Raw genomic sequence first — 114648 nt, 5'->3', positions numbered from 1 at the left:
CGATGCGCATCGCGCCGCTCGGCGCCTGGTACGCGGACGACCCCGAGCAGGCCACGCACCAGGCCGAGATCTCCTCGTACACCACGCACCAGCACCGGGAAGCCGTCGTGGGTGCGATGGCCGTGGCGGCGGCCGCCGCGCTCGCGGCCTCGCCGGCCGGGCCTCCCGCCCCGGCGGACCTGCTGGACGGTGTCGTCGCGCTCGTCCCGCGCAGCGCGGTCGGCGCCGGGCTGCGGCGCGCCCGCGACATGCTGGACTACGAGGACGCGGGCACCGTGGCGGCGGTCCTCGGCAACGGGCGCCGTACCAGCGCGCACGACACCGTCCCGTTCGCCCTGTGGTCGGCTGCACGCAGCCTCGGTGACTTCGAGCAGGCCTTCTGGGTGACCGCGCAGGCCGGCGGCGACGTCGACACCACCTGCGCGATCGTCGGTGGAGTGGTCGCGGCGAGCCCCGCGGGGGCTCCGCCGGAGGACTGGACGGCGCAGACGGAAGAGCTGCCGCACTGGTCGACGCGGTAGCCGCACGCCCGCCCCGACTGTCACGGTCCTGCCACAGCAGGGCCTCGCACAACTGACAGTCGTGACACGGGGCTACTCTTTCGGCCACGCCGCCCTCGGTGATCATGACGACGGGTGCGCACCGAATGAGACGCCGGGGGGCCGCGCGCCGCCCAGGGCTCGCGTGAGCGGACCCCGGTGGGGAGGGGTTTCGTGTCCGAAAAACCATCAGATCCAGCTCGGCCCTAGCCTGCACCGGCCGCATCCGCAGCGCCCCGGCCCACGCCGGACGCGTCCGGGCCGGCGTCGCCGGAAGGCGGGGAGCCCGCAAAGGCCTCCGAGACATCCGCGACAGAGGCCGAGCAGACGGACGGGCGGATACCCGCGCCCGCCGCGGCACCGGCAGCGGCGGGCCCCGCGGCACACGACACGGGGCAGGGCGCCGTCCCGGAGCCGCCGAAGATCCCGGCCTACGCGCAGCGACGGCCCGGACAGCCCCGCCCGACCAACCCGTGGGGCAAGCCGCAGCCCTCGGCGGTCTCGCGCCTGCGCACGGCGGAGCCGGGCCCCGTCCACACCGGCACCCTCTGGGCGGTCCTCGCCACCGCACTGCTCAGCACGGTTCTGCTGGGTGACGGCATCGGTCTGAACGTGCTCATCGTCGCGCTGCCCGCGGCGACCGGGGCGTACATCGCCGCGCGGGCGGCCGGCCGCCGGCTGCGCCCCTGGAGCGCCGTGTGGGGGATCAGCGGACTGGCGCTGCTGGTCGTCCCAGCGCTCCGGGACGCGGGATGGCCGACGTTCCTCGCTCTCGTGTCCGCTCTGGCGCTCGGCTCGCTGGCGCTGCACGGCAGCCGCAGCTGGCTCGGCGTGTTCCTCGGCTCGTTGGGCCTGTTCACCTCCGTCTTCGCATCGGTGGGCTGGGGCGTCCGGGGTGTGCGCGAGCGCATGTCGGGGTCCCGGGGCCGTTTCGGCGTCGTCTTCCGGTCCGCGGCCGTGGCCGTCGTACTGCTCATCGTCTTCGGCGCGCTCTTCGCGAGCGCCGACGCGGCCTTCGCCGACCTCCTCGGCAACCTGACCCCCGATGTGTCGGTCGGCGACAGCCCGTGGCGGATCTTCCTGGGCGCGCTCGGCCTCGTCGGCGCCCTCGCCGCCGCGTACACCGCCGCCGCCCCGGTCCGCTGGGACAGGGCGACCGTACGTCCGGGCAAGGCCCGCGGACGGCTGGAATGGGCCCTGCCGCTGGTCGTCCTGAACCTGCTCTTCGCCGCCTTCCTCGCCATTCAGCTCACGGTGCTGCTCGGCGGATACGACAAGGTGATGGCCGAGACGGACCTCAGCTACTCCGAGTACGCCCGTCAGGGCTTCTGGCAGCTGCTCTGGGCCACGGTGCTCACGCTCGGGGTCATCGCACTCGCCCTGCGCTGGGCCCCTCGCGGCGGTGCCCGCGACCGCAAGCTCGTACGCGGAGTGCTCGGCACCCTGTGCCTGCTCACGCTGGTCGTGGTGGCCTCCGCCCTGCGGCGCATGGATCTCTACGTCGACGCGTACGGCCTGACCCGGCTGCGCATCTCGGTGGCCGCGGTGGAACTGTGGCTCGGCGTGGTCCTCGTACTGATCATGGCGGCCGGGGTGTTCGGCCCCAGGCTGCTGCCGCGCGCCGTCGCGGCGAGCGCGGCCGTCGGCGTACTGGCCTTCGGGCTGGCCTCGCCCGACGGTCTGATCGCCGAACAGAACGTCCAGCGCTACCGCAACGATCACTCGATCGACATCGATTACCTCAAGGGTCTGTCGGCCGATGCCGTACCCGCCCTCGCCACCCTGCCGGAACCCCTGCGCTCCTGTGCGCTGGCGGACATCCAGCGGGCACTGCGGGTCTCGGACGAGCCCTGGTATGCGACGAGCTGGGGGGAGAAGCGGGCCCGGGACATCCTCGGCGACTGGGACCCCGGCTACCGCGCACTCGAATGCCGGGGCCTGGGATCGGGCGACAACGGCGACGAACGCGGCAGCGGATCGGGCAACAACGGCGACGAACACGGCAGCGGGGCGGACGACCCCTACGACCCGTACTGATCCGTCCCGTACGCGCCTCGCGTCACCGGCCTTCCCCGCGTCACCGGCTTTTCGCGCGGCAACACCGCACATGCGGGGAACGCCGGCCGTGCGGGGAACGCCGCATGTGCGGGCCTTCCTCACGGGGACGGCCCGCAGTCGGCATCGCGTCCGCGTGACGGCCGCACGCTGGGCCCTGTCGTCACATTCCCGTCTGCCGGGCGGCGCCATGCACGCACTCTTGCCGCACCGGGCCCAGACCCAAGTACATCCAGTACGAGGGTCTGGGCCCGGCACGCCGAGGAGTGGGGTCTCCCCTGTTCCGAGCGAAGCCGAGAACTTGGGGAAGCACCTGACGCCGCGCGGCCCGCCCTCCGGGCGAACGACGGGAATTTGATGACAGGTTCTAGGCTGCCGGCCCGCCGGCGGCGGCCTTGCCGCTCAGCGCGTCCAGGTCGCGCCTGCGTACCCGGATGACCAGCAGCGCGGTCAGCAGGGCGAGGGCTGCCATGGCCACCGCCGCGAGGAACGCGGTCGATATGCCCTCGGCGAGCACCGCATGGCCCCAGCTCCCGGGCAGTTCCCGCACCTTGGCGAACTGCGCCTTCTGCTCGGGCGAGGCCTGCGCCAGGAACTTCGGCACCTGCTTCTCGGCCTCCGAGCGGCTGGCCGAGCCGAAGACCGTGACCAGAATGGACAGGCCCAGCGAACCGCCCACCTGCTGGCTGGCGTTGAGCAGGCTGGAGGCGGCACCGGCCTCGTGCTGCGCGACTCCGGAGACCGCCGTCAGGGTGAGCGTCACGAAGTTCAGCCCCATGCCGAAGCCGAACACGAGCATCGGGCCGAGGACCCCGGCCGGGTAGGAGCTGTCGGAGGAGATGAACGTGAGCCAGAACACTCCGATGCCGGCGAGCGCCGAACCCGTGACCATGAACGGCTTCGGCCCCAGTATCGGAAGGAACCGCTGGGAGAGCCCCGCTCCCATGATGATCGCGACGGTCACCGGCAGGAAGGCCAGGCCGGACTCGATGGGGCTGTAGGCCAGGACGTTCTGCACGAACAGCACGATGAAGAAGAACATGCCGAACATGGCGGCGGCCAGGCTGAGCATGATGACGTACGTACCCGAGCGGTTGCGGTCGGCGAACATCCGCAGGGGCGTGATCGGCTCCTTGGCCTTCATCTCGACGAGTACGAAGGCGGCGAGCAGAATCACCGCGGCACCGAACGACGCCAGGGTGAGCGAGTCCCGCCAGCCCTCCTCGGACGCCCGGATGAACCCGTACACCAGCGAGGCCATGCCGAGCGTCGAGGTCAGAGCACCGGATATGTCGAAGCGGCCCGGATGCCTCTCGGACTCGTTGATGTACATCGGAGCCAGGACGGCGACCAGAACACCGATCGGCACGTTGACGAAGAAGACCCAGCGCCAGTCGAGCCATTCGGTGAGCATCCCGCCCGCCAGCAGGCCGATCGCGCCGCCGCCCGCGGAGACCGCGGCGAAGACACCGAAGGCGCGGTTGCGTTCGGGGCCTTCGGGGAAGGTGGTGGTGATCAGCGCGAGCGAGGTCGGTGAGGCGATGGCGCCGCCGATGCCCTGGAGCGCGCGGGCGGTGAGCAACTGCCAGGGCTCCTGGGCGAATCCACCCAGGAGCGAGGCGAGGGTGAAGATCAGGATGCCGGCCATGAACACGCGGCGGCGGCCGAGGATGTCCCCGGCTCGGCCGCCGAGCAGTAGCAGGCCGCCGAAGGTGAGCGTGTAGGCGCTGAGGACCCAGGACAGATCCGTGGTCGAGAAACGCAGGGCTTCCTGGACGTGCGGGAGTGCGATGTTGACGATTGTGGAGTCGAGCACAACCATCAACTGGGAGGCGGCGATGACGGCCAGGGCGATCCCCGGTCGGCCCTGCCGGCGTGCCGCGCCCGGCGAGCTTCGTACGTCTAACTGAGAGGTGGTCACTGAAGATCCCCCACAAGCGAGTTAGTGAACGGTTCCGTTCACTGTGCCGTCAACGTTAATAAGTCCCCCCAGTGAACGCAAGCGTTCACTCGGTCATTCCTTGCCGGTTCCGCCCGGAGCCGTCGTCCCGGCCGGGAACCGCTCGGTTCCGTGCCGCCCGCCGCCCCTCAGTACCTGTGGACTTCCGACCCCGGCAGGTTCGCAGGGGCGAACCCCACCTCTTCGATGGAGAGAAGCACATGGCTACTTCGCGATCGGCTGCCGCCGCCCGGCAACCGGTGGTGTCCCTTCGCCGCCGGGGGTCCGTGTTGGAACGCGCGATCCTCGAAGCGGCGCTGGAAGCGCTCAGTACGGTCGGCTGGAACGGGCTGACGATGGAAGGGGTCGCCGCCGGTGCGCAGACGGGCAAGGCCGCGATCTACCGCCGTTGGTCCTCCAAGGAGGAGCTGGTCGCCGAGGCGCTGCGCAGCGCGTTGCCGGCGCTGGGCCGGGCGCCCGACTCGGGAAACCTTCGCGACGATCTCTACCAACTGTGCCGCGCCATGCGCGACGCGATGCTCTCCACGTCGGGCTCCGCCCTGCGCTCGGTCATTCACGAATGCGACGTAGGTGCGGCGGAACGCTTCCAGTCGGTGATCCTCAACGGCGTGATCCGGCCCTCGACCGATCTCATCAGGGAAGTGGTGAGCCGGGGGGTCGAACGCGGCGAGGTGCGCGCCGGCGCCCTTCGGGAACTGGCCTTCGACGTCATCCCCGCGATGATGATGTACCGCACCAAGGTGTGCGGCAGCGAGTGGGACGACGAGGAGATCGAGGCGCTGATCGACCAGGTCGCGGTCCCCTTCTTCCGCTCCGACGCCCCCTGAGGGCGCCCTCTGCCGTCTGAAGCGGCCCGCACCGGCGTCACGGGCGCCCACGACGCCGGCGCGGGCGGCCGAGGGGCGCCCCGGGGTGTTCCTGGCGTTCCCTTCGGCGTACGCTGACAGACGCCATGCCGTACGAACCACCCACGCACACCGTCGAGCGCTCACTGCGCGCCACCACCGGTGCCAAGACCGTCGCCGGTGTCGACGAGGTCGGACGCGGAGCGTGGGCGGGGCCCGTCACCGTGTGCGCAGCGGTCACCGGGCTTCGCAGGCCTCCCGCCGGACTCACCGACTCCAAGCTGATCAGCCCGAAGCGCCGCGCGGAACTCGCGCCGCTGCTGGAGAGCTGGGTCACCGCGTACGGGCTCGGCGACGCCTCGCCGCAGGAGATCGACGAACTCGGGATGACCGCCGCGCTCCGGCTCGCCGCCGTGCGCGCCCTGGAGGCGCTGCCGGTCCGCCCCGACGCGGTGATCCTGGACGGCAAGCACGACTACCTGGGCAGCCCCTGGCAGGTCCGCACGGTCATCAAGGGCGACCAGTCCTGCGTGGCGGTGGCGGCGGCCTCGGTGATCGCAAAGGTCCGCCGGGACGCCATGATGGCCGAACTCGGGGCGGAGACCGGTGAGTACGCGGAATTCGCGTTCGACGCCAATGCCGGTTACCCGTCCCCCGTGCACAGGGCCGCACTCGAGGAACGTGGGCCCACCGCCCACCACCGTCTCTCGTGGTCCTATCTCGACGCGCTGCCCAGGTGGCAGCACCTGAAGAAGATCCGTTTCTCCGCCGAGGCGGCCGCACTGGAAAGCGGGGGCCAGCTCGGCTTCGACTTCTGATCGCGCATATGTGCCCACCCGCCGATGCCCGACGCGTCGGCGTTTGATAGACAACCACCCATGCCTCTCATCCCCGAGGAGCCTCAGATTCACGAGAGCGCCCAGGGTCCCCGCGCCACTCCGGCCACCGGCCGCGCCGCGTCGACCCCTCGTCCCGTACCCGGGCCGCGTACAGCGGCCATGCCGCGCCCCGGTCGTCCGGGTCCCGGCCCGCGGCCTGCGCCCCCGGCGCAGCGCCAGCACTCCACCTCCGGCCGTCCCCAGGCGGCGCGGCCGGAGAATCGTTCCGCACCGCAGCTCCAGGTGATCCCGGCATCGGCCGACGGCGCACTCGACGCCGCCGACGAGGCAGTGGACCTGCTGCTCGACTCGGGCCGCGCGCCCGGCGACATCCTGGTGCTGACCACGGGTGGCCAGCACCCGTGGGCGACGCACGAACTGTCCTTCGGCGAGGCCGCCTACTGGGCCCAGCTCGAGGCGGGCGACGACGTCTTCTTCGCCGCTGCCGCCGCCGCGGACCGGGTCAAGCCCCGGCCCGTGGTGATCGTCGCGGTCAACGGCCCGGTCGACGACGTGGCCACGCGTGCGCTGACCGCGGCCCGCGAGCATGCCGGCGCGCTGCTGATCGTCTGCGGCGACCCGCAGCGGATCAACACCGCGCTCGGCGCGGGTGTCTGAGCCGCAGCGCAAACCGGTCCCTGGTGACCGGCTGCCCGGCCTGCGGTGACCCGGCTGCCCGCGAGGGCGGCCGGGTCCGGGGCATGCTCAGCGAGCGGCGGAGCGGTGCAGTGCCTGCGCCGCACCGCCGCCGGTACGCGACGGAACCTGATCGAGGTCCAGCGCGGTGTCGGCGAGTGCGGAGGGCTGCGAGGTGGAATTCGGGCGACGGCCGCCCCGGCCCTCGCCCAGCACCTGCCAGCCGCCACGGGTCAGCGTGATGTACGCGCCGCACCGCAGGCCGTGCAGCGTGCAGGCGTCGCGCAGCCCCCACATCCACGCCCCGTCCTCCTCCGTCCAACGCTCGTCCCCCTCACGGCAGTAGAGCAGCACCGCGGTGCGGACGGGAGTGCGGCGGCGCAGATCGTGCGGGATGACCCGGCGCAGGTGCGCCAGCAGCGAGTTCCGGAATTCCCAGCCGTCCGCCGTCACCGAGCGACGGGCGAACGAGGCGCTGGCCGTCAGGCGCTCCTCGTGGTCCAGCACGGCGACCACGGCGGTGGCCGGTGTCGGCCGGTGCCTGGCGTGCAGCCCGCTGACCACCTCACGCGGGCTGCGCAGCAGTGGTATGCCCGCCGCCGCCCACTCGGCCGGTTCGAGCGTTCTGGCCAGGCGGTTGGCGGAGTCGGCGGCTGTCGACATCGAAGTGGCTGCGGACGGAGCGAATCCGAAGGTCACGGTCCTCCCTTCGCATACGCGCCCACGATGCGGGCAGGGTCGGGTGAGGGCGCGCCGCGGCACAGCCCTTTCGGGCCCGCGAAAGGACCGTGCGGGGAGCGAGTCCAATTCTTCCTGGCGTATCGGCAGGCGGCAACGAGCAATTGACGAGGCTGACGGTAATCAGCCGGAATGACACGGATATACCTGCCCAGTCCGGCCCCGGCTGACGCCCCCTGTCACGCCTGAACGGCGAGGACCAGCGGAAACACCGCCTGCGCCCCGGCCCGCCGCAACAGCCTGGCCGCCACGGCGAGCGTCCAGCCCGTGTCCGACAGATCGTCCACCAGCAGCACGGGCCCGCCTGCCGACGCGAGGGCCTCGGCGAGCTCGGGTTCCACGACCAGCCTCTCGTGCAGGGCCCGGACCCGCTGGGCGCTGTTGGTCTGCGAGATCCGGACGTCCTCGGCGCCCGGAGCATGGCCGACGCGTCCCAGCAGCGGCATCCGTCCCACCTCGGCGATGTGCCTGCCGAGGGATTCGATGAGCTGCGGTCTGCGCTGCGAGGCCACGGTGACGACGCCGACCGGCCGCGGCACCGCATCGACGGCACCCGGCGCCCAGCCACCCGGCCCCCGGGCCCAGTCGGCCAGCACGGTCACCACCGCGGCGGCCACATCGTCCGGCACCGGACCGTCGGACGCCTGCGCCGCCAGCATCGGACGCAGCCTGTTGCCCCACCCGATGTCGGAGAGCCGGCCCAGCGCCCGGCCCGTCCCGGAAGCCTCTCCCGCCGGAATCCGGCCCTTGAGATCGACACCGACCGCCGCGAGACCGGTCGGCCACATCTTGCGCGGCTCCACCTCCACACCCGGCCTGCCGAGCTCACCCTTCGCGGTGTCCAGCGCGGCGTCGGAGACCCCCTCGTCGAACCGCGCGCCGGCACAGTTGTCGCAGCGCCCGCACGCGGTCGCGTCCTCGTCGTCCAGCTGACGGCGCAGGAACTCCATCCGGCAGCCGTCCGTCGTCGCGTAGTCACGCATCGCCTGCTGCTCGGCCGCCCGCTGCCGGGCCACCCAGGCATAGCGCTCGGCGTCGTAGACCCAGGGCTCACCCGTCGCGGTCCAGCCCCCCTTCACCCGCCGGACCGCCCCGTCGACGTCGAGCACCTTGAGCATGGTCTCCAGCCGTGTGCGCCGCAGGTCGACCAGGGGCTCCAGAGCGGGCAACGACAGCGGCCGGCCGGCCTGAGCGAGCGCGTCGATGGTGCGCCGGACCTGCTCCTCCGGCGGGAAGGCGACCGACGCGAAGTACTGCCAGATGGCTTCGTCCTCCTTGCCCGGCAGGAGCAGCACCTCGGCATGCTCGACACCACGGCCCGCGCGGCCCACCTGCTGGTAGTAGGCGATGGGGGAGGAGGGCGACCCCAGGTGTACGACGAAGCCGAGATCGGGCTTGTCGAAGCCCATGCCGAGCGCGGAGGTCGCCACCAGCGCCTTGACCCGGTTGGCCAGCAGATCGTCCTCCGCCTGCTGCCGCTCGGCGTTCTCCGTACGGCCGGTGTACGACGCCACGGTGTGTCCGCACTGGCGGAGGTAGGTGGTGACCTCTTCGGCGGCGGCCACCGTCAGGGTGTAGATGATCCCCGAGCCCGGGAGCTCCTTGAGATGGTCACCGAGCCATGCCAGCCGGTGCGCGGCGTTGGGCAATCGCAGCACGCCGAGGCTCAGGCTCTCGCGATCCAGCGGACCCCGCAGGACGAGCGCGTCCGTACCGGCGCCGGTGCCCAGCTGCTCCGCCACGTCGGCGGTCACGCGGGCGTTCGCCGTGGCGGTGGTCGCGAGCACCGGGACGCCGGCGGGCAGATCGGCGAGCATCGTGCGCAGACGCCGGTAATCGGGGCGGAAGTCGTGGCCCCAGTCGGAGATGCAGTGCGCCTCGTCGACGACGAGCAGCCCGGTCGCCGCGGCGAGCCGGGGCAGCACCTGGTCACGGAAATCCGGATTGTTCAGCCGCTCGGGGCTGACCAGCAGCACATCGACCTCACCGGCGGCCACTTCGGCCTGGATGGTGTCCCACTCCTCCGTGTTGGACGAATTGATCGTGCGCGCGCTGATGCCGGCCCTGGCCGCCGCCGTGACCTGGTTGCGCATCAGTGCCAGCAGCGGCGAGACGATGACGGTCGGCCCGCTGCCCCGGGCGCGGAGCAGTGAGGTCGCGACGAAGTACACGGCGGACTTGCCCCACCCGGTCCGCTGGACGACCAGCGCTCTGCGCCTGTCCGCGACGAGCGCCTCGATGGCCCGCCACTGGTCCTCGCGCAGCCGGGCGGTGCCGGAGATGTCACCGACGAGTCGGGCCAGTACGGAATCGGCCGAAGCCCTGAGCTCTGCGCGGTCTGCGTTGGTCATGCCCCCATGCAACCCGATGGGTCCGACAACCGCGAATGACCAGTCACTCTCTGTGGATAAGTTATCCACAGGGGGTGGCGGGAATCGGTTGACCGCGAGACGGTCATGCCATGAACAAGCACCACGAATCCACCGGCCCGTCCGACGAACAGCAGATCACCCTGCGAGGCCCGGCCGAGCTGGCCGACGCCCTCCCGTATCTCATGGGTTTCCATCCGAACGACAGCGTGGTCATGGTCGCCCTGCACGGCGGCCGGGGCCGGTTCGGAGGGCGACTCAGGCTCGGCATCCCGCAGGCCGCGCAGGAGTGGCCATCGGTGGCCGAGCAACTCGCCGAATGCCTCATCAAGGGAAGCGAACGGCGCGGCGGACGGCCCGACGCCATCGTCATCTTCCTCTGCCAGGACCCGGCCGACGGAGAGACGGGCAACCAGACGATGGAACGGCTGAGGCCGTTCGCCCAGCGGCTGCGTACGGCCTGCGGCGCACTGGATGTGCCCGTGCTCGAAGCGCTCTGCATCTCCGACAACCGCTACTGGTCCTACGTCTGCCCCGACGCCCGCTGCTGCCCGGCCGAGGGCAACCCGCTGGCCATGCCCGGGACTTCCGTGATGGCGGCGGCGGCCACCTATGCCGGCATCCAGGTGCGCGGGTCGCTGCGCGAGATGGAGGCGAGGCTCACACCGCTCACCCGAACGGTCGGCGAGGGCCAGCAGAGTGCCCTGGACGCGGCGGGGAGCGCGATGGTGCCCAAGCTGCTCGACCAGGAGGGCCGCAAGGAGGTCGGCAGTGCCACGCTGAAGCTCGCCCGTCGGCTCATGGACCGCCTCGGGCAGGCGCCGGCGGCAGCGCCCTCGCTGGCGGACATCAACGACGACCGCCTGATCGGCGACGAGGAGGCCGCGTCGGTGATCCTCGGCCTCCAGGACCGGGAGACCCGCGACAGGGCCGCGGAATGGATGGAAGGGCCCGAGGCGGACCTCGCGTTGAGGCTGTGGCGGGCGCTGGCCCGTCGCTGCGTTGCCCCGTACGAGGAACACGCCGCGGCCCCGCTCACCCTGGCGGGGTGGGTCTCCTGGTCAACCGGTGACGAACCTGCCGCGCGCGTCGCACTGGGGCTCGCCCTGCGGCTCGATCCGGGCTACACCTTCGCCCAGCTTCTGCACGAGGCCTGCAACCAGGGCCTCGACCCCGAGACGCTCCGGCGCTGCCTGCGCGGTGAGCGCAGCACCCGGATGGCCCGGCACGGCCGGCGTACGGAACGGGTCGCGGGGGCCCGTCCGGTACGTGTGCGGCCGGCCGGGCGTGCCCGCGCACGTACCGGCTCCACGCGGCCGGGCACAGGTGGGACGCCGGGCCGACGCCGGGCGGGCCGCCCCGGCGTCCAGGGCCGCCGAGGGACCAGGACCGGCCGTTGATCCGCGTGCGGCGCCGGCCTCCGGCGCCGCACGCCGAGGCGGGACGCGTTCGCGCCCTTGGAGCCCGCGGGCAGGTTGCGCAAGCTGGTGAAGAGACCCGAGGAAGGGAGTGTTTATCGTCAGGAAGACGACTATGATCACGGCATGCCGCCCTACGACCCGTCGACCTTTCCGCCATTCGCCGTCACCGTCGACCTGGTCGTGCTCACCGTGCGACGGCACGCGCTCTGTGCACTGGTGGTACGCCGAGGCGAGACCCCGTTCCAGGGCAGGTGGGCCCTGCCCGGCGGCTTCGTCAAGGCCGACGAGGATCTTGGAGCCGCGGCGGCACGGGAACTCGTCGAGGAGACCGGCCTGTGCGCACAGGACCCGGCCGCCCCGGCCGTCGGCAACGGCGCCCATCTCGAACAGCTCGCCACCTACGGGGACCCGGCGCGCGATCCGCGGATGAGGGTCGTCAGCGTCGCCCATCTCGCGCTGGCCCCCGATCTGCCCGCTCCCAGGGCGGGCGGCGACGCGAACAGCGCGCGGTGGGCGCCGGTCGAGGACCTGCTCGGCCCGGAGGGCGGCTACGGCCCGGACGGCGAGCACCAGGCCTCGCTGGCCTTCGATCACGCCAAGATCCTCGCCGACGGAGTGGAGCGGGCCCGCTCCAAGATCGAGTACTCCTCGCTGGCCACCGCCTTCTGTCCACCCGCCTTCACGGTCGGCGAACTGCGCCGCGTGTACGAAGCGGTGTGGGGGGTGGTGCTCGACCCGAGGAACTTCCACCGCAAGGTGACGGGCACGCCGGGCTTCCTGGTGCCCGCCGGCGGTACGACCACCAGGCAGGGGGGCCGGCCCGCCCAGCTGTTCAGGTCCGGCGCGGCGACGGTGCTCAACCCGCCGATGCTGAGGCCCGAGGTCTGACGGGCGGCAGTAGCAGGGGGGCAGCCGGGGGCGGACCCACCTGTGCGACTGCGTACGCGACATCCGAGCGCCATGCGCCCTGCGCTACGCAAAAAGTCCTATATATCGGGTTATCGTGCTGCGGTACTCACTCGCCGCCGGGCGGCCTCGCCTTTGCCGTCCCATCCCCTGCGAGAGAAGCGATGCTCCAGGCCATCGGACTCACCAGCACCCGCTCCCGTGGACACGCGCCCGCCGTGGACGACCTCACGTTCGACGCGGAGCCCGGCTGCGTCACCGCGCTTCTGGGAGCGCCGGGTTCCGGTAAGACTGCGGCCCTGCGGCTGATGCTCGAACTCGATCCGGGCCGGGGGATCACCTACTTCCGGGGGCGCCCGCTGCACCGCGTCCCGCGCCCGGCGGGAGAGGTGGGCGTGGTGCTGGGAGACGTGCCGGGGCATCCCGCCCGGACCGCTCGCGGGCAGCTGCGCATGCTCTGCGCCGCGGCCGGAGTGTCGGCCTCCAGGGCGGACGAACTGCTCGACGTGGCGGGGCTGGCCGGTCTTGGCGACCAGCGCATCGGTGCGCTCTCCCTCGGCATGGACCGCCGGCTGGCGCTCGCCTGCGCGCTGCTCGGTGACCCGCACACGCTCCTCCTGGACGATCCCGCGGATGGGTTGGCACCGCGGGAGGCCGACTGGCTGCACGGCATGCTGCGTTCCCACGCCGAGCGGGGCGGAACCGTCCTGTTCACCACCAGCGACCCGAAGGAGGCCGCGCGCTCGTCCGGTCATGTGGTGACCATCGATGGCGGGCGCCTGGTCGCCGACCAGGACGGTGCGGCCTTCTCGCGTACCCGCCTGCGGCCCCGCGTCGCCGTCCGCTCCCCGCACGCCGCCCGCCTCGGCGCGATCGTGAGCCGGGAGGCACGGGCCGCCCGGCGGTCCGTCGAAGTCGTCACCGAGGCCGGCAGTCGGCTCTCCGTGTACGGCAGCAGCTGTGCGGAGGTCGGTGACGCGGCGTTCCGCCACGGGCTCCCCGTCCACCAGCTCGCCGACGAGGTCGGTGACACGGGCCCCGTCGGCGGGTCCGCCGGCTCTCCGGCCCAGGGGGGCGACCTCCCGGCCGATGCCGACGCCGAGAGATCCGGGGGCGCCGCGCCCGGCGCCGCGTCGCACCCCGTCGCACCCGGTGCGCGCGGCGAACTGCCGCCTCCGATCAGGCGGCGCCCGGCCCGTGGACCGCTGCGGCCGCTGCGCTACGAACTGCACCGCTTGTTCGGTGTGCGGACCACGGCGGTGGTCATGGCGGTCGTCCTGGCCGCCTCCGTCGGGCTCTCCGTGCTGTTGGCCCGCGACGGCCGTGCCACGCTGCCCGACGTACTCGCCGCCTGGCCCTCGCTGCTGCCGCTCCCGCCCGCCGCGCTCGGGGCAGGACTGCTCGGTGCGCTGTCCTTCGGCGACGAGTTCCGTTATCCGGCGCTCGCCGCAGGCCGGGGCACGGTGCCCCGCCGACTCGGACTGCTCCTTGCCAAGCTGGCCGTGTCCGGGGGCGTCGCGCTCCTGCTGGCACTGATCGTCGTGCTCGCCTCGGCGTCGGCCCTTCGTGTCGTGTACGGCGGGGACTTGTTCCACGTCCCGGCGAATGCGAATGCGGTCTCCCTGGCCGCGGGTTGGTCCGGCCTGACCGTCGGGTGCGCCTGGGCCGGGCTGCTGGCCGCGGGCATCTTCCGCGTGACGGCCGCCGGGATCGCCGCCGTACTCGCCGTACCCGTACTGATGGTGCCGCTGGTCGAGCGGATGCCCAAGGCGTCGACCGTGCGTTCGATGACCGGGCTTCCGGGTCGACTGCGGGAACTGGCCTGGCTGCAGTGGCCGCAGGAGGCGGACCGATGGTTGCTGGCCGCGGTGCGGGTCGTGGCGCATCCCGTGGGGGCGGCCCTGGCCCTGTCGTTGTCGGTTCTCATCTGCGCGTATTTGTTCACCAGCCTCCGAGGGAGGGTCCGTTGGTGATCACCGAGCGTGCCGGGACGCCAGGGTCCTCGTAACTCCTTTTTGAAATGCCCGGTTTATACCAGTAAGGCGTCAATTGAGGGGCAGGTGCCGATCACCCTTTCGTGTGCTTTTCAGCAAAGACCTCAAGGGGCGGCTGAGACCCGCCGACAAAGGATGCGTGAGTACCCTTGCGCACACCATGATGACCACCGCCCGCTCCGCCGATTCCGGCCTCGCCGGCCCGGGCGAACTCGACCGTTACCCCTACGCGGAGGCGCCGGCCGGCGAGCGCGCCGCCGTGCGTTCCTGGGACGGTCCCGACGCCGAGCTCGGCCGGGTGGGCCGACGGGGATCGGCCAGCCGTGGCCGTGGGCTGCACGGCCAACTTGTTCAGCAGCTGGGACAGATGATCGTTTCCGGTGACCTCGGTGCGGACCGCCCTCTGGTTCCGGAGGAGATCGGCCAGCGCTTCGAGGTTTCCAGGACCGTCGTGCGGGAATCCCTCCGCGTGCTCGAGGCCAAGGGGCTGGTCAGTGCCCGCCCCAACGTGGGCACGCGGGTACGGCCGGTCAGTGACTGGAATCTGCTCGATCCCGACATCATTGAATGGCGTGCCTTCGGTCCGCAGCGCGACGACCAGCGTCGTGAGCTGGGCGATCTCCGCTGGACGATCGAACCTCTCGCCGCGCGCCTGGCCGCCGGTCACGGGCGCGAGGACCTCCAGCAGCGCCTTGTTGACATGGTCGAGATCATGGGGCACGCGCTCGGGCAGGGCGACATGATCACATGTGCCCGCGCCGACGCGGAGTTCCACTCCCTGCTCATCCAGGCCGCGGGCAACCGCATGCTGGAGCACCTTTCCGGAATCGTCTCCGCCGCATTGCAGGTCTCCGGGGGACCGGCCACCGCTTGTGACCGACCCAGCGACGCATCCGTCGCCCTGCACGCGCGCATTGCCGACGCCCTGGCGTCCGGTGACTCCGCGGGCGCCGAGGCGGCCATGCGCCAGTTGCTGGTGGGCCACCACGAGGTGGAACGAGTGGTGCCGGCGCCGCGCGAGCACTGACCGCGGCACGGGCAGGGTGTACGCGCCACATGCCGCCGGACCCCGGTGGTCCGGCGGCACAGGGACGGAGAGATGTCGCCTTGGTCGTGTTCATCGCAAATGGGGTGTGACTCGGGCCACGCGGAACGGACGTAACACTCTTCGAGACAGCGCGATGACTTAAGAGGTGACCGTCGCAGAAGGAATACAGCAGCCGTTCAGGGCGCTGTGCAGTTCTGAGGCCTAGCCCGCGCCGTCGGTGCATTCCCCGCCCGGCGGTCGTCGGTTCCAGCCCTCTTTGGGCCGGGCCGGAAGCCGTTTCCATCGTTCCGAGAGGTTGTTCGTGTCGGCCAGCACATCCCGTACGCTCCCGCCGGAGATCGCCGAGTCCGAATCTGTGATGGCGCTCATCGAGCGGGGAAAGGCTGATGGGCAGATCGCCGGCGATGACGTGCGTCGGGCCTTCGAGGCTGACCAGATTCCGCCAACCCAGTGGAAGAACGTTCTGCGCAGCCTCAACCAGATCCTCGAGGAAGAGGGTGTGACGCTGATGGTCAGTGCCGCGGAGCCGTCGAAGCGCGCCCGCAAGAGCGTTGCAGCGAAGAGCCCGGCCAAGCGCACCGCCACCAAGACCGTCGCGGCCAAGACGACGGTGACGCGGACTGTCGCGGCGCCCGCCGCCCCGTCCGCCGAGGCCGCGGACCCGGCCGAGGAAGCCTCTGCGGCCGCGCCCGCGAAGAAGGTGGCAGCCAAGAAGACGGCAGCCAAGAAGACCGCCGTGAAGAAGACGGCTGCCAAGAAGACGGCCTCGAAGAAGGCCGGCAAGCAGGACGAGGAGATCCTCGACGGCGACGACGTCGTCGAGGAGGTCAAGGCCGGCAAGGGCGAGGAAGAGGAGGGCGAGGGCGAGAACAAGGGCTTCGTCCTCTCCGATGACGACGAGGACGACGCGCCCGCGCAGCAGGTCGCCGTCGCCGGCGCCACGGCCGACCCGGTCAAGGACTACCTGAAGCAGATCGGCAAGGTCCCGCTCCTCAACGCCGAGCAGGAGGTCGAGCTCGCCAAGCGCATCGAGGCGGGCCTGTTCGCCGAGGACAAGCTGGCGAACTCCGACAAGCTCGCCCCCAAGCTCAAGCGCGAGCTGGAGATCATCGCCGAGGACGGGCGCCGCGCCAAGAACCACCTGCTGGAGGCCAACCTCCGCCTCGTGGTCTCGCTGGCCAAGCGCTACACCGGCCGCGGCATGCTCTTCCTGGACCTGATCCAGGAGGGCAACCTCGGTCTGATCCGCGCGGTCGAGAAGTTCGACTACACCAAGGGCTACAAGTTCTCCACGTACGCCACCTGGTGGATTCGTCAGGCGATCACCCGCGCCATGGCCGACCAGGCCCGTACCATCCGTATCCCGGTGCACATGGTCGAGGTCATCAACAAGCTCGCGCGCGTCCAGCGCCAGATGCTCCAGGACCTGGGCCGCGAGCCCACCCCGGAGGAGCTGGCCAAGGAGCTCGACATGACCCCTGAGAAGGTCATCGAGGTCCAGAAGTACGGCCGTGAGCCGATCTCCCTCCACACCCCGCTGGGTGAGGACGGGGACAGCGAGTTCGGCGACCTGATCGAGGACTCCGAGGCGGTCGTCCCGGCCGACGCGGTGAGCTTCACGCTCCTCCAGGAGCAGCTGCACTCGGTTCTCGACACCCTGTCCGAGCGTGAGGCCGGCGTGGTCTCCATGCGCTTCGGCCTCACCGACGGGCAGCCGAAGACGCTGGACGAGATCGGCAAGGTCTACGGCGTGACGCGCGAGCGCATCCGTCAGATCGAGTCCAAGACCATGTCGAAGCTGCGCCACCCGTCGCGGTCGCAGGTCCTGCGGGACTACCTCGACTAGGTCGACGGCAGCAGTACGCAGCACGATGCCCCGGCTCCCTCAGGGAGCCGGGGCATCGTGCTGCGCGTTTCTGTTCTTCACTTCCCGTGGGGCGCGCGGAGGTGCGCGTCGGCGTCGGCGGAATGACTCTGGGTAGGCATCGTCCATCACGGAGTCAGGAGTACGCATGTCCCGCACCGTCGTCCGCACCATGACCGGGGCGCTCGCCCTCGCCGCCGCCACGGCCGTGATACCGCTTGCGTCCCCCGCCACAGCGGTCGCGGACAGCATCGTCATCGGAGGCCGGCCCGCGCACATTGCGGACAGCCCGTGGGTGGTGGCCCTCTCCAGCCGTGACCGGTTCGGAGGTACCAGGGCCGGCCAGTTCTGCGGTGGCGTCGTGGTGGAGCCGAAGAAGGTGCTCACGGCCGCGCACTGCCTGAGCCGGGAGGCGCTGGGCACCGATGTGGGCCAGGTGAGCGACCTGCGGATCATTTCCGGCCGGGACGAGCTGGACGGCGCGGGCGGCAAGGAGATCCCGGTGAGCGGTACGTGGGTCAACCCGGGGTTCGACGCCGCGACCAACAGCGGGGACGTCGCGGTGCTCACCCTCTCCGAGGCGCTGCCCGAACAGGACACGCTCCCCATGGCCGAGGCCGGTGACTCCGCGTACCGGGCCGGCACCCCTGCGGTCGTCTACGGCTGGGGTGACACCACCGGCTACGGCGACTACGCGTCGTCACTCAGGTCCGCGGAGGTGAGCATTCTGCCCGACAGCTCTTGCGAGCAGGCATACCCCGGCGGTAGGAGCGGTACGTACGACGCCTCGTCGATGCTCTGCGCGGGCGAACCCGAGGGCGGATACGACGCCTGCCAAGGCGACAGCGGAGGGCCCCTGGTGGCCCAGGGGCGGCTTGTGGGGCTGGTGTCCTGGGGGAACGGCTGCGGCCGCGCCGGGAGCCCCGGCGTCTACACGCGGGTCTCCGCCGCCATCGGGTGGATGGCAGCCGCCGACTGACCGGCACAGGCTCCACAGATACGAGAACGGGCGGCTTTCCCCACAAGGAAGGCCGCCCGTCGGCCGGTCCGGGACCGGCCCCTGGCTCGTCGTGGATGCGAGGTGTCAGTGTTGTTCCTCTTCGGCGGCTTGGGCCTGCACGGCCGTCAGTCGGTCCGTCTCATCCTGTATTTCCGCGGCGATCTTCTTGAGTTCCGGCTCGAACTTGCGACCGTGGTGGGCGCAGAAGAGCAGTTCACCGCCGCTGATGAGCACGACGCGCAGGTATGCCTGGGCGCCGCAACGGTCACAGCGATCTGCTGCGGTCAGCGGGCTCGCGGGGGTCAGAACAGTAGTCACGTCGCCTCTTCTCTAGCTCGACGAGCTGTCGTACCAGGGTCAACATCCAACCAGGCCGAAAACGTTCCCGCTCGTGGCTTTTCTTCGAAACTTCTTCTCGGGATGGCTGTCTGTTGCCGGTTCGCGGCGAATGTGCCGTATTGCGTGGCGCTACGGTTTCGCGTTGCTGGGCTTGGTCAGTCCGGGCCGGCTGGCTTGCCGGTTGTTCATGAGGACGTGCCCGGAGCCTAAATGGTTCATGCCTGGAAGGGAACGTGATGTGCACGTCACCCCAAGGAGGGATCGAACGTGCATGCGAGTCTGGTTTAGTCTGAGGCTTCTTCAAGGGTGGCGTTTCACCCGCTCTACCAGGCCTCGGTACCCTCACAGCGGCAACCGAAGCCGAGCCCGTGACCCACTGGGCCCCAAATGAAATTCAGCGAGGAGCGAACCGCGTGACCGCCGATACGTCCGTGCCGTCCACTGCGCTGCTGACCGGAGCAGACCGAGACGGTTCCAACTACACCGCGCGGCACCTGCTCGTACTCGAGGGGCTCGAAGCGGTTCGCAAACGCCCTGGCATGTACATCGGGTCCACCGACAGCCGCGGCCTGATGCACTGCCTCTGGGAAATCATCGACAACTCCGTCGACGAGGCCCTCGGCGGCTACTGCGACCACATCGAGGTCATCCTTCACGACGACAACTCCGTCGAGGTCCGCGACAACGGCCGGGGCATCCCGATCGACGTCGAACCCAAGACGGGCCTGTCCGGCGTCGAGGTCGTGATGACCAAGCTGCACGCCGGCGGCAAGTTCGGCGGCGGTTCCTACGCCGCGTCCGGCGGTCTGCACGGCGTCGGCGCCTCCGTGGTCAACGCCCTGTCCGCCCGGCTGGACGTCGAGGTCGACCGCAACAGCGCGACCCACTCGATCAGCTTCCGCCGCGGGGTTCCCGGCATTTTCACCGAGCAGGGGCCGGACAGCCCGTTCGACCCGTCCAACGGGCTGCTCAAGGGCAAGCGCGTTCCGAAGGCACGTACCGGCACGAGGGTGCGGTACTGGGCCGACCGGCAGATCTTCCTCAAGGACGCCAAGCTCAATCTCGACACGCTCCACCAGCGGGCCCGCCAGACGGCCTTCCTCGTCCCCGGCCTCACCATCGTCGTGCGCGACGAGCGGGGCCTGGACGGAGCGGGCAAGACGGAGGAGACCTTCCGCTTCGACGGAGGCATCAGCGAATTCTGCGAGTACCTCGCCCAGGACAAGGCCGTCTGTGACGTCCTGCGCCTGACCGGGCAGGGCACGTTCAAGGAGACGGTCCCCGTCCTGGACGAGCGCGGGCACATGACGGCGACCGAGGTCACCCGGGAGCTGTCCGTCGACATCGCGATGCGCTGGGGCACCGGGTACGAGACCAACCTGAAGTCCTTCGTCAACATCATCGCCACCCCCAAGGGCGGCACGCACGTGAGCGGATTCGAGCGCTCCGTGACCAAGACGGTCAACGAGGTGCTGCGCTCCGCGAAGCTGCTGCGCGTGGCCGAGGACGACATCGTCAAGGACGACGCCCTGGAGGGCCTCACCGCGGTCGTGACCGTGCGCCTGGCGGAACCGCAGTTCGAGGGTCAGACAAAGGAGGTGCTCGGCACCTCGGCGGCCAACCGGATCGTCGCCAATGTCGTCGCCAAGGAGCTCAAGGCCTTCCTCACCTCCACCAAGCGGGACGCGAAGGCCCAGGCCAGAGCCGTCCTGGACAAGGCGGTGGCGGCTGCCCGCACCCGGATCGCGGCCCGCCAGCACAAGGACGCGCAGCGTCGCAAGACGGCACTGGAGTCGTCCTCGCTGCCGGCGAAGCTCGCCGACTGCCGCAGCGACGACGTGGAGCGCAGCGAGCTGTTCATCGTGGAGGGCGACTCCGCGCTCGGCACGGCGAAGCTCGCCCGGAACAGTGAGTTCCAGGCGCTGCTGCCGATCCGCGGCAAGATCCTCAACGTTCAGAAGGCATCGGTTTCCGACATGCTGAAGAACGCCGAGTGCGGAGCGATCATCCAGGTCATAGGAGCCGGCTCCGGGCGGACCTTCGACATCGACGCCGCCCGGTACGGCAAGATCGTCCTGCTGGTCGACGCCGACGTCGACGGCGCCCACATCCGCATCCTGCTGCTGACACTCTTCCAGCGGTACATGCGGCCGATGGTCGAGGCGGGCCGGGTCTTCGCCGCCGTGCCCCCACTCCACCGGATCGAGCTGGTCCAGCCTAAGAAGGGCCAGGACAAGTACATCTACACGTACTCGGACAACGAGCTGCGCCAGCGCCTGCTGGAGCTCCAGCGCAAGAACATCCGCTACAAGGACTCCATCCAGCGCTACAAGGGTCTGGGCGAGATGGACGCCGACCAGCTGGCGGAGACGACGATGGACCCGCGCCACCGCACGCTGCGCCGCATCAACATCGGCGACCTGGAGTCCTCCGAGAAGGTCTTCGACCTGCTGATGGGCAACGAGGTGGCACCTCGCAAGGAGTTCATCACCAGCTCGGCGGCCACGCTGGACCGCTCGCGCATCGACGTCTGAGCGTGGAGCCGTCGTCTCCACCCGTGGGTGGAGACGACGGCTCCACCCACGATCCACCCTGGAGCCGATCTGCTGACCCGGACTTTTCCGTAGCGTCGGAGGTGCAGAACTTCTCGCATCTCGGAGGCGCCCATGTCCGGGCTCGTCAATGTCCTGGTGATCGTCGCGGTCATCGCCCTCGTCCTGGTCCGTCAGTGCTCGGCGCAGCGGATCTCCGGCGACCGGCGCTGGTGGGTCCTGCCCGCCGTGCTGCTCGTCATGGCCCTGCGGGAGCCCGGCCTCATCGACCCGGACCACCGCATAGCGTCGGTGGCCGTCCTGGGCGCGGAGCTGGCCGTGGGCCTGATCACGGGCGCCGGATGGGCATGGACGTCCCGGGTCTGGCGGGCCGAGGACGGCTCGCTGTGGAGCAAGGGCACCAAGGCCACCGTCCTCGTTTGGACCGGGGGACTGGCGCTGCGGGCGGCTCTCTACGGGATCGGCGCGATGCTGGGCGTCCATCAGGGCAGCCCCGCCCTGATGACGGCTCTCGCGGCGACCCTGCTGGTGCGTGGCGGGCTTCTCGCGTGGCGGGCCGGGGTGATACCGGCGTCGTACGGCGGCCTTGCCAACGGCGTTCCGATCCGGCCGGCAGGAAGGGACCGCGTATGACCCCCGCCGCCTGGACGAGCTGGCCGTCGAGGGAGGCACTCGCCAGGGAGACCCGCACCCGCGCACGGAGGGTGATCGCCTGGTCCGTCCGGGTGGGCCTGCTCACCCTGATGCTGTGGGGGACCTTTACCGGCGGGCTGTTCGGCCCGTGGGAGATCGTGGTCGGACTGGCCGGGGTGCTGGTCTGCGCCCTGCTCGCCGTCGCCTTCTTCCGGACCAGCCTGGAGAACCGCCTGTGGCCGTCGCTCGGCCTGCTCGGGTTGCTGATGCTGGCCGCGTTCGGGGCCGGGCAGATGGGGGCCTCCGTCCCCGCGACGGTGCTCTGGTGCGGCTGCGCGGTCACCGCCCTGGAGCGGCTGCCGCTCTCGGCGGGCGTCCCGGCCACCGCGGTGGCCCTCGGCGCCTACGCGGTGGTGAACACCGACGACTGGGTGACGTCGGCGGTGACCACGGCGGGGCTCTGCCTCGCGGGGTACGTGCTCCGCCTGGACGCCGAGGCGCGCGGCAGTGCGCAGCGGCTCCTGGCCCAGGAGCGGGCGGCCCGGGTGGCGGAGGCCGAGAGAGCCGCGCTGGACGAGCGTTCCCGGATCGCACGGGAGATCCACGATGTGCTCGCGCACAGCCTCTCCGCCCAGCTGGTGCACCTGGAGGCGGCGAGGCTGCTGATCGAGAGGGAGCCTGCGGGGGAGTTCCGGGACCAGGTACTGCGTCGGGTGGTCGCGGCCCGCTCGATGGCTCGCGAGGGCCTCGCGGAGACCCGTCAGGCGCTCTCCGCGCTGCGGGGCGAGGTTTCACCGGTGGAGGACTTCCTGAGGCAGTTGGTGGCGGCCGAGCCCGCCGAGGTCAGGGTGGAGGGGGAGCGACGGGCGCTGACCGCCCAGGCATCGCAGGCGGTCCGGCGGGTGGCGCAGGAGGCACTGACCAACGTCCGGAAGCACGCGCCGGGGGCCAGGGTGCAGATACGTCTGGAGTACCAGCCGGACGGAGTCGTTCTGGAAGTCAAGGACTCGGGTGGGCGGGGTCCGGGAGGTGACCTCGCCGGCAGCGGTTCCGGATACGGTCTGCTCGGCATGAGGGAGCGCGCCGAACTGCTGGGCGGCGCGCTGGAGGCCGGTCCGGGCGAGGAGGGGTTCGTGGTGAGTCTGCGGGTGCCCGCGTGACGGCGCGGGTGGTGGTTGCCGACGATCAGGCGGTGGTCCGGGAGGGAATCGTGATGCTGCTCGGCCTGCTGCCGGGCATCGAGGTGGTCGGTTCGGCGAAGGACGGGGAGGAAGCGGTCGCCCAGGTGGCGGAGCATGCGCCGGACGTGGTCCTCATGGATCTGCGGATGCCGCGTTGCGACGGGGTGGAGGCGACGCGGCGCATTCGCGAGCAGTTCCCCGGCACCCAGGTCGTGGTGCTCACGACGTTCGCGGACGACGACTCCCTCTTCCCGGCGCTCAGGGCGGGGGCGCGGGGGTACCTCACGAAGGATGCCGGGGGCGACGAGATCGTGCGGGCCGTCCAGGCCGTGCTCTCCGGGGAGGCCGGGCTCTCGCCCACGGTGCAGGCCCGCCTGCTGGAACGGCTCACCGCGGGGCCTCTTCCGGCCGGTGGCGGCGGTGAGCCGGAGCTGCCGGACGGGATGACGCCTCGTGAGGCCGAGGTGCTGGTGCTGATCGCCGAAGGGATGTCCAACGCGGACATCGCCCGCAGCCTTCATATCTCGCAGGCGACGGTGAAGAGCCACATCAACAACCTCTTCGCCAAGGCGGGGCTCCGCGACCGGGCCCAGGCAGTGCGCTATGCGTACATTCGAGGGCTCGCGCGCCCGCCCGGGAGAACCTTCACCTGAAGAGGTGAAGTCTGGCGAATCAACCGCCCGGGATCTTCCCGATCTGCCCATTCTTGGATACGCGGCCGAAGTGGTCTGTGGACAAGGGGAGTTGTTCGGTGGACAAGGAAGCAGGGCGTGAGTCCGCAGCGATGCGGCTCGACGACCCGTGGGACGACGCGCTGACCTCCGGATGGGAGGAGCTGGACGGTGCGGGCGGCCTCGCGCCCGCCGGGGTGCCCGGTCCCGCCGCACCCAGGGATGGCCACAGCGCGGCGGACATCTATCTGGAGGTGCAGCGCAGCGAGGCCTTCCAGGAGGTGCGCCGCCGCTACCGGCGCTTCGTCGTCCCCGCCACCGCCGCCTTCTTCGTCTGGTACCTCGCCTATGTCGTCACTGCGGTCACCGCTCCCGGGCTGATGGCTCGGCCGGTGGCCGGGGCGGTCAATGTGGCCATGGTCGCCGGGCTCGGCCAGTTCCTGACGACGTTCCTGTTCACCGGGGCGTACGCGCGGCACGCGCGGTTGCGCAGGGACCGGGCCGCGCTCGATCTGCGCTGGGAGACCCAGGAGATGACACGGGGGGTCCGGCGTTGAGCGGCAACCATCAGACGCTGGCGCTGCTGTTGTTCAGCGTCTTCGTCGCGGTCACCCTTGCCATCACGACGTGGGTGAGCCGCAACAGGCAGGGTTCGGCCGAGGAGTTCTACGCCGGCGGCCGCCTGTTCTCCCCGATGGAGAACGGTTTCGCCATCGCGGGCGACTACATGTCCGCCGCTTCCTTCCTGGGCATCTCCGGGTTGATCGCCCTCTTCGGCTACGACGGCATGCTCTACTCGGTCGGCTTCCTGGTCGCCTGGCTGGTCGTCCTGCTGCTCGTGGCGGAACTCGTGCGCAACTGCGGGCGGTTCACCCTCGCCGACGTGGTGGCGGCCCGGATGGCCGAGCGCCCGGTCCGCATCGCCGCGGGGACGTCCTCCGTCACCGTCTCCGTGCTCTATCTGGTGGCGCAGATGGTCGGCGCCGGCAGCTTGGTGGCCCTGCTCCTCGGCGGGACGAGCGGAGCTGCCCGGTCCTGGACCGTCATCGGCGTCGGGGCACTCATGGTCGTGTACGTCTCGCTCGGCGGGATGCGCGCCACCACCTGGATTCAGATCGTCAAGGCCGTCCTGCTGATGGCGGGCACCGTGGTGCTGACCGTGCTCGTCCTGGTCCGCTTCCACGGAAACATCAACGAGTTGCTCAGTTCCGCCGCCGACCGCAGCGGGTACGGCAAGGACTTCCTCTCGCCCGGCCTCCGGTACGGCGGGAGCTGGACGGCGCGCATCGACTTCATCAGCCTCGGTCTTGCCCTGGTGCTCGGCACGGCGGGGCTGCCGCACATCCTGTCCCGCTTCTACACCGTGCCCACCGCCCGCGCGGCCCGCCGGTCGGTCGTCTGGTCCATCGGCCTCATCGGGAGCTTCTACCTGATGACGATCGTGCTGGGGTTCGGGGCGGCGGCGCTGGTCGGCACGGCGGACGTACGGGAGTCGAATCCCGCCGGGAACACCGCTGTCCCGCTGCTGGCCATGGTGCTCGGCGGGGGTGAGGGCTCCACCGGCGGGACGATTCTGTTCGCCGTGGTCGCCGCGGTGGCCTTCGCGACCATCCTGGCGGTCGTCGCCGGGATCACCCTCGCTTCGTCCGCGTCCGTCGCCCACGATCTGTACGCCTCGCTCAAGCGGCCCGGCGCAAAGCAGCGCAGCGAGGTGGCCGTGGCCCGCGTGGCTGCGGCCGGTATCGGAGTGGCCGCCATCGGGCTGGGTCTGCTGGCGCAGGACCTCAACGTGGCGTTCTTGGTGGGCCTCGCCTTCGCGGTCGCCGCCTCGGCCAACCTCCCCGTGCTGCTCTACTCGCTGTTCTGGCGCGACTTCACCACGCGCGGCGCGGTCTGGTCGGTCTACGGCGGCCTGATTCCCGCCGTCCTGCTCGTCCTGCTGTCCCCGGTCGTCTCCGGCAGCCCCACCTCGCTCTTCCCCGGGGCCGACTTCCAGATCTTCCCCCTGGAAAACCCGGGCCTGGTCTCCATCCCGCTGGGCTTCCTCGCCGGCTGGATCGGGACGATCACCGCGAGCGAACCGCCGGACGCGGCCAAGCACGCGGAGATCGAGGTGCGCGCGATGACCGGGGCCGGTGCGGTGTGAGGCGTGCGGGGCATGGGCCGCAGGGCCTCGACCGAGCTCCTTCAGGCCGAAGCCGGCCACGCCACGTCCCATCACGTTCTGGTCCTGGAGCGTCGGCAGGGCCGTAAAGCGGAAGTCCCGCGGCTCGTGGGCCGGTGCGAGACGGCGAACGTCAGCACGTCCACGAACACCGCCGTACCGCCGTTGGTCATTTCCAGGTACCGGCCGCCGCCTCCCTCGAAGTTGTTCACGTTTCGAGGTAAGAAGAGGGGGCGTGCTCAGGTGCGAGGCGGCGCACCCGAGGCCGTCCGGCCGAATGAACCGCCCCGCTTTTGAGTCGTGAGTGGAGGGGTGCCTGGGTGGGGCGGCGGCGAGTACGGTGGCGCGCGTAGGGGTGGTGGGGGCCGGGCGGGTTTGAGGCGAGGCTCCGGTGCTCATGCGGTGGAGGTGCCGGGGGAAACGGCTCGGGCGTCGCCGTGCTTCCGAAAATCGTCTTGTTTCCTACCCCACGCAATCTGCTTGCGTTACTTGCGCTAATCTTGCGCGTATGACGCGACGACTTGCTCAGGTGGCACAGAAGGTTGGAGTCAGCGAGGCCACGGTCAGCCGGGTGCTCAACGGCAAGCCGGGCGTTTCCGACGCCACGCGGCAGGCCGTTCTGTCCGCGCTCGATGTCCTCGGCTACGAGCGCCCGACCCAGCTGCGCGGCGAACGGGCCCGGCTGGTGGGCCTGGTCCTGCCCGAACTGCAGAACCCGATCTTCCCCGCCTTCGCCGAGGTGGTCGGCGGTGCGCTCGCCCAGCAGGGCCTCACCCCCGTCCTGTGCACCCAGACCAAGGGCGGGGTCTCCGAGGCGGACTACGTCGAACTGCTCCTGCAGCAGCAGGTGTCGGGCGTGGTCTTCGCCGGTGGTCTCTATGCCCAGGCCGACGCCCCGCACGACCACTACAAGGTGCTGGCCGACCGCAAGATCCCCGTCGTCCTGATCAACGCGGGCATCGCCCACCTCGGCTTCCCCTGCGTCTCCTGCGACGACTCCGTGGCCGTGGAGCAGGCGTGGCGCCACCTGGTCTCGCTGGGCCACGAGCGCATCGGCCTGGTACTCGGCCCCTCGGACCACATGCCTTCGCAGCGCAAGCTGGCCGCCGCCCGCGTGCTCGCCGAGGAGTCCGGTACGACCATCCCGGACGCGTGGGTGACCCGGGCGATGTTCTCGCTGGAGGGCGGGCAGGCCGCCGCAGCGCGGCTGCTGGACGAGGGGGTCACCGGGTTCATCTGCGCCAGCGACCCGCTCGCCCTGGGAGCCGTGCGCGCGGCGCGGCGGCGGGGCCTCTCGGTCCCCGACGACGTGTCCGTCGTGGGATACGACGACTCGGCCTTCATGAACTGCACCGAACCCCCGCTCACCACCGTCCGTCAGCCGATCGAGGCCATGGGCCGGGCCGCCGTCGAGCTGCTCTCCGTACAGATCGGCGGGCGCGCGGTGCCGTCGGACGAGCTGCTCTTCGAACCGGAACTGGTCGTCCGCGGCTCCACGGCCCAGCCTCCGCGCGGCGCTTCCCGCTGAGCGTCGCGATTTTGCGCCAGTGGTACGGGCTATTGCGTGGGTGCCCCATCCGGTGCAGGGAGGGGCTGGGGCGGCCGGGGCCCCGTGTAGTGCCCGCTGGGGCGCATCCGCAGCGGGCGTTCCCCGTACTCCTCCAGTGCATGCGCGATCCAGCCCGCCGTACGGGAGATCGCGAACACCGTCTCTCCGGCCTCCGGCGGCATTCCCGAGGCGACCGAGAGCGCGGCCAGGGCCAGATCGACGTTGGCGTGCAGGGGCGTGTCCCGTGCCGTGGTGGCGACCACGTCACGGGCTGCGGTCAGAGCCGGCGCCGCCCGGGGGATGCGCGCGAGCAGATCGAACAGGGTGCGGGCGCGGGGGTCCTCGCCGGTGTACAGCCGGTGGCCGAGCCCGGGCACCCGGCGGCCGGCCCGCAGATGGTCCGCGACCACCGGGGCAGCGCCGCCCCGCTCCAGGACCTCGGCCAGCATGCGGTGGGCCGGCCCGCTGGCCGCGCCGTGCAGGGGGCCCTCCAGCACGCCGAGACCCGCCGAGACCACCGCGTACGGATGGGCCCGGGCCGAGGCGGCGACCCTGGCCGCCAGCGTCGAGGCGGCCAGGTCGTGGTCGATCAGGAGACCGAGTGCTGCGTCCAGGACGGCGAGTGACGCCTCGTCGGGTCGGCGGGCGGTGAGTTTTGGCCACAGTTGACGGGCCAGGCCGGCCGACGCGACCTCACCCCCGCCCGCCCCGTCCCCGCCCACCGTCGGCAACGCCGCGACCAGCGTAGGGACCAGGCTTCTCGCGCCCCCGAGCACCGCCTCGCGCGACAGGTCGAAGCGCAGCGGGTCGGCGGCAGCGGCGGCGACGACCGCCACCCGTAGCCGGTCCGTGGAACCGCAGTGCGCCGGCAGCGCGCCGACCGCCCGGCGGGCCGCGGCCACCGTCTGCGCCGGAGCCGTGAAGCGGATGCCCGGTCGCAACTCACCGGTCCACAGCCACTCGGCGACCTCCTCGTACGTATGGCGCACGGCCAGTTCCGCCGCGTCCACGCCCCGGAAGTAGTACCGGTCACCGGCGATGAGGGTGATGCCGGTACGGACGGGCGGCTCACCCGTGGGGGAGGGTGACTCCCTGCGTCCCGTCCGCCGTGCCAGCGCGTCGACCTCCGCCGCGTCGAAGGTACTGCCGCGCCCGCCCGGTACACGGCTGCTGCTCAGCTGGCCGCGGCTGACGTAGGCGTACACCGTCTCGGGCTTCACGCCCAGGCGCTCGGCCGTTTCCCGCGTGGTGAGCCGCCCGCCGGTCGCGCCCGGCCGCGCTTCCTCGTACGCCCCTGATCGATCCGTCATGCCGTCACCGTATCCATATGGCGTCACTGTATTCATAGGTTCATGTTGATTCAATCAATATTGACAGATTTGCAGTCATGCATGGACAGTCGAATCAATATCAAGGAGTCAACGGACTGTCCATGGAGGAAGCAATGCCGACCACGACCGGCGCAGCACCGCTCGACGTCCCCCGAGGTCTCGCGGGTGTCGTCGTGACCGATACGGCCCTCGGAGACGTCCGGGGCCGCGAGGGCTTCTACCACTACCGCCAGTTCTCGGCGGTCGAACTGGCGCAGACCCGCAGCTTCGAGGACGTCTGGTACCTGATGACCGAGGGCGAACTACCCGGTCCGGTCGCCCGCGCCGACTTCGCCGCCCGTACGGCCGCCCTGCGCGTCCTGCCCGACGCGGTTCGCGACGCCCTGCCGGCCATAGCCCGCGCCGGCGCGGTGTCGGGCCCGCTGTCCGGGCTGCGTACGGCGCTCTCCCTGCTCGGGGCCTCGGCCGGCTTCCGGCCGGTGTACGACATCGACGCGGACCGGCGCCGTACCGATGCCCTGACCGCCTGCGCCGCCGTCCCCACCGTGCTGGCCGCCCTGTACCGGCTCGGCCGGGGACTCGACCCCGTCGAACCCCGTGCCGACCTGCCGCACGCGGCCAACTACCTGCACATGCTGACCGGTTCCGTGCCGGACGACGCCCGGGTCAGGGCCGTCGAGCAGTATCTGATCTCCACCGTCGACCACGGCTTCAACGCCTCGACCTTCACCGGCCGGGTCGTCGCCTCGACCGGAGCGGACGTCGCCGCCTGCCTGGTGGCCGCCGTCGGAGCGCTCTCCGGCCCGCTGCACGGCGGTGCGCCCAGCCGCGCCCTCGACACCCTGGACGCGATCGGCACCCCCGACCGCATCGACGGCTGGATTCGCGAGCGGGTGCTCGCCGGCGACCGGATCATGGGCTTCGGCCACCCGGTCTACCGCACCGAGGACCCCCGCTCGCGCATGCTGCGGTCCATCGCCCAGGGCTTCGGCGGCCCGCTCGTGGACTTCGCCGTCGAGGTGGAACGCCAGGTCGAGGCCATCCTCGCCGAGCTCAAGCCCGGGCGCGAGCTGCACACCAACGTGGAGTTCTACGCCGGAGTGGTCATGGAACTGTGCGGGCTGCCGCGCGAGATGTTCACCCCGACCTTCTGCGCGGCGCGGGTCGTGGGCTGGAGCGCCAATATCCTGGAGCAGGCGGAGGACTCGAAGATCATCCGCCCGGCGGCCCGCTACGTCGGCCCGCCCCCGCCCCAGCCGGTCCCGGCAGTCTGACCCCGCAGGAAGGCCCCCGTTGAGCTCGTCCCACAGCCCCCAGATCCCGGTCGTCGTCCTCGCGGGATTCCTGGGCTCCGGCAAGACGACGCTGCTCAACCACCTCCTGCGGCACCGTGCGGGGAACCGGATCGGTGTCGTCGTCAACGACTTCGGGGCCATCGAGATCGACGCGATGACCGTCTCCGGGCAGGTCGGCTCGACCGTGTCGCTGGGCGGCGGCTGCCTGTGCTGTGCGGTCGACGCGAGCGAACTGGACACCTATCTGGAGACGCTGACCCGGCCTGCCGCTCGTCTCGACGTCATCGTCATCGAGGCGAGCGGGCTCGCGGAGCCGCAGGAACTCGTGCGCATGGTCCTCGCCAGCGACAACCCGCACATCGTGTACGGGGGACTGGTCGAGGTGGTCGACGCAGCCGAGTTCGAGGCCACCCGGCAACGCCATCCGGAGATCGACCGCCATCTCGCGGTGGCCGACCTCGTCGTGCTCAACAAGACGGACCGGGCCGGGGACGAGGAATGCGCCCGCGTCCGGCAGGCCGTCACCGACAGCGGCAGCACGGCGGCGGTCGTCCCCGCCACCTACGGGCGGATCGATCCGCAGCTGCTCTTCGACCCGGCGCTGCGGCCCGACGGCGCCGAGAAGGCGCGTCAGCTGACCTTCGAGGACCTGTACCTGGAGGAGCGTGCGGAGGAGGACGGCGACGGGCACGGCGCTCATCTGCACACGGCGTACGAGAGCGTCGACTTCACCTCCGACGCACCGATGGACCCCCGCCGGCTGATGGACTTCCTCGACTCACGGCCCGAAGGGCTGTACCGGATCAAGGGGTACGTCGATTTCGGCGCGGGCGACCCGGGCAACGCCTACGGGGTGCACGCCGTAGGCAGGTTCCTGCGGTTCACTCCCAGGCCCTGGACGCGCGGCGAGCCGAAGCGGACCCAGCTCGTCCTGATCGGCTCCGGCATCGACGCACCGGCTTTGCGCAAGGAGCTGGAGAGCTGCCGGGCGCCGCGGGAGACGGACCGCGAGGGGGCGGGCCGGGAGGCGCCGCAGGACGCCGCACACGAGCGAGCCATGTGGGGCGTCCTGCGGTACGTGCAACAGCCCGCCGACGACGCGTAGCGCCGGCACGCCGACCCGAAGCGCGGGCCCTGCCTCCTACACCGGGCCGGCGATCACCGCGACCGGGCTCGGCAGCGGCGTCCCGGAACCGTCGCGCCGCGGATCGGGCTCGGGCAGCGAGGCCGGGGCGCCGTTCTTCTGAGCCGCCCTGGCCGGTGTGGTCCCCGCCCAGGCGAACACCAGCACGTCCTCGCCCTTCAGGAACCGCTGACAGCGCACCCCACCGGTCGCCCGGCCCTTGCGCGGATACTGGTCGAACGGGGTCAGCTTGCACGTCAGCACCGAGTCGTCCAGCGTCCCGTGCGAACCCGCGACCGTGAACACCGCGCCGTCCGCCGCCGGGTCCACCGCGGCGAACGAGAGCACCCGCGCACCCGCCGCCAGCTTGACGCCCGCCATACCGCCGGCCGGCCGCCCCTGGGGGCGTACCTGCGCCGCCGGGTAGCGCAGCAGCTGCGCGTCCGAGGTGATGAAGACGAGGTCCTCCTCACCGGTCCGCAGCTCCGCAGCTCCGACGATCCGGTCACCCTCCTTGAGGGTGATGACCTCCAGCTCGTCCTTGTTGGCCGGATAGTCCGGCACCACGCGCTTCACGATGCCCTGCAGCGTGCCGAGCGCCAGGCCCGGTGACGCCTCGTCGAGCGTGGTGAGGCAGACGACCTCCTCGTCCGCCTCCAGCGTCAGGAACTCCCCGATCATCGCCCCGCCCGACAGGTTGGGCGCCGCGTGCGTGTCCGGCAGCTGGGGCAGATCGATCACCGGCAGCCGCAGCAGCCGCCCGGCGGACGTCACCAGCCCGACGTCACCGCGAGCCGTCGCCGGCACCGCGGAGACGATCACGTCGTGCTTGGACCGCTTGGCGCCCTCGGCGAAGTCGATCGGGTCGTCGTTGGCCGTACGCGCCAGCAGGCCCGTCGAGGACAGCAGCACCCGGCACGGGTCGTCCGCCACCTCCAGCGGCACCGAAGCGACCTGCGAACCGGCCGACTCCAGCAGCACCGTGCGCCGGGCCGTGCCGAACTTCTTGGCGACCGCGGCCAGTTCCGAGGAGACGAGCTTGCGCAGCTCGGCGTCCGATTCGAGGATCGCCGTCAGCTCGGCGATCTCGGTGTTCAGCCGGTCCCGCTCGCTCTCCAGCTCGATCCGGTCGAACCGGGTCAGCCGCCGCAGCGGCGTGTCCAGGATGTACTGCGTCTGGATCTCGCTCAGCGAGAAGCGCTCCATGAGCCGCTCCTTCGCCTGCGCCGAATTGTCGCTGGACCGGATGAGCCGGATGACCTCGTCGATGTCGACCAGGGCGACCAGCAGGCCCTCGACCAGGTGCAGCCGGTTGCGGCGCTTGGTCCGGCGGAACTCGCTGCGCCGGCGCACCACGTCGAAACGGTGGTCGAGGTAGACCTCCAGCAACTCCTTGAGGCCCAGCGTGAGCGGCTGGCCGTCGACCAGCGCCACGTTGTTGATGCCGAAGGACTCCTCCATCGGCGTCAGCTTGTAGAGCTGCTCCAGCACCGCTTCCGGCACGAAGCCGTTCTTGATCTCGATGACCAGACGCAGGCCGTGCGAGCGGTCGGTGAGGTCCTTGACGTCGGCGATGCCCTGGAGCTTCTTCGCCGAGACCAGGTCCTTGATCTTGGAGATGACCTTCTCCGGGCCGACGGTGAAGGGCAGTTCGGTGACGACCAGGCCCTTGCGGCGCGGCGTGACGTTCTCCACGGCGGTCGTGGCGCGGATCTTGAACGAGCCGCGGCCGCGCGCGTACGCGTCCTTGATGCCGCCGAGGCCCACGATGCGCCCGCCGGTCGGCAGGTCGGGGCCCGGGACGAACCGCATCAGGGTCTCCAGGTCCGCGCCCGGATGCTTGATCAGGTGCCGGGCCGCGGCGATGACCTCGCCCAGGTTGTGCGGCGGCATGTTGGTCGCCATGCCGACCGCGATGCCGGTCGTGCCGTTGACCAGGAGGTTGGGGTAGGCGGCCGGAAGGACGACCGGCTCCTGCTCCTGGCCGTCGTAGTTCGACTGGAAGGCGACCGTCTCCTCGTCGATCGACTCCGTCATCAGCGAGGTCGCGTCGGCCATCCGGCACTCGGTGTACCGCATGGCGGCCGGCGGGTCGTCGTTGCCCAGCGAGCCGAAGTTGCCGTGTCCGTCGACGAGGGGCAGCCGCATCGAGAACGGCTGGGCCATCCGCACCAGCGCGTCGTAGATCGACGCGTCGCCGTGCGGGTGCAGCTTGCCCATGACCTCGCCGACCACCCGGGCGCACTTGACGAAGCCGCGGTCCGGGCGCAGGCCCATCTCGTTCATCTGGTAGACGATGCGGCGGTGCACCGGCTTCATGCCGTCGCGGGCGTCCGGCAGGGCGCGTGAGTAGATCACCGAGTACGCGTACTCAAGGAAGGAGCCCTGCATTTCGTCGACGACGTCGATGTCGAGGATCTTCTCCTCGAAGTCGACCGGCGGCGGGGTCTTCGTGCTGCGGCGGGCCATCGCTGCTGCGACTCCTTCACGGATTCTGTGCGGGCAACCTCAGGTTCCCTCAGGTTCTGACGCGCACCATTGTGGACCGCGCCACTGACAACCCCGACCTCGACCCGTCCCAAAGGGCGTTCTCCGCGCGTTCCGAGGGGCCCCGGGCCTCCCCGTTCGCGCTTTCTCGCGAACTTTCGCCAAAGGGGAACTTCGCCAGGTGTCTGTTCGCTTGCATACAGTGGCTGTGTCTCGAATCAGCCTCGCGAAACAAGCTCGCGAAGCGACTTCATCCACATCGACAACCAGTAGCGCGATCGAAGGGACGTACATGCCCATGGGTCACACGGCCACAGCCCAGGCCGGCTCCGGCGGCTTGACAGCGACCGAGCACCGTCTGGCCAACGGCCTGCGCGTGGTGCTCTCCGAGGACCACCTGACCCCGGTCGCGGCGGTGTGCCTCTGGTACGACGTCGGCTCGCGCCACGAGGTCAAGGGGCGCACCGGTCTCGCGCACCTCTTCGAGCACCTGATGTTCCAGGGCTCCGGCCAGGTCAAGGGGAACGGACACTTCGAGCTGGTGCAGGGCGCCGGCGGCTCGCTCAACGGGACCACCAGCTTCGAGCGGACCAACTACTTCGAGACGATGCCCACGCACCAGCTGGAGCTGGCCCTGTGGCTCGAGGCCGACCGGATGGGCTCGCTGCTCGCCGCGCTCGACGAGGAGTCCATGGAGAACCAGCGCGACGTCGTCAAGAACGAGCGCCGCCAGCGCTACGACAACGTCCCGTACGGCACCGCGTTCGAGCGGCTGACCGCCCTCGCCTACCCGGAGGGCCACCCGTACCACCACACCCCGATCGGGTCGATGGCCGACCTGGACGCGGCGACCCTGGAGGACGCGCGCGCCTTCTTCCGTACGTACTACGCGCCGAACAACGCGGTGCTCTCGGTCGTCGGCGACATCGACCCCGAGCAGACCCTCGCCTGGATCGAGAAGTACTTCGGCTCCATCCCGTCCCACGACGGCAAGCAGCCGCCGCGCGACGGCGCGCTGCCCCCGATCATGGGCGGTCAGCTGCGCGAGGAGGTCCGCGAGGAGGTGCCGGCCCGCGCCCTGATGGCCGCCTACCGGCTGCCCCACGACGGCACCCGCGAGTGCGATGCCGCGGACCTCGCCCTGACCGTGCTGGGCGGCGGCGAGTCGTCGCGGCTGCACAACCGCCTGGTCCGGCGCGACCGTACCGCCGTCGCCGCCGGGTTCGGGCTGCTCCGGCTCGCCGGCGCGCCCTCCCTGGGCTGGCTGGACGTCAAGACGTCCGGCGGCGTGGAGGTGGCCGAGATCGAGACCGCGGTCGACGAGGAGCTGGCCCGGTTCGCCGAGGAGGGCCCCACGCCCGAGGAAATGGAACGCGCCCAGGCCCAGTTGGAGCGCGAGTGGCTGGACCGGCTCGGCACGGTCGCGGGCCGCGCCGACGAACTGTGCCGGTACGCCGTGCTGTTCGGCGACCCGCAGCTCGCCCTGACCGCCGTGAACCGGGTGCTCGACGTCACCGCGGACGAGGTCAAGGCGGCCGCCCGCGCCCAGCTGCGGCCCGACAACCGGGCGGTGCTGGTCTACGAACCGGTCGAGCCCGAGACCGCCGACGAGGCGGAGGCCGCCGCCACCGACACCGACGCGCACGAAGGGGCGGACCAGTGACCGACGCTGCCGCGACTGAAGTTTCGATGCAGTACCACCCCCAGCCCGCCCCCGGCGTGGCCCGGCCCTGGGCCTTCCCCGCGCCCGAGCGCGGCTCCCTGCCCAACGGCCTCACGGTGCTGCGCTGCCACCGCCCCGGCCAGCAGGTCGTCGCCGTCGAGATCTCCCTCCACGCCCCGCTGGACGCCGAGCCCGAGGGGCTGGACGGCGTGGCGACGATCATGTCGCGCGCCCTGTCCGAGGGCACCGACAAGCAGAGCGCCGAGGAGTTCGCCGCCGAGCTGGAGCGGTGCGGCGCCACCCTCGACGCCCACGCCGACCACCCCGGCGTCCGGGTCTCCCTGGAGGTCCCGGCCTCCCGGCTGGCCAAGGCGCTCGGCCTGGTCGCCGAGGCGCTGCGGGCGCCGGCCTTCACCGACAGCGAGGTCGAGCGGCTGGTGCGCAACCGGCTGGACGAGATCCCGCACGAGCAGGCCAACCCGGCCCGCCGCGCGGCCAAGCAGCTCTCCAAGGAGCTGTTCCCGGCCTCGGCCCGCATGTCGCGCCCGCGCCTGGGCACCGAGGAGACCGTGGCGCGGATCGACGCCGCGGCCGTGCGCGCCTTCTACGACGCGCACATCCGCCCGTCCACCGCGACGGCCGTCGTGGTCGGCGACCTGACCGGGATCGACCTGGACGCGCTGCTCGCCGAGACCCTGGGCGACTGGTCCGGGAACACCGCCCAGGCCCGCCCCTTCCCGCCGATCACCGCCGACGACACCGGCCGGGTGGTGATCGTGGACCGCCCCGGCGCGGTGCAGACGCAGCTGCTCATCGGCCGCATCGGCGCCGACCGCCACGACAGCGTGTGGCCGGCCCAGGTGCTCGGCACGTACTGCCTGGGCGGCACGCTCACCTCCCGGCTCGACCGGGTGCTGCGCGAGGAGAAGGGCTACACCTACGGGGTACGGGCCTTCGCCCAGGTACTGCGCTCCGGCGCCGTGGACTCCGCCTCGGGGGCGACGGGCGCCGCGATGCTCGCCATCAGTGGTTCCGTGGACACCGAGTCCACCGGGCCGGCGCTGGAGGACCTGTGGAAGGTCCTGCGGACGCTGGCCGCCGAGGGCCTGACGGACGCGGAGCGCGAGACGGCCGTGCAGAACCTCGTGGGCGTCGCCCCGCTGAAGTTCGAGACGGCGGCCTCCGTCGCGAGCACCCTCGCCGACCAGGTGGAGCAGCACCTTCCGGACGACTACCAGGCGACGCTGTACGCCCGCCTCGCAGAGACCGGCACCGTCGAGGCGACCGCGGCCGTGGTCAGCGCCTTCCCGGGGGACCGGCTGGTCACGGTCCTGGTGGGTGACGCCTCGCGCATCGAGGAGCCGGTCAGGGCGCTCGGCATCGGAGAGGTGACGGTCGTCAGCGGCTGACCGCTCACCTCCGCCCGCCGCGCGGGCAACGGGGAGGCACCGGCGTGTTGTTGCCGCCGGAGCCTCCCCGTATGTCCACTTGACGGCTATTTGTCGGGTAAGGGGTGGCTCCGCCCTGTGGGATGCGCGACAAAACCTCCTGTCCGTTTGGTGGCGGGAAGTGCGGCCGCTTAGCGTCGGCTCGGCTGTCCGCCACTCGTATGCCGCATCCGTGACGTACCGGGCAGTCATCGCCGAGTCCCCGTCAGGCGCGAGCCCGGGGAGCCGGGGACCCACGCAGTCCCTGGGGTGAATCGGGCGCCCACGCCTCCCGCGAGGCCGGGGTGTCCGTAGGAGACCTTCCTGCTCCGAACCCGTCAGCTAACCCGGTAGGCGAGAAGGAAGGAAAGGACCAGCCACCCCATGGCGTTCACCCGTGCCACCGGGAAGCACCGTGCCCCGAGCCGTCTGACGCGTACCGGCGCCAAGGCCGTCGGCATCGCGACTCTCGCCACCACCGGTGTCATCGGCTCCCTGGCCTCCCCGGCCCTCGCCGCCGACGCCGAGACGGCCCCCGCCGGCGAGACCGGCCTCTCCCAGATCATCGCCATCGAGAACACGCTCGCCGACCGGATCGAAGCACAGGCCGACGCGCAGCAGCACCGGGCCGATGTCGCCGAGAAGAAGGCGGCGGCCGAGGCGAAGGCGAAGAAGAAGGCCGAGGCGAAGAAGAAGGCCGCGGAGAAGGCCGCCAAGGCGAAGGTGAAGGCCAAGGCCGCCGCCCGTGCCGAGGAGGCCCGCGAGAGCACGTCCCGGGCCTCCCGTTCCACCGCCCGCGCCGCCCCGGGCGCGTCCTACCGGCTCCCCGTCGCCGGCTCCTATGTGACCACCGGTTACAAGTCGAGCGGCTCGCTGTGGTCCTCCGGCAGCCACTCCGGCATCGACTTCCACGCCGCCTCCGGCAGCTCCGTCGTCGCCGTCGGCGCCGGTACGGTCGTCGAGGCCGGCTGGGGCGGGGCGTACGGCAACAACATCGTGCTCCGGATGACGGACGGCACGTACACCCAGTACGGCCACCTCTCCTCGATCGGCGTCTCCGTCGGCCGGAGCGTCGGTGCCGGACAGCGGATCGGGCTCTCCGGTTCCACCGGGAACTCCACGGGCCCGCACCTCCACTTCGAGGCCCGCACCACGCCCTCGTACGGCTCCGACATGGACCCGGTCGCCTACCTGCGCGCCCACGGCGTCACCGTCTGACCCCTCACGGACTCCACGGCGAAGGCCCCGGCACCGAGCCGGGGCCTTCGCCGTGTCCGGCCCGCCCGTGACCAAAAGATATTCATGAATTCCCGCTCGGCATCGGAAATGCGAGCGCATTGCAATAGAGTCACGGCAGAGGTGTCGATCGGCCGTTGTTCGCGGTGATTGGGGCGGAGGTTCGGACATGCGTGTTCCGGCGCATTCGGTATGCGCGGCAATCCGTGACGACATCGTCTCCGGTGTCTTCGAACGCGGCAGCCGTCTCACCGAGGACGTGCTCGCACGGCGTTACGGGGTTTCCCGCGTCCCCGTACGGGAAGCGCTGCGCACCCTGGAGTCCGAGGGCTTCGTGGTCACCCGCAGACACGCCGGAGCCTGCGTCGCCGAGCCGTCGGAGCAGGAGGCCGCCGACCTCCTGGAGGTCCGCATGCTCCTGGAACCGCTCAGCGCGGCCCGCGCCGCCCAGCGCCGCACCGAGGCGCACCTCAAGGTGCTGCGCGGCCTGGTCAGGCTCGGCCAGGAGCGGGTCCGCCGGGGCGAGGGCGAGGACCTGCGCTCCCTCGGTGGTTGGTTCCACGAAACGCTCGCGCAGGCCTCCGGCAGCCCCGGCCTCATCGCCCTGCTCACCCAGCTCCGGCACAAGACCGCCTGGATGTACGCGGTCGAGCAGCCGGCCCGACCGGCCGACTCCTGGGCCGAGCGCGGCGCCCTCGTGGACGCCGTGGCGCGCGGGGACGCGGAGCGGGCGAGGACCCTGGCCGCGCGGCTCGCCGAGCGGGCGGGCGCCGCGCACCGGCTGCGCCGCCCCGCGCGGCCGGCCGCCGTCCCCCGCGCCGCCCGCGTGAGGCCTTCGCAACGTGCCGTGAACACCGCGAGCGGCCGGAATTAACAAAGAGCACGTACAAAGAAAGAAAGGCGCACGTAAAAACACGTAAAAAGAGGCCGCCCGATTATTCGGTGCGTGCCTCCGAAGTCATTGTGTGCAGGCGCACGAAAAAGCCGCAGCGCCCCGTGACGGGGGCCGCGGCTTTCCCGTGAGAATTCCGGCGGTCGTGGCCGGCTCAGACGGTCTCCGGAAGCTCCTCGAGCCCCTCGGCGACCAGCTTGGCCAGACGGTCCAGAGCGGCTTCGGCGTTGTCCGCCTCGGACGCGAGCACGATCTCCTCGCCGCCCTGCGCCCCCAGACCGAGCACCGCGAGCATGGAGGCCGCGTTCACCGGGTTGCCGTCCGCCTTGGCGATGGTGACGGGAACGCCGGAAGCCGTAGCGGCACGGACGAAGATGGAAGCGGGGCGGGCGTGCAGGCCCTCGGCCCAACCGACGTTGACGCGGCGCTCAGCCATGGTTCTGCCCTTCACGAATCAATGGTTGTCTAGACCAGTCTCTCATGTGGTGCGCGATGCTCCGGGCCGACCCGCGAGCCCTTCCGCGCCCCGCGCCGTACCGTCGTCCGGACACCCAGACTGCCCCCGCCCCGGCACCCCCGCGACCGGTGGGACGGCCGTAGGCTTTGCCCATGCAGCCCTCTCCGGAGCAGAGTCCGCATCACGCCTACCCCGATCACTGGGAGGCGGACGTGGTGCTCCGCGACGGCGGCACCGCGCGGATCAGGCCCATCACCACGGACGACGCCGAACGCCTGGTCAGCTTCTACGAGCAGGTTTCCGACGAGTCGAAGTACTACCGCTTCTTCGCGCCCTACCCCCGGCTCTCCGCGAAGGACGTCCACCGCTTCACCCATCACGACTACGTCGACAGGGTGGGCCTCGCCGTCACGGTGGGCGGCGAGTTCATCGCCACCGTCCGCTATGACCGGATCGACGCGACCGGCCGGCCCGCCTCCGCCCCCGCCGACGAGGCCGAGGTCGCCTTCCTCGTCCAGGACGCCCACCAGGGCCGCGGCGTGGCCTCGACCCTGCTCGAACACATCGCGGCCGTCGCCCGCGAGCGCGGCATCCGCCGCTTCGCCGCCGAGGTGCTGCCCGCCAACACCAAGATGATCAAGGTGTTCCGGGACGCCGGATACACCCAGCAGCGCAGCTTCGAGGACGGCTCCGTCCACCTCACCCTCGACCTCGAACCCACCGCCGAGTCCCTGGCCGTCCAGCGCGCCCGGGAACAGCGCGCCGAGGCCCGGTCCGTGCAGCGGCTGCTCGCCCCCGGCTCCGTCGCCGTCATCGGGGCCGGCCGCACCCCCGGCGGCGTCGGCCGCACGGTCCTGCGCAACCTGCTCGGCGCGGGCTTCACCGGCCGCGTCTACGCGGTGAACAGCGCCTTCGCCGCCGACCAGGGCACGATCGACGGCGTTCCCGCCCGCCGCTCCCTGGGCGAGATCGGCGAACCCGTCGACCTCGCGGTCGTCGCCGTACCCGCCGACCGGGTTCCGGAAGCCGTCGCGGACTGCGGGGAACACGGCGTCCAGGGCTTGGTGGTGCTCTCCGCCGGGTACGCCGAGTGGGGCGCCGAAGGCCGTGAACGCCAGCGGGAACTGGTGCGCCAGGCCCGTTCGTACGGCATGCGGATCATCGGGCCCAACGCCTTCGGCATCATCAACAACGCCGAGGCGGTCCGGCTCAACGCCTCCCTCGCCCCGGAACGGCCCGCCTCCGGGCGCATCGGCCTGTTCACCCAGTCCGGCGCGATCGGCATCGCCCTGCTCTCCGGCCTCTACCGGCGCGGCGCCGGCCTCTCCACCTTCATCTCGGCCGGCAACCGCGCCGACATCTCCGGCAACGACTTCCTCCAGTACTGGTACGAGGACCCGGACACCGATGTCGCCCTGCTCTACCTGGAATCGCTCGGCAACCCCCGCAAGTTCACCCGCCTCGCCCGCCGCACCGCCGCCGTGAAGCCGGTGGTCGTGGTGAAGGGCGCCCGGCACAGCGGTTCCACCCCGCCCGGCCACGCGGTCCCCGTCAGCCGCATCCCCGACGCGACGGTCTCCGCGCTGATGCGGCAGGCGGGCGTGATCCGCGTCGACACGGTCACGGAGATGGTCGACGCGGGCCTGCTCCTCGCCGACCAGCCGCTCCCGGCGGGCGGCCGTGTCGCGATCCTCGGCAACTCCGAGTCCCTCGGGCTGCTCACCTACGACGCCTGCCTGGCCGAGGGGCTCCGCCCGCGCCCGCCCGTCGACCTCACCACCTCCGCCACCCCGCAGGACTTCCGGGACGCGCTGGCCGGGGCGCTGGCCGACGGGGGCTGCGACGCCGTGATCGTGACGGCCATCCCCTGGGTCGGCGAGAACGGCGAGGCGGAGACGGGCGACGGCGAGGTCCTGGCCACCGCCCTGCACGCGGCAGCGGCCACCGGACCCGCCAAGCCGGTCGCCGTGGTCCACGTGGAGATCGGCGGCCTGGCGGAGGCCCTGTCCGCCGCCACCAGCACCGTGGCCCAGCAGCGCCCGGCCGCACAGCCCTTCGTCGCGTCGCAGGGAGCCCCCGCGGACGCCCCCGTGACGCCCCCGCCCGCCCCGGACACCACCCCCGCCCAGGCACCCGGCGAAGCCGAACCCGGTGCCGACGCCGCCGAAGCCCCTCGCCCCGTCGGCCGCATCCCCGCCTACCCCGCCGCCGAACGGGCCGTCCGGGCCCTCGCCGAAGCCGTGCGGTACGCCCAGTGGCGGCGCCAGGCCGCGGTGCCCGGCAAGGTGCCCGACTTCCTCGACGACACCATCGACGCGCCGGGCGCCGCCGCCCGCATCGACGCCCTGCTCGGCCAGGACCCCGACCCGCGCGGCCGGCCGCTGGGCCACGACGAGGCCCGCGAACTGCTCGCCTGCTACGGCATCGCCGTACGCCCCGCCCTGCCCGCCCCCGGACCGGAAGAGGCGGTGGCCGCCGCCGCCCTGCTCGGCTACCCGGTGGCCCTGAAGACCACCGCGCCCCATCTGCGCCACCGGGCCGACCTCGGCGGCGTACGCCTGGACCTCGGCAGCGAGGCCGCGCTGCGCCGCGCGTACGGCGATCTGACCGAACTGCTCGGCAAGCCCGCGGAGCTGCGGCCCGTCGTCCAGGCCATGGCCCCGCGCGGCGTCGACACCGTCGTACGGGCCACCATCGACCCGGCCGCGGGCGCCGTCCTCTCCTTCGGCCTGGCGGGCGCGCCCTCCGAACTCCTCGGCGACACCGCCCACCGCCTGGTCCCGGCCACCGACCGCGACGCCGCCGAACTGATCCGCTCCATCCGCGCGGCCCCGGTCCTCTTCGGCTGGCGCGGCTCGGCGCCGGTGGACACCGCCGCGCTGGAGGAGCTGCTGCTGCGGGTCTCCCGGCTGGTCGACGACCACCCCGAAGTGGTCTCCATCGCCCTGGAACCGGTCGTGGTCGCCCCCCAGGGGCTCTCCGTCCTCGGGGCGAGCGTCCGCCTCGCGCCGCCCCCGGCCCGGACCGACCTCGGCCCGCGCCGCCTGTCCAACTACTGACCCGGCCGCCGGCGCACCCCGCTCGCATCCTCCTGGACCCTGCCGTGCGGGGGCGCCGAGGCGTCCCCGGCAGCCATCCGCCCCCCGTAGGATGGTCCCCATGGCTAAGACCGGTACGACGACCCAGGGGCTGCGCGCGGCGATCGAGCGCAGCGGCTACTACCCGGCCCTCGTGGCCGAGGCGGTGGAGGCCGCCGTGGGCGGTGAGCCGGTCGCTTCCTACCTGGTGCACCAGGAGACCACCTTCGACTCCAACGAGGTGCGCCGGCACGTCACGGTCCTGGTGCTCACGGACACCCGCTTCATCGTCAGCCACACCGACGAGCAGAACGCCGACACCAGCTCCCCGTCGCCGTACGCCACCACCTCCACCGAGTCGGTCAAGCTCGACCGGATCTCCTCGGTCGTGGTCAGCCGGGTCGTGGCCAACCCGGAGAAGTACGTCCCGGGCACGCTGCCCCGCGAGGTCGTCCTGACCATCGGCTGGGGCGCGGTCTCCCGGATCGACCTGGAGCCCGCCGCCTGCGGCGACCCCAACTGCGAGGCCGACCACGGCTACACCGGCAGCTCCACCGCCGACGACCTGAGCCTGCGGGTCAGCGAGGCCGGCGACGGCCCGGACACCGTGCGCCAGACCCTCGCCTTCGCCCAGGCGCTCTCCGAGGCCACGGCCGCGACCGCGGCGGCCGGCCGCTGATGGCCCAGCCGGCCTGGCAGGACCCCGTCCTGCTGCCCGTCGACACGGCCCCCGTACCGGAGTACGGCAGCGGCTCGCTCGCCGATCTGCTGCCGACGCTGCTCGCGGGTCAGGAAGTGCCCGGTTTCACCGCGGCGATCGGTGAGCTCACCCCCGCCGACCGCAACTGCGTCTTCCTGATCGACGGCCTCGGCTGGGAGCAGATCAAGGCCCATCCCGACGAGGCCCCGTTCCTGCACTCCCTGCTGCCCGGCTCGCGCGGCGGCACGGGCCGCCCGATCACCGCGGGCTTCCCGGCCACCACCGCGACCTCGCTGGCCTCGGTCGGCACCGGGCTGCCCCCCGGCGAGCACGGTCTTCCCGGCTACACCGTCCGCAATCCGGAGACCGGCGAGCTGATGAACCAGCTCCGCTGGAACCCGTGGACCCCGCCGAAGGCGTGGCAGCCCTATCCCACCGTCTTCCAGCTCGCCGACGCGGCCGGAGTCCGCACTGCCCAGGTCTCCGCTCCGGCCTTCGAGCAGACCCCGCTGACCAAGGTCGCGCTCAGCGGCGGCTCGTTCCTCGGCCGGCTCACCGGCGAGGAGCGGATGGACACCGCCGCCGAGCGGCTGGCCGCGGGCGACCGTTCGCTCGTCTACACGTACTACAGCGAGGTCGACGGCAAGGGGCACCGCTTCGGCACCGACTCGGACGCCTGGCGCGGCCAGTTGATGTACGTGGACGGGCTGGCCCAACGCCTGGCCGAGCAGCTTCCGCCGCGCTCGGCGCTCTACGTCACCGCCGACCACGGGATGATCGACATCCCGTTCGACGAGCAGTCCCGGATCGACTTCGACGAGGACTGGGAGCTGGGCGCGGGCGTCGCGCTGCTCGGCGGCGAGGGTCGGGCCCGGCACGTGTACGCGGTCCCGGGCGCCGAGTCGGACGTGCTCGCCGTCTGGCGCGAGGTGCTGGGCGAGCAGTTCTGGGTGGCGAGCCGGGACGAGGCCGTCGCGGCCGGCTGGTTCGGCCCCCGGATCGACGAGCGGGTGTACGGCAGGATCGGTGACGTGGTCGCGGCGGCCCACGACGACGTGGTCATCATCGCGTCCCGCAACGAGCCGAACGAGTCGGCCATGGTCGGCATGCACGGTTCGATGACCCCCGTCGAGCAGTTCGTCCCGCTCCTGGAAGTACGCTCGTAGCCCCTGCCGTCCCGCTCCGCCGCTCTCCCCGCCTGTCCCGAAAGGTGCTCAACCCCTCATGCCCGAGCTTGTGTTCTTCTCCGGAACGATGGACTGCGGAAAGAGCACGCTGGCCCTCCAGATCGGCCACAACCGCTCGGCCCGGGGGCTGCAGGGCGTGATCTTCACCCGGGACGACCGGGCGGGGGAGGGGAAGCTGTCCTCCCGGCTCGGCCTGGTGACCGAGGCGGTCGAGGTGGACGAGGGGATGGACCTGTACGCGTATCTGGTCGCCCAGCTGTCCAAGGGCGCCAGGGTCGACTACGTGATCGTGGACGAGGCGCAGTTCCTGGCGCCCGCCCAGATCGACCAGCTGGCCCGGGTCGTGGACGACCTGGAGATGGACGTCTTCGCGTTCGGCATCACGACGGACTTCCGCACCAGGCTGTTCCCCGGCTCGCAGCGGCTGGTCGAGCTGGCCGACCGGATAGAGGCCCTTCAGGTCGAAGCCCTCTGCTGGTGCGGGGCCCGGGCCACGCACAACGCCCGGACGATAGACGGCGAGATGGTCGTCGAGGGCGCGCAGGTCGTCGTCGGCGACGTGAACCGCCCGGCGGGCGAGGTCGGTTACGAGGTGCTCTGCCGCCGACACCACCGCCGCCGCATGACCGCGGCGTCCGCGCAGGCGGGCGCGCTCTCCCCGGACGTCCTGCCGATGTCCTCCGCCTGATCCAGGCCCGGCCCGGCGGCAGTCGCCCGGCTCAGCCGGCCGCCCGCAGCGGGCATCCGGAGCCGACGCGCGCGGCGAGGTCGGCCCGCAGGCCGGCGAGCCGCGCCATCCGCGCGTCGATCAACGCGATCTTCTCCTCGAACAGCGCGGACAGGGCCTCGGCGCTGTCGGGCGCGTCGCGCAGTTCCTCACCGGTGCGCGCGATCTCGGCCAGTGAGAAGCCGAGCGCCTGCGCGGTGCGGACGTAACCCAGCCAGGGCACCGTCTCCGGCGGGAAGTCGCGGTAGCCGTTGACCAGCCGCTGCCCGGTGATCAGCCCGGTCTTCTCGTAGAAGCGGATGGTGTCCCTGGTCAGCCCCGTCTGTGCGGCCAGCTCCCCGATACGCATGACTCTTCTTCCCCCCGGGCCCGCGGACTTGACCTTGGACAGTACTCCACTGTTTACGGTCGGGACGTCCGTCCAGGAAGCCGGTAGGAGCCCCGCCTTGATCCGTACCATCGCCCCCTCCCACCCCGCCTATCCGCGCGCCGTACGCGCGAGTGCCTGGTACGACCTCGTCGTCACCGCCGGGTTCGCCACCCCGTGGACGTACGCGCTGGTTCACACCGCGCTGTCCCGGCTCGGTGATGCGTTCGGGGCGGGCACCCTGCCCGCCCTCGACCCGATAGAAACCCTCTACGCGAACCTGATGGGTTCGGTGGTGGTCGTCTGGGCGCTCCTGCGGATCGTCCGGCCGCTGCCGGTGCACGGCCTGTACGACGGCCTCGCGCGCACGCTGTTCGCCCTGTGGCAGGCGTACGCGCTGGCCCACGGCGCCCCGTACTGGCTCTGGCTGTTCCTGGTGGCCGAAGTGGCCTTCGGCGCCGTCCAGCTCGTGCCCTGGCGCTGGGTGCGGAGCGCCGTCAGCCCGCCGCCGACCGCTGAATCGTGAACACCGCGCCCTCCGGGTCCGCGACCGTCGCCACTCTGCCGCCGGGGGCCTCCTTGGGGGGGCTCAGGACCTGCCCGCCGAGCTCCGCCACCCGCCGGGCGGCCTCGTCGGTGTCGGCCACCTCGAAATACGTCATCCAGTGCGGGCCCCGGTCGCGCAGCAGGGCATGGCCGACGCCGTGCAGCGAGGCCACCGGGCGGCCTTCGAGGTGCAGGGTCTGGTAGTCGAAGTCGGCCGAGACGACGGCCTTGGTCTCGTAGCCGAAGACGGCCTGGTAGAACTTGGCGACCGTCGACGTCTCCCGGGTCACCAGCTCGTTCCAGACGGGCGTGCCGGGCGCCCCGGCCAGCGAGGTGCCCAGATGGGCGGCCGCCTGCCAGATCCCGAAGACGGCGCCGCCCGGGTCGGAGGCGATGGCCAGCCGGCCCGCCTCGCCCGCTTCGAGCGGCCCGACGCCGACCGTGCCGCCGCAGGCCCGGATCGACTCCGCCGTCTGATCGGCGTCGTCGGTGGCCAGATAGGTCGTCCAGGCGATCGGGAGGTGCCGGTCGGGCGGCAGCTCGCCGATGCCCGCGACCTCCTTCCCGTCGATCAGCGCCCGCACGTACGGGCCGAGCTGTTCGGGGCCGGGGCCGAACTCCCAGCCGAACAGCTCGGCGTAGAAGTTCTGGGTCGTGCGCAGGCCGTGCACGATCAGGCTCACCCAGCAAGGTGTTCCGGGTGTACGCCGAGCGGCAGCCTCGGTCATCGTCACTCTCCTCGGACCATCGTGGTGGCCGTACGGGGGAACGGGGCGTGCGCGCCGTGGTGCGGTGCGACCGGTGTGCGCCCCGAGCAGATGTTTGCACCACCGGGCGCGGGATGCGCTCCGGCCGCGCCGTCCTTTCCGGGATCTCGATGCAGGTAGCCCGGTTTGTTGCGGTATGGCGGCTCCGTCGTTGTCACGGACGGCCGGGCGTCTGCGCGAGGATGGCACGTATGAAGCCCATCATCTCCGCATCCGAATGTGCGAGCGAACTGGCGGGGCCACGTCCGCCGGTGCTCCTGGACGTACGTTGGCAGCTGGGCGGCCCGCACGGCCGGCCCGACTACGAGGCGGGGCACATCCCCGGCGCGGTCTTCGTCGACCTCGACACGGAGCTCGCCGGTCCGGCGGGCGACGGCGGCCGCCACCCGTTGCCCGACCCCACCGAGTTCGGCGCCGTGATGCGCCGCGCCGGAGTCCGCGAGGACGGTCCGGTGGTCGTCTACGACGGCGGCCAGGGCTGGGCCGCGGCGCGCGCCTGGTGGCTGCTGCGCTGGGCGGGGCACCGCGACGTCCGGGTGCTGGACGGCGGTCTCGCCGCCTGGACGGGGGAGCTGTCGAAGGAGACCCCGCACCCCGTGGAGGGCGATTTCGTGCCGGCGCCGGGGGCGCTGCCACTGCTCGACGCGGACGGCGCCGCCGCCCTGGCCCGCTCGGGCCTGCTGCTCGACGCGCGGGCGGCCGAGCGCTACCGGGGCGATGTGGAGCCCATCGACCGGGTCGGCGGGCACATCCCCGGCGCGGTCTCGGCCCCGACCGGGGAGAACGTGGACGCGGACGGGCGGTTCCTGAGCCCCGAGCGCCTGGCCTCCCGGTTCGCCGGGCTGGGTGTCGGTGACACCACCACCGAGGTCGGCGTCTACTGCGGCTCGGGCGTCTCCGCGGCCCAGCAGGTGTTGGCGCTGGAGCTGGCCGGTCACCCGGCCGCCCTCTACGCGGGCTCCTGGTCGCAGTGGTCCGGCGACGAGTCGCGCCCGGTCGCCACCGGGCCCGACCCCCAGTAAGGGGACCTCGCCGCAGTACCGGCGCGGCCGGTCGCGCCGGTACTGCGCACGGGGGCCCTTACGCCGCTGCGCAAGGGCCCCCGTCATACCGTCCGGCCTTCTCAGTCCTGCTTCTTGCGGCGCGTGCCGAAGACGATCTCGTCCCAGCTCGGCACCGCCGCCCGGCGCCCCGGCCGGACCCCGTCCGCCTCCGCCTGCCGGTCCGTCGTCCCGGTCAGCCGGTCGCGGTGGCCGGCGACCGCGCGCGGCATAAGGACGTCCGCGTACGCGGAGCCCGCGCCCGCCGAGGCGGCCGGCGGCTCCTCGGCCTCCGGCTCCTGCACCGCCGGCTCGATGGCCGGGGGCTCGGGCGGCGACGGGCGTTCCGGTACGACCATGTCGCCGCGGAAGCTCGGCACCGCCTCCAGCAGGCTGGTGAGCGAATCGCGCTCGCTCGCCGTCACCCCGCCGATGCGCTCCTCCGGTTCCGGGGGCGGCGGCGGGGCCGGGCGCTCGATCTGCCGGTCCAGCGCGCGGTCCAGCGGTCGGTCGCGCGGCAGCCGGGCGATCCGGGGGACGAACGGGAAGCTGGGCTCGGGCGCCGCGACCTCGTCCGTCTCGCCGATCAGCGAACGCGCCTCGTCGTCGACGGCCTGGACCAGCCGGCGCGGCGGGTCGTACGTCCAGCTCGCGGAGTGCGGCTCACCGGCGACCCGGTACACCAGGAGGACCTCCCAGGTGCCGTCGTCGCGGCGCCAGGAGTCCCACTGGACGGTTTCCTTGTCGGCGCCGCGCAGCAGCAGTCGCTCCTGCACCGCCTCGCCGAGCTGGGGGCCGGTGTTCTCGCCGGGACGGCGCACAGGAGTCTTCCGGGCCCGCTCGGCCATGAAGGCTCGCTCCGCGAGCACGGGGCCCTCGAAGCGGCGGACACGGTCGACGGGAATCCCGGCGAACTGGGCGACCTCCTCGGCGGAGGCGCCGGCTCGTATCCGGGCCTGGATGTCGCGGGGGCGGAGGTGGCTCTCCACCTCGATCTCGATCTGGCCGAGCCGGGCGCGGTCGTTGCGCACGGCGGCTCGCAGCCGCTCGTCGATCGGAAGCGTGTACTCCGTGCTGTCCGCAGCCTTGAGCACCAGTCGTGTGCCGTCGTTGGAGACGGCCACGACACGCAGTTCGGGCATGGGGACCTCCCGGGTGGTGCCTGCCGACGTCACGTGCGTCGCTGCTTCCGCTAGTCGAGTGTGGCCTGCCCGGGTGCAGCCTGCCACAACATTGCCGTGTTGCCCGGCGTGTCGGGCGTGAGCCCTTGCTCGCCGGTATGACACGGTGGCCCTTGCGCAACGCAAAGTGACCGATGGTCACTCCGTGTAGCTGGCCGCCGCGTGATGCCGTGCGCCGCCGGATCGAGTGCCTCCTTCGGCCCCCTCCCGAAGGTTCCGGACACCCACGTGGGAGTCCGGCCCCAGGGCTCGCCACAGTACTCCATTCGGGCCATGTGGGTGGACCGCCACGCCGTCGAAGTTCTCCTCGGGTGCGGGAGTTGACCTACCCGTCCGGACGTCGATTGCCCATGATCCGTGTCGTGCTTCACACAATCCTTGCAACCGGAACTTTCGGCTTCGTTCGCATGTCCCTAGTTGGTGCATGGTGGGAGCGATGTCAATCAAGGGCTGGAAATGGTGCAGAAGCCGGAAAGTGACACAGAACCCAAGGAAAGGCGGATCGATCTGAGCCTGCCCCAGGTCGCGGGCAGTGCGGTCGCGGCGGTGGCGGCGGCCGTGGCGGCTTCCCAGCTGGGCGTGTACGGAACCATCGCCGGGGCCGGCGTCATGAGCATCGTGGCCACCTGCGGCGGCTCGGTCTTCCAGCACTTCTTCCGCCGTACGGGTGAGCAGATACGCGAGGTCACCGTTCAGGTGAAGCACCCGGGCCGCGAGGTGACGGTCCACACCCGCCGGACTCGGACGGCCGACGGTGCGCCGGCGGCGGACGAGACCGTGCTCATGACAGCTCTGGACGACGCCACCAGGGTCCTGCACCGTGTGGAGACGGACGAGACGACCGTCCTGCGCCGTGTGGACGCCGACGGGACGGCCGTCCTGCGCCGCGTCGACGCGGACGGCACGGTCGTTCTCCCGGCACAGGACGCCACCACCGTGCTGCGCCAGGTGCCGGCCGCCCCCGGGACCGACGAGGAGTTCTCGGAGGCGACCACGCACGGCACCCGGCTGCGCGGCTGGAAGCGCTCGGCGATCGGCGCCGCGGTGGTGTTCGTGGTCTCGATGGCCGGCATCACCACGTTCGAGCTGATCTCCGGCAACGACCTGAGCGGCGGCCGGGGCACGACCGTCGGCTCCGTCGTGCGCGGCGAGCACGGTACGGGCCCGGCCACTCCCGCCCCCTCGGGCAGCACGGACCCGGACGAGGACGCCACGGCTCCGGGCGGGCAGGACGACGACACGGCGACCCCCGGCACCGGCGGCCAGGGCGAGTCCGGCAGCACCGGCCCGCAGCCGGGGCGGAGCGCCAGCTCCCCGCAGGGACCGACGCCCACACCCACCGCGTCGGACCCGGCGGGCGACGACGTCGAGCCGGCGCCCACGCCCACCCCGGGCACCACGGACGACGGGCAGGGCACGACCCCCGACCCGACGGCCACGGACGGCGCGCCCGCACCGGCCGGCACCGACACGGGGGAGTGAGCCCCGCCCGGGTCAGTCGCCCAGGACCCGGCGCAGGTAGTCGTTGGCGAACAGGCGGTCCGGGTCCAGCCGGTCCCGTACGGCGGTGAACTCGCCGAAGCGCGGGTACACCCCGGAGAGGTACGCGGCGTCGCGGGTGTTGATCTTGCCCCAGTGCGGGCGGCCGCCGTGCGCGGTCATGATCCGCTCGACCGCCGTGAAGTACGCCTGGTAGGGCGTGCCCCGGTACAGATGGACGGCGATGTACGCGCTCTCCCGGCCCGAGGCCGTGGAGAGCGCGATGTCGTCGGCCGGGGCGGTCCGCACCTCCACGGGGAAGCCGACCCGCAGCGGCGAGCGGTCGACCATCGCCCGGACCTCACGCAGCGCCTCGACGGCGGCCTCGCGCGGCAGCGCGTACTCCATCTCCACGAACCGCACCCGGCGGGGGCTGGTGAACACCTTGTACGGGATGTCGGTGTACGTACGCGCGGACAGCGCCCGGCTGGAGAGCTTGGCGATCGAGGGGATCGTGGCGGGCACCGCCCGGCCGAGCGAGCACGCCACCTGGAAGACGCCGTTGGACAGCAGCTCGTCCTCGATCCAGCCGCTGACCTTTCCGGGCGGGGCCGCGGGGCCCGCGCTCCGGTTGTTGCGCTTGGTGTTGCAGTTCCCGGTGTGCGGGAACCAGTAGAACTCGAAGTGCTCGTTCTCGGCCACCAGCTGATCGAAGTCCGCCGTGACCTTGTCGAAGGGCATCGGCTCCTCGCGGGCGGTCAGCAGGAAGACCGGCTCCACGGCGAAGGTGATCGCGGTGATGACGCCCAGCGCGCCGAGCCCGATCCGGGCGACCGCGAACACATCGGGGTTCTCGGTCTTGGAACAGGTCAGGACCCTGCCGTCCGCGGTGACCAGCTCCAGGGCGCGTATCTGCGCCGATATGGACGCCGAGTCGCGGCCGGTGCCGTGCGTGCCGGTGGAGGTGGCCCCGGCGACCGTCTGCTCCATGATGTCGCCCATGTTGGTGAGCGAGAGGCCCTCGAGGGCCAGCGCGGTGTTGAGCCGCTTCAGCGGGGTACCGGCCTCGACCGTCACCGTCATCGCCGTGCGGTCGATTTCGCGGATGCCCGTCAGCAGATCGGGCCGGATCAGCAGCCCGTCGGTGGCCGCGGTCGCGGTGAAGGAGTGCCCGGTACCGGCCGGCTTCACCCGCAGCCCGTCCTCGGACGCCCTGCGCAGCGCCTCGGCCAGTTCGTCCACGGACGCGGGGGACACGGTCCGGGCCGGGCGGGCGGTGACGTTCCCCGCCCAGTTGCGCCACGGGCTCGTCGCCGTCCGTGCGTAGGTCTCGGTCATCTTCCCCGCGCCCTTCCCTAGGAACCGGCCCCAGGGCCGGTGGTGCCCCCGGACGGAACGACGGGTTACCGGCCGGTTGGAGGGGGATCATACTCACGGCCCCCGTACACACCACCGGCAGCCGCCACAGGCCGTGCGCGGCCCGGCCGGGTGCCCTCGGTCCGGATGTCGGTGGGACCGGCGGCCGGCGCGGGTGGCAGGATCGATGTCATGTCCGATCTGCGCGATCCCGCCCCCTACGACGCCCTGCTGCTGCTCTCCTTCGGTGGCCCCGAAGGCCCGGACGACGTGGTTCCGTTCCTCGCGAACGTGACCCGCGGCCGGGGAATCCCCGAGGAGCGGCTCAAGGAGGTCGGCAAGCACTACTTCCTGTTCGGGGGCGTCAGCCCGATCAACGGCCAGAACAGGGCCCTGCTCGACGCGCTGCGCAAGGACTTCTCCGAGCACGGGCTGGACCTGCCGGTGTACTGGGGCAACCGCAACTGGGCCCCCTACCTCACCGACACGCTGCGCGAGATGGTCACCGACGGCCACCGCCGCATCGCCGTCCTCGCGACCAGCGCCTACGCCTCGTACTCCGGCTGCCGGCAGTACCGCGAGAACCTCGCGGAGTCACTGGCCGCCCTGGAGGCCGAGGGTCTTCCCGTGCCGCGCGTGGACAAACTGCGCCACTACTTCAACCACCCCGGCTTCGTCGAGCCCATGGTGGAGGGCGTCCTCTCCTCGCTGGCGGACCTGCCCGACGACGTGCGTACGGGGGCGCACCTGGCCTTCACCACGCACTCCATCCCCCTCTCGGCGGCCGACACCTCCGGACCCGCGGAGGCGCACGGCGACGGCGGCGCCTATGTCGCCGAGCACCTGGACGTCGCCCGCCTGATCGTCGACGCGGTGCGCGAGCGCACCGGTGTGGCGTACCCCTGGCAGCTCGTCTACCAGTCGCGCAGCGGGGCCCCGCACATCCCCTGGCTGGAACCCGACATCTGCGACCACCTCGAATCGCTCCACGGCGAGGGCGTCCCCGCCGTGGTGATGGCGCCCATCGGCTTCGTCTCGGACCACATGGAGGTCCTGTACGACCTCGATACCGAGGCCACCGCGAAGGCCGCCGAGCTGGGCCTGCCGGTGCGCCGGTCCGCGACGGTCGGCGCCGACTTGAGGTTCGCCGCGGCCGTGCGCGACCTCGTCCTCGAACGGGCCGCCACCGAACAGGGCCGCCCGCCGCAGCGGTGCGCGCTCGGGACGCTCGGCGCGAGCCACGACCTGTGCCCGGTGGGCTGCTGCCCGGCCCGGGCGCCCAAGCCCGCAGCCGCGGGCGCCGACAGCCCCTACGCGTAGCACGTGACCGACCCCCGCCCTTCTCACCCCTTTGGGAGCGCCGTGACCGACCCCCTCGACGTGTCGTACTCACTGCTCGATCTCGCCATGGAAGCCGCGGAGCTCGCCGGCCGGCTGCTGCGCGACGGGCGCCCCGCCCACCTGGGCGTGGCTGCGACCAAATCCAGCCCGGTGGACGTCGTCACCGAGATGGACATCGCCGCCGAGAAGCTGATCACCGGATACCTGGCCGAGCGCCGCCCCTACGACGGCTTCCTCGGCGAGGAGGGCGCGACCGCCGAGGGCAAGAGCGGCGTGCGCTGGGTGATCGACCCGCTCGACGGCACGGTGAACTACCTCTACGGGCTGCCGACCTGGGCCGTCTCCATCGGTGTGGAACTGCACGGCGAGAGGGTTGCCGGGGTGGTGGAGGTCCCGATGCGCGGGGAGACGTACTACGCGGTCCGCGGCGGCGGCGCGTACGTCACCGGTGGGATGTCCGGGGACGACGGCGTCAAGCTGCACTGCCGCCCCGCCGCACCGCTCGACGAGGCACTCGTGTCCACGGGCTTCAACTACGTCGCCGACGTCCGGAAGCACCAGGCGGAGGTGGCGCGCGAGCTGATCCCCAGGCTGCGGGACATCCGGCGCGGCGGCTCGGCCGCGATCGACCTCTGCGACGTGGCGGCGGGCCGGCTCGACGGCTACTACGAGCGCGGCCTGCACCCGTGGGACCTGGCCGCCGGCGACCTCATCGCCCGGGAGGCGGGCGCCCTGACCGGCGGACGCCCGGGCCGGCCCGCCGACGGGGACCTGACGGTGGCCGCGTCCCCGGCCGTCTTCGAACCCCTCCAGGCCCTCCTGGAGGAGCTGGGCGCCTGGCACGACTGAACCCCGACCCGCCAGGAGCCCCTGGACGCCTCCTGGCGGGTCCGGGCACGAAGAGGGCCCCGTGGCCGCCGTAAGGCAGCCGCGGGGCCCTCTCGCACCGGTTCAGGCGTTCGTCGCCGTGCTGATCCGCACACCGTGCTCGGCGGCGAGGCGATGAAGGTCGTCGAGCTCGCTCTGCTCGACGTCCGCGAGGAAATCGTCGCCCGTCTCGCGTGCTTTCGTGAGATCGGACTCGGTGGTCCTGATGCGTTGCAGCAGACCTGCGGTGAAAGCGTCCATGAAGCGCCCCCTCATCGTGGGTCGGTGGCACGGGGGTGTGCCCGGATTTCCCTCCGCCGAGGCGGTAGGGCGGGTGATCACGCACTCTCCGGGGACGGAGGGGCCTGTGGCACGCCACATAGAAGACGTGATCGCGGGGTGTGAATGCGTCCTCCCCCACTCGAACCTCAGAGAAACCTCAACTGGCCCAAATTTCCCGTCGTTTCCTCGAAGCCGCAGGTCGGACCGCACCGTCTTACCGCCGGTTTATACGCGTTGCGGGCAGGATGGAGCCGCACGGGGCGTGCCGGGGCACGCCCGCGGCACGGGCGGCCGGTCGGTTCCGGACGCCGTGAGGCCCCGTCGTGAAGATCGCTTGCGAAGTTCTAAGGAAGGAAGCGCCGTGCGCGTACTCGTCGTGGAGGACGAGCAGCTGCTCGCCGATGCGGTGGCCACCGGATTGCGCCGCGAGGCCATGGCCGTCGATGTCGTGTACGACGGTGCCGCGGCGGTGGAGCGCATCGAGGTCAACGACTACGACGTCGTGGTGCTGGACCGCGACCTCCCCCTGGTGCACGGCGACGACGTGTGCCGCCGGATCGTCGAGCTGGGCATGCCCACCCGGGTGCTCATGCTCACCGCCTCCGGGGACGTCAGCGACCGCGTGGAAGGGCTTGAGCTGGGCGCCGACGACTATCTGCCCAAGCCCTTCGCCTTCAGCGAGCTGACCGCCCGGGTGCGGGCGCTCGGCCGCCGTACGACCGTCGCCCTGCCGCCGGTCCTGGAGCGGGCCGGGATCAAGCTCGACCCCAATCGCCGAGAGGTGTTCCGGGGCGACCAGGAGGTCCAGCTCGCGCCCAAGGAGTTCGCCGTCCTGGAGGTCCTGATGCGCAGCGAGGGCGCCGTCGTCTCGGCGGAGCAGCTTCTGGAGAAGGCCTGGGACGAGAACACCGACCCGTTCACCAACGTCGTCCGGGTGACCGTCATGACCCTGCGCCGCAAACTCGGCGAGCCCCCGGTGATCGTCACCGTGCCCGGCTCCGGCTACCGGATCTGAGGCCGGTGCCCACCGTCCCGCCGCCCATGGCGGCGCCCCCCAAACCCACCTGGGAGCCCAAACAGCAGGAGCCCCCGTACCCCTGGCTGCGACCGACCATCCGGATACGGCTCACCCTGCTGTACGGCGGCATGTTCCTGATCGCCGGCATTCTCCTGCTGTCGATCATCTACATGCTGGCCGCGCAGGCCATGCACGTGGGCAGCGAGCTGCCGTTCAAGATCGCCAACGGGCAGGTCACCAGCGACATCTGCAACCTGCCGGAGAAGGCGTCGGCCGAGACCTTCAACGCCGCCATGAACACCTGCGTCAACCACCAGCGGCAGCAGGCACTCGACACGCTGCTCAACCGGTCGCTGCTGGCCCTGGTCGGTCTGAGCGTCATCGCCTTCGCCTTCGGTTACGCGATGGCGGGACGTGTGCTCTCGCCACTGGGCCGGATCACCCGCATCGCCCGCCGGGTGGCCGGTACGGACCTGTCCAGGCGCATCGAGCTGGACGGCCCGGACGACGAGCTCAAGGAGCTGTCCGACACCTTCGACGACATGCTGGACCGCCTGGAGCGGGCCTTCACCGCGCAGCAGCGGTTCGTGGGGAACGCCTCGCACGAGCTGCGCACCCCGCTCGCGATCAACCGCACCCTGCTGGAGGTCCACCTCTCCGATCCGCAGGCGCCGCCCGAGCTCCAGCAGCTCGGCAAGACCCTGCTGGCCACCAACGAGCGCAGTGAGCAGCTGGTCGAGGGCCTGCTGCTGCTGGCCCGCAGCGACAACCAGATCGTCGAGCGCAAACCGGTTGACCTCGCCGAGGTCGCCTCGCGCGCAGTTGACCAGGCGCGCGGGGAGGCGGAGGCGAAGGGCGTGGAGATGCGCGTGGAGCTGTCTCCGGCCGTCGTCCAGGGCAACGGCGTCCTGCTGGAGCGCATCGCGCTCAACCTCGTACAGAACGCCGTGCGCTACAACGTGGCGGAGGACGGCTGGGTGCAGGTCAGCACGGAGCTCCTGCCGGGGCAGGCGGTGCTGATCGTCTCGAACACGGGCCCCGTGGTCCCCGCCTACGAGATCGACAACCTCTTCGAGCCCTTCAGGCGGCTGCGTACCGAGCGCACGGGCAGCGACAAGGGGGTCGGGCTCGGTCTGTCGATCGCGCGGTCCGTCGCGCGCGCCCACGGAGGCCGTATCATCGCCGAGCCCCGCGAAGGCGGTGGTCTTGTGATGCGTGTCTCACTGCCCGTCTGACCGGCGGGACGAGCCGTTCGAACACCGATTATTTTTTGTTCGCTTTGAGCGGAATTTTCGGGACCTGATCCCGGAGAGACCATGTGTGATCGATCACAGAAGCGAATAACGCCCTGCCCACACTCCGTGACCAGGGAACCCACCGGAAAACCGGCGAAACGCCGGGTTTTCGGGGGGTGACATCACGGGAAGTACACGGGGTGGCGCCTGCAAAGGCCGCCACCGGGACCGTGTACGGTCCCCATCGCCACCCAAGCCGATCACTCTCGAGCGGTCCTTTTGGGTGTCGATTGAGTAACAGACCTTGATGTGAGGCAAAATCTCCGCCTCAGGTCGGGCACAAGTCCGGCCTCTCACGCGTTACGTGCGCTGAGACACCCGCAGACACCCAGAGGGGGAGAGCGACATGGCAACGGATTACGACACCCCACGCAAGACCGACGACGACGTCGATCAGGACAGCCTTGAAGAGCTGAAGGCGCGCCGGAGCGACAAGACGGCATCCGCCGTCGACGTCGACGAGTTCGACGCGGCAGAAGGACTGGAGCTGCCCGGCGCAGACCTGTCCAACGAGGAGCTGGCCGTACGGGTCCTGCCCAAGCAGGCCGATGAGTTCACCTGCATGAGCTGCTTCCTCGTCCACCACCGCAGTCAGCTGGCCCGCGAGAAGAACGGCCAGCCGATCTGCCGCGACTGCGACTGAGGTCGGTCGGCCGTGGCAGGGGACACACCCTTCCGTAAGCGGCGCCCCTGGGGCAAGAAGTCGTCGGAGGCGCAACAGGGCGGTACAGGCCCGGCAGGAGGCGCGACAGCGCCTGCCGAGCGGTCCGCCCTGCCACCCTCACCGGACGGACAGGACGACGAGCGGGGCCTGGCGGCCTCGCTCGAAGCAGCGGAAGTGGCAGCCGAGGAAGTCCGGGCGGCTGCCGGAGTCGACACGGCCGATGGGGCCGAACAGGTCGACAGGACGGAGCCCGTGACCGGGGCAGGCCGTCTGAACGCAGTGAAACGGGGCGTACGCAAGGGCGGGGAGAGCGCCAGGGCCACGATCGGTCATATCGCGGACCTGATCATCGCCATCGCTCCCCGCGTCCCTGTGCGCGACCTCGCCACGCTGCGCAACCACTTTCCCGGCCTCGGGCCGGAGGAGATCGCCGACCGGCTCGTCGCCGGCGCGAGCCGTGCGACCGCCACCGTCGGCGCCGGTATCGGCGCGGCGGCCATGATGCCCGTACCGCCCGCCATGTTCGCCGAGCTGGCCGCGGAGGTCACCGGCGTCGCCGCGATCGAGATGAAGCTCGTCGCCGAGCTGCACGAGGTGTACGGCCTGCGGCCACCGGGCGGCGTCGGCCGGCGATCCACGGCTTACCTCACCTCCTGGACGGAGGAACGCGGCATCGACGTCCTGCAGCCGACCACGGTCGACTCGGCGCTGGGCGGTCACATGAAGCGCGAGCTGCGCCGGCAGATCATGAAGCGCACCGTGCGCAACCTGCCGAACCTCATCCCGTTCATGATCGGCGCCACGGTCGGCGCGATGAGGAACCGGCGCGACACCAGGAAGCTCGCCGAGCACATCAGGAAGGACCTGCGCAAGAAGCAGGTCCCCTGGGACCGCCTCCCCGAACTGCCCCCGCTGGAACAGCCGCCCCACGAGCGGCCGGCCGCGGACCAGGACCTGTCCGACGGGTCGGGGCCGGACAGCCCTTAGCCGGGTTACGCCCGGACCGCCGCGTTCAGCGCGGCCACCAGTGCCTGCGGGTCGCGGGTCGACAGATAGACGTACGGGGTCGGGTCCTCGGGATCTGTGACCTCCACGCGCACCGCCGTCGGGATGTAGCTGCGCAGCAGCATGAAGGCCCGCATGTCCGCCTTGTGCGAGCGCCAGGCGCGCGCCTCCTCGGCGTCCAGCGCCTCGGCCCGGCCGAGCGCCGAGACCGGGATACGCGCGTCACCGGCGACGAGCGCGCCCGCCACCACCCGGATGCGGGCGGAGCCGTAGGAGCTGACCGCGACCGCCGAGAGGACCGTGCCGCCCGCCAGACCGGCGAGCAGCGGCAGGGTGCCCAGGGGCAGCAGCATCAGCGCGCACGCGATGCCGATCAGGACGGCGATCAGCCACCACGAACGGGGAGCGGTGAGACGTTCGTCGAAGGGCGGGGTGGAAGGCTGCATGGCCCCAAGCTTGGCACGGCGCGACCAGCGGGTACCCGCGCGGGTAAGGTCTGCGCCTGTGAGTGGAACATCTGCGGCTCTGACGCCCCCGGCCGACGCGGTGAAACCGGTCCGGCACCCCGACGCCCCGGCCCCCGGCGAACTCCTCGGCGCGCACTACGAGCACTGTTTCGGCTGCGGCGGCGGACAGCCGCACGGACTGCACCTCCAGGCACGGGCCGGCGAGGGTGTCTGCGTGACCGCAGAGTTCACCGTGAAGGCCGCCCACCAGGGCGCCCCGGGCCTGGCGCACGGTGGCGTGCTGGCCACCGCGCTGGACGAGACCCTCGGCTCGCTGAACTGGATGCTGCGGGTGATCGCGGTGACCGGACGGCTGGAGACCGACTTCGTGCGCCCCGTCCCCGTCGACACCGTGCTGTTCCTCGACGCCGAGATCACCGCCGTGCACGGCCGCAAGATCTACTCCCGGGCGACCGGCCGGATCGGCGGCCCGGACGGGCCCGTGGCGGTACGCGCCGAGGCCCTGTTCATCGAGGTCAAGGTCGACCACTTCATCGAGAACGGCCGGCCGGCCGAGATCCAGGCCGCGATGGCCGACCCCGACCAGGTCAAGCGGGCCCGTGCCTTCGAGGTGAACCCCTGATGCGCCACCCCGTCGACGTCCTGATCCGCCGGGTCGACCCGGACGTTCCCCTTCCGGCGTACGGGCACCCCGGAGACGCCGGGGCCGACCTCGTGACGACCGAGGCGGCCGAGCTGGCGCCGGGCGAGCGGGCCGTTCTGCCCACCGGGGTTTCGATCGCCCTGCCGGACGGGTACGCCGCGTTCGTGCACCCACGATCCGGCCTCGCCGCACGCTGCGGAGTAGCCCTCGTGAATGCCCCGGGGACGGTCGATGCCGGGTACCGTGGAGAGATCAAGGTGATCGTCATCAATCTCGACCCGCGCGAGTCCGTGCGGTTCGAGCGGTTCGACCGGATTGCCCAACTGGTCGTGCAGCAGGTCGAGAAGGTGCGCTTCCACGAAGTGTCGGAGCTTCCCGGATCGGCGCGGGCCGAAGGGGGCTTCGGGTCCACCGGCGGCCATGCCGCCGTTGATGTTGATGGCGTCCGGGGCGGGATTCCCCAGGGCGGGAACAGCTACGCTTCGGTCGAATCCGACCGGGAAGGACAGTGACGTGTTCGGACGTCGCAAGAACAGTGGTTCCGCCGATGACACGGCGGACGAAGCGCGCGAGGCCGAGCAGGTCGTCGACGAGCAGGGTGACGCCGAGGGCGGATCGCGCCGGACGAACCTTCCGCCGGCGCCGCGCCCGGACGGCCCGTGGGACATCAGCGAGGCGCCCCAGCCCGGCGAGGGCCGGGTCGACCTGGGCGGCATCTTCGTGCCCGGCGTCGAGGGCATGGAGCTGCGCGTAGAGGTCGCGGGTGACGCGATCGTCGCGGCCACCGTCGTGCTGCGCGACAGCGCGATCCAGCTCCAGGCCTTCGCCGCCCCCAAGAAGGAGGGCATCTGGGGCGAGGTCCGCGAGGAGATCGCCTCCGGCATCACCCAGCAGGGCGGCATCATCGACGAGGTCGAGGGCCCGCTTGGCTGGGAGCTGCGCGCGCAGGTCCCCGTACAGCTCCCCGACGGGACGAACGGCGTGCAGATGGTGCGCTTCGTCGGTGTCGACGGCCCGCGCTGGTTCCTGCGCGGAGTGATCTCCGGCCAGGGCGCCGTCCAGCCGGAGGCCGCCGGGCTCCTGGAGACGGTCTTCCGGGACACCGTGGTCGTCCGCGGCGAGGGCCCGATGGCCCCGCGCGACCCGATCGTCCTCAAGCTCCCCAACGACGCCCAGATGGTCCCCGAGGGCGTCCAGCAGGAGGAGCAGGAGGGCTCGAAGTTCTCCGGTGGCATGGGCCAGCTCCAGCGCGGCCCCGAGATCACCGAGGTGCGCTGACCCGCACCCGCGGACACCGGCCGGTGGGCCGTACCCCTTCCCGGGGTGCGGCCCACCGGCTTTTGCGTGGGCCCGGCGCGTACGGGGCGGGTATCGGGGGCGTACAGGCGCCGTCAAGGCGGTGCCCGTCCCCGTAAGGAAGGCATCAACGCAGGTCACAGCGGTGCCGACGGGCGGTTTGCTCAAGGGGTCCGATCCATCGACACCTCATCCAGGAGCATCCGATGGCCGATCTGGCCTTCGTCGTCACCACGATCGCGGTCTTCGCGCTGGTGGCACTCGTCGCCAAGGGGGTGGCGAGGCTGTGACCGCGGAAGACGTGGCCGGCCTCGTCGTGGCCGCCGCCCTGCTGGGCTACCTCGTTCTCGCCCTCCTTCCTCTTCCTGTATCTGCTGCAACGGCTCCAGGGCGCCCTGCCCGGCTCGCTCGGCTTCTCCTCGATCAGCCCGGACCAGGCGTTCAACACGGCCGCCTCGTTCGTCGCGAACACCAACTGGCAGTCGTACGCCGGTGAGCAGGCCATGGGCCACGTCGTGCAGACGGGCGGCCTCGCGGTGCAGAACTTCGTCTCCGCCGCCGTCGGCATGGCCGTCGCCGTGGCCCTCGTACGAGGTTTCGCCGCCACCCGCACCGGGGAGCTCGGCAACTTCTGGGCCGACCTCGTGCGCGGCACCGTGCGCATCCTGCTCCCCCTCTCGGTCGCCGGCGCGCTCGTGCTGGTCGCCTGCGGGGCCATCCAGAACTTCTCCGGCATCCACGAGGTCGGCCGGTTCATCGGCGGGCCGCAGCAGTGGAACGGCGGCGCGGTCGCCTCCCAGGAGGCCATCAAGGAGCTGGGCACCAACGGCGGCGGGTACTTCAACGCCAACGCGGCCCACCCCTTCGAGAACCCCAACGGCCTGTCCAACCTGTTCGAGATCTTCCTGATCCTCGTCATCCCGTTCGCCCTGACCCGCACCTTCGGCCGCATGACCGGCTCGGTCCGGCAGGGGTACGCGATCCTCGCGACGACCCTCGTCTTCTGGATCGGCTTCACCGCGCTGATGATGTGGACCGAGTTCGCCCACCACGGGCCCGCCTTCGAGATCGCGGGCGGGGCGACGGAGGGCAAGGAGACCCGGTTCGGCGTCGGGGGCTCGTCCCTGTTCGCGGTGGCCACCACGCTCACCTCGACCGGCGCGGTGAACTCCTTCCACTCCTCGTTCACCGGCCTCGGCGGCGGCATCACCCTGCTCGGCATGTAGCTCGGCGAGATCGCACCCGGAGGCGTCGGCTCCGGTCTCTACGGGATGCTGATCATGGCGGTCATCGCGGTGTTCGTCGCCGGGCTGATGGTCGGCCGCACGCCCGAATACCTCGGCAAGAAGATCGGCGCCCGCGAGATCAAGCTCGCCGCCTGCTACCTCCTGATCACCCCCGCCCTGGTGCTCGGCTTCACCGCCGCCGCCATGGCGCTGCCCACCCCGCCCGCCTCGATGACCAACACCGGCGCACACGGCTTCTCCGAGGTCCTGTACGCGTACACCTCCGGCGCCAACAACAACGGCTCGGCCTTCGCCGGCCTGGACGCGGACACCCCGTGGTTCAACACCACGATCGGGCTCGCGATGCTGCTGGGCCGGTTCCTGCCCATGGTGTTCGTCCTGGCCCTGGCCGGATCGCTGGCCGAGCAGCGGCCCGTACCCGCGACCGCCGGCACCCTCGCCACGCACACACCGCTGTTCAGCGGATTGCTGGCCGCCACCGTCGTGATCATCGCCGGCCTGACCTACTTCCCGGCCCTCGCCCTGGGCCCGCTCGCCGAGGGACTGGCGTCATGACCATCCGCACGAGACAGGAGGGCCCGATGCCCGCAACCGCGCCGCAGCGGAGTGCCGGCGCCGGACTGTTCGCCCCGAAGACCCTGACCGCCGCGCTCCCCGTCGCGCTGCGCAAGCTCGACCCGCGGGCGATGGCCGGAACACCGGTCATGTTCGTGGTGCTGACCGGTTCCGTCCTCACCACCGTGCTCGCCGCGCGCAACCCGGGCGACTGGTTCGGCTGGGCGATCACCGGCTGGCTGTGGCTCACGACGGTCTTCGCCAACCTGGCGGAGGCGGTCGCCGAGGGCCGCGGCAAGGCCCAGGCCGACACCCTGCGGCGGGCGAAGACGGACACCGTCGCCCGCCGGCTGACCGGGGCGCACGAGAAGCGGGTCGCGGGCACCGACCTGTGCGTCGGCGACCTGGTGGTCTGCGAGGCGGGCGACATCGTCCCGGGCGACGGAGACGTCGTCGAGGGCGTGGCCGGCGTCGACGAGTCCGCGATCACCGGCGAGTCGGCCCCCGTCATCCGCGAGTCGGGCGGCGACCGCAGCGCGGTCACCGGCGGTACGAAGGTGCTCTCCGACCGGATCGTCGTCAGGATCACCACCAGGCCCGGCGAGACGTTCATCGACCGGATGATCGCCCTGGTCGAGGGCGCCGCCCGGCAGAAGACACCCAACGAGATCGCCCTGAACATCCTCCTGGCGTCCCTCACCGTCGTCTTCCTGCTCGCCGTCGTCACCCTCCAGCCCTTCGCCGTCCACGCGGGCAGCGAGCAGTCCATGATCGTGCTGACCGCCCTGCTGGTCTGCCTGATCCCGACCACCATCGGCGCGTTGCTCTCCGCGATCGGCATCGCGGGCATGGACCGGCTCGTCCAGCGCAACGTCCTCGCCATGTCCGGGCGGGCCGTCGAGGCGGCGGGCGACGTCTCGACGCTGCTGCTCGACAAGACCGGCACCATCACCCTCGGCAACCGCCGGGCCACCGACCTGCTGCCCCTGCCCGGGGTCACCGGGGCCGAGCTGGCGGACGCCGCCCAGCTCGCCTCGCTGGCCGACGAGACGCCCGAGGGCCGGTCGGTGGTCGTCCTCGCCAAGGAGCGGTACGGGCTGCGCGAACGCCACGTGGGCGAGCTGCCCGGTGCCACCTGGGTCGCCTTCACCGCCCGCACCCGGATGTCGGGCGTGGACACCGAAGGGCGCAGGGTCCGCAAGGGGGCCGCCGGATCGGTCCTCGCCTGGGTGGAGGAGCGCGGCGGCAGCGTCCCGGACGAGGCCCGTGTGCTCACCGACCGCATCGCCCGCGCGGGCGGCACCCCGCTCCTGGTGGCCGCGGAGGACGAGCGCGGCGCCCGGGTCCTGGGCGTCGTCCACCTCAAGAACGTCGTCAAGGAGGGCATGCCCGAACGGTTCGCCGAACTGCGCCGGATGGGCATCCGGACGGTCATGATCACCGGCGACAACCCGCTGACCGCGAAGGCCATCGCCCAGGAGGCGGGCGTCGACGACTTCCTCGCCGAGGCCACGCCCGAGGACAAGATGGCCCTCATCAAGCGGGAACAGGCCGGCGGCGGACTCGTCGCGATGACCGGCGACGGCACCAACGACGCCCCGGCGCTCGCCCAGGCCGATGTCGGCGTGGCCATGAACACCGGCACCTCGGCCGCCAAGGAGGCCGGGAACATGGTGGACCTGGACTCCGACCCGACCAAGCTGATCGAGATCGTGGAGATCGGCAAGCAACTGCTGATCACCCGCGGCGCGCTGACCACGTTCTCCCTCGCCAACGACGTCGCGAAGTACTTCGCGATCATCCCCGCGATGTTCGCGGCGGCCTACCCGGGCCTGGACCGGCTCAACATCATGGACCTGTCGTCGCCCCGGTCCGCGATCCTCGCCGCCGTGATCTTCAACGCGCTGATCATCGTCGCACTCGTCCCACTCGCCCTCAGGGGCGTCCGCTACCGCCCCGGCGGCGCCGCGTCCATGCTCCGGCGCAACCTCGCCGTCTACGGCATCGGCGGACTGATCGCCCCGTTCGCCGGCATCAAGATCATCGACCTGCTCCTCTCCCTCGTCCCCGGGATCGGCTGACCCGCCATGAACCAACCCGTACGCAACCCCGTCCGGCAGCTCCGGGCCGCCCTGCGCGCCCTGCTCGCCCTCACCCTGGTGTGCGGCGTTCTCTACCCGCTCGCCGTCACCGGCGTCGCCCAGGCGCTCATGCCCGGCCGCGCCAACGGCTCCGAGATCACCGCCGACGGCGAGGTGGTGGGCTCGGCGCTCATCGGCCAGCGCTACGACCTGCCGGCCGAGGAGGGCGACAAGAGCCCGGGCCCCGACCTCAGGTGGTTCCAGCCGCGCCCCTCCCGGGGGCTCGGCACCAACAGCGTCAACACCCGGTACACGCTGCTCCTGTCCGGCGCGACCAACCTCTCCGGCGACAACGCGGACCTCATCGACCAGGTCACCGCCGCCAAGGCCGCCGTCATCAGGGACAACTCGGTCCCCGGCCACCCGGTCCGGCCCGACCGGGTGCCCGCCGACGCCGTCACCTCGTCCGGCTCCGGACTCGACCCCGACATCTCCCCGGCATACGCGCACCTCCAGGTCCGCCGCGTCGCCGCACGCAACCACCTCGCCGCCGGCCGGGTCGCGGAGCTGGTCGAGCAGCACACCGACGGCCGCGTCCTCGGCTTCGTCGGCGAACCCCGCGTCAACGTCCTCCGGCTCAACCTCGCGCTGCGGCACCTGGTGGACGACGCGGCGACGCGCTGACGGGTACACCGTGCCCGGGTCCGGCCGCCGCTGCCGCACCCGGGCATTGCCCGGTCCCGTGCCACCTGCACATACTGGCGGCCGACAGACCGAGGACCCACGGGGGAGCGACATGACCGAGAACACCGCCGACACGCGCACCGGCGGGGGAGGCGGCACGGCCGTCGCCGAGGACCCCATGGTCCGCATCGAGGACCTGCACCGCTCCTACGGCTCCGGCGCCGGAGCCGTACACGCGCTGCGCGGCGTCTCCTTCGACGTGCCGCGCGGCGAACTCGTCGCCCTCAAGGGGCGCTCGGGCTCCGGCAAGACGACCCTGCTCAACCTCGTCGGCGGGCTCGACAGCCCCGACAGCGGCCGGATCACCGTCGGCGGCACCGACCTCTCCTCGCTCGGCGAGAACGGCCTCCTCGAACTGCGCCGCGACCGCATCGGCTTCATCTTCCAGTCGTTCGGCCTGATCCCGATCCTGACGGCGGCGGAGAACGTCGGCGTCCCGATGCGGCTGCGCAAGGCCGATCCGAAGGAGCGCGAGGAGCGGGTGTCGCTGCTGCTGTCCCTGGTCGGCCTCGCCGACCACGCCGCCCAGCGCCCCGGCGAACTCTCCGGCGGCCAGCAGCAGCGGGTGGCGATCGCCCGCGCGCTGGCCAACCGGCCCGCCCTGCTGATCGCCGACGAGCCGACCGGGCAGCTCGACGCCGAGACCGGCCTCGCGGTGATGGAGCTGCTGCGGGCCGTCGTGCACAGCGAGGGCGTCACCGCGCTCGTCGCCACCCATGACGCCCAGCTGCTCGGGCTCGCCGACCGCGTGCTGGAGCTCAGCGACGGGCACATCATCGAGCACTGACGGCCGGGGCAGGCCGTATCAGGGTTGCGTCAATTCCGACCACCTCCCCACCCCCGCCCGATATGCCGGAAATTCACGAGGTAGTTTCGACAACGGCTGCCACGCAGGCAGCCGCCGGTTTCGGAAGACAATGGGGCCATGGCGCGCGGCAAACTTCGGATCTACCTCGGTGCGGCACCGGGCGTCGGCAAGACGTACGCGATGCTCGCCGAGGCGCACCGACGTGTCGAGCGGGGCACCGACTGCGTCATCGGCTTCGTCGAGCACCACGACCGCCCCCGCACCGAGGTCATGCTGAACGGCCTCGAAGAGGTCCCGCGCCGCGAGATCGAGCACCGCGCGGCCCTCTTCACCGAGATGGACGTCGACGCCGTCCTGGAGCGGGCCCCGGCCGTCGCCCTGGTGGACGAGCTCGCCCACACCAACGTGCCGGGCTCCCGCAACGCCAAGCGCTGGCAGGACGTCGAGGAGCTTCTCCAGGCCGGCATCGACGTGGTCTCCACCGTCAACATCCAGCACCTGGAATCCCTCGGCGACGTGGTCGAGTCCATAACCCGCGTACGCCAGCGCGAGACCGTGCCCGACGAGGTGGTCCGCCGGGCCGACCAGCTGGAACTGGTCGACATGTCGCCCCAGGCCCTGCGCCGCCGCATGGCGCACGGCAACATCTACAAACCGGACCGGATCGACGCCTCCCTGTCCAACTACTTCCGCCCCGGCAACCTCACCGCCCTGCGCGAGCTGGCCCTCCTCTGGGTCGCCGACCGGGTGGACGAATACCTCCAGCAGTACCGGGGCGAGCACAACATCCGCACCACCTGGCAGGCCCGCGAACGCATCGTCGTCGGCCTCACCGGAGGCCCCGAGGGCCGCACCCTCATCCGCCGCGCCTCCCGGATGGCGGCCAAGGGCTCGGGCAGCGAGATCCTCGCCGTCTACATCGCCCGCAGCGACGGACTGACCTCGGCCTCGCCCAAGGAGCTGGCCGTCCAGCGCACCCTGGTCGAGGACCTGGGCGGCACCTTCCACCACGTCATCGGCGACGACATACCCTCCGCGCTCCTCGCATTCGCCCGGGGCGTCAACGCCACACAGATCGTCCTCGGCTCCAGCCGCCGCAAGACCTGGCAGTACATCTACGGACCCGGCGTCGGCGCCACCGTCGCCCGCGAGTCCGGCCCCGACCTCGACGTCCACATCGTCACCCACGACGAGGTCGCCAAGGGCCGGGGCCTGCCCATCGCCCGCGGCGCCCGGCTCGGCCGGGCCCGCATCATCTGGGGCTGGGGGGTCGGCGTCGGCGGGCCGGTCCTCCTCGCCGTGCTCCTCAAGGGCCTGGAGAGCGGGCCCGGGCTCGCCAACGACGTCCTGCTCTTCCTCTTCATGACCGTCGCCGCCGCTCTGATCGGCGGACTGCTGCCCGCCCTCGCCGCGGCCGCCGCCGGCTCACTGCTGCTGAACTACTGGTTCACCCCGCCCACCCACACCCTCACCGTCCAGGACCCCGAGAACTTCGTCGCCATCGTGATCTTCTTCGCGGTGGCGGTCGCGGTGGCCTCCGTCGTGGACCTCGCGGCCCGCCGCACCCACCAGGCCGCCCGGCTGCGCGCGGAATCCGAGATCCTGTCCTTCCTGGCCGGCAGCGTGCTGCGCGGCGAGACCACGCTGGCCGCCCTCCTGGACCGGGTCCGCGAGACCTTCGCCATGGGGTCCGTCGCCCTGCTGGAGCGGCGGAGCGACGTCGACCCGTGGACGTGCGCCGGAAGTGTGGGCCCGGCACCGGTCGCCCGCCCGGAGGACGCCGACGTGGACATGCCCGTCGGCGACCACATGGCCCTGGCCCTGTCCGGCCGGGTGCTGCCCGCCGAGGACCGCCGGGTGCTCGGCGCCTTCGCCGCCCAGGCCGCCGTCGTCCTGGACCGTCAGCGCCTGGTCGACGAGGCGGAGGAGGCCCGCAGGCTCGCCGAGGGCAACCGCATCAGGACCGCGCTGCTGGCCGCAGTCAGCCACGACCTGCGCACCCCGCTCGCCGCCATCAAGGCCGCCGTCAGCTCCCTGCGCTCCGACGACGTCGCCTGGTCCGACGACGACGAGGCGGAATTCCTCGAAGGCATCGAGGCCGGCGCCGACCGCCTCGACCACCTCGTCGGCAACCTCCTCGACATGTCACGCCTCCAGACCGGCACCGTCACCCCGCTGATCCGGGAGATCGACCTGGACGAGGTGGTGCCCATGGCCCTGGGCGGCGTCCCCGAGGACAGCGTCGAGCTGGACATCCCCGAGACGCTGCCCATGGTCGCCGTCGACCCCGGGCTCCTGGAGCGGGCCGTCGCCAACATCGTCGAGAACGCCGTCAAGTACAGCCCCGACGGCGACCGCGTCACCGTCGCGGCCAGCGCGCTCGGCGCCCGCGTCGAACTCCGGGTCGCCGACCGCGGACGCGGCGTCCCCGACGAGGGCAAGGAGCGCATCTTCGAACCCTTCCAGCGCTACGGCGACGCCCCGCGCGGCGCCGGAGTGGGCCTCGGCCTCGCGGTGGCCCGCGGATTCGCCGAGTCCATGGGCGGCACGCTCGACGCCGAGGACACCCCCGGCGGCGGCCTCACCATGGTCCTGACCCTCCAGGCGGCCCCCGGCCACGCCCCCGCCGCCCCCGGCCCGCCCGCGCGGGTCACCTCATGATCCGCGGAGCGCTCCGCGGACGTACGTACAGCAGAAAGGCAGGACCGCGATGACCCGGGTGCTTGTGGTCGACGACGAGCCGCAGATCGTACGCGCCCTCGTGATCAACCTGAAGGCGCGCAGGTACGAGGTGGACGCCGCGCCCGACGGGGCCACCGCCCTCCAGCTCGCCGCCGCCCGTCACCCCGACGTCGTCGTCCTGGACCTCGGGCTGCCCGACATGGACGGCGTCGACGTGATCAGGGGCCTGCGCGGCTGGACCCGGGTCCCGATCCTGGTGCTCTCGGCCCGCCACACCTCCGACGAGAAGGTCGAGGCGCTGGACGCGGGCGCGGACGACTACGTGACCAAGCCGTTCGGCATGGACGAGCTGCTGGCCCGGCTGCGGGCGGCGGTGCGCCGGGCCGAGCCCGTGGGCCAGGACGGCGGCGACGAGGTCGTCATCGTGGAGACCGAGGGCTTCACCGTCGACCTCGCCGCCAAGAAGGTCCACCGCGAGGGGCGCGACGTGCGGCTCACACCCACCGAGTGGCACCTGCTGGAGGTCCTGGTCCGCAACGGCGGCCGGCTCGTCAGCCAGCGCCGGCTGCTCCAGGAGGTCTGGGGACCGTCGTACGGCACCGAGACCAACTACCTGCGCGTCTACATGGCCCAGCTGAGGCGCAAGCTGGAGGCAGACCCCTCCCACCCCCGCCACTTCGTCACCGAACCCGGCATGGGTTACCGCTTCGAACGTGCCTGAAACCGGCGGCCGGGCGCGTCCGCGTCCTCCGTTCGAGTGAGACGGCGGCCACCCGCCATGACCTCGCAGGACCGGTACCCTTCGGGTATGAGTGCTGTTCCTCGATTCGAGAAGCCCCACAAGGCCGACCGGCCGTCCGGGCGCTTCCGGCGGATGCTCGACCGGCTTTCCAGCTCCCAGGAGGACCTGGAGCGGGAGGAGCTGGCGGAGGACTCGCAGGCGTCGGGGTGCACCCGGATCTCCGAATGCACCGACCGCCAGATCGTGAAGGTCACTGGTACCTTGCGGACGGTCACCCTGCGGCCGCGCGCCGGAGTGCCCGCCCTGGAGGCGGAGCTCTTCGACGGCACCGCACCGCTCGACGTGGTCTGGCTCGGCCGCCGCTCCATCGTGGGCATAGAGCCGGGCCGCAAGCTCATCGCCTCCGGCCGGATCGCCATGAGCCACGGCCGCCGGGTGCTGTTCAACCCCAAATACGAACTCCGACCGCTCGGCAAGGAGTAGCCGGTGACGTCTCTCGACAAGCCGACGTCCGACACGGACCGCACCACCGACCAGCAGGAGGCCGACGCCAGGGCGGTCACCGAAGCCGCGCTCTTCGAGGCCTTCGGCGGCGTGAGGGGCATGGTGGAGACAGTCCTGCCGGGGCTGCTCTTCGTCACGATCTTCACCATCGACAAGAGCCTGACCAACTCGGCCGTCGCGGCCGTCGCGGTGTCGCTGGCGCTCGTGGCCGTCCGGCTGATCCGCAAGGACACCGTCAAGCACGCCTTCAGCGGTGTCTTCGGTGTGGCCTTCGGTGTGGTCTTCGCCAAGATGACAGGCAACGCCAAGGACTTCTACCTCCCGGGCATGCTCTACACGCTGGGCCTGGCCCTGGCGTACCTGGTCAGCACCGTCGCCGGCCTCCCGCTGATCGGCCTCATCCTGGGCCCGGTCTTCAAGGAGAACCTCTCCTGGCGCACCCGTAACCCCGGACGCAAGAAGGCCTACGCCAAGGCCAGCTACGCCTGGGGTCTGATCCTGCTCGCCAAGTGCGCGATCCTCTTCCCGCTGTACTGGTGGGGCGACACCACCCAGTTCGGCTGGGTGCTGGTCGCCCTGAAGATCCCGCCGTTCCTGCTGGCGGTCTACCTCACCTGGGTGTTCCTCGCCAAGGCACCGCCGCCCATCGACGTCTTCGCCGAGATGGAGGCCGAGGAACAGGCCGAGAAGGCCCGCAAGGAAGCGGCCGCCGCCGAAGCGGCCCCGGGCCAGGAGTTCTGAACGACGTGGGAGGGGCCTGTCACCGCCGGTGACAGGCCCCTCCCACGTGCTGTGCCACCTCTTACTTCTCCGCGTCGCCCCGGCGCACCGACAGCAGATCCTCCAGCTGCTCCTCGCGCGCCTGCGCGGCCACGAACAGCAGCTCGTCACCGGCCTCCAGGCTCTCCTCCGCGCTCGGCGTCAGCACCCGCTGACCACGGATGATCGTCACCAGCGAGGTGTCCTCCGGCCAGGCGACCTCCCCGACCTGCGTACCGGCCAGCGCCGACTCCGGCGGCAGCGTCAGCTCCACCAGGTTCGCGTCGCCGTGACTGAAGCGCAGCAGCCGGACCAGATCGCCGACACTCACCGCCTCCTCGACCAGCGCCGACATCAGGCGCGGCGTGGAGACCGCCACATCGACACCCCACGACTCGTTGAACAGCCACTCGTTCTTCGGGTTGTTCACCCGGGCGACGACCCGCGGCACGCCGTACTCCGTCTTGGCGAGCAGCGAGACGACCAGGTTCACCTTGTCGTCACCGGTCGCCGCGATCACGACGTTGCAGCGCTGCAGCGCCGCCTCGTCCAGCGACGTGATCTCACAGGCGTCCGCCAGCAGCCACTCGGCCATCGGCACCCGCTCCACCGAAATGGCGGTCGGCGCCTTGTCGACGAGCAGCACCTCGTGCCCGTTCTCCAGCAGCTCGCCCGCGATGGAACGACCCACCGCACCGGCCCCGGCAATCGCGACACGCATCAGTGACCGCCCTCCTCAGGGCCCTCGGCGAACGCCGCCTCGACCTTCGCGATCTCGTCCGTACGCATCATCACGTGGACGAGGTCGCCCTCCTGGAGCACCGTCTGCGACGACGGCAGAATGGCCTCGCCCAACCGGGTGAGGAAGGCGACACGCACGCCCGTCTCCTCCTGCAGCGTGCTGATCTTGTGGCCGATCCAGGACGGCGTGGTGTGCACCTCCGCGAGCTGCACACCGCCGCTCGGATCGCGCCACAGCGGCTCCGCGCCCGAGGGCAGCAGCCGGCGCAGCATCTGGTCCGCGGTCCAGCGCACGGTCGCGACCGTCGGGATGCCCAGACGCTGGTACACCTCGGCCCGCCGGGGGTCGTAGATCCTGGCCGCGACGTTGTCGATGCCGAACATCTCGCGCGCCACCCGGGCCGCGATGATGTTGGAGTTGTCGCCGCTGCTCACCGCGGCGAACGCCCCGGCCTCCTCGATCCCCGCCTCACGCAGGGTGTCCTGGTCGAAACCGACCCCGGTGACGCGACGTCCGCCGAACCCGGAGCCCAGGCGTCGGAACGCCGTGGGGTCCTGGTCGATGACGGCGACCGTGTGCCCCTGCTGCTCCAGGGTCTGCGCGAGAGCGGCTCCCACTCGCCCGCAGCCCATGATGACGATGTGCACCTTGCGCCTACCTCGCAGTCCTGGTCGTCCGGCTGACCTGCGAAAACACCCTGCTCACACTCTTTCCTCGGCTGGCCGGGCAAACAACGGGGCAACGGTGTGTCCCGTCGCCCGGATACGAGCTTATGCCGCGCCGGTTGCGTTGCCTCATCCGAGTGTGCTCACCGCGGTGCGGCCGGGGCGAGGGCGAGGCACGCGGGGGCGCGCGAAAGCCCTCCCCGGAGGCCGTCCCGGGGCGGTGGACGAGCTGCGGACGGGCCCGCGGTGCAAGGATTACGTTAAGGATTTCGCGCCCTTCCCGGCCGAGTGCAGGAGATTGGCGGGCCACGCGAGTGGTGCGGGGGCGGGGCCCATACGGAACCCTTACGATCCCAGCGTGTCCAAACTGACCGACGTGCCCAAACGGATTCTGATCGGACGGGCCCTACGCAGCGACAAGCTGGGGGAGACGCTCCTCCCCAAGCGCATCGCACTCCCCGTCTTCGCATCCGACCCGCTGTCCTCGGTGGCGTACGCACCCGGAGAAGTCCTCCTCGTGCTGTCCATCGCGGGTGTGTCGGCCTACCACTTCAGCCCCTGGATCGCGGTCGCGGTCGTGGTCCTGATGTTCACGGTCGTCGCCTCCTACCGGCAGAACGTGCACGCCTACCCCAGCGGCGGCGGCGACTACGAGGTCGCCACCACCAACCTCGGACCCAAGGCCGGTCTGACCGTGGCCAGCGCGCTGCTGGTCGACTACGTCCTGACCGTCGCCGTGTCGATCGCGTCCGGGGTGGAGAACCTCGGCTCGGCGATCCCTTTCGTCGTCGAGCACAAGACGGCGTGCGCGGTCGCCGCCATCGTGCTGCTGACCCTGATGAACCTGCGCGGCGTCAAGGAGTCCGGCAAGCTCTTCGCCATCCCCACGTACCTCTTCGTGACCGGCGTCTTCATCATGATCATCTGGGGTGCCTTCCGCGGCCTGGTCCTCGGCGACACCATGCGGGCCCCGACCGCCGGGTACACCATCAGGGCCGAGCATCAGGGCCTGGCCGGCTTCGCCCTCGTCTTCCTGCTGCTGCGCGCGTTCTCCTCCGGCTGTGCGGCGCTCACCGGCGTCGAGGCGATCAGCAACGGTGTGCCCGCGTTCCGCAAGCCCAAGAGCAAGAACGCCGCGACCACGCTGGCGATGATGGGCCTGCTCGCCGTCACCATGTTCTGCGGCATCATCGGGCTGGCCATGGCCACCGACGTGAAGATGGCCGAGAACCCGGCGAGGGACCTGGTCAGCAACGGCTCCCCGGTCGGCTCCGGCTTCGTCCAGGACCCGGTCATCTCCCAGGTCGCGGCCGCGGTCTTCGGCGAAGGCACGTTCTTCTTCGTGATCCTCGCCGCCGCCACCGCCCTCGTCCTCTTCCTGGCCGCCAACACCGCGTACAACGGCTTCCCGCTGCTCGGCTCGATCCTGGCCCAGGACCGCTACCTGCCCCGCCAGCTGCACACCCGCGGCGACCGGCTCGCCTTCTCCAACGGCATCGTGCTGCTGGCCGGCGCCGCGATCCTGCTGGTCGTCATCTACGGCGCCGACTCGACCCGGCTGATCCAGCTGTACATCGTCGGCGTGTTCGTCTCCTTCACGCTCAGCCAGACCGGCATGGTCCGGCACTGGAACCGGCACCTGCGCGTGGAGCGGGACCAGGCCAAGCGCCGCCACATGGTCCGCTCCCGCGCGATCAACACCTTCGGCGCCTTCTTCACCGGCCTGGTGCTCGTCGTCGTCCTCGCCACCAAGTTCACCCACGGCGCCTGGGTCGCGCTGCTCGGCATGGTGATCTTCTTCGGCACGATGACCGCGATCCGTAAGCACTACGACCGGGTCGCCGAGGAGATCGCCGCCGACGACACCGCGCCCGACGAGAGCATCCGCCCCTCGCGGGTCCACTCGATCGTCCTGGTCTCCAAGCTCCACCGCCCCACCCTGCGCGCGCTCGCCTACGCCAAGCTCATCCGCACGGACCACCTGGAGGCGCTCTCCATCAGCGTGGACCCGGACGAGACGAAGGCCCTCCGGGAGGACTGGGAGCGGCGCGGCATCAACGTACCGCTGAAGATCCTCGACTCGCCCTACCGCGAGGTGACCCGCCCGGTCATCGAGTACGTCAAGGGCCTGCGCCGGGAGAGCCCGCGCGACGTGGTGAGCGTCTACATCCCGGAGTACGTCGTCGGCCACTGGTACGAGCACCTGCTGCACAACCAGAGCGCCCTGCGGCTCAAGGGCCGGCTGCTCTTCACCCCCGGTGTGATGGTCACCTCGGTCCCGTACCAGCTGGAGTCCTCGGAGGTGGCCAAGAAGCGCGCACGCAGGCGCGCGGACTGGATCGCCCCCGGCTCGGTGCGCCGCGGCCCGGTGGAACGCAAGCCCAAGGACCCGGCACCGAAGGGCTGAGACGGGAAAACCGCCGGTGGTCGGCGGCCGGACGAGACCCACGTAGACTCGTAGGTTGTTGTCCGGCCGCCGGCCGCCCCCCTTCCCCTGGAGCCCGCCCCTCATGCAGAACGAATCGACGTCGCCGCAGACCGGGGAGACGCAGCCGGAATCGCTCATCGGGCGGGAGTACGAGGTCGAGGTCGGCCCGGTCGCGCACGGCGGCCACTGCATCGCACGGACGGACGAGGGCCGGGTCCTGTTCGTACGCCACACCCTGCCCGGCGAGAAGATCGTCGCCCAGGTCACCGACGGCGACAGCGACTCGCGCTTCCTGCGCGCGGACGCCGTACGGATCATCGAGGCGTCCAAGGACCGCGTGAAGGCCCCCTGCCCGTTCGCCGGCCCCGGCAAGTGCGGCGGCTGCGACTGGCAGCACGCCAAGCCGGGCGCCCAGCGCCGTCTCAAGGGCGAGGTCATCGCGGAGCAGCTCCAGCGCCTCGCGGGCCTCACCCCCGAGGAAGCGGGCTGGGACGGCACGGTCATGCCGGCCGAGGGCGACAAGCTCCCGGCGGGCGAGGTGCCCGCCTGGCGCACCCGCGTCCAGTACGCCATCGACGAGGACGGCCGCGTCGGCCTGCGCAAGCACCGCTCGCACGACATCGAGATCATCGACCACTGCATGATCGCCGCGCCCGGCGTCTCCGAGCTCGGCGTCGAGAAGCAGGACTGGCCCCAGATGGCCACGGTCGAGGCCATCTCCGCCACCGGCTCCCACGACCGCCAGGTCATCCTCACCCCCCGCACGGGCGGCCGCCTCCCCCTGGTCGAGCTCGACAAGCCCGTCTCGGTCCTCCGCGTCGACGAGCGCGACGGCGGCGTCCACCGCGTCCACGGCCGCGGCTTCGTGCGCGAACGCGCCGACGACCGCACCTACCGCGTCGGCTCCGGCGGCTTCTGGCAGGTGCACCCCCAGGCTGCCGACACCCTCGTCCGCGCCGTCATGCAGGGCCTCCTGCCCCGCAAGAACGACACCGCCCTCGACCTCTACTGCGGCGTCGGCCTCTTCGCCGGCGCCATCGGCCAGCGCATCGGCGAAAAGGGCGCGGTCCTCGGCATCGAGTCCGGTAAGCGCGCGGTCGAGGACGCCCGCCACAACCTCAAGGACCTCGACCGCGTCCGCATCGAACACGGCAAGGTCGACCAGGTCCTGCCCCGCACGGGCATCACGGAATGCGACCTCATCGTCCTGGACCCGCCCCGCGCGGGAGCCGGCAAGGCCACGGTGAAGCAGCTGGTCGGCCTGGGGGCGCGCCGCATCGCCTACGTGGCCTGCGACCCGGCGGCGCTGGCGAGGGACCTGGCGTACTTCCGGGAGGGCGGTTACAAGGTGCGGACGCTGCGGGCGTTCGATCTGTTTCCGATGACTTCGCATGTGGAGTGCGTCGCGATCCTTGAGCCGGTGGGAAAAGGTAACTGACCTGCGGCAGGAGGAAATTTCTTGCCATCTAAATTCGTCACACCTGATCCACAGGAGATCGTCAACGCACTGGGGGTCGAACCAGAGACCACTGGTGAGACTCAGACGACCGTAAATCTCGTCGATGTCACTGGTGAAGATTTGACATTTTCGTACGACGCGGTTGGGCAGTCGGTAACTGTGCGCTGGTGCACGCCATCAGGCAAGGTCCTGTTGAATATGTTTAGAGAAGGGGCGATCCTACTCCGCGTCCAGGAGGGAGACGGTGAGACACGACTTGTCGTAGAGTTCGAAACCGGAGACACCTCGGGAGAGCTCAGAGTGCAAGTATTTCCAGAAGTGTCCATCACTGAAACATCCCTCTTCTCGTGAGTCGCCCATGAAATCCGCTGATCGCGCCCACTCACCCGATTCGTCTGCTCCACTCTGCATCACCGAATCCAGCCGGAGGAAGTCGACCTGACGGACCCGGACTTCGCGATGAGGAAGCCGGACAGTGATTCCCGATCTTGAGCGGTCGGATCGATCCCCCCCCACGTCTGGCTCCTCGTGCAGGTCGGGCCTGCACGTCCGCGAGTGCGCGAGGGGCGGCGCTTACGGCGATGCGTGGGACGCGGTTTCGGGCCCAGCGTCGCTTGCACGCTTCGTGTACGAGTCGGTGCCGGAGGAGGGGCTGCAGGCAGGCGCGGCGGTTCAAGTGGTCACGTTCGGTAGCGGACCGCGCAAACCTGGCGGTGAACGGCCGCTCGCCGCACCGAGAAGGCTTGGTCCCTTTTGGGCTGTATATGCTGTTTGCTCATCCTGATGTCGGGTACTCGGCAGGGGAAGCGGAATGCGATGTCCCGCTCTGCGCGGTAACGATCCGCGCTGCCCCGCCGTTCTGGAGATGCCATGTCAGGTCAGAACAAGAGTTCCTTTGCGACCGTGAATCCGTATACCGGGGAGACGGTCGCGGAGTTCCCGGTCATCGAAGGGGAAGAGGTCGACTCCGCGCTCGAAGCCGCAGGTCATGCTTTTGACGCATGGCGGAAGCGGCCAATCGCGGAACGTGCTGCGATCGTCGGCCGCACGTCCGGGCTGATGAAGGAACGGAAAGAGCAACTGGCCCAGATCATCACTCAGGAGATGGGGAAGCTCATCTCCGAGGCGCGCGGAGAGGTGGATCTCGCCGCGTCGATTCTGGAGTACTACGCCCAGCACGGGCCGGAATTCGCCGCCGCCGAGCCGCTCGATGTGCAGGAGGGGGAGGCATACCTCGTCAACGAGCCCCTCGGCGTGCTGCTGGGTGTCATGCCGTGGAACTTCCCGCTCTACCAGGTCGTCCGTTTCGCGGGACCGAACTTGGTGCTGGGCAACACCGTGCTGGTCAAACACGCGGGTATCTGCCCGCAGTCCGCTCTCGCTCTGGAGTCACTGTTCCGTGACGCGGGGGCACCCGAGGGTGTCTACACGAATCTCTTCGTGAGCCACGACGAGATATCGCGCATCATCGACAGCCCCCTCGTCCGTGGGGCCTCACTGACCGGCAGCGAGGGGGCAGGGGCCCGGGTCGCGGAACGGGCCGGACGGAACATGAAACCCACCCTGCTGGAGCTCGGCGGCAGCGATGTCTTCATCGTTCTCGACCGTGAGGGGTTGGAACGCACCATCGGGGCCGCGGTGGCCGGGCGGATGGCGAACACCGGCCAGAGTTGCGTGGCCGCCAAGCGGTTCATCGTGCTGGAGGACGTCTACGACGACTTCGTGGACGGGATGCGCCGCGAGTTCGAGGCGCTGAGGCCGGGCGACCCCGCGGACGAGGCGACCACCCTGGGGCCGCTCTCCTCGGAGCAGGCGGCGTCGGGTCTGGCCGACCAGATCCGCGAGACCGTGGAGCAGGGTGCGGAACTGGTCACCGGCGGCCACCGCATCGACCGTCCGGGCGCCTTCGTCGAGCCGACGATCATCACCGGCGTCAAGCCCGGGATGCGCGCCTACGCCGAGGAACTGTTCGGGCCGGCCGCGGTGATCTACCGGGTCGCCGACGAGGACGAGGCCATCGCCCTCGCCAACGACAGCCAGTACGGCCTCGGCGGATCTGTGTTCTGCGCGGACGTGGAGCGGGGCCGGCGAGTGGCGGAGCGCGTGGAGACCGGCATGGTCTGGGTGAACCACCCGACCTCGACGCAGCCCGACCTGCCGTTCGGCGGCGTCAAGCGGTCCGGCTACGGGCGGGAGCTCTCGAAGCTCGGTATGCAGGAGTTCGTCAACCGCAAGCTGGTCCGGGTCCTGCCCCCCGACGCGGATCTGCACGGCATCGCGGGCTGAGCGATCCGGCCACACTCGCGCCACACAGGGGATTGAAACAGGCGGAAACGGCCCGTAAGCAGTCCCGCGGCGAAAGCGAACGTGGAACAGCCGGCGCATCCGCTGCCCCTTCGAAACCGACGACACGACACCAGGAGTGACTGTGACCGCAGTGCCTGCCATCGCCCTCAACAACGCAGTGCAGATCCCCCAACTCGGCTTCGGCACCTTCCAGATCCCGCCCGAGGACACCCGGGAGACGACCCTGGCCGCGCTGGAGGCCGGGTACCGGCACATCGACACGGCGGAGATGTACGGCAACGAGAAGGAGGTCGGCCAGGCGGTCCGGGACTCCGGCCTCGACCGTGCCGACGTCTTCGTGACCAGCAAGCTCAACAACGGCGCCCATGCTCACGATGACGCCCTCCAGGCGTTCGGCCGCACCATGGACGAGTTCGGCTTCGACTACCTGGATCTCTTCCTCATCCACTGGCCGCTGCCCGGCAAGGGCGACTTCGTGGAGACGTGGAAGGCTCTGGAGGAGATCTACCGCTCCGGCCGCGCCAAGGCCATCGGGGTCTCCAACTTCCAGCCCCACCACCTGCGCCGCCTGCTTGAAGGCAGCGAGGTGGTGCCCGTGGTCAATCAGATCGAGGCGCACCCCTACCTCACCCAGGACGACGTCAGGGCGTTCGGGGCCGAGCACCAAATCGTCACCGAGGCATGGTCGCCCATCGCGCAGGGCAAGGTGCTCGACGATCCTGCCATCAAGCGCATCGCGGATCGGGTGGGCAAGACGCCTGCCCAGGTGACCCTTCGCTGGCACATCCAGCGCGGGGACGTCGTCTTCCCCAAGTCGGTGACTCAGAAGCGCATCGAGGAGAACTTCGACCTCTTCGACTTCGAGCTCGGCGAAGGCGACATCGGCGAGATCTCCGCGCTGAACCGTAACGAGCGGACCGGGCCCGACCCGGACCGCTTCAATGGCTGAGTGTCGTATTCGACGGCTGCGGCTGCCGGAGTTCCGACGGCGGCGTGACCGTCCGCGATCGAGCCTCAGTACCACTCGATCATGAGGGCGGTGGCGCCGTCGTCGTCGGGCGGCTTGCCCAGCCGGAGGCCCGCGGCAGACCTCTCATGGCCGACCTTACCCACCGCCGCCTCTTCGATGCGGAGCTCGCGCTTCGGGGCCGGGCCGTGCGGGATCTGTCCGGATTCGACGGGCCGCCGTACCTTCGAGAGGCAGGCTGGTGGTCGGCCTCGTCATCGCCCGGGACACGCCGCTCGGCGGCCGCCCAGAGGCTGCGCGCCCGGCAGCCGAGATCACCCGCCAGGCCGACGATGTGCCCTGGGAGACGGCCGGGCGCCCCGCATACCGGTGCAAACCGGGCAAGCGCTCTGGTTTCTGTCCGGGAGTGCCGCCGCCACGGCACAATGTCGAGTGATGACCAGTACCACCGCTCCAGGCTCCGGGCCGGACGGATTCAGCCCCTTCGCCCACCTCACCGTGCAGAACACCGCCCTCTACCGTCAGGTGATGCGGGCATTCGTCATGGCCAAGGAACACTTCGCCGTGCATCTGCGTCCCGAGGACGTGTACGCCGCACTGCCCGGCGAGGTGCGGCCGAGCGAGCTCGACGGGGTCGTCAAGGCATTGGACAAGCTGGTCGAGTGGGGGAATCTGCGGGCCGATCCCGACACCGGGCGGGTCAGCGCCGTCGAGGACTTCTACCGCAAACGCTTCATCTACCAGCTGACCCGGGCCGGGGAGGCGGCCGAGGAAGCCCTTGCCGCCTATGACGAGGCGCTCGGGCGGCGGGGCGCGCTCCAGGCCATCGCCCTGCACGACATCGTCACGCAGCTGCGAGCCCTTCTCGTGCTCACCGCCGACGAGCAGCCGGACCCCGGCAAGACGTACCTCGCGTTCGACGCGCTGGCCAGCCGGTTCGCCGCTCTCGCCGACAACGCGCGCGCGTTCATGAGTTCGCTGCAGCGCACCATTGATCTGCACGAGGTGGAGGAAGCGGTCTTCCTCGCGTACAAGGATCGCCTCATCCAGTACCTGGAGCGCTTCATCCAGGACCTGATCACCCTGGGCGGACGCATCGCCCAGCTCATCCTGGAGCTGGAGGATTCGGGCAGGATCGAGGTCCTGCTCAGGGCTGCTGCCGGTCGGGAGGCGACCGATGCCGCGCCGGAGGACGCGGAGCCCGCCGCGCAGAAGGCATACGCTCACTGGGCCGGCCGCTGGGACGGGCTCGCAGCGTGGTTTCTCAGCCGGAACGGACGCGAGTCGCAGGCCAGACTCCTGCGTGGCCGTGCGCTGGGAGCGATTCCCCAGATGCTGGCCGTCGTCCGCGTCCTGGGGGAACGCCGGGCCGGCCGGTCGGATCGTTCCGCCGACTTCCGCACACTCGCCCGCTGGTTCGCCGAGGCCCCCGACGACGCGTCGCGGCACCAGCTGTGGCGGGCGGCCTTCGGACTCCACCCCGCCCGGCACCTCACGACCGACGCGGACACCCTGGCCGCCCGCCTGGCCGCACCGGTGCCCGCCGCCACTCCCTGGGCCGCCGCGGAGCCGCTGCGGATCAGCCCCCAGCTGCGCCGCACCGGAAGCTACGAGCGGCGGGGCAAGCCCCGCAAGGTCGAGAACCGCCAGGACCGGCGTCGCCACCTCGCCGAGGTGGCGGCCAAACAGGCGGCCGAGACCGCCGCTGCCCGCGACCGCCTCGTCACAGACGGAGCGGTCAGACTGTCCGAACTCGGCGAGCTCGACCCGGTGTCCTTCGGACTCTTCCTCCAACTGCTCGGTGACGCACTGGCCACCTGGCGACCCGGTATGCGGCACACCGTCGCCACCAGCAACGACGGCTCGATGGAGATCAGGCTCAGTGCCCTGGCCGAGGGGCCGCCGGCGGAGGTCCGTACACCGTCGGGGACGTTCCGCGGGCCCGATCACCTCATCGAAATCGTCGACCTGACCGCCGACGGCGACGACGACGGTCCTGTGTACGGAGGAAGCGGACGATGACCACGCCACCGGCCGAAGTGCTCGACGGGCAGCACGCCGCCGAGCTCCGCAAGGCCGCCCGCGCCCTGCTGAAACAGCCGCTGCTCCTGGCCCACGGCAAGTACGCTGACGAGTTCCGGCTCGTGCGACGGCACGCCTCCGAACTCCGCGAGTGGTTCGACCGCAACACCGGCTGGCCGCTCCACGTGGACGCCGAGACCGCGCGGCTGCGCAAAATCCCCGGCGTGCTCCACGACTCCACACACCCCGCACGCGAGGCCACCCGCGCCGCTGCCCCCTTCACCCGTCGCCGCTACGTCCTGCTCTGTCTGGCCCTGGCAGCCCTGGAACGCGGCGAGTCCCAGATCGCTCTTGGCCGCCTCGCCGACCAGGTCGTCCTCGACGCCACCGACCCCGGGCTGGTCGCGTCGGGCATCCACTTCACCCTCGACCGCCGGGACGAGCGCCTCGACCTCGCGGCCGTCGTACGGCTCCTGCTCGACCTCGGCGTGCTGCGCCGGGTCGCCGGGGACGAGGACGCGTACGTGAACGGGGCGGGCGACGTCCTCTACGACGTCGAACGCCGGGTACTGGCCGGGCTGCTCGCGACCCGCCGTGGTCCCTCCACCGTGCAGGCCGAGGCCACCGCCGACCGGTTGGCGCAGCTCGTCGCCGAAACCGCCCTGGACAGCGAGGAGCTCCGTTTCCGCGCGATGCGGCACGCGCTCACCCGCAGACTTCTGGACGACCCGGTGCTCTACTACGACGAGCTGAGCGACGCCGAACTCAGCTATCTCACCAGGCAGCGGGGGTTCCTCACGGCCCGGGTGGCCGAGCTGACCGGTCTGGTGCCCGAGATCCGGGCCGAAGGCATCGCCATGGTCGACCCCGAGGACGACCTCACCGACGTACGGATGCCCGAGCAGGGCACCCACGGCCACATCACCCTGCTGCTCGCCGAGTACCTGGCGGGGGCGGGCCGGCCCGTCACCACCCACCAGCTCACCCAGCGGGTGCGCGAACTCGCCCTCGTGCACGGCACGTTCTGGTCCAAGGCCGCGCGGGAGCCGGGCACGGAGACCGAGCTCGTCGAGCAGGCCGTAGCCCGGCTCACCGCCCTCGGCCTGGTCTCCCGGACCGCCGACGGGGCCGAACCCCGCCCCGCGCTGGCCCGCTACGCGGTCGGCGAACCCGTCGTACTCGAACCAGGCACACCCGGCAGCGCGCGCATGCCGGCTCAGCGAAAGGCCGGTCAGGCGTGACCAAGCCGCTTCCCCAGCCCCTCCGTACCCGCTGGCAGCCCCTGAGGATCGGGCTCGTCGACCTCTTCCACTACGACGTGGAGGAATTCCACTTCCGTGACGGACGACTGCTGCTGCGAGGCAACAACGGCACCGGCAAGTCCAAGGTGCTCGCGCTCACCCTGCCCTTCCTGCTCGACGGCGACCTGAGCCCGCGACGGGTGGAGCCGGACGGCGACCCCGGCAAGCGGATGGAATGGAACCTCCTCCTCGGCGGTGAGCACCCGCACACCGAGCGCCTCGGCTACACCTGGATCGAGTTCGGCAGACTCGACGCGAGCACCGGGGAACGCCACTTCCGCACGCTGCTGTGCGGACTGAAGGCGGTGAGCGGACGCGGGATCGCCCGCCACTGGTACGCGGTCACCAGCCGGCGCGTCCAACACGGACCCGGCACACCCCTGGAGGGGTTCCTCAGCCTGGTCGACGCCACCGGCACGGCCCTGACCAGGGACCGCCTCGTCGAAGCCGTCGCCGGCCACGGCATGGTGTACGACCAGGCCAAGGCCTACCGCCGAGCCGTGGACGAGGCCCTCTTCGGGCTCGGCGAGCAGCGGTACGGCGCCCTGGTCGACCTGCTCGTCCAACTGCGCCAGCCTCAGCTGTCCAAGCGCCCCAACGAGGCAGCCCTTTCCCGCGCACTCACCGAGGCCCTGCCACCGGTGGACCAGGCCGTGATCGCCGACGTGGCCGAGGCGTTCCGTTCACTCGACGAGGAGAAGACCGAACTGGCGGCCGCCTCCGCCGCGGAACGCGCCGCCGCCGGCTTCCTGGAGCACTACCGGCGCTACGCACGCATCGCCACCCGCCGCCGCGCCCGGCTGCCACGCGCCGAGCACTCCCGCTACGAGCAACGCCAACGGGACCTCGCCGAGGCACAGGCACAGCAGGCCGGGGCCGAGGAGGAACGACAGGCGGCGGCCGAGCTCACAGCGACGCTGGAGGAGCAGCAGAACCGGCTGCGTGCCCAGGACGCGGCCCTGCGGGAAAGCCCCGAGATGCGCAGCGCCAGAAATCTTGAGCAGGCACACCACGAGGTGGAGCGCACGGCGCGTGCGGCAGAGCGTGCGCGGGGCGACCAGGATCAGGCGGTGCGGCTGCACCACAAGGGCCTGGAGCGGCTCGGCGCCGCCGAGAACCGGCTGCGGTCGGCTGACCGGCACGCCCGGGACACCTATCGGCAGGCAGTCGAGGCCGCGGCCGCCGCCCGAGTCGTCCTGCCGGGGGACGACCTGCCCGACGACGGACTCCCCCCGAGCGAACTGCGCAGCGCCCTCGAGGAGTCCGTGGAGCGGGCCCGACGCGCGCACACCCATGTGACGAGCCTCGTCCGGACCGCCGCCCGCGCCTCGCAGGAGCGGCGCTCGCTGGCCGTCCGACTGGACGAAGCCGATGCCGACCGGTCCGCGGCCGCGGCGGAGCTCGGCCTGGCCGAGGAGGACATGGTGCACGCCGGACGGGCGCTGCTGGACGAAGTCCGCACCCGCGCCCGTGGCTGGACCGAACTCGCCTATGCGGACGAGCCCGGCCTGCTGGACGAACTCCAGGAATGGGTGGGCCGTCTCCATGGCCCGTACCCGGCGCGGGCCGAGGCCGCGCGCGCCCACAGCGCCGCATCCGCGCGGCTGGCCGAGCAGGCTGCCGCCGCCGGCCGGCGCCGGGCCGAACTCACCGGGCAGGCCGACGGACTGCGGCAGGAACTGACCGCGCTGGAGGCCGGCGGGCGACGTCCGCCGCAGCCGCCGCGCACCCGCACCCCCGGTCTGCGCGAGCGGCTGACGGGCGCCCCACTGTGGCGGCTGGTGGACTTCGAGAACGGGCTCTCCGAAGAGGAACGCGCCGGTCTTGAGGCCGCCTTGGAGGCGTCCGGAATGCTGGACGCATGGGTGCTGCCCAGCGGCGCGGTCCTTGCCGCAGACAGCCACGAGGTGCTGCTCGCTCCGGGCGGGGCCCCGGTACGGGGCGCGTCGCTCGCGCACCTGCTGCGCCCGGCCGTGGACCACGGGGACGCCGGGGCCGCGGCCGTGGGCGAAGAGACCGTGGCCCGGCTGCTCGCCGCGATCGGTGCCGGGCGGGGAGCCGGTGCGGTGGGTGGCGGGCATGGTGGTGCCGGGCGGGGAGCCGGTGCGCACGGCGGTGCCGGTGGGGACGCCGGGCCGGAGGGCGAAGCCGGAACCTGGGCCGCGGTCGACGGGCGCTTCCGGGTCGGCGCGCTGACCGGCCGGTGGGCCAAAGCCGCTGCCGAGTACATCGGTGAGGGCGCGCGGGAGGCTGCCCGACGCTCCCGCATGGACGTCATCCGCAGCGAACTCAACGTTCTGCAGGGCGAACTGGAGGCCCTCGCGGAACTGGCCGCCACGGTGGCCGCCCGCCGCAGTGCGCTGGACGAGGAGGTGGCGGACGTACCGGACGAGACCGCCCTCACCCGCGCACACGCGCGAGTGGCAGCCGCCGCGCAATCCCTGCGCCGGACCGGCGAACGGTGCGAGGAGCGGGCCGCCGCCCTCCTGGAGGCGGCTGAGCGGAGCGAGTCGGCCGCGGCGGAGCTCGCCCGGACCGCCGAGGACCTGAGGATGCCGGCCGACGAGGAAGGGCTGACGGCGGTGCGTGACGCACTCGGCGCCCTCGCCGAGGTGCTGGCGGCCCTCTGGCCCGCTCTGCGTGAACGCGGTGAGGCCGGCGGCCAGGTCGCGGACGAACGTACCGAGGCCGGGCAGGCCGCCGAGCGTGCCGCGGAGCTCACGGAGCGCGCGAAGGAGGCGGAGAACGAGGCGGCAGCGGCCGACGAACGCTTCAGCACCTTGCGTTCCACGGTCGGCGCAGCCGTCGACGAACTCCAGCGCCTGCTGGCGCAGACCGCGGAGGCGCTCCGCACGTGCGAGAGCGAGCAGCGGGCCGCCCACCGGCGCCATGCCGAGGCCGACCGGGCGGCGAGCAGGGCCGAAGGCCGCATCGAGCAGTTGCACGAAGGGCTCCGAGAAGCGGCCGAGGCGCGTACGGAGGCCATTGCCGCGCTCCAGCGGTTCACCGGTACCGGGCTGATGACGGTGGCAGTTCCCGACATCGAGGTTCCCGCAGCGGACGGCGGCGCGTGGGCCGCCACCCCTGCCATCGCGCTGGCCCGCGCCATCGACGCGGCCCTGGCCGCCACGGACGACTCCGACAGCGCGTGGGAACGGGTGCAACGCCGGCTCAGCGAGGAGTTCAAGTCCCTCCAGGACACCCTGTCCCGGCACGGACACCGGGCGTCCGCCCGGATGGTGGAGGACGGCATGGTCGTCGACATCACCTACCAGGGCCGCGAACGAGCCGTACCGGACCTGGCCGCGGCACTGGCTGTCGAGGTCGGCGAACTCGCCCGCATCCTGTCCGCACGGGAGCGGGAGATCCTGGAGACCCATCTGGTCACGGAGGTCGCAGGGACGCTCCAGGAGCTGATCGGTGCGGCCGAGCGGCAGGTGCGGGACATGAACGTCGAACTGGAGGAGCGGCCGACCTCCACCGGCATGCGGCTGAGGCTGGTGTGGCGGGCTTCCCGCAAGGCCCCCGCCGGGCTGGCCCGGGCCAGGGAGCGGCTGCGCCGGTCGGCCGACGTCTGGAGCGCCGAGGACCGCGCGGCCGTGGGAGAGTTCCTTCAGGAGCAGATCGCCCGCCAGCACACCGACGACGCCTCGGGCAGCTGGCTGGACCACCTCACCGCCGCACTCGACTACCGGACCTGGCACGAGTTCGGGGTCGAGCGGCACCAGCAGGGCCGCTGGATTCCGGCCACGGGCCCCGCTTCCGGCGGCGAGCGGGTGCTCGCCATGTCGGTGCCGCTGTTCGCCGCCGCGTCCTCCCACTACGCGAGTGCGGGCAGCCCGTACGCGCCGCGCCTGGTCACCCTCGACGAGGCGTTCGCCGGGGTGGACGACGACTCCCGCGCCAAGTGCCTTGGCCTGCTGCACGCCTTCGACCTCGACGTCGTGATGACGAGTGAGCGCGAGTGGGCATGCTACCCGCAGGTGCCCGGCATCGCCATCGCCCAGCTGTCGCGGATCGACGAGGTCGCGGCGGTGCTCGTCACCCGGTGGGAGTGGGACGGCACTCGAAGGCGGCGCGGTCCGGACCCGGTAGGGCCCGAGCACACGGCTCCCGCACCCCGGACCGAGGCGGTCGACGCGTCGGAGCCGCTGTGGAACTGACCCCCGCGACCCCCGCGACGGCCGGGGTGACGGTCGACGACGTACGGCTGCGCAGACTCCTCGGCGCACCCGGACTCGGCTGGCTGGTCGACCGTGCGCGCCGGCGCCTGGAGCGCGGGCAGCCGCTCACCGGACCGATATCGCTGAGCTCGCCCACGGCGGACCAACGGTTGGCGGCGGAAAGGCTGTTGGGGCGTGCTCCGGGTGGCGGGCGGTCCCTGTCCGTGCGCCTCGACGCGGTGGACGACCTCCTGCGCCGCTCCGGCATCAGCCCGTCGGGACTGGCCGCGGCCGTGGTGGCGCTCACCGGGCCGGTCACCCTCCTCGACCAGGCGCGCGCCGACGAGCAGCGCGCCTGGGCACAGGCGTACGCCCCGCTCGACGCCCTGGCGGACGAGGTCCCCGCCCTCCGGGGCTGGGCCGAACGGCTCCGGAACGACGGGCTGGTACGCCGCCTGGCCGGCACCAGCACCGCCGCCGCTGACCTGCTGGGCCGGACCGCCACCGTCATCCGGGCCCTGCCGGTGGAGCCCGCGTTGTCGCTCCCCGCGTTCTCCTCCCGGCTCTTGGGCAGTGCCCACGCCCTGGACGACGGCACCCCGCTCAGCACCCTCACCCTCTCCGGCATCCGGGCGCTGACCGGGGCCCCCGACGCAGGCGGTGCGCAGGGGCGGCGCGAGGCGTGGGCATCGGTGGGCCTGCTGCGCGACGAGTTGTCCTCGACCGTGCTCGCCCTGAACCTGCGGGGCACGCCCGCCCTGGACTGGATGGCCGACGCGGGCGAGCCCGTCGTGCTGACTCTGCGGCAGCTGACCCGGTGCCCGCCCAGTTCGGCGCCGCCGACGGTCCGGATCTGCGAGAACCCGGCCGTGCTCGCCGCGGCCGCCGACACGTACGGCACGCGGTGCGCGCCGCTGGTCTGTCTCCAGGGCCAGCCGTCCGCCGCCGCCCTCTTACTCCTGAGCGGTCTCCACGCGCACGGCAGCCGTTTCCACTACCACGGCGACTTCGACTGGGGAGGCCTGCGGATCGCTACCGCCCTGCTGCGGCGGGTTCCCTGGACCCCGTGGCGCTACACCGCGGCCGACTACCGCGCCGCCGTGCGGGCGCTGCCCGCAGGCCCCGCCCTCACCGGGGTACGGGCCGATGCCCCGTGGGACCCCGGTCTGCCGGACGCGTTGCGGGAGGCGGGGGTGCGGGTGGAGGAGGAAGCGGTGCTGGACGATCTGCTGGCCGATCTCGGGTGAGGGGAGGAGGCGGGGCCTCCGCCACATCCGGAAGCAGCCGCGGCGACGTCCGTACGTCGCACACACTGAGGCCGGTACGGCTGCGGGCGTTGGCCTCGGCGACGCGGGCGCTCAGCAACTCGGAGGGGCTGAGCGCCCGCACGCGGGCCGGGTCGGCGTCCCACTCGCGGCCACCGCCGAGGGGGCGGAGCCGGAAACACAGACCCTTGTGGCCCACCACCAGTCCCACCCGGTCGCTCCCGCCGTCGTGCACGGCCGTCCCGACGCGAGGGAGGCCGCCGTCGGTCACCCGGTCGCTCCGCCCCTGATCACTGCGGCGAGGGCGTGCGCCACGGGGGCGGAGCAGACACCGAGGTGGACGAGCGCGTAGTCGGCCGGCCGTGCGCCGCCGTCGTCCCCGGCGTCTCGCCACGGGGTGCGTACGTCCATCGCGGGCAGCTGAATACCCGCGGCTGTCAGGGCGGCGGCGAGATCGTCGCGGGCATCGACGGCTTCCTGGACCTTGGCCGTTGGCGTGTTCCCCGCCTGGGGGGCGGACGGGTTCGCCTGGGGCGTCCTGCGGGGGAGGGACGGCTTCATGGGGCTTCTTCCTTCGGCTGTTCTTTCGCGGATTCCTCTGCCTCGCCACACGCCCGGTCGTACGGTGCGTGAGGGGCTCGTTACGAGAATGGCCCCGTCAGAGGGGTGACACACCGAGGGTGGAGGGTGCCTCCCCAGCGGGCGAGCCACGTTCCACACGTTCCACGGAGGGTGCGATGCCGACGAGGCGGGCGGTAACAGGCCGCAGCAGGGAACCACGGGCACGGTTCGCGGAGGAGCTGCGGCACCTGCGTACCGCGCGCGGCGACAGTCTGCGGCAGCTCGGCGAACGACTGGGCTGGGACTGGTCGTTGTTCGGGAAGATGGAGAAGGGGGAGACGGTCGGCGGCCCGGAGGTGGTGCAGGCGCTGGACCAGCACTACGGGACGCCGGGACTGCTGTTGGCGCTGTGGGAACTGGCCATCAGCGACCAGACGCAGTTCAAGGAGCGCTACCGGCGGTACATGGGCCTGGAGGCGGAGGCGACGAGCCTGTGGCACTTCGCGGTGAGTATCGTTCCCGGTCTCTTGCAGACACCGGGGTACGCACGGGAGTTGCTCGCGGCAGGAGGTCTGCGCGGTGACGCCCTGGATCAGCAGGTTGAGGCACGGATGGGGCGGCAAGACCTGCTGACAGCGGATGACCCGCCGCCCTTCCGTACCATTCTGTCGGAGGCAGTGCTCCGGACGGCCCTGCGAAGTGCGCAGGAGTGGCGGAGGCAGCTTGCGTACCTCGCCGAGGCGGCGGAGCGGCCGAACCTGACGCTGCAAGTCCTGCCTCAGGAGGCCGGATTGCACGGTTTGTCGAGCACCGACGTCTGGTTTCTCAGATTGCGGGACACTCGCACAGTGGCGTACACGGAGCATGGGTACGGCGGGGAGCTGCACGAGGAATGCAGTGTGGTGGAGCGTATGCAACGTGCGTACGATGCAACGCGCGACCTGGCGCTTCCCCCGGCCGAGTCGCGAAAATTCATCCTGCGTATGTTGGAGGAACTGCCGTGCGATCCATCGACCTGAGCGCCGCGACCTGGCACAAGAGCAGCCACAGCAACCAGGATGGTGGCGCGTGCGTCGAGGTTTCCCACAGTTTCGCCGATGTCGTCCCGGTGCGTGACAGCAAGCGCCGGAGCGGCCCCACCCTCGCCTTCACGGCTGCCGACTGGTCCTCCTTCGTGTCCGCCGTGAAGGGCGGGACCCTGCGCGCCTGAGCCGCCCAGCCGTGCGAACGGCCCCGTCGGCATTCCGGCGCGAACGCCCCTCGCCCCCTCACCCCTTCAGCCGCACCGGCAGCTTCTGCACGCTGTTTCCCACGAACGAGGCGTGGCGGGGCAGTTCCGGCTCCGGGACCGCGAGGTCCAAGTCCGGGAAGCGGGTGAAGAGCTGTTCCAGGGCCGTGGTGCTCTCCAGGCGGGCCAGGGGTGCGCCCATGCAGTAGTGCGCGCCGTGTCCCAGGGAGAGGTGGCGGGACGTGCCGGTGCGGGTGATGTCGAAGTGTGCCGCGTCCGGGCCGTGGGCGCGGGTGTCGCGGCCGGCCGCCGAGTATCCCGCGAGGACCGGGGTGCCTTGGGGGATCACGGTGCCGTCCAGGGTCAGATCGCGGGTGGGGTAGCGGAAGGGGAAGTAGCTCACCGGGCTGTCCCAGCGCAGGGTCTCCTCGACCACGTCCACCCAGCTCGCCTTGGAGGAGAGGACCAGGTCGAGCTGGTCCCGGTGGGTGCACAGGGCGCGTACGGCGTTCGTGATCAGGTTCAGCGTCGTCTCGTGCCCCGCGATGATGGTCAGCATCAGCGTGCCGATCAGCTCGTGCGGGCTGAACCCGTCGCCGTTCTCCTCGCGGGCCGCGATCATCGCGCTGGTCAGGTCGTCGCCAGGGGCGGCGGTCCGGGCCCTGGCCACCTCGGTCAGCGTCTCCACCATCTCCCGGTTGGCCGCCATCGCCTCGGCCGGACCGATGTCCGTGGCCACGATCTGGTTGGAGAGTGCGTGCAGCCGGTCGTGGTGGGCCTCGTCGACCCCCAGCAGTTCGCAGATGACGCCCATCGGCAGCGGCAGCGCGAAGTGGGTGCGCAGATCGACGACGCCGTCCTCCGTCGCGGCCGACTCCAGGCCGTCCAGCAGGCGTAGCGTCAACTGCTCGATGCGGGGGCGGAGTTCCTCGACCCGGCGGGCCGTGAACGCCTTGCCCATCAGGGACCGCAGCCGCCGGTGATCGGCGCCGTCCGCGGTCGTCATCCCCTGCACCGTGGCGAACGTCTTCAGTGGCCAGCCGTCGGCGATCTCCCCGGCCTGGAGCGCCGTGAAGTGCCGTGCGTTCTTGGCGACGTCGGGGTGCGCGAGGAATTCCTTCAGCGCGTCGTGGCCCAGCACCGCCATCCCCTGCACCTCGCCGGGGAGGAGCACCGGGGTGACCGCACCCCGGGCCAGCAGCCGGGCATTGGCCGCGTGCGGGCAGCCCCCCGCCGGGTCCAGGCGGTGCGGACGGTCGGCCGCGGGGTTCAGCGATGACGTGTTCAACAGGGCTCCATTTCTTCGGAGGGGGAGAGACAACCCGAGGAAGGACGGGCTCCGAACGGGTCAGTGCGGCTGGGCCTGTGGCTCAACCGCGTCCCGGTGCGGCCATTCCGGCGCGGGGGCCTCGGCCGTCCGGGAGGGCACCGGGCCCTGCGGCAACTGCGGCGAGGTGAAACGTACGGGCAGCGTGCCCAGTCCCTTGGTCCAAGGCGAGTTGACCCACTTCAACTCGCTTTCCGGGACGGCCAGTTCCAGGTCGGGCAGGCGGTGCCGGATCGTGTCGACCGCGGTCCGGGTGATCAGTCGGGCCGGGTCCTGGGCGGGGCAGGTGTGCGGGCCCGCCCCGAATGCCAGATGGGAGCGGTTGCCGACCACAGGGGTGCCGTCGGCCGGCAGGACCTCCGGGTCCGCGTTGGCTGCCGCCAGGCCCAGGATCAGCATGTCGCCCGCCCGGATGTCCTGGCCGCCGAACGTCATGTCTCGGGTGGCGTAGCGGGCCGGGAAGTTCTGGGTGGGCGGGAAGCGCCACAGGACCAGGTCGAGTGCGTCGTCCACGCTGAGGTGCCCGCCGCTCAGCGAGGAGCGCAGCGCGGGGTCGCAGAGCAGGATGCGCAGCGTGGTGGCGATCCAGTTCACCGTGGTCTGGTTGCCCGCGACGAACATGACCACCAGGTTGTGCAGCACCTCCTCGTCGGTGAGCCGCGCCGGGTGGTGCAGCAGCGCCGAGACGATGTCGTCGCCCCTCACCCGCCGCTTCTCCTCGATCAGCCCGTGCAGGATGGCGCCCATCCTGCGGCTCGCGTCTCTTGCCCCGCTGCTGGCGGACACGAGGCCCGCCACCGCCTCCACCAGTTCCCCGCCGGTCCGTTCGTCCAGCCCGAGCAGCCCGGCGATCACCCGCATCGGCAGCAGGCGCGCGTACGCCGAGACGAGGTCGGCCTCGCCGTGCGCCGCGAATCCGGCGATCACGGCCTCGGCGGTGGCCCGGACGCTGCGGCGCAGCTCGTGTCCGTTGATCCCGGCCAGCGCGTCGGAGACGGCGGTGCGCATCCTGCGGTGCTGCTGCCCGTCCGCGAAGAGCAGCGCGGGGCGCCAGCCGACCATCGGCAGGATCGGCGAGTCGGCCGGCACCCGGCCCTCGCGCAGCAGGCTCCACCGGCGCGGGTCGTGTGAGAAGTCCTGCTCCTCGCGGGTGAGCCGGAGCAGTTCGCGGTGGCCCAGGACCAGCCAGGCGTCGATGCCGGGGGCGATGGACACCGGCGCCACCGGGCCGTGTGCGCGGCGCAGCTCCTCGTACAGCGCGGGCATCGTCATGCCGTCGAGGCCGGGCCCGTACAGCGCGGCCGTCGCGACGGAGGCGCCGGTCACGGGGCAGCCGACGGCCGGACCGGTCGTGGGGTGCGGCGTGCTCATGAGGACTCCGTGGCGACGTGGATGAGGTGACGGATCAGGGCGATCAGCGCCCGGATCGATGAGGCCCGGTCCCGTGCGTCGCAGGTGACCAGGGGGGTTTCGGGCAGCAGGTCGAGGGCCGTACGAATGTCGTCGGCGTCGTAACGGGGGCCGGACGGGAAGACGTTGACGGCGACCGCGAAGGGCAGGTCCAGATCCTCCAGATTGCCCAGCGCGTCGAAGGAGGCCGCCAGGTCCCGGGTGTCCACCAGCGCGAGCGCGCCGAGCGCCCCCTTGGCCAGGTCCTGCCAGGCCGGCAGGAACCGCTGCTGGCCCGGAGTGCCGAACAGATAGAGGACCAGGTCGCCGTCGATGGTCAGCCGGCCGAAGTCGAGGGCGACCGTGGTGGTCTTCTTGCCGCTGTCCACGTCCGGGTCGACCCGGACGCCCGCCTGGGTCATCGACGCCTCGGTGGAGAGCGGTTCGATCTCCGACACCGTACCGATCAGCGTCGTCTTGCCCACCCCCAGCGGGCCGACGACCAGGATCTTCGCCGCGCCCGACACGCTTGAGTCGAGGTACTTCCCGCCGGCCGCGGCGGGCGGCGGGCCGGCCGCGGCCAGGGTTTCAGAGGCGACTTTCGAGACCATGGAGGACCTTTCTGAGCATGGTCACATCGGCGTGTTCGGCCTGCGGGATGGGCGGCCGGGTCACGATCAGCCCCCATCGGACGAGATCGGAGAGCAGCACCTGCGCGACCGATGGCGGCTGGCCGAGGTGAGCGGACACCTCCGCGACCGAGATGAGCCCCTCGCAGTGCTTCAGGATGGCGAGGTGCTCCGGCTGGAGGGTGGCGGGGAACGCGGTGTCCGTCGTCATCACCAGGGATTCCCAGGACAGCGGCTCGCCCTCGGACTCCGTGCGGCCGCGTGTGATGACATACGGGCGGATCGCCGACGCCCTCGGCACCTCAGGCCGCTCCGTCATCACGTCGCGGCGGCCTCGTCCCGGGGCAGGCTGCTCAGGTGTGCGCCGATCTTCGCGACCAGCAACTGCATCTGCTGGGCCACCAGGCCCACGTCGGCGTCCGGATCAGTGGCGACCCCCAGGTGCGCGCCCACCCCGGCATGGGTGAACAGTACGAACCCCTGGTCGGTCTCCAACATCAACTGGCGTGTCCCGGCACCCCGCCCGAACAGCAGCGCGCTGGTGGACCGGCCCGTCATGGTCATCGCCGCGCAGGCCGCCGAGAGCGACTCCGCGTCGGCGACGCTCAGGCTGGCCACCGGACCCGAGAGGTTCTCGGCGGAGGCGTGCCCGAGACGCAACCCGTCCTCGGACACCACCACGGCGTGCCGGACGCCGGGAATCTCGGTAAGTGGGCGGAGCATCCACCCCAGGTCGGGGAGTCGAGTGATGGTTCCGGTCACGGTCGGCCTCCGGCGTGCTCGTGCGGGGTACTGGGCAGGGACTGTCCGCCATGCGGGGGCGACGCCGGTTCGGTGTCGCCGTCGGCGTCGACGGCCGCCCGGCCACGCAACGTCCCGGACACCACGCTGGTGATCGAGGCGCGTGCCGCCTCCGGCGTCCAGGGTTCGCCGGGCGCGGCACCGGGCAGCGGGTCGGACGCCGAGTGCCGTGCGGCGGTCGTGGCCTGGGTGGCACCGCGCCGGCTGCGCCGCCGGGGCAGGCCGGCCGTCGTCGGGGCGGGCGCACCGGCCGGCTCGGGGGCGTCGTCGCGCACGCCTGCCAGGGGGGCAACGGGCCCCACGTGCTCGGCCGGTTCGATCGCCGGACGGCGGTGTGCGGCGGGCCTCGGCAGCGGGTCGGTCAGTAGCCGGAACGGTACGAACATCACCGCCCGCGTGCCGCCGTACGCCGAAGACGCGCTCAGCTCCACGTTGAAGCCCAGCTCCCGGCTCCAGCGCCCGACACACGCCAGGCCGACCCGGGGCACCGCACCCAGGCGGGTCAGGTCCACGTCGTCGCGAAGCTGGCCGAGTGCCTGGTGCAGGACGTCCGGCGGCATCCCGAGCCCGGCGTCATCGATCTCGATGACCGCACCGGCGCCTACCTCCCGCACGCTGACGACCACGGGGGAACTGGACGGTGAGAACACCGTGGCGTTCTCGAGTAGTTCGGCAATGGAGTGCATCAGCCCCTCCGCAGCCGGGGGCACCGCGTACAGGGTCTGTCCGCCGTGCACCTCGATCCGCCCGAACTCCACGATCCGGGACTGGGCGCCCCGTACGCAGTCGTAGAGCGAGACCGGTCGGGTCTCCCGACGGGCGGGCCAGATCCCGCACATCACCAGAAGGGTCTGCGCCTTGCGGGTCATCTGCGAGGCCGCGTGGTCGGCCTTCATCACGTTCGCCATCAGAAGAGGGTCTTCGATGGAGCGCTCGACCTCGTCCAGGACCTGCTGCTGCACGGTGGCCATCACGTGCATGGTGCGCGCCACGGATTCGAAGGCGGCCTGCACCGAGTCGCGCAGCGCACGCTCGCGGTGCACGGCCGTGTCCGAGCCGAGCGCGACGACGACCGAGTCCAGCGCTCGGGCGAATTCCTCACCGGTCTGCTCCGGCGACGCCATCGGCCCCGGCACACCATCCAGTCGCTGTCCGGTCCGCAGCCGCTCGGCGATGGCCGGGACGCGTACCGCGGCCAGATGCGCCACCTCGGCGCCCCGGGCGGTGGCCACTCCGGCCTCCCGGGCACGGTGTGCGCGTTCGGTGGACAGCCGCCGGGTGAGGGTCAGTACGCGGGCGATCAGCAGGACGACCGCCGCGGCACAGGCTCCCGCCAGCGCCCGGTGCCGCTCGGCGTCCGCGGTGACGACGACCCACCCCGCACCGGCGGCGCCCGACAGCGCGACGGCCCATCCGGCGACGGCGGCGCTCGCACCGGGGCCGCGTCCTGGCTCCCTCGACGGTCGGCTCACCACAGCGGCCCCGACCTGACGACCCTGCAGACATCGGTGCCAGCCACGAGAAGCGAAACCTTTCACGACACATCGAACCCCCGTTCGGGGGCTGGGGCATGCAAAGCGTAGGCCAACCGGCCGGAACTGTTGAGGAATCGATTCGTTTCAGTCACAACAGGTAGCTGGGGATGGCGCGTTGACGCCCATGGGCCGTAACTCCCGGTGCGCCGGAGGACCTGGGGGTGGTGCCAGTGAACGACCCCGTTGATCCGGTTCAGCTTCGCCGTGCCGCCTCCGTCACCCCGGTCAAGGCGGGCACCAACACTTTCGAGGTGCGGGCCACCGACAAGGCGGACAACAAGTCCGAAGCCGTGTCGTACACCTTCCACGTCGGCCCGGGCGGCGTCACCGCCCCAGATGACGGCACCCGCACCGCCGCCCGCGTCCCGCTGGCCGCGGAAGCCGACACGGCCAAGTACGACAAGGGCACCTTCTTCTGGCGACTCGGCGACGCCGACACCTGGACATCCATCCCGGCAGCTGACGTCACCAACGCCGGACAGCCACCCACCTCATGGCCGGCCTCGCTTGCCTCGGGCAAGAGCGCCGATCTGACCTGGAACGCGAACTCGACCGTCACTCCGGACGGCACCGTGCAGGTGCGGGCGGACTTCGCCGGCGCGGGCAGTGCCGCCACCTCCTCCGACCCGATCACCGTCGTGGTCGACAGCAACGCCGACGGGGCCGCAAGCGAGCAAGTGGGCCGGGTTCGGTGAACCTGCTCACGGGCGACTACACCCTCTCCGACAGACGCCCAACCATTACGGCGGTGACACGGACGCTCCGCGCTGGATCGTCGAAAACACCGCCACCGGCGCGCTGACCCGCAACGCCGACGGTCTCGACGGCAGCCTCACCGCCGTCACCGCCAAGACCGGCGGGACCGTCCTTCAGCTCGCCAACCCGCATGGCGAGAGCCTGCTCGCGGCCATCGGCATCACGGTGTACGCGGTCTACAAGGGCACGCAGTGGATCGTTCACCGGAAGGGGCACACGGAAAAGGCGACCCCAGGCAACTCCCCGTACTGGAAGAAGCTGAAGTCGTACAAGGGCAAGACGAAAACCAACGGGAAGAACGGCAAGTCCCGCCGGCACTACGAATGGGACTACACCCACGGCGACATCCGAGGTCTACGACTCCAAGGGAAGCCACCTCGGCAGTGCGGACCCCGAGGGCGGCCAGATCTACAAGCCCAAGGTGAAGGGACGGAAGACCAAGGTATGACCTTCATCGACGATGTTCTTCAGGGCCGGGCCACTATCGACGATTTCGACGCCTACAGCGAGGCGTGGGACGAAGCGGAGGAAGATCTCGGAGAGTTCCACGAGTACGCGGGGCTGCTCTGGCCCGAGTACGCCCTATGGGCAACGGACCACGACCACATCAGCGGCGATGACGTACTCACATACGTGATCGCGGCTCGGCGACACAAGGCCGGGTTGCTCGACCACCTGCGCTCCGTGAAGGGTCAGGACCCTACGGCTGCAGAGATCTACCGCCTCTGCGGTTGGTGGGCCAAGGATTGGGAGGCGGTCTCCCAGCACTACGGGGAAGACTGATCCGAACCTGGCCTCGATCTTGCGTGACGGTCTGCCGACAGAGTCGGCGGACCGTTTCGCTCTGTGCGGCGGATGATAAGCAGGGCAGAATCCCGGTTACCGCATCGGGTGGGCGCCGGGTGCCACAGTGCACTGGGTGCCACCCAGCCGCAGGAGGACCGGATCACCGGGGAGACCGTCGGCGCTCGGCCGCGCTCCTGGCCTGACAGTTGACGGAGCTTATGCGACGTTTGGGCCAGTCCGCGGCGGGGCGCTGCCCGACCGGACCCCCGGGCCTCACGCGACGGTCCCGGGGTCCGGCCCCCCCGCCCCGCCCGCAATCAGCCCAGCTCGCCCAGGAACCCCGACAGCGCCCCGTGCAGAGCCTCCGGCGCCTCCAGGTGTACGTCGTGCCCCGTGCCGGGGACGCTGACGGCCCGGGTGTCGGGGCGCAGGCGGAGCATTTCGGTGACCTCGGCGGCGGGGACGAAGCTGGACTGGGCCAGGACGAGCAGGGTGGGGCACGTGACGCGGGTCCACTCGTCGTGGAAGGGGCGGCGGGCGTTCTCCGTCAGTGAGCGGACCATGACGTCCCGGTCGAAGCGGGGCCACCAGCCGTCGGCGCGGTGTTCCAGGCCCCCCGCCCAGCCCGCGCCGAGGCGGCCGCCGCCGAAGAAGGTGGCCGCCGCTTCGCGTGAGGGGAACGGGGTCGGCCAGGAGTCGAGCCAGTTGCCGATGTTCGTGGGGACGTCGGGGTTCGGGCCGCCGCAGCCGGCTTCCACGAGTGCCAGTGCGCCGATGAGGCCGGGGTGTGCGGCGGCGGTGAGCATGGCGGTGTGACCGCCCAGGGACTGGCCGACCAGGACGGGGCGGTGCAGGGCCAGTTGGTCGATGACGGCGACGACGTCCGCGACGTACGCGGCGCGGGAGACGTCGTGCGGGTGGCGCTCGGCGGCGCCGTGTCCGCGTTGGTCCACCGAGATGACCCGGTGGGTGGGGGTCAGCAACTCGGCCAGTGCGTCCCATTCGCCCGCGTGTCCGGCCAATCCGTGCAGCAGCACGGTGGGTTGTCCGGGCCCGCCCCAGTCCCGGCAGGCGAGCCGGACGTCGTCCCGTATGAGCAGGTGTTCACGCCATGACATGTCGGCTCCCCAAGGCTCGAAGGATCGGTTGGCCCTGATCATGCCGTAGTCGTGGACGGCAACGCCCTCAGGCGCCCGGGGACTTCGCCGCCTCGCGGCCGTGCTCCTGGTCGGCGAGGACGTACGGGCGGAGCTGCCGCATGCCGTCGGAGTGGGGCGGCGCCGGGCTTCTCGGGCGGCCTCCCCGGCCTGGGCCGGTCGGACGGAACGTGGCCGCGTACGTGTGGTGTGCCGCCGTCCCGGCGGCTGTGGGGCTCTCCCCGGGTGGGCGGGACGGCGGGTCGCTGTTGGCGCATTGCTTGCCTTGTCGGGTGTGCGTCCCGGCGGCGTCTCGGCGGCTACAGCCGGCGGAGGATGGAATCCAGGGTTCCGATCTCCTGCTCGGATAGCCGGCCGGTGAAGTGGCGGCGTACGGCGGCGTCCAGGCCCGGATGCACGGCGGCGATGACCTGGCGTCCGGCGTCGGTGAGCGTGACGGTGACGCCGTTGGCGCGTTCGCGGGTGACGAGGTCGCGCTTGCTCATGCGGGTGAGCTGATGGGAGATACGGGTGCGGTCCCAGCCGAGCGACGCGGCGAGTTCGCTCTGGCGCAGGGAGCCTTCCGCCTTGCTCAGGCTGACCAGGATCGTCAGGTCGGGCTCGGACAGGCCCGCCGCGTCGGCGGTGTCCGCGATCACGCGGGCCCGGACGATCTCGTGGGCGCGCTTGAAGGAGGACCAGAGGTCCACGGGGTCGGGTGCGGGACCGTTCGCGGGCTCGCGCGCCTCCGGAGCCTCGTCGCCTGATGTTGACATATCAACGCACCGTTTCTTAGTGTTGAGATATCAACGCTAGCAGGCGCCGCCGTTCCGTCACTCCCTGCCGGCCGCCTCCTCCGCCCTCCCCTCCTTTCGCCTCCTCTCCCTCGCAGAAGGATTCTCATGCGCACTCGAACCCTCGGGGCCGGTGGCCCGCAGGTTGCCCCTTTGGCCCTGGGCTGCGCCGGTATGTCCGACCACACCGGGCCCGCCGACGAGGCCGACGCCGTCGCCACGATCCACGCCGCCCTCGACGCCGGTGTCACCCTCATCGACACCGCCGACTTCTACGGCATGGGCCACAACGAGGACCTGATCGGCCGCGCACTCCGGGGCGGCGCGCGCGACAGGGCGCTCCTGAGCGTCAAGTTCGGCGGTCTGCGCGACCCGGACGGGGCCTTCGTCGGGATCGAGGGCCGCCCCGCCCACGTGAAGAACGCGCTCGCCTACTCGCTGCGCCGCCTTGGCACCGACCACGTCGACATCTACCGCCCCTCCCGCCTCGACCCGGCCACCCCGATCGAGGACACCGTCGGCGCCATCGCCGAGATGGTCGAGGCCGGGTACGTGCGCCACATCGGGCTCTCCGAGGTGAGCGCCGAGACCATCCGCCGCGCCCATGCCGTGCACCCGATCTGTGACGTACAGATCGAGTACTCCCTCCTCAGCCGTGGCCCCGAGACCAACGGCATCCTGGACACCTGCCGCGAGCTGGGGATCGGCGTCACCGCCTACGGGGTCCTCGCCCACGGCCTGCTCACCGGCACCTACCGGCAGCCCGCGGACGGCGACCCGCGCGCCAACTGGCTGCCCCGCTTCCACCCCGACAACCTCGCCACGAACCTCGCCCTGGTCGACCGGCTGCGGCCGCTCGCCGACGCGCACGGCATCGGCGTCGCGCAGCTCGCCGCCGCCTGGGTCATCGCCCGCAGCGGCGAGCGCGGCACCGTCGTGGCCGTCCTGGGCGCCCGCCGGCCGCACCGCGTCGAGGAGGCCCTGGCCGCGGCCGACGTCACCCTGACCGGCGCGGACCTCGCCGCGATCGACCGGGCCGTACCGGCCGGTGCGGTGGCCGGCACCCGGTACGCCGCACCCCTGATGGCCCTGCTCGACAGCGAGTCCTGAGCAGCGCCCGGCAGACTCCGGGCCGGCCCCTTCGGACACCTCGGTGCCGGTGCCTCCGCGTCGGCCGACTCCGGCGGAGCGCAACCGCCCCACCGGCAACCACACGGTCAGACGCTCTCGCCCCGCTTCGCCCGCATCTTCCGCTGTACGCGTCCGCCCTGCGCCACCGCCCACGGCAGGGCCCGCAGGCCGAAGCGGGGGAAGGCGTCGGCCAGGCGTACCTGCACACCTCGCCGACGGGGGACCGCCGTGACCGGGCGCGGGCGGTCCAGCACCTTGCGTACCGCGGCGACGACCTCCTCCGGTTCGAGCAGCTTGCCGGAGAAGGAGAGCGCCGACGCGGGGTCGTCCAGCTTGTCGTGGAGCATCGGTGTCCAGATGCCGTCCGGGCAGACGCAGGAGATGTCGATCTCCGTGAGTCCGGCCAGACGCAGGTCGGCCAGGGTGCTCAGGCTGAAGCCGATCGCGGCGTGCTTGGAGGCCGCGTACACCGCCTCGCCCGGGACCGGGGTCAGCCCCGCGAGCGACACGATGTTGACGATGTGCCCGCCCGTCCCGCGCATCGCCTCGATCGCGGCGACGGTGCCGTTGACGGTGCCGAGCGCGTTGACCTCCAGCATCAGGCGGCGCACGTCGGGGGCCTGCTCCCAGGCCGGGCCCGTCACGAGCACGCCGGCGTTGTTCACCCATACGTCGAGGCGTCCCGCCTCCGCGACGGCGCGGTCCCGGGCCGCGGCGACCTGCGACTCGTCCCGCACATCGACCGCCGCCCACGACACACCGGGCCCGAGGCCGGCCGCCGCGGACCGTGCCGCGGCCCCGTCCACGTCGGTGACCAGGACATGGTGGCCGCGCTCGACCAGGGCGGCGGCGATCAGTCTGCCGAGCCCGCGGCCCGCCCCCGTCACCACCGCGCCTGACATCGGCCGTGCCCCGGTCGAGGCCGGCCGGTTGGTGTCCGCCGCCGTCATGGCTCACTCCTCGCGCTCGTCGTCCGGCCCGCAGCATGCCCTTCCGGGCAGGGCGGAATTTGTTCCGGCGCGACAATCCGGGGAAGCCGTGGCGGCCTTCGGGCGGCGCGCCCCCTCAGGACGTACCGCGTGCCCGCCGGCGCACCTCGCTCGGACTCGCACCCCGCCACCGCCGTACGGCGTGACTGAGGCCGGACTGGTCGGCGAAGCCCGCCATCGCCGCCACCTGGCCCAGGGGGAGGTCGGTGGTCGTGATGTACCGCAGCGCGAGGTCCCGCCGTACGTCCTCCAGGATCTCCCCGAACCCGGTCGACTCCGCCGCGAGCCGTCGTTGCAGGGTGCGCGGGTGCATCGCGAGGAGCCGGGCGATGTGGTCGATGGCCGGGGGAGTGATGCCCACGGTCTCGATGAGGGCGCGCCGGGTGTGCGTGGCGACCCGGTCCTCCGGGTCCGTGTGGTGACGGGCCAGATGGTCGACGGCGAGCCGGCGGACGGTCGCGTCGCCGCCGCTGAACTCCCGGTCCAGCAGCCGCCGTTCCACGCGCAGCGCACCGGCCGGGCTCCCGAACCGCACGTCCGCGCCGAAGAAACCGGTGTACCGCGAGACCGGCGACAGCGGCTGATGCGGCAGCTCCACCGACCGCAGCCCGCGCACCCCGCCCACCAGCGCCGCCGCCACCCCGTGGAACAGGCCGATGCCCAGCTCCATGGCCTGCGGGGAGTACGGGGACTCGCGCGGGTCCTTGCGATAGGTCAGCGCCACCACCTCGCGGCGCCCCCTCGGGTCCGGCTCCACACCGATGCTGAGCGCCGGGCTGTGGACGAACAGGAACCGCGACGCGCACTCCAGCGCCTCGGCCACCGTGGACGACGCCTCGATGGCGGGCGCCAGCCGGCCCAGGATGCCGATGTCCTGGGCGCGGGCCAGGCGGAGGCCGAAATCGGGGCAGCGCAGATCGCGGGCCGCCGCGTCGAGCATCGCGTCGTGCCCGGTGATCGGGACCAGCTCGTCGTCGGAGACCAGCGCCCGGAGCGGGACGGCGAACCGCCGGGCGAGCTCGACCGGGTCACCGCCCAGTTCCTCCACGAGGCGTGTGAAGCCGCGCAGGCTGGCTCCCCGGATCATCGCTCCCACGCGGCGATGCTAAGCGCAACGACGGCACCCCCCCAACGGCACCCGCTCGACGGCACCCCCCAACGGCACCCGCTCGACGGCACCCCCCAACGACACCCGCTCGACGGCATCCGCTACGACGCCGAGACGCACGCCCGGCTCGCGACGGACCCGCGGCCGGCCCCGAAAGGAGCGGCCGCGGCGGCCTGTCCGTGCCGGGCACTACTGTCGCCGGCATGGTCGAACACGATGCCCTCCGCACCACCCGCGATGCCTACGACGCCGCTGCGGTCCAGTACGCCCAGCTGTTCACCGACTCGCTGCGCGACAGTCCGCTGGACCGCGCGGTCCTGGGCGCCTTCGCCGAGCTCGTCGGCGCGGCCGGCGGTGGCCGGGTCGCGGATCTCGGCTGCGGGCCCGGCCACGTCACGGCCCACTTGTCCGGGCTCGGCCTCGACGCGTTCGGCGTGGACGCCTCGCCCGCGATGATCGAACTGGCGCGCAGGGCATGGCCGGAGCTGCGGTTCGACGTGGGTGTCATGGCCGCGCTGGACATCGCCGACGGCGCGCTGGGCGGTGTGCTCTCGCGGTGGTCGGTCATTCACACCCCGCCGCTCGAACTCCCGGTCATCCTGGCAGAGTTCCATCGCGTACTGGCACCCGGCGGCCATCTCCTGATCGGGTTCTCCGCGACCGACGGCCCGGCTCACCCCACACAGTCCTTCGATCACGCCGTCGCGCTCGCCTACCGGTGGTCGCCCGATCACCTCGCGGGGTTGCTCCGCGCGCACGGGCTGAGCGAGGTGGCCCGGACGGTCCGCGAGCCCCGGCCCGACGACCGGCGGCAGTTCCAGGAAGTGCATCTGCTCGCCCGCAAGGGCTAGGTGTATTGCCCTGTCCGGCGGGGCGGTGCCCGTACGTCCGTACCGGGGGCACCCGCGGGCTGAGAAATACCCCGGGGGGTACCACTGTTACAGTGAAACGAGATACCCCCCGGGGTAAGCCCGGCGGGAGCACGCAGAGAGCTTTGGAGGGAGTCGACCGTGTTCTTCGTGGACACCCTGGAGACCGAGGGCCTGGGCAATCGCAGCTACCTCGCCGGCGGGAGGACGACGGCCGTCGTCGTCGATCCCCCGCGCGACGTGGATCGGGTCGTCGCCGCGGCGGCCGCCCGGGGCGTGCGGATCGGGTACGTGGTGGAGACCCATGTGCACAACGACTACGTCACCGGCGGCCCGGAACTGGCCCGGCTGACCGGGGCCCAGTACCTGGTGCCCGCCGCGGCCCGGGTCTCCTTCGCGCGGGTGCCCGTAGCGGACGGGGACCGGATCGCCGTCGACACCGGGCTGGGCCTGAAGGCGCTGGCCACCCCCGGGCACACCCCGCACCACACCTCGTACGTACTGGTCGAGGACGGGCGGGAGGTGGCCGCGTTCACCGGCGGCTCGCTGCTCATCGGTACGGTCGGGCGCCCCGACCTCGTCGAGCCGAGACTGACCGAGCAGCTGGCCCGGGCGCAGCACGCCTCCGCCCACCGGCTGGCCGCCGAACTCCCCGACGACGTCCGGGTGCTCCCCACCCACGGCTTCGGAAGCTTCTGCTCCTCCGCGCAGAGCGAGGGCGACGCCACCACCATCGGCGAGGAGCGGACCGGCAACGACGCCCTCACCCAGGACGTCGACACCTTCGTGGCGCGGATGCTCGCCGGGCTGGAGGACGTGCCCGCGTACTACGCGCACATGGCCCCCCTCAACGCCGGCGGGCCGCCGCCGGTGGACCTGACCCCGCCCAGGACCGCCGATGCGGAGGAGATCGCGCAGCGCCTGGCCGCCGGCGAGTGGGTGGTCGACCTGCGCAGCCGTACCGCGTTCGCCGAGGGGCATGTGGCCGGGACGTTCAACTTCGAGGGCGAGGGCAAGCTCGCCACGTATCTGGCCTGGCTGATTCCGTGGGGCAAGCCGCTGACCCTGCTCGCCGCGTCCGCCGAACAGCTGGCGCGGGCCCAGCGGGAGCTGGTACGGGTCGGCATCGACCGGCCGGCCGCCGCCGCCACGGGCGGGCCGGACTCCTGGCTGCGGGCGGGCGACGGGCTGCGGTCCTTCCCCCGTACCGACTTCGCCGCCCTGAAGCGGGCCCGCGAGCGCGGCGAGGACGTCGTGGTGCTGGACGTGCGCCGCGACTCCGAGCGCGCCGGCGGGTACGTGCGGGGCTCGGTGCACATACCCGTGCACGAACTGCACGAGCGCTCCGGAGAGGTGCCGGCCGGAGTGGTGTGGGTCCACTGTGCCGGCGGGATGCGCGCGGCGATCGCGGCGTCCCTGCTCGACGCGGAGGGCCGGCGGGTCGTCGCCGTCGACGACGGCTTCGAGGCCGCCCGGCGCGCGGCCCTGACCGTGAGCGAAGGCGACGCGGACGACGTACCCGGAACCGGAACCGACGGTGACGGCGGCGCCGATCCGGGTACCGACGGCGGCACTGGCACCACCGGCACCGCCGGCACCGGCAGGGGCGGTTCGGCGGCGTGAGTGTGCTGATCCTGGCCCTGGCCTCCGGGGCCGTGGTCGGGCTGGCACTCGGCGCGCTGGGCGGGGGCGGCAGCGTCCTGGCCATCCCGGCCCTGATCTACCTGCTCGGCCTCACCCCGGCCGCGGCGACCACCGCGAGCCTGTTCATCGTCACCGCCACCTCCGCGACCGCCCTGTACGCCCACGCCCGCGCCGGGCGCGTCCGCTGGAAGCCCGGGGCGGCGTTCGCCGCGGCGGGCGTCGTCCCGGCGGCGGCGGCCGGACTGGCCGCCACCCGCCTCCCGGACGCGGTACTCACGTCGGCGTTCGCCGCCCTCGCCGCCCTCGCCGCGGTGAAGATGCTGCGCCCCGCCGCCCAGCGGGAGCGGGGCGAGGTGCGGCCGCTGCGGGCCGGGGGAGCCGGGGCGGGGCTCGGGGCGGTGACCGGGCTGCTTGGGGTGGGCGGCGGATTCCTGGCCGTTCCCGCCCTGGTGACCGTCCTGGCCTTCGAGATGCAGGCCGCCGTCGGCACCAGCCTGCTGGTCATCACGGTCAACTCGCTGACCTCCCTGGTCACCCGCTCCGGTGGTGCGGCGGGCATGGACTGGGCGGTGACGGCGCCGTTCACGGGCGCCGCGATCCTCGGGGCGTGGGACGGCAAACGGCTGGCGGAGCGGGTGTCAGGCCGCGGGCTGCAGCGGCTGTTCGCCCTCGTGCTCCTCGCGGTCGCCGCGTTCATGCTCGGCGACGCCCTCATATGACGGCCGCGGTCAGGTCAGACGGCCGCGGTCAGGACAGAGAGCCGCGGTCAGGCCAGGGAGAGGAACAGCTTCTCCAGGCGGGCCCGCATCTGGTTCCGGTCCGCCTCCGGCTGCTCGCCGTCGGCCATGCAATGCTGCAGGCCCGTCGCGATGATGGCGAAACCGGCCCGGTCCAGGGCGCGGGAGACCGCGGCCAGTTGCGTGATCACGTCCTCGCAGTCCCGGCCCTCCTCGATCATCTTGATGATCCCGGCGATCTGGCCCTGCGCCCGCTTCAGCCGGTTGAGCACCGACTTCAGCTCGTCGGCCGCCATGTCCAGCTCCACGGTTCCTCCCTCGTCATACCCCTAGGGGTATATCGTACCGCGTTCGAGGCCCTACGAGTCTGTCACCCGGCGCGTCCCCGTACGGAGTACACCCGCTTGTGGGGCGCCGTGCGCGGGGTGAAGGTGGCGGTGGCCGATGGCGTGGTCTCAGCCGTCGTCATCCCCTGACGGCCGGTCCTGATCAACCCGCCCGACGAGAGCTGGAGGACCGATGGCCGTACGGCACCACTTGATCGAACGCCCCGTTGAGGACGTCTGGAAGGTCTTCGCGGACGGCTGGCTCTACAGCGACTGGGTGGTGGGGACCTCGGGCTCGCGTCCCCGGCAGGGCACGTGGCCGGAGGTCGGCTCCAGCATCACGTACACCCTCGGGCTGGGGCGGTGGTCCATGGAGGGAACCACCTTCGTCCGGCGCTGCGAGGCCCCGCACGTGCTGGAACTGGAGGCCGACAGCGGGTGGGTCGGCACCGCCCGGATCGCCCTGGAGGTGCGGCAGTGGGGCGAGAACGCCCTGGTCACCCTGGACGAACACCCCTTGCGCGGCCCGGCCGGAAGGTTCCACAACACCGCCGTGGACGCGCTGATCCAGTTGCGCCACCGCAGCGTGCTCGCCCGGCTGGCGAAGACCGTCGAGGAGTCCCCGAAGGGCACGCGCCAGGCGGTCTGACCGCGCCGGTCACCCTTCGGCCGCGAAGAGATGGAGGCATCGATGCCGGACGCGGTGGTCATCGGCGCAGGCCCCAACGGCCTCGTCGCGGCGAACCTGCTTGCCGCGGCGGGGTGGAGCGTGGAGGTCCTGGAGGCCCAGCCGGAGCCCGGCGGTGCGGTCCGCAGCGACCGCGGTGTGCACCCCGACTACGTCAACGACCTGTTCAGCTCCTTCTACCCGCTCGCGGCGGCCTCGCCGGTCCTCGGCGGCCTCGACCTCCAGGAGGAGGGGCTGCGCTGGTCCCGCGCCCCCCGCGTCCTGGCGCACCCGCTGCCGGACGGCCGGTGCGCGGTCCTCGAAGGCCGGGCGCGGGACACGGCGGCGGGTCTCGACGCGTTCGCCGAGGGCGACGGGGCGGCCTGGCTGGAACTGTGCGCCACCTGGGACCGGGTGCGGCGCGACCTGCTGGGCGCCCTGTTCACCCCGTTCCCGCCGGTGCGCTCCGCCGCCCGCCTCGCCGCCCGGCTCCGGGTGGCCGACGGCCTGCGGCTGGCGCGGACCCTGCTGCTGCCCGTGCGCCGCCTGGGCGAGGAACGGTTCGGCGGCGAGGCGGCCAGGCTCCTGCTCGCCGGCAGCGCGCTGCACGCCGACCTCGGCCCCGAAGCGGCGGGCAGCGGCGGCTTCGGCTGGCTGATGTCCATGCTCGGCCAGACCTACGGGTTCCCGGTGCCGGTCGGGGGTGCCGGAGCCCTCACGGCGGCGCTGGTGCGCCGGCTGGAGCGGCACGGCGGCGTCGTCCGCTGCGGTGAGCGCGTGACCGAGATCGTCGTACGCGGCGGACGCGCCGTCGGCGTACGCACCGCGAAGGGCGAGGCCGTCCCCGCGTCCCGCGCCGTGCTCGCCGATGTGTCCGCGCCGGCGCTCTACGGCGGACTGGTCGACGCCCGGCACCTGCCCGACCGGCTGCTGAGCGACCTGCGCCGCTTCCAGTGGGACTTCGCTACGTTCAAGGTCGACTGGGCGCTGAACGGCCCGGTGCCGTGGACCGCGGGCGCGGCGACCACGGCGGGCACCGTGCACCTGGCCGAGGGCGTCGACGGCCTCACCCGGTTCGCGGCGCAGATCGCCATGGGGCAAGTGCCCGACCGCCCGTTCCTCCTCTTCGGCCAGATGACCACCGCCGACGCCACGCGCTCACCGGCCGGCACCGAAGCCGCGTGGGCGTACACCCATGTCCCGCACCGCATCAAGGGCGACGCGGGGGAGGGCGGCCTGACCGGGCGGTGGGACCGGGGCGAGCAGGAAGCCATGGCCGACCGCATGGAGAGGGAGGTCGAGCGCTGGGCTCCCGGCTTCCGCTCCCGCATCACCGCCCGTCGCGTCCTGGCGCCCCCCACCATCGAATCCATGGACGCCAACCTGCCCGACGGTGCGATCAACGGCGGTACCGCGGCCGCGCATCAGCAACTGGTGTTCCGCCCGACGCCGGGCACCGGCAGGCCGGAAACCCCGGTGAAGGGGCTGTACCTCGCCTCCGCCTCCGCGCACCCGGGCGGCGGAGTGCACGGCGCCCCCGGCGCCAACGCCGCCCGCGCCGCGCTGCGCCGGGGCGCCATCGCGCGCACCTTGCGCCCGGACCCCAGCCCGTCGCCCGGACGGGGGCGCTGAGGCGGGCCGGACCTCAGGCCCTTGCCCGGACGGGGGCGCTGACGCGGCCGGACCGCAGGCCCTTGCCCGGACGGGGGCGCTGAGGCGGGCCGGACCTCAGGCCCTTGCCCGGACGGGGGCGCTGGCACGCCCGAACCCCGGCCCTTGCCCGGACGCGGGCGCTGAGGCGGCCGGACCCCAGGCCCTTGCCCGGACGGGGGCGCTGAGGCGGGCCGGACCGCAGGCCCTCGCACGGACGGGAGCGCTGACGCGGCCCGGACCGCAGGCCCTTGCCCGGACGGGGGCGCTGAGGCGGGCCGGACCTCAGGCCCTTGCCCGGACGGGGGTGCTGGCACGCCCGAACCCCGGCCCCTTGCCCGGACGGGGGCGCTGAGGCGGGCCGGACCGCAGGCCCTTGCCCGGACGGAAGCGCTGACGCGGGCCGGACCGCAGACCCTGGCCCGGACGGAAGCGCCGACGAGGGCCGGACTCCCGCCCTCGCACGGACGGCACGCTGAGGCGGCCGCGCCCTCGCCCTCCGCCGCCGGGCCGGTCAGGGCCTCCGCGCCGGCTTCTGCGCCGCCCGGCCGCCGGCGCCGAGCAGGCCCGTGGCCGTGAACTGCGAGCGCGTCAGCTCCTTGCGGGTCGCCAGGGAGACCACCCCCGGCAGCGCGGCCCGTACCGCCTGCACGCCGCGCAGCCACCCCGGGACGTACACCGACGGGGAACGCCGCTCGATCGCGGCCACCAGGCGTCGGGCCGCATGAGGGGCGGGGCAGGTCCTACGGGCCGGTGGCGGCATGTGTGCCCGGAGCTCGCGGAGCACCGGGTACTGGTCGGCGTCGCGGATCATGTCGGTGTCGATCCAGTTCAGGTACGCGATGCCCACGCTGACGCCGCGCGGGGCGAGCTCCGCCCGCAGGGAGTGGGAAAGGGCCTCCACGCCCGCCTTGGAGGCGCAGTACGCGCTCATCATCGGCGCGGCCCCGATGGAGGCCAGCGAAGCGACCTGGAGGTAGTGCCCCCGGGTGTCCAGGAGCTGCGGCAGGAACACCCGCGCGGTGACCGCGCTGCCGACGAGGTTGACCTCGATCACGCGCCGCCAGCTCGCCGGGTCGGATTCGGTGAACGGGCCGCCCTCGGCCACGCCCGCGTTGGCGACGACGACCGACACGGGGCCGAGAGTGCGGCGTACCTCCTCGGCGGCGCGGGCCATCGCCCCGTCGTCGGTGACGTCGACGTGCCAGTGGGCGGACGGCGTGGGGAGCGTGGCGGCCACCCGGGCGAGCGCGTCCTCCTCCAGGCCGAGCAGGGCCACGCGCACGCCCCGGGCGGCCAGCTCCCGGGCCACGGCCTCTCCGAGGCCGCGCGCCCCGCCGGTCACCACGGCCGTGCGGCCGTTCAGCAGCTGCTTCCGGTCAGTCACGGGACTCCTTCGCGGTGCGGGAGGGCCAGGGGCCGCCCTCGTACCGGTCATGGTCACCCGCGGGGGCCGGATGTGCGCGCCGGGAGCGCCCGCCGCCCGCCCGGGGCATGCGGTGGAGGACCCGGGGCAGGAGGCGGGGGACCGCCGTTCGAGTCGCGGCGGGCGGTGGGTCCGTTCACTCTGGACGGGGTGAGCACGCGCCGGTGAGGAGCGAGGACCCGCCTGCCCCGTACGTGTCCGTACGCGTTCGTACCCTCATGGAGGATTCGGATGACGACAGCCGCAGCACCGCCCGTCGACCTGGGAAGGCTGTGGACCCTGCCCGGGGTCTACGCACCGCAGGCCGACACCTACCTGCTGGCGCAGGCACTGCACGCCGAAGGGCTCACCCCGGACATGGACGTCCTCGACGTCTGTACCGGAAGCGGCGCCCTCGCCCTGCAGGCCGCGCGGAAGGGGGCCCGGGTCTGTGCGATCGACATCTCGCTGCGCGCCGTGATGACGGCCCGCATGAACGCCGCCCGCGCCGGACACCGCGTCCGGGTACTGCGCGGCGACCTCACCGGACCCGTCGCCGCGCAGAGCTTCGACGTGGTGGTGAGCAACCCGCCGTACGTGCCGACGCCCCACGCACGCCGCTCCCGCAGCCACGGCCCCCAGGTCGCCTGGGACGCCGGACTGTGCGGACGCCAGGCCCTGGACCGCATCTGCGCCCACGCCCCCGGCCTGCTCCGGCCGAACGGCGTACTGCTCCTCGTCCACTCGGGCCTGTGCGATGTCGAGGAGACGCTGGCACGGCTCACCGCGAACGGCCTGCGCTCCACGGTGACGAGCCGCGCCCTCGTACCGTTCGGGCCGGTCATGACCCAGCGGCTGCCCTGGCTCCGCGCACAGGGGCTGATCGGGGCCGACGAGGACGCGGAGGAACTGGTGGTCGTCCGTGCCGAACGAAGCTGACCGTCCCCGGCGCCTGACCGTCGAACGCAACGGCCCGGTGCTCGTCGAAGGGCCCGTCGAGATCGTCCGGGAGGACGGCACGATCGCCACGTCCGACCGGTTCGTCGTCGCCGTCTGCACCTGCCGCCGCAGCCGGATGTACCCCTGGTGCGACACCAGCCACCGGCGACACACGAAGCCCCCGGGCGCCGCCCCGCCCGACTGACCGGAGGCAGCCGCGGCGGGGCGGGGCGTCCGGTCAGCCGGCGGACGGGCGGAGGCGGACCGGGAGGGCCTGGTGGCCGTTGCTGATCAGGGAGGGGAGGGGGAGCAGGTCGGCGGCGGGGACGGCGAGTTCGATGTCGGGGAAGCGTTCGAAGAGCTGCTGGAGGGCGGTGGCGACCTCCAGGCGGGCGAGCGGGGCGCCGAGGCAGAAGTGGACGCCGTGGCCGAAGGCCAGGTGGTCCTTGGCGGGGCGGGTGAGGTCGAAGTCGTCGGCGGTGGCGCCGTGCCAGTCGGGGTGGCGGTTGGCGGCGGCGTAGGAGGCGAGGATCGCCTCGCCCTTGGCGATCGTCTGTCCGTCCGGCAGGGGTATGTCGGAGAGCGCGTAGCGCAGGGGGATGTGCTTGACGGCGGGCTCGTGGCGCAGGGTCTCCTCGACCACGTCGTTCCAGTCGGCGCGGCCGGCGCGCAGGTGGGCGAGCTGCTCGGGGCGGGTCAGCAGGGCCGTGATGGCCTGGTCGATCACGTTGACGGTGGTGTCGTAACCGGCGGAGATCATCAGGAGCAGGGTGTCGCGCAGTTCCTCGTCGGTGAGGCTGCCGCCGTCGCCCTCCTCGTCGCGGGTGGCGAGCAGGAGGGAGGTCATGTCGTCGCCGGGCTGGGCGCGCTTGGAGGCGATGAGCTGGTTGAGCGCCTCGTACAGACCGGCCGTGTTGGCGGTGGCCTGCTCGACGGTGAGGGTGGTGTCGAAGACGCCGTCGACGACGGAGCGGAAGCCGTCGAGCTGGTCGTCCGGGACGCCCATGAGGCGGCCGATCACCGCTATCGGCAGCGGGTAGGCGAGGTGCGTGCGCAGGTCGACCGGCTCCCCGGCCGGCTGCGGTTCGAGGCCGTCGAGGAGTTCGGAGACGACCTTCTCGACGGAGATGCGCAGGTCCTGGATGCGGCGGGCACTGAACGCCGGGGCTATCATCCGGCGCAGCCGGCGGTGGTCGCCACCGTACGCGGTGAACATGTTGTTCACGGCGACCCACAGGGCGAGCGGCCAGGTGGCCACCGTCTCGGCGAAGGCCGGCCAGTGGGCGCGGGCGTCCTTGGAGACCTGCGAGCTGGTCAGGAGCTCCTTGAGGAGGGCCGGGTCGGTGACGGACCAGGCGGTCACCCCGAGGACGTCCACGCGGGTGGCGGGGCCGCGTTCGCGCAGCGTCCGGTACTCGGCGTGGCGGTCGGCACCGGCGGGGTCAAGGACGAGGATCGACTGCTCGGGCATGGTGGCTTCCTTCAGTGGGAGGCGGTGAAGACGATGGGAAGGGATTCCAGCGCGCGGTGGAAGGGGCCCGGCCGCCAGCGCAGTTCGGCGGCCGGGACGGCGAGGTCCATCTCGGGCAGGGCGTCGAGCAGATAGGTGACCGCGGTCTCCGCGATGAGGTACGCGTGGGACCGGGCCGGGCAACTGTGCGGGCCGATGCTCCAGGCCAGGTGGGCGCGGTTGCCCGCGATGCCGCCTGCGGCCTGCGCGATCTGCGGGTCGTTGTTGCAGGCGGACATGGAGATGACGACCGGCTGGTGGGCCGGGAGCACCACACCGTCGATGTCCGCCGGGTACGGCGGATAGGTGACGCAGTAGTTCGCGAGCGGCGGGTCCGTGTACAGGACGGTGTCGAGCGCGTCCCGCACGGTGGAGTGCCCCGCGTGCAGCCCGGCGGAGAACTCCTCGTCGGTGAGGATCTTCAGCTGGGTGTTGGCGATGAGGTTGGTCAGCGGCTCGATCCCGGCGCCGTACAGCGTGACCAGCTGGTGCCCCATCTCCTCGTCCGTCAGCTGCGCCGGGTGGGAGAGGAGCCGGGAGGTGATGTCGTCGGCGGGGTGGCGCTGGCGCAGGGCCACGAGGTCGACGACGGCCTGGCCGAGGATCTCGTTGCCGCGCTGGGCGTCGGTGGCCTCGAAGATGCGCGACATCCCGTCGGCGATGCGCGCCCCGATCTCGTCCGGGCAGCCGAGCAGGGAGCTCAGGATGCGGAAGGCGATCGGCCAGGCGTACTGGGTGAGCAGATCGGCGCTGCCCGCGTTGATGAAGTCCCCGATGGCGCTCTCCGCCAGCTTCTCCACCCGGGCCCGCAGCTCGTGCTGGTCGACGGCGTCGATGGCGGTGGTGTTGGCGGCCCGGTAGCGGGCGTGCGCGGTGCCGCCGCTGCGCAGGGCGTTGGGCCGCCACTCCATCATCGGCCGCACCGGGCAGGTGGCCGGTACCTGCTCCTGCCAGACACGAGGGTCGTGCGGGAAGTAGAGCGGGTCGTTGAGGATGCGCCGGGCCTGGAAGTAGCCGATCACCAGCGTGGCCGGCACGCCCGGGGACAGTTCGACGGGCACCAGGGGTCCGTACGTCGCCCGCATCCGCTCGTACGCGGCGTGCGGGTCGGCGGCGAACCCGGGGTCGTACAGGGCGACCCGGCCCGCCGGGGCCGGTGGCGCGGTGCTGCTGGGCGAGGTCATGGCGTGGGCTCCAGGGAGAGGGCCGCGCGGTGCGAGGCGAGGTATTCCGTGAGCGTGATCAGGGCGTACACGCAGGAGGTACGGTCCCGCGCGTCGCAGGTGGTCAGCGGCGTCGTCGGGTCCAGGGCAAGGGCCTCGCGGATCTCGGCGAGGCCGTATTCGGGGGCGCCGGGGAAGACGTTGATCGCGACCGCGTACGGGATGCCCTGGTCCTCCAGCAGCCCCAGCGCCTCGTGGCTCGCGTCCAGGTTCCGGGTGTCGGCCAGGACCAGGCAGCCCAGCGCCCCGTGGGCCAGGTCCTCCCACAGGGGCTGGAAGCGGACCTGCCCGGGCAGCCCGAACAGGTACAGGGCGAGGGCGCCGCCGGCCAGGTGGATACGGCCGAAGTCCATGCCCACGGTCGTCGTCGTCTTGTTCGGCGCACCGCGCAGATCGTCGATCCCGACGCTGTCCTGGGTGATCGGCTCCTCCATCCGCAGCGGCCTGACCTCCGAGACGCTGCCGATGAAAGTCGTCTTGCCGACGCCGAAACCGCCGGCGATCACGATCTTGGCGGACTGGGTCACCGTGGACGGCACGTACGAGACGCCGTTCGGTGAGTCAGACCAGTTCTCGCAGTCCATCAAGCACCTTCTGCAGGAGGTCGTTTTGCGGCTGATCATCGGCGGCCGCGGCCGGGCTGGCCAGATGGCCGCTGTCCATGAGGGAGGACACGATGATCCGGACGGTGGAGGGCGGCAGTTGCAGCGCGGCGGCGATGTCGGCGACGGCGAGACCGCCCCGGCCCACCGCGAACAGGCTCATCACCCGCCGCGCGTCGGGCCCCAGCTCGCCGGCCGGGCCCGAGGCGGCGACGACCACGCTCTCCAGGCGCACGTCCCGGTCCGGGCGGACCCGCCCGCCCGTGCGGACGTAGGGCCTGACCATGTCCGGATCGTGCCGTGGCCCGCTCATGCGGTGGGGCCGCCGTCCGGCTGGAGGACCGGTGTGCGTTCCTTCGTACCGAGCTGCTCGCCGAGGCGGACGACGAGCAGGGCCATGTGGTGGCTGATCAGGCCGACGTCGGCGTGCGGTCCCGTCGTGACCACCGAGAGCATCGTGTGCTGCCCGGCCGCGGTCGTCAGCCCGATCGTGGACACCGACTCGATCAGCTGCTGGCGCACGCCCTGCCCGCCGGTGAACTCGTCCCACGCGCGGCCCGAGGCCCGCAGCGAGGCGGTCAGGGCGGCCAGCTTCTCGCCGTCCTCCTGGCTGATGGTGCGGGTCCGGGCCTTGAGCAGACCGTCGCCGCTCATCAGCACGGCGTACCGGACGCCGTCCACCGATCCGAGCTGCTCGTCCAGCAGCCAGCCCAAGGTGTTCGCGTGCGTGTCCGACATGATCAACGTCCTTCGTCCGTACGAGGGGTGTTCTGGTTGTCCCGGCTGCGGCGGCTGCCCGCCATCCACGCGGCGGCCACCGCGGGCCGGCCCGGCTCCACCACCGGCTCGGGCCCCGGCCGGGCCGCGGCGGGCCGGCCACCGCGCCGGCGGACGGTGAGCCCGCTGG

Annotated in this window: 101 protein-coding genes, 2 pseudogenes and 1 riboswitch (1 of these 104 only partly in view); of the genes and pseudogenes, 70 read left to right on the top strand and 33 right to left on the bottom strand. The window is 71.8% G+C overall.

Translation table 11 applies throughout. The annotated features are described in order from the left end of the window. Together E6P78_RS21715 and E6P78_RS21710 are read left to right on the top strand one after the other, a co-directional pair. Positions 1–521: the 3' portion of an ADP-ribosylglycohydrolase family protein gene (locus E6P78_RS21715; RefSeq protein ID WP_136205300.1), read on the top strand. 376 nt of this gene lie to the left of the window's left edge; only the last 521 of its 897 coding nucleotides appear in the window; its start codon lies beyond the left edge, outside the window; it ends in the stop codon at positions 519–521. A gap of 525 nt (positions 522–1046) precedes the next feature. Continuing rightward, positions 1047–2576 (top strand): DUF4173 domain-containing protein, encoded by a 1530-nt coding sequence (locus tag E6P78_RS21710; protein ID WP_136205299.1) that lies wholly within the window; start codon positions 1047–1049, stop codon positions 2574–2576. A gap of 385 nt (positions 2577–2961) precedes the next feature. Here E6P78_RS21710 and E6P78_RS21700 read toward each other — a convergent pair whose 3' ends face one another. Continuing rightward, complete coding sequence (locus E6P78_RS21700; protein ID WP_136205298.1) at positions 2962–4515, bottom strand: MFS transporter; 1554 nt, start codon at positions 4513–4515, stop codon at positions 2962–2964. A gap of 239 nt (positions 4516–4754) precedes the next feature. Between E6P78_RS21700 and E6P78_RS21695 the strand changes: the two genes are divergently transcribed. From E6P78_RS21695 to E6P78_RS21685, 3 genes are all read left to right on the top strand, one after another. Next, positions 4755–5381 (top strand): TetR/AcrR family transcriptional regulator, encoded by a 627-nt coding sequence (locus E6P78_RS21695; RefSeq protein WP_136205297.1) that lies wholly within the window; start codon positions 4755–4757, stop codon positions 5379–5381. 125 nt (positions 5382–5506) lie between these two features. Beyond that, complete coding sequence (locus E6P78_RS21690) at positions 5507–6217, top strand: ribonuclease HII (protein ID WP_136205296.1); 711 nt, start codon at positions 5507–5509, stop codon at positions 6215–6217. A 60-nt stretch (positions 6218–6277) separates the two neighbouring features. Then, positions 6278–6895, top strand: coding sequence for a hypothetical protein (locus E6P78_RS21685; RefSeq protein WP_168712673.1), 618 nt, complete (start codon positions 6278–6280; stop codon positions 6893–6895). A gap of 87 nt (positions 6896–6982) precedes the next feature. Here the strand turns inward: E6P78_RS21685 and E6P78_RS21680 are convergent, their stop codons facing one another. Both E6P78_RS21680 and E6P78_RS21675 read right to left on the bottom strand, forming a co-directional pair. Further along, positions 6983–7612 (bottom strand): hypothetical protein, encoded by a 630-nt coding sequence (locus E6P78_RS21680; RefSeq protein WP_136205294.1) that lies wholly within the window; start codon positions 7610–7612, stop codon positions 6983–6985. A 218-nt stretch (positions 7613–7830) separates the two neighbouring features. Continuing rightward, positions 7831–10002, bottom strand: coding sequence for a RecQ family ATP-dependent DNA helicase (locus E6P78_RS21675; RefSeq protein WP_136205293.1), 2172 nt, complete (start codon positions 10000–10002; stop codon positions 7831–7833). A gap of 110 nt (positions 10003–10112) precedes the next feature. On the opposite strand from E6P78_RS21675, the gene E6P78_RS21670 reads away from it, so the two are divergent. The 6 genes from E6P78_RS21670 to E6P78_RS21645 all read left to right on the top strand — a co-directional run bounded on the left by E6P78_RS21670 (position 10113) and on the right by E6P78_RS21645 (position 18232). Continuing rightward, the gene (locus tag E6P78_RS21670) at positions 10113–11420 is read left to right on the top strand and encodes a DUF4192 domain-containing protein (RefSeq protein ID WP_136205292.1); all 1308 of its coding nucleotides are present in this window, start codon (positions 10113–10115) and stop codon (positions 11418–11420) included. A gap of 144 nt (positions 11421–11564) precedes the next feature. Then, the gene (locus tag E6P78_RS21665) at positions 11565–12329 is read left to right on the top strand and encodes an NUDIX domain-containing protein (RefSeq protein WP_136205291.1); all 765 of its coding nucleotides are present in this window, start codon (positions 11565–11567) and stop codon (positions 12327–12329) included. 182 nt (positions 12330–12511) lie between these two features. Then, a complete protein-coding gene (locus E6P78_RS21660) occupies positions 12512–14320 on the top strand; it encodes an ABC transporter ATP-binding protein (protein ID WP_136205290.1) in 1809 nt (602 codons plus the stop codon). A gap of 181 nt (positions 14321–14501) precedes the next feature. Further along, positions 14502–15368, top strand: coding sequence for a FadR/GntR family transcriptional regulator (locus tag E6P78_RS21655; protein WP_276607225.1), 867 nt, complete (start codon positions 14502–14504; stop codon positions 15366–15368). Between the two features lie 322 nt (positions 15369–15690). Further along, positions 15691–17235: an RNA polymerase sigma factor gene (locus E6P78_RS21650; RefSeq protein WP_136205288.1), complete on the top strand. Its 1545-nt coding sequence runs from the start codon at positions 15691–15693 to the stop codon at positions 17233–17235. Between the two features lie 166 nt (positions 17236–17401). Continuing rightward, complete coding sequence (locus E6P78_RS21645) at positions 17402–18232, top strand: serine protease (protein WP_136205287.1); 831 nt, start codon at positions 17402–17404, stop codon at positions 18230–18232. 105 nt (positions 18233–18337) lie between these two features. Here the strand turns inward: E6P78_RS21645 and E6P78_RS21640 are convergent, their stop codons facing one another. Then, positions 18338–18571, bottom strand: coding sequence for a hypothetical protein (locus tag E6P78_RS21640; protein WP_024489001.1), 234 nt, complete (start codon positions 18569–18571; stop codon positions 18338–18340). A gap of 434 nt (positions 18572–19005) precedes the next feature. Here E6P78_RS21640 and E6P78_RS21635 point away from each other — a divergent pair, with 434 nt between their 5' ends. From E6P78_RS21635 to E6P78_RS21600, 7 genes are all read left to right on the top strand, one after another. Beyond that, positions 19006–21126, top strand: a complete 2121-nt coding sequence (locus E6P78_RS21635) for a DNA topoisomerase IV subunit B (protein WP_136205286.1) — start codon at positions 19006–19008, stop codon at positions 21124–21126. Between the two features lie 132 nt (positions 21127–21258). After that, positions 21259–21777: a CcdC protein domain-containing protein gene (locus tag E6P78_RS21630; protein ID WP_136205285.1), complete on the top strand. Its 519-nt coding sequence runs from the start codon at positions 21259–21261 to the stop codon at positions 21775–21777. Continuing rightward, on the top strand, positions 21774–22937 hold the full coding sequence (locus tag E6P78_RS21625; RefSeq protein WP_136205284.1) for a histidine kinase: 1164 nt from the start codon (positions 21774–21776) through the stop codon (positions 22935–22937). The genes E6P78_RS21630 and E6P78_RS21625 overlap by 4 nt, the downstream gene beginning before the upstream one ends. Continuing rightward, positions 22934–23611, top strand: coding sequence for a response regulator transcription factor (locus E6P78_RS21620; RefSeq protein ID WP_136205283.1), 678 nt, complete (start codon positions 22934–22936; stop codon positions 23609–23611). The genes E6P78_RS21625 and E6P78_RS21620 overlap by 4 nt, the downstream gene beginning before the upstream one ends. A 131-nt stretch (positions 23612–23742) precedes the next feature. After that, complete coding sequence (locus E6P78_RS21615; RefSeq protein WP_136205313.1) at positions 23743–24186, top strand: DUF485 domain-containing protein; 444 nt, start codon at positions 23743–23745, stop codon at positions 24184–24186. Continuing rightward, positions 24183–25775: a cation acetate symporter gene (locus E6P78_RS21610; RefSeq protein ID WP_136205282.1), complete on the top strand. Its 1593-nt coding sequence runs from the start codon at positions 24183–24185 to the stop codon at positions 25773–25775. The genes E6P78_RS21615 and E6P78_RS21610 overlap by 4 nt, the downstream gene beginning before the upstream one ends. A 526-nt stretch (positions 25776–26301) precedes the next feature. Beyond that, positions 26302–27321, top strand: a complete 1020-nt coding sequence (locus E6P78_RS21600) for a LacI family DNA-binding transcriptional regulator (RefSeq protein ID WP_136205281.1) — start codon at positions 26302–26304, stop codon at positions 27319–27321. Positions 27322–27350: 29 nt separating this feature from the next. Here the strand turns inward: E6P78_RS21600 and E6P78_RS21595 are convergent, their stop codons facing one another. Beyond that, complete coding sequence (locus E6P78_RS21595; RefSeq protein ID WP_136205280.1) at positions 27351–28652, bottom strand: citrate synthase; 1302 nt, start codon at positions 28650–28652, stop codon at positions 27351–27353. Positions 28653–28786: 134 nt separating this feature from the next. Here E6P78_RS21595 and E6P78_RS21590 point away from each other — a divergent pair, with 134 nt between their 5' ends. Together E6P78_RS21590 and E6P78_RS21585 are read left to right on the top strand one after the other, a co-directional pair. Next, the gene (locus E6P78_RS21590) at positions 28787–29947 is read left to right on the top strand and encodes a citrate synthase/methylcitrate synthase (RefSeq protein WP_136205279.1); all 1161 of its coding nucleotides are present in this window, start codon (positions 28787–28789) and stop codon (positions 29945–29947) included. 19 nt (positions 29948–29966) lie between these two features. Beyond that, a complete protein-coding gene (locus tag E6P78_RS21585) occupies positions 29967–31073 on the top strand; it encodes a GTP-binding protein (RefSeq protein ID WP_136205278.1) in 1107 nt (368 codons plus the stop codon). Positions 31074–31109: 36 nt separating this feature from the next. On the opposite strand, the gene E6P78_RS21580 is transcribed toward E6P78_RS21585, so the two are convergent. Then, the gene (locus tag E6P78_RS21580) at positions 31110–33560 is read right to left on the bottom strand and encodes a DNA topoisomerase IV subunit A (RefSeq protein WP_136205277.1); all 2451 of its coding nucleotides are present in this window, start codon (positions 33558–33560) and stop codon (positions 31110–31112) included. 310 nt (positions 33561–33870) lie between these two features. Between E6P78_RS21580 and E6P78_RS21575 the strand changes: the two genes are divergently transcribed. From E6P78_RS21575 to E6P78_RS21560, 4 genes are all read left to right on the top strand, one after another. Continuing rightward, a complete protein-coding gene (locus E6P78_RS21575; protein ID WP_206307868.1) occupies positions 33871–35241 on the top strand; it encodes a pitrilysin family protein in 1371 nt (456 codons plus the stop codon). Between the two features lie 26 nt (positions 35242–35267). Further along, positions 35268–36650, top strand: a complete 1383-nt coding sequence (locus E6P78_RS21570; RefSeq protein ID WP_136205311.1) for a pitrilysin family protein — start codon at positions 35268–35270, stop codon at positions 36648–36650. 221 nt (positions 36651–36871) lie between these two features. After that, positions 36872–37039: riboswitch (cyclic di-AMP (ydaO/yuaA leader) on the top strand. A 13-nt stretch (positions 37040–37052) separates the two neighbouring features. Beyond that, positions 37053–37886 carry a M23 family metallopeptidase gene (locus E6P78_RS21565; protein ID WP_136205276.1) on the top strand — a complete coding sequence of 278 codons (834 nt, stop codon included), beginning with the start codon at positions 37053–37055 and terminating at the stop codon, positions 37884–37886. 187 nt (positions 37887–38073) lie between these two features. Beyond that, on the top strand, positions 38074–38778 hold the full coding sequence (locus E6P78_RS21560) for a GntR family transcriptional regulator (protein WP_136205275.1): 705 nt from the start codon (positions 38074–38076) through the stop codon (positions 38776–38778). A 172-nt stretch (positions 38779–38950) separates the two neighbouring features. Here E6P78_RS21560 and E6P78_RS21555 read toward each other — a convergent pair whose 3' ends face one another. Continuing rightward, entirely contained in the window at positions 38951–39232 is a 282-nt protein-coding gene (locus tag E6P78_RS21555) for an HPr family phosphocarrier protein (RefSeq protein ID WP_018520603.1), read from the bottom strand. Between the two features lie 173 nt (positions 39233–39405). Here E6P78_RS21555 and E6P78_RS21550 point away from each other — a divergent pair, with 173 nt between their 5' ends. From E6P78_RS21550 to E6P78_RS21535, 4 genes are all read left to right on the top strand, one after another. Further along, positions 39406–42312: a bifunctional GNAT family N-acetyltransferase/acetate--CoA ligase family protein gene (locus tag E6P78_RS21550; RefSeq protein ID WP_136205274.1), complete on the top strand. Its 2907-nt coding sequence runs from the start codon at positions 39406–39408 to the stop codon at positions 42310–42312. A gap of 100 nt (positions 42313–42412) precedes the next feature. Beyond that, entirely contained in the window at positions 42413–43009 is a 597-nt protein-coding gene (locus E6P78_RS21545) for a DUF5998 family protein (RefSeq protein ID WP_136205273.1), read from the top strand. Next, on the top strand, positions 43009–44196 hold the full coding sequence (locus E6P78_RS21540) for a nucleotide pyrophosphatase/phosphodiesterase family protein (RefSeq protein WP_136205272.1): 1188 nt from the start codon (positions 43009–43011) through the stop codon (positions 44194–44196). The genes E6P78_RS21545 and E6P78_RS21540 overlap by 1 nt, the downstream gene beginning before the upstream one ends. Before the next feature lie 58 nt (positions 44197–44254). Then, entirely contained in the window at positions 44255–44905 is a 651-nt protein-coding gene (locus E6P78_RS21535; RefSeq protein ID WP_136205271.1) for a thymidine kinase, read from the top strand. A 31-nt stretch (positions 44906–44936) separates the two neighbouring features. Here the strand turns inward: E6P78_RS21535 and E6P78_RS21530 are convergent, their stop codons facing one another. Beyond that, complete coding sequence (locus tag E6P78_RS21530; protein WP_136205270.1) at positions 44937–45293, bottom strand: MerR family transcriptional regulator; 357 nt, start codon at positions 45291–45293, stop codon at positions 44937–44939. A gap of 97 nt (positions 45294–45390) precedes the next feature. On the opposite strand from E6P78_RS21530, the gene E6P78_RS21525 reads away from it, so the two are divergent. After that, the gene (locus tag E6P78_RS21525) at positions 45391–45837 is read left to right on the top strand and encodes a hypothetical protein (protein ID WP_206307867.1); all 447 of its coding nucleotides are present in this window, start codon (positions 45391–45393) and stop codon (positions 45835–45837) included. Here the strand turns inward: E6P78_RS21525 and E6P78_RS21520 are convergent. Next, positions 45809–46585 carry a VOC family protein gene (locus tag E6P78_RS21520; RefSeq protein ID WP_206307866.1) on the bottom strand — a complete coding sequence of 259 codons (777 nt, stop codon included), beginning with the start codon at positions 46583–46585 and terminating at the stop codon, positions 45809–45811. The two genes, E6P78_RS21525 and E6P78_RS21520, sit on opposite strands and share 29 nt — an antisense overlap. A gap of 230 nt (positions 46586–46815) precedes the next feature. Between E6P78_RS21520 and E6P78_RS21515 the strand changes: the two genes are divergently transcribed. Then, positions 46816–47646, top strand: a complete 831-nt coding sequence (locus E6P78_RS21515) for a sulfurtransferase (protein WP_136205268.1) — start codon at positions 46816–46818, stop codon at positions 47644–47646. A 101-nt stretch (positions 47647–47747) separates the two neighbouring features. On the opposite strand, the gene sepH is transcribed toward E6P78_RS21515, so the two are convergent. Further along, positions 47748–48806: a septation protein SepH gene (gene sepH, locus E6P78_RS21510; RefSeq protein ID WP_136205267.1), complete on the bottom strand. Its 1059-nt coding sequence runs from the start codon at positions 48804–48806 to the stop codon at positions 47748–47750. Positions 48807–49301: 495 nt separating this feature from the next. Here sepH and E6P78_RS21505 point away from each other — a divergent pair, with 495 nt between their 5' ends. Beyond that, the gene (locus tag E6P78_RS21505) at positions 49302–50327 is read left to right on the top strand and encodes a hypothetical protein (RefSeq protein WP_136205266.1); all 1026 of its coding nucleotides are present in this window, start codon (positions 49302–49304) and stop codon (positions 50325–50327) included. A gap of 12 nt (positions 50328–50339) precedes the next feature. On the opposite strand, the gene E6P78_RS21500 is transcribed toward E6P78_RS21505, so the two are convergent. Next, on the bottom strand, positions 50340–51662 hold the full coding sequence (locus E6P78_RS21500) for a D-arabinono-1,4-lactone oxidase (RefSeq protein ID WP_136205265.1): 1323 nt from the start codon (positions 51660–51662) through the stop codon (positions 50340–50342). A gap of 210 nt (positions 51663–51872) precedes the next feature. Between E6P78_RS21500 and E6P78_RS21495 the strand changes: the two genes are divergently transcribed. Next, complete coding sequence (locus E6P78_RS21495) at positions 51873–53000, top strand: ferrochelatase (protein WP_136205264.1); 1128 nt, start codon at positions 51873–51875, stop codon at positions 52998–53000. An 87-nt stretch (positions 53001–53087) separates the two neighbouring features. Continuing rightward, a complete protein-coding gene (locus tag E6P78_RS21490) occupies positions 53088–53870 on the top strand; it encodes an inositol monophosphatase family protein (protein WP_206307870.1) in 783 nt (260 codons plus the stop codon). Between the two features lie 102 nt (positions 53871–53972). Here the strand turns inward: E6P78_RS21490 and E6P78_RS32875 are convergent, their stop codons facing one another. After that, the gene (locus E6P78_RS32875; protein WP_168712672.1) at positions 53973–54149 is read right to left on the bottom strand and encodes a hypothetical protein; all 177 of its coding nucleotides are present in this window, start codon (positions 54147–54149) and stop codon (positions 53973–53975) included. Positions 54150–54531: 382 nt separating this feature from the next. Here E6P78_RS32875 and E6P78_RS21485 point away from each other — a divergent pair, with 382 nt between their 5' ends. From E6P78_RS21485 to E6P78_RS21470, 4 genes are all read left to right on the top strand, one after another. Further along, complete coding sequence (locus E6P78_RS21485; RefSeq protein WP_018520588.1) at positions 54532–55185, top strand: response regulator transcription factor; 654 nt, start codon at positions 54532–54534, stop codon at positions 55183–55185. A gap of 26 nt (positions 55186–55211) precedes the next feature. Then, on the top strand, positions 55212–56423 hold the full coding sequence (locus E6P78_RS21480; RefSeq protein ID WP_136205262.1) for a HAMP domain-containing sensor histidine kinase: 1212 nt from the start codon (positions 55212–55214) through the stop codon (positions 56421–56423). A gap of 406 nt (positions 56424–56829) precedes the next feature. Further along, on the top strand, positions 56830–57126 hold the full coding sequence (locus E6P78_RS21475) for a DUF4193 domain-containing protein (protein WP_003965732.1): 297 nt from the start codon (positions 56830–56832) through the stop codon (positions 57124–57126). 12 nt (positions 57127–57138) lie between these two features. Continuing rightward, positions 57139–58134 carry a hypothetical protein gene (locus E6P78_RS21470; RefSeq protein WP_136205261.1) on the top strand — a complete coding sequence of 332 codons (996 nt, stop codon included), beginning with the start codon at positions 57139–57141 and terminating at the stop codon, positions 58132–58134. Positions 58135–58139: 5 nt separating this feature from the next. Here the strand turns inward: E6P78_RS21470 and E6P78_RS21465 are convergent, their stop codons facing one another. Then, positions 58140–58598, bottom strand: a complete 459-nt coding sequence (locus E6P78_RS21465) for a DUF3093 domain-containing protein (RefSeq protein ID WP_136205260.1) — start codon at positions 58596–58598, stop codon at positions 58140–58142. Positions 58599–58656: 58 nt separating this feature from the next. Here E6P78_RS21465 and E6P78_RS21460 point away from each other — a divergent pair, with 58 nt between their 5' ends. The 12 genes and pseudogenes from E6P78_RS21460 to E6P78_RS21405 all read left to right on the top strand — a co-directional run bounded on the left by E6P78_RS21460 (position 58657) and on the right by E6P78_RS21405 (position 70662). Continuing rightward, positions 58657–59241: a PaaI family thioesterase gene (locus tag E6P78_RS21460; RefSeq protein WP_136205259.1), complete on the top strand. Its 585-nt coding sequence runs from the start codon at positions 58657–58659 to the stop codon at positions 59239–59241. Further along, positions 59241–59774 (top strand): dUTP diphosphatase, encoded by a 534-nt coding sequence (gene dut, locus E6P78_RS21455; protein WP_136205258.1) that lies wholly within the window; start codon positions 59241–59243, stop codon positions 59772–59774. The genes E6P78_RS21460 and dut overlap by 1 nt, the downstream gene beginning before the upstream one ends. 1 nt (position 59775) lies before the next feature. Then, positions 59776–60540 (top strand): DUF3710 domain-containing protein, encoded by a 765-nt coding sequence (locus tag E6P78_RS21450; RefSeq protein ID WP_136205257.1) that lies wholly within the window; start codon positions 59776–59778, stop codon positions 60538–60540. 304 nt (positions 60541–60844) lie between these two features. Next, positions 60845–60916: pseudogene (locus E6P78_RS21445) on the top strand (K(+)-transporting ATPase subunit F); the annotation flags it as partial. 1 nt (position 60917) lies between these two features. After that, a pseudogene (gene kdpA / locus E6P78_RS21440) lies at positions 60918–62360 on the top strand (potassium-transporting ATPase subunit KdpA); the annotation flags it as partial. 26 nt (positions 62361–62386) lie between these two features. After that, a complete protein-coding gene (gene kdpB / locus E6P78_RS21435) occupies positions 62387–64441 on the top strand; it encodes a potassium-transporting ATPase subunit KdpB (RefSeq protein ID WP_136205256.1) in 2055 nt (684 codons plus the stop codon). Positions 64442–64447: 6 nt separating this feature from the next. Beyond that, a complete protein-coding gene (locus tag E6P78_RS21430; RefSeq protein ID WP_136205255.1) occupies positions 64448–65125 on the top strand; it encodes a potassium-transporting ATPase subunit C in 678 nt (225 codons plus the stop codon). A gap of 112 nt (positions 65126–65237) precedes the next feature. Further along, on the top strand, positions 65238–65972 hold the full coding sequence (locus tag E6P78_RS21425) for an ABC transporter ATP-binding protein (protein ID WP_136205254.1): 735 nt from the start codon (positions 65238–65240) through the stop codon (positions 65970–65972). A gap of 138 nt (positions 65973–66110) precedes the next feature. Beyond that, complete coding sequence (locus E6P78_RS21420; RefSeq protein ID WP_136205253.1) at positions 66111–68654, top strand: ATP-binding protein; 2544 nt, start codon at positions 66111–66113, stop codon at positions 68652–68654. A 49-nt stretch (positions 68655–68703) separates the two neighbouring features. Next, positions 68704–69396, top strand: a complete 693-nt coding sequence (locus tag E6P78_RS21415; protein WP_136205252.1) for a response regulator — start codon at positions 68704–68706, stop codon at positions 69394–69396. A gap of 87 nt (positions 69397–69483) precedes the next feature. Continuing rightward, entirely contained in the window at positions 69484–69900 is a 417-nt protein-coding gene (locus tag E6P78_RS21410; protein WP_136205251.1) for an OB-fold nucleic acid binding domain-containing protein, read from the top strand. A gap of 3 nt (positions 69901–69903) precedes the next feature. After that, on the top strand, positions 69904–70662 hold the full coding sequence (locus E6P78_RS21405) for a DUF3159 domain-containing protein (RefSeq protein WP_136205250.1): 759 nt from the start codon (positions 69904–69906) through the stop codon (positions 70660–70662). Positions 70663–70723: 61 nt separating this feature from the next. Here E6P78_RS21405 and E6P78_RS21400 read toward each other — a convergent pair whose 3' ends face one another. Then, positions 70724–71401, bottom strand: a complete 678-nt coding sequence (locus E6P78_RS21400) for a TrkA family potassium uptake protein (RefSeq protein WP_136205249.1) — start codon at positions 71399–71401, stop codon at positions 70724–70726. Further along, the gene (locus E6P78_RS21395) at positions 71401–72069 is read right to left on the bottom strand and encodes a TrkA family potassium uptake protein (RefSeq protein ID WP_018551451.1); all 669 of its coding nucleotides are present in this window, start codon (positions 72067–72069) and stop codon (positions 71401–71403) included. The genes E6P78_RS21400 and E6P78_RS21395 overlap by 1 nt, the downstream gene beginning before the upstream one ends. A 376-nt stretch (positions 72070–72445) precedes the next feature. On the opposite strand from E6P78_RS21395, the gene E6P78_RS21390 reads away from it, so the two are divergent. From E6P78_RS21390 to E6P78_RS21350, 9 genes are all read left to right on the top strand, one after another. Further along, entirely contained in the window at positions 72446–74494 is a 2049-nt protein-coding gene (locus E6P78_RS21390) for an APC family permease (RefSeq protein WP_136205248.1), read from the top strand. A 103-nt stretch (positions 74495–74597) separates the two neighbouring features. After that, positions 74598–75953, top strand: a complete 1356-nt coding sequence (locus E6P78_RS21385; RefSeq protein ID WP_136205247.1) for a class I SAM-dependent RNA methyltransferase — start codon at positions 74598–74600, stop codon at positions 75951–75953. 21 nt (positions 75954–75974) lie between these two features. Next, positions 75975–76325 carry a hypothetical protein gene (locus E6P78_RS21380; RefSeq protein ID WP_136205246.1) on the top strand — a complete coding sequence of 117 codons (351 nt, stop codon included), beginning with the start codon at positions 75975–75977 and terminating at the stop codon, positions 76323–76325. A 519-nt stretch (positions 76326–76844) separates the two neighbouring features. Further along, positions 76845–78260, top strand: a complete 1416-nt coding sequence (locus E6P78_RS21375; protein WP_136205245.1) for an NAD-dependent succinate-semialdehyde dehydrogenase — start codon at positions 76845–76847, stop codon at positions 78258–78260. A gap of 142 nt (positions 78261–78402) precedes the next feature. Beyond that, positions 78403–79230 carry an aldo/keto reductase gene (locus E6P78_RS21370; protein WP_136205244.1) on the top strand — a complete coding sequence of 276 codons (828 nt, stop codon included), beginning with the start codon at positions 78403–78405 and terminating at the stop codon, positions 79228–79230. Between the two features lie 453 nt (positions 79231–79683). After that, entirely contained in the window at positions 79684–81270 is a 1587-nt protein-coding gene (locus E6P78_RS21365) for a TIGR02677 family protein (protein ID WP_136205243.1), read from the top strand. After that, a complete protein-coding gene (locus E6P78_RS21360) occupies positions 81267–82511 on the top strand; it encodes a TIGR02678 family protein (protein WP_136205242.1) in 1245 nt (414 codons plus the stop codon). The genes E6P78_RS21365 and E6P78_RS21360 overlap by 4 nt, the downstream gene beginning before the upstream one ends. Beyond that, complete coding sequence (locus E6P78_RS21355) at positions 82508–86734, top strand: TIGR02680 family protein (RefSeq protein ID WP_136205241.1); 4227 nt, start codon at positions 82508–82510, stop codon at positions 86732–86734. Before E6P78_RS21360 ends, E6P78_RS21355 begins: the two co-directional genes overlap by 4 nt. Further along, positions 86725–87981, top strand: coding sequence for a TIGR02679 family protein (locus tag E6P78_RS21350; RefSeq protein ID WP_168712667.1), 1257 nt, complete (start codon positions 86725–86727; stop codon positions 87979–87981). The genes E6P78_RS21355 and E6P78_RS21350 overlap by 10 nt, the downstream gene beginning before the upstream one ends. A 285-nt stretch (positions 87982–88266) precedes the next feature. Here E6P78_RS21350 and E6P78_RS21340 read toward each other — a convergent pair whose 3' ends face one another. Next, positions 88267–88560 (bottom strand): hypothetical protein, encoded by a 294-nt coding sequence (locus E6P78_RS21340; protein WP_136205239.1) that lies wholly within the window; start codon positions 88558–88560, stop codon positions 88267–88269. 176 nt (positions 88561–88736) lie between these two features. Here E6P78_RS21340 and E6P78_RS21335 point away from each other — a divergent pair, with 176 nt between their 5' ends. After that, positions 88737–89579, top strand: coding sequence for a helix-turn-helix transcriptional regulator (locus E6P78_RS21335; RefSeq protein WP_136205238.1), 843 nt, complete (start codon positions 88737–88739; stop codon positions 89577–89579). Further along, positions 89561–89770, top strand: coding sequence for a DUF397 domain-containing protein (locus tag E6P78_RS21330; RefSeq protein WP_136205237.1), 210 nt, complete (start codon positions 89561–89563; stop codon positions 89768–89770). Before E6P78_RS21335 ends, E6P78_RS21330 begins: the two co-directional genes overlap by 19 nt. A gap of 58 nt (positions 89771–89828) precedes the next feature. Here the strand turns inward: E6P78_RS21330 and E6P78_RS21325 are convergent, their stop codons facing one another. From E6P78_RS21325 to E6P78_RS21300, 6 genes are all read right to left on the bottom strand, one after another. After that, the gene (locus E6P78_RS21325; protein WP_136205236.1) at positions 89829–91076 is read right to left on the bottom strand and encodes a cytochrome P450; all 1248 of its coding nucleotides are present in this window, start codon (positions 91074–91076) and stop codon (positions 89829–89831) included. 60 nt (positions 91077–91136) lie between these two features. After that, the gene (locus tag E6P78_RS21320) at positions 91137–92486 is read right to left on the bottom strand and encodes a cytochrome P450 (RefSeq protein ID WP_136205235.1); all 1350 of its coding nucleotides are present in this window, start codon (positions 92484–92486) and stop codon (positions 91137–91139) included. Next, the gene (locus E6P78_RS21315; protein WP_136205309.1) at positions 92483–93031 is read right to left on the bottom strand and encodes an ATP/GTP-binding protein; all 549 of its coding nucleotides are present in this window, start codon (positions 93029–93031) and stop codon (positions 92483–92485) included. Before E6P78_RS21315 ends, E6P78_RS21320 begins: the two co-directional genes overlap by 4 nt. 61 nt (positions 93032–93092) lie before the next feature. Next, the gene (locus E6P78_RS21310) at positions 93093–93452 is read right to left on the bottom strand and encodes a DUF742 domain-containing protein (protein ID WP_136205234.1); all 360 of its coding nucleotides are present in this window, start codon (positions 93450–93452) and stop codon (positions 93093–93095) included. Further along, positions 93452–93895, bottom strand: coding sequence for a roadblock/LC7 domain-containing protein (locus E6P78_RS21305; RefSeq protein ID WP_136205233.1), 444 nt, complete (start codon positions 93893–93895; stop codon positions 93452–93454). Before E6P78_RS21305 ends, E6P78_RS21310 begins: the two co-directional genes overlap by 1 nt. Beyond that, positions 93892–95406, bottom strand: coding sequence for an ATP-binding protein (locus E6P78_RS21300; protein WP_136205232.1), 1515 nt, complete (start codon positions 95404–95406; stop codon positions 93892–93894). The genes E6P78_RS21305 and E6P78_RS21300 overlap by 4 nt, the downstream gene beginning before the upstream one ends. A 233-nt stretch (positions 95407–95639) precedes the next feature. On the opposite strand from E6P78_RS21300, the gene E6P78_RS21295 reads away from it, so the two are divergent. Continuing rightward, a complete protein-coding gene (locus E6P78_RS21295; protein WP_136205231.1) occupies positions 95640–96164 on the top strand; it encodes a hypothetical protein in 525 nt (174 codons plus the stop codon). Beyond that, a complete protein-coding gene (locus tag E6P78_RS32870; protein WP_168712671.1) occupies positions 96076–97008 on the top strand; it encodes a hypothetical protein in 933 nt (310 codons plus the stop codon). The genes E6P78_RS21295 and E6P78_RS32870 overlap by 89 nt, the downstream gene beginning before the upstream one ends. A gap of 320 nt (positions 97009–97328) precedes the next feature. Here E6P78_RS32870 and E6P78_RS21285 read toward each other — a convergent pair whose 3' ends face one another. Beyond that, a complete protein-coding gene (locus E6P78_RS21285) occupies positions 97329–98129 on the bottom strand; it encodes an alpha/beta hydrolase (RefSeq protein ID WP_136205229.1) in 801 nt (266 codons plus the stop codon). Between the two features lie 338 nt (positions 98130–98467). After that, the gene (locus E6P78_RS21280) at positions 98468–98923 is read right to left on the bottom strand and encodes a MarR family winged helix-turn-helix transcriptional regulator (protein WP_168712670.1); all 456 of its coding nucleotides are present in this window, start codon (positions 98921–98923) and stop codon (positions 98468–98470) included. A gap of 126 nt (positions 98924–99049) precedes the next feature. On the opposite strand from E6P78_RS21280, the gene E6P78_RS21275 reads away from it, so the two are divergent. Beyond that, complete coding sequence (locus E6P78_RS21275) at positions 99050–100051, top strand: aldo/keto reductase (RefSeq protein WP_136205228.1); 1002 nt, start codon at positions 99050–99052, stop codon at positions 100049–100051. 107 nt (positions 100052–100158) lie between these two features. Here E6P78_RS21275 and E6P78_RS21270 read toward each other — a convergent pair whose 3' ends face one another. Then, positions 100159–101022 (bottom strand): SDR family NAD(P)-dependent oxidoreductase, encoded by an 864-nt coding sequence (locus E6P78_RS21270; protein WP_136205227.1) that lies wholly within the window; start codon positions 101020–101022, stop codon positions 100159–100161. Between the two features lie 115 nt (positions 101023–101137). Beyond that, complete coding sequence (locus E6P78_RS21265) at positions 101138–102148, bottom strand: AraC family transcriptional regulator (RefSeq protein WP_136205307.1); 1011 nt, start codon at positions 102146–102148, stop codon at positions 101138–101140. Between the two features lie 224 nt (positions 102149–102372). Here E6P78_RS21265 and E6P78_RS21260 point away from each other — a divergent pair, with 224 nt between their 5' ends. The 3 genes from E6P78_RS21260 to E6P78_RS21250 all read left to right on the top strand — a co-directional run bounded on the left by E6P78_RS21260 (position 102373) and on the right by E6P78_RS21250 (position 105401). Next, on the top strand, positions 102373–103020 hold the full coding sequence (locus E6P78_RS21260) for a class I SAM-dependent methyltransferase (protein WP_136205226.1): 648 nt from the start codon (positions 102373–102375) through the stop codon (positions 103018–103020). A gap of 159 nt (positions 103021–103179) precedes the next feature. Further along, complete coding sequence (locus tag E6P78_RS21255; RefSeq protein WP_136205225.1) at positions 103180–104661, top strand: rhodanese-like domain-containing protein; 1482 nt, start codon at positions 103180–103182, stop codon at positions 104659–104661. Continuing rightward, a complete protein-coding gene (locus E6P78_RS21250; protein WP_136205224.1) occupies positions 104658–105401 on the top strand; it encodes a sulfite exporter TauE/SafE family protein in 744 nt (247 codons plus the stop codon). Before E6P78_RS21255 ends, E6P78_RS21250 begins: the two co-directional genes overlap by 4 nt. A gap of 47 nt (positions 105402–105448) precedes the next feature. Here E6P78_RS21250 and E6P78_RS21245 read toward each other — a convergent pair whose 3' ends face one another. Then, positions 105449–105727: a metal-sensitive transcriptional regulator gene (locus tag E6P78_RS21245; RefSeq protein ID WP_136205223.1), complete on the bottom strand. Its 279-nt coding sequence runs from the start codon at positions 105725–105727 to the stop codon at positions 105449–105451. A 211-nt stretch (positions 105728–105938) separates the two neighbouring features. Between E6P78_RS21245 and E6P78_RS21240 the strand changes: the two genes are divergently transcribed. Next, the gene (locus tag E6P78_RS21240; protein ID WP_136205222.1) at positions 105939–106394 is read left to right on the top strand and encodes an SRPBCC family protein; all 456 of its coding nucleotides are present in this window, start codon (positions 105939–105941) and stop codon (positions 106392–106394) included. Between the two features lie 42 nt (positions 106395–106436). Further along, positions 106437–108044, top strand: a complete 1608-nt coding sequence (locus E6P78_RS21235; protein WP_136205221.1) for an NAD(P)/FAD-dependent oxidoreductase — start codon at positions 106437–106439, stop codon at positions 108042–108044. Between the two features lie 532 nt (positions 108045–108576). On the opposite strand, the gene E6P78_RS21230 is transcribed toward E6P78_RS21235, so the two are convergent. Then, positions 108577–109449 carry an SDR family oxidoreductase gene (locus E6P78_RS21230; protein WP_136205220.1) on the bottom strand — a complete coding sequence of 291 codons (873 nt, stop codon included), beginning with the start codon at positions 109447–109449 and terminating at the stop codon, positions 108577–108579. A 270-nt stretch (positions 109450–109719) separates the two neighbouring features. Here E6P78_RS21230 and E6P78_RS21225 point away from each other — a divergent pair, with 270 nt between their 5' ends. Together E6P78_RS21225 and E6P78_RS21220 are read left to right on the top strand one after the other, a co-directional pair. Then, on the top strand, positions 109720–110406 hold the full coding sequence (locus E6P78_RS21225; RefSeq protein ID WP_136205219.1) for a HemK2/MTQ2 family protein methyltransferase: 687 nt from the start codon (positions 109720–109722) through the stop codon (positions 110404–110406). Next, positions 110390–110611: a CDGSH iron-sulfur domain-containing protein gene (locus E6P78_RS21220; RefSeq protein WP_136205218.1), complete on the top strand. Its 222-nt coding sequence runs from the start codon at positions 110390–110392 to the stop codon at positions 110609–110611. The genes E6P78_RS21225 and E6P78_RS21220 overlap by 17 nt, the downstream gene beginning before the upstream one ends. Before the next feature lie 33 nt (positions 110612–110644). Here the strand turns inward: E6P78_RS21220 and E6P78_RS21215 are convergent, their stop codons facing one another. Genes E6P78_RS21215 through E6P78_RS21195 form a run of 5 tightly spaced genes read right to left on the bottom strand, consistent with a single transcriptional unit; the run spans position 110645 to position 114479 of the window. Next, positions 110645–111877: a cytochrome P450 gene (locus tag E6P78_RS21215; protein ID WP_136205217.1), complete on the bottom strand. Its 1233-nt coding sequence runs from the start codon at positions 111875–111877 to the stop codon at positions 110645–110647. Positions 111878–111888: 11 nt separating this feature from the next. After that, positions 111889–113100: a cytochrome P450 gene (locus E6P78_RS21210; protein WP_136205216.1), complete on the bottom strand. Its 1212-nt coding sequence runs from the start codon at positions 113098–113100 to the stop codon at positions 111889–111891. Continuing rightward, a complete protein-coding gene (locus tag E6P78_RS21205) occupies positions 113097–113723 on the bottom strand; it encodes an ATP/GTP-binding protein (protein WP_168712669.1) in 627 nt (208 codons plus the stop codon). The genes E6P78_RS21210 and E6P78_RS21205 overlap by 4 nt, the downstream gene beginning before the upstream one ends. After that, on the bottom strand, positions 113701–114027 hold the full coding sequence (locus E6P78_RS21200) for a DUF742 domain-containing protein (RefSeq protein ID WP_168712668.1): 327 nt from the start codon (positions 114025–114027) through the stop codon (positions 113701–113703). Before E6P78_RS21200 ends, E6P78_RS21205 begins: the two co-directional genes overlap by 23 nt. A 23-nt stretch (positions 114028–114050) precedes the next feature. Further along, positions 114051–114479: a roadblock/LC7 domain-containing protein gene (locus E6P78_RS21195; RefSeq protein WP_136205214.1), complete on the bottom strand. Its 429-nt coding sequence runs from the start codon at positions 114477–114479 to the stop codon at positions 114051–114053. Positions 114480–114648: the final 169 nt, after the last annotated feature.

The sequence above is a fragment of the Streptomyces sp. A0958 genome (genome assembly GCF_004795035.1).
GTDB lineage: Bacteria > Actinomycetota > Actinomycetes > Streptomycetales > Streptomycetaceae > Streptomyces.
This window is presented reverse-complemented; position numbering and strand designations above follow the sequence as displayed.

Bases quoted from the DNA above. Each gene is read 5' to 3' on its own strand.
- dut (WP_136205258.1), top strand. From the start codon at position 59,241: ATGCGCCACCCCGTCGACGTCCTGATCCGCCGGGTCGACCCGGACGTT.
- E6P78_RS21335 (WP_136205238.1), top strand. From the start codon at position 88,737: ATGCCGACGAGGCGGGCGGTAACAGGCCGCAGCAGGGAACCACGGGCA.
- E6P78_RS21205 (WP_168712669.1), bottom strand. From the start codon at position 113,723: ATGGACTGCGAGAACTGGTCTGACTCACCGAACGGCGTCTCGTACGTG.
- E6P78_RS21500 (WP_136205265.1), bottom strand. From the start codon at position 51,662: ATGACCGAGACCTACGCACGGACGGCGACGAGCCCGTGGCGCAACTGG.
- E6P78_RS21515 (WP_136205268.1), top strand. From the start codon at position 46,816: ATGAAGCCCATCATCTCCGCATCCGAATGTGCGAGCGAACTGGCGGGG.
- E6P78_RS21235 (WP_136205221.1), top strand. From the start codon at position 106,437: ATGCCGGACGCGGTGGTCATCGGCGCAGGCCCCAACGGCCTCGTCGCG.
- E6P78_RS21630 (WP_136205285.1), top strand. From the start codon at position 21,259: ATGTCCGGGCTCGTCAATGTCCTGGTGATCGTCGCGGTCATCGCCCTC.
- E6P78_RS21225 (WP_136205219.1), top strand. From the start codon at position 109,720: ATGACGACAGCCGCAGCACCGCCCGTCGACCTGGGAAGGCTGTGGACC.
- E6P78_RS21465 (WP_136205260.1), bottom strand. From the start codon at position 58,598: ATGCAGCCTTCCACCCCGCCCTTCGACGAACGTCTCACCGCTCCCCGT.
- E6P78_RS21280 (WP_168712670.1), bottom strand. From the start codon at position 98,923: ATGTCAACATCAGGCGACGAGGCTCCGGAGGCGCGCGAGCCCGCGAAC.
- E6P78_RS21595 (WP_136205280.1), bottom strand. From the start codon at position 28,652: ATGACGGATCGATCAGGGGCGTACGAGGAAGCGCGGCCGGGCGCGACC.
- E6P78_RS21540 (WP_136205272.1), top strand. From the start codon at position 43,009: ATGGCCCAGCCGGCCTGGCAGGACCCCGTCCTGCTGCCCGTCGACACG.
- E6P78_RS21365 (WP_136205243.1), top strand. From the start codon at position 79,684: ATGACCAGTACCACCGCTCCAGGCTCCGGGCCGGACGGATTCAGCCCC.
- E6P78_RS32875 (WP_168712672.1), bottom strand. From the start codon at position 54,149: ATGGACGCTTTCACCGCAGGTCTGCTGCAACGCATCAGGACCACCGAG.
- E6P78_RS21520 (WP_206307866.1), bottom strand. From the start codon at position 46,585: ATGACCGAGGCTGCCGCTCGGCGTACACCCGGAACACCTTGCTGGGTG.
- E6P78_RS21565 (WP_136205276.1), top strand. From the start codon at position 37,053: ATGGCGTTCACCCGTGCCACCGGGAAGCACCGTGCCCCGAGCCGTCTG.
- E6P78_RS21645 (WP_136205287.1), top strand. From the start codon at position 17,402: ATGTCCCGCACCGTCGTCCGCACCATGACCGGGGCGCTCGCCCTCGCC.
- E6P78_RS21475 (WP_003965732.1), top strand. From the start codon at position 56,830: ATGGCAACGGATTACGACACCCCACGCAAGACCGACGACGACGTCGAT.
- E6P78_RS21575 (WP_206307868.1), top strand. From the start codon at position 33,871: ATGCCCATGGGTCACACGGCCACAGCCCAGGCCGGCTCCGGCGGCTTG.
- E6P78_RS21580 (WP_136205277.1), bottom strand. From the start codon at position 33,560: ATGGCCCGCCGCAGCACGAAGACCCCGCCGCCGGTCGACTTCGAGGAG.
- E6P78_RS21400 (WP_136205249.1), bottom strand. From the start codon at position 71,401: ATGCGTGTCGCGATTGCCGGGGCCGGTGCGGTGGGTCGTTCCATCGCG.
- E6P78_RS21555 (WP_018520603.1), bottom strand. From the start codon at position 39,232: ATGGCTGAGCGCCGCGTCAACGTCGGTTGGGCCGAGGGCCTGCACGCC.
- E6P78_RS21690 (WP_136205296.1), top strand. From the start codon at position 5,507: ATGCCGTACGAACCACCCACGCACACCGTCGAGCGCTCACTGCGCGCC.
- E6P78_RS21590 (WP_136205279.1), top strand. From the start codon at position 28,787: ATGCCGACCACGACCGGCGCAGCACCGCTCGACGTCCCCCGAGGTCTC.
- E6P78_RS21200 (WP_168712668.1), bottom strand. From the start codon at position 114,027: ATGGTCAGGCCCTACGTCCGCACGGGCGGGCGGGTCCGCCCGGACCGG.
- E6P78_RS21530 (WP_136205270.1), bottom strand. From the start codon at position 45,293: ATGCGTATCGGGGAGCTGGCCGCACAGACGGGGCTGACCAGGGACACC.
- E6P78_RS21535 (WP_136205271.1), top strand. From the start codon at position 44,255: ATGCCCGAGCTTGTGTTCTTCTCCGGAACGATGGACTGCGGAAAGAGC.
- E6P78_RS21265 (WP_136205307.1), bottom strand. From the start codon at position 102,148: ATGATCCGGGGAGCCAGCCTGCGCGGCTTCACACGCCTCGTGGAGGAA.
- E6P78_RS21375 (WP_136205245.1), top strand. From the start codon at position 76,845: ATGTCAGGTCAGAACAAGAGTTCCTTTGCGACCGTGAATCCGTATACC.
- E6P78_RS21685 (WP_168712673.1), top strand. From the start codon at position 6,278: ATGCCTCTCATCCCCGAGGAGCCTCAGATTCACGAGAGCGCCCAGGGT.
- E6P78_RS21550 (WP_136205274.1), top strand. From the start codon at position 39,406: ATGCAGCCCTCTCCGGAGCAGAGTCCGCATCACGCCTACCCCGATCAC.
- E6P78_RS21495 (WP_136205264.1), top strand. From the start codon at position 51,873: ATGTCCGATCTGCGCGATCCCGCCCCCTACGACGCCCTGCTGCTGCTC.
- E6P78_RS21695 (WP_136205297.1), top strand. From the start codon at position 4,755: ATGGCTACTTCGCGATCGGCTGCCGCCGCCCGGCAACCGGTGGTGTCC.
- E6P78_RS21320 (WP_136205235.1), bottom strand. From the start codon at position 92,486: ATGAGCACGCCGCACCCCACGACCGGTCCGGCCGTCGGCTGCCCCGTG.
- E6P78_RS21675 (WP_136205293.1), bottom strand. From the start codon at position 10,002: ATGACCAACGCAGACCGCGCAGAGCTCAGGGCTTCGGCCGATTCCGTA.
- E6P78_RS21215 (WP_136205217.1), bottom strand. From the start codon at position 111,877: ATGCCCGAGCAGTCGATCCTCGTCCTTGACCCCGCCGGTGCCGACCGC.
- E6P78_RS21285 (WP_136205229.1), bottom strand. From the start codon at position 98,129: ATGTCATGGCGTGAACACCTGCTCATACGGGACGACGTCCGGCTCGCC.
- E6P78_RS21600 (WP_136205281.1), top strand. From the start codon at position 26,302: ATGACGCGACGACTTGCTCAGGTGGCACAGAAGGTTGGAGTCAGCGAG.
- E6P78_RS21310 (WP_136205234.1), bottom strand. From the start codon at position 93,452: ATGACGGAGCGGCCTGAGGTGCCGAGGGCGTCGGCGATCCGCCCGTAT.
- E6P78_RS21490 (WP_206307870.1), top strand. From the start codon at position 53,088: ATGGAAGCCGCGGAGCTCGCCGGCCGGCTGCTGCGCGACGGGCGCCCC.
- E6P78_RS21425 (WP_136205254.1), top strand. From the start codon at position 65,238: ATGACCGAGAACACCGCCGACACGCGCACCGGCGGGGGAGGCGGCACG.
- kdpB (WP_136205256.1), top strand. From the start codon at position 62,387: ATGCCCGCAACCGCGCCGCAGCGGAGTGCCGGCGCCGGACTGTTCGCC.
- E6P78_RS21240 (WP_136205222.1), top strand. From the start codon at position 105,939: ATGGCCGTACGGCACCACTTGATCGAACGCCCCGTTGAGGACGTCTGG.
- E6P78_RS21415 (WP_136205252.1), top strand. From the start codon at position 68,704: ATGACCCGGGTGCTTGTGGTCGACGACGAGCCGCAGATCGTACGCGCC.
- E6P78_RS21260 (WP_136205226.1), top strand. From the start codon at position 102,373: ATGGTCGAACACGATGCCCTCCGCACCACCCGCGATGCCTACGACGCC.
- E6P78_RS21385 (WP_136205247.1), top strand. From the start codon at position 74,598: ATGCAGAACGAATCGACGTCGCCGCAGACCGGGGAGACGCAGCCGGAA.
- sepH (WP_136205267.1), bottom strand. From the start codon at position 48,806: ATGCCCGAACTGCGTGTCGTGGCCGTCTCCAACGACGGCACACGACTG.
- E6P78_RS21660 (WP_136205290.1), top strand. From the start codon at position 12,512: ATGCTCCAGGCCATCGGACTCACCAGCACCCGCTCCCGTGGACACGCG.
- E6P78_RS21430 (WP_136205255.1), top strand. From the start codon at position 64,448: ATGAACCAACCCGTACGCAACCCCGTCCGGCAGCTCCGGGCCGCCCTG.
- E6P78_RS21670 (WP_136205292.1), top strand. From the start codon at position 10,113: ATGAACAAGCACCACGAATCCACCGGCCCGTCCGACGAACAGCAGATC.
- E6P78_RS21545 (WP_136205273.1), top strand. From the start codon at position 42,413: ATGGCTAAGACCGGTACGACGACCCAGGGGCTGCGCGCGGCGATCGAG.
- E6P78_RS21665 (WP_136205291.1), top strand. From the start codon at position 11,565: ATGCCGCCCTACGACCCGTCGACCTTTCCGCCATTCGCCGTCACCGTC.
- E6P78_RS21195 (WP_136205214.1), bottom strand. From the start codon at position 114,479: ATGTCGGACACGCACGCGAACACCTTGGGCTGGCTGCTGGACGAGCAG.
- E6P78_RS21655 (WP_276607225.1), top strand. From the start codon at position 14,502: ATGATGACCACCGCCCGCTCCGCCGATTCCGGCCTCGCCGGCCCGGGC.
- E6P78_RS21340 (WP_136205239.1), bottom strand. From the start codon at position 88,560: ATGAAGCCGTCCCTCCCCCGCAGGACGCCCCAGGCGAACCCGTCCGCC.
- E6P78_RS21360 (WP_136205242.1), top strand. From the start codon at position 81,267: ATGACCACGCCACCGGCCGAAGTGCTCGACGGGCAGCACGCCGCCGAG.
- E6P78_RS21505 (WP_136205266.1), top strand. From the start codon at position 49,302: ATGGTGCAGAAGCCGGAAAGTGACACAGAACCCAAGGAAAGGCGGATC.
- E6P78_RS21210 (WP_136205216.1), bottom strand. From the start codon at position 113,100: ATGACCTCGCCCAGCAGCACCGCGCCACCGGCCCCGGCGGGCCGGGTC.
- E6P78_RS21270 (WP_136205227.1), bottom strand. From the start codon at position 101,022: ATGACGGCGGCGGACACCAACCGGCCGGCCTCGACCGGGGCACGGCCG.
- E6P78_RS21480 (WP_136205262.1), top strand. From the start codon at position 55,212: ATGGCGGCGCCCCCCAAACCCACCTGGGAGCCCAAACAGCAGGAGCCC.
- E6P78_RS21560 (WP_136205275.1), top strand. From the start codon at position 38,074: ATGCGTGTTCCGGCGCATTCGGTATGCGCGGCAATCCGTGACGACATC.
- E6P78_RS21410 (WP_136205251.1), top strand. From the start codon at position 69,484: ATGAGTGCTGTTCCTCGATTCGAGAAGCCCCACAAGGCCGACCGGCCG.
- E6P78_RS21625 (WP_136205284.1), top strand. From the start codon at position 21,774: ATGACCCCCGCCGCCTGGACGAGCTGGCCGTCGAGGGAGGCACTCGCC.
- E6P78_RS21615 (WP_136205313.1), top strand. From the start codon at position 23,743: ATGCGGCTCGACGACCCGTGGGACGACGCGCTGACCTCCGGATGGGAG.
- E6P78_RS21570 (WP_136205311.1), top strand. From the start codon at position 35,268: ATGCAGTACCACCCCCAGCCCGCCCCCGGCGTGGCCCGGCCCTGGGCC.
- E6P78_RS21275 (WP_136205228.1), top strand. From the start codon at position 99,050: ATGCGCACTCGAACCCTCGGGGCCGGTGGCCCGCAGGTTGCCCCTTTG.
- E6P78_RS21420 (WP_136205253.1), top strand. From the start codon at position 66,111: ATGGCGCGCGGCAAACTTCGGATCTACCTCGGTGCGGCACCGGGCGTC.